Annotated in this window: 99 protein-coding genes, 2 tRNA genes and 1 pseudogene (2 of these 102 only partly in view); 44 read left to right on the forward strand and 58 right to left on the reverse strand. The window is 65.2% G+C overall.

The window, feature by feature from the left end; genetic code table 11:
• The 4 genes from AAFF19_RS18755 to AAFF19_RS18770 form a co-directional block, all read left to right on the forward strand.
• Positions 1-231 carry the final stretch of a trimeric intracellular cation channel family protein gene (locus tag AAFF19_RS18755; RefSeq protein WP_008903392.1) on the forward strand. It extends 414 nt beyond the left edge of the window, so the window shows 231 of its 645 coding nt (coding positions 415-645); its start codon lies off the left edge, out of view; the stop codon is at positions 229-231.
• 97 nt (positions 232-328) lie between these two features.
• Positions 329-1,018, forward strand: a complete 690-nt coding sequence (locus tag AAFF19_RS18760) for a transglutaminase family protein (RefSeq protein WP_342720772.1) — start codon at positions 329-331, stop codon at positions 1,016-1,018.
• Positions 1,018-1,488 (forward strand): PaaI family thioesterase, encoded by a 471-nt coding sequence (locus AAFF19_RS18765; RefSeq protein ID WP_342720773.1) that lies wholly within the window; start codon positions 1,018-1,020, stop codon positions 1,486-1,488. Before AAFF19_RS18760 ends, AAFF19_RS18765 begins: the two co-directional genes overlap by 1 nt.
• Positions 1,489-1,748: 260 nt before the next feature.
• Entirely contained in the window at positions 1,749-2,177 is a 429-nt protein-coding gene (locus AAFF19_RS18770; RefSeq protein ID WP_342720774.1) for a surface-adhesin E family protein, read from the forward strand.
• A gap of 113 nt (positions 2,178-2,290) precedes the next feature.
• Here the strand turns inward: AAFF19_RS18770 and AAFF19_RS18775 are convergent, their stop codons facing one another.
• From AAFF19_RS18775 to AAFF19_RS18795, 5 genes are all read right to left on the reverse strand, one after another.
• Positions 2,291-3,298 carry a tripartite tricarboxylate transporter substrate binding protein gene (locus AAFF19_RS18775; protein WP_342720775.1) on the reverse strand — a complete coding sequence of 336 codons (1,008 nt, stop codon included), beginning with the start codon at positions 3,296-3,298 and terminating at the stop codon, positions 2,291-2,293.
• A 153-nt stretch (positions 3,299-3,451) separates the two neighbouring features.
• On the reverse strand, positions 3,452-4,183 hold the full coding sequence (locus AAFF19_RS18780; RefSeq protein ID WP_342720776.1) for an SDR family oxidoreductase: 732 nt from the start codon (positions 4,181-4,183) through the stop codon (positions 3,452-3,454).
• A gap of 5 nt (positions 4,184-4,188) precedes the next feature.
• Positions 4,189-5,400, reverse strand: a complete 1,212-nt coding sequence (pcaF, locus tag AAFF19_RS18785; RefSeq protein ID WP_342720777.1) for a 3-oxoadipyl-CoA thiolase — start codon at positions 5,398-5,400, stop codon at positions 4,189-4,191.
• Positions 5,401-5,436: 36 nt separating this feature from the next.
• A complete protein-coding gene (locus tag AAFF19_RS18790; protein ID WP_342720778.1) occupies positions 5,437-6,087 on the reverse strand; it encodes a 3-oxoacid CoA-transferase subunit B in 651 nt (216 codons plus the stop codon).
• Between the two features lie 29 nt (positions 6,088-6,116).
• The gene (locus tag AAFF19_RS18795) at positions 6,117-6,818 is read right to left on the reverse strand and encodes a 3-oxoacid CoA-transferase subunit A (protein WP_342720779.1); all 702 of its coding nucleotides are present in this window, start codon (positions 6,816-6,818) and stop codon (positions 6,117-6,119) included.
• Positions 6,819-6,909: 91 nt separating this feature from the next.
• Between AAFF19_RS18795 and AAFF19_RS18800 the strand changes: the two genes are divergently transcribed.
• The gene (locus AAFF19_RS18800) at positions 6,910-7,710 is read left to right on the forward strand and encodes an IclR family transcriptional regulator C-terminal domain-containing protein (protein WP_342720780.1); all 801 of its coding nucleotides are present in this window, start codon (positions 6,910-6,912) and stop codon (positions 7,708-7,710) included.
• A 39-nt stretch (positions 7,711-7,749) separates the two neighbouring features.
• On the opposite strand, the gene AAFF19_RS18805 is transcribed toward AAFF19_RS18800, so the two are convergent.
• Positions 7,750-7,971, reverse strand: coding sequence for a hypothetical protein (locus AAFF19_RS18805; protein WP_176886849.1), 222 nt, complete (start codon positions 7,969-7,971; stop codon positions 7,750-7,752).
• Between the two features lie 201 nt (positions 7,972-8,172).
• Between AAFF19_RS18805 and AAFF19_RS18810 the strand changes: the two genes are divergently transcribed.
• Positions 8,173-8,607 carry a DUF1841 family protein gene (locus tag AAFF19_RS18810; RefSeq protein ID WP_008903381.1) on the forward strand — a complete coding sequence of 145 codons (435 nt, stop codon included), beginning with the start codon at positions 8,173-8,175 and terminating at the stop codon, positions 8,605-8,607.
• A 33-nt stretch (positions 8,608-8,640) separates the two neighbouring features.
• Positions 8,641-9,135 (forward strand): DUF3429 domain-containing protein, encoded by a 495-nt coding sequence (locus AAFF19_RS18815; protein ID WP_246330756.1) that lies wholly within the window; start codon positions 8,641-8,643, stop codon positions 9,133-9,135.
• A 99-nt stretch (positions 9,136-9,234) separates the two neighbouring features.
• Here AAFF19_RS18815 and AAFF19_RS18820 read toward each other — a convergent pair.
• Together AAFF19_RS18820 and AAFF19_RS18825 are read right to left on the reverse strand one after the other, a co-directional pair.
• Positions 9,235-10,460 (reverse strand): IS3 family transposase gene (locus tag AAFF19_RS18820; protein WP_342720782.1). Its coding sequence is split into 2 segments (ribosomal slippage): positions 9,235-10,116 and positions 10,119-10,460, totalling 1,224 coding nucleotides; the frame shifts between segments, so codons are not numbered across the junction.
• Between the two features lie 130 nt (positions 10,461-10,590).
• Positions 10,591-11,250 carry a c-type cytochrome gene (locus AAFF19_RS18825; RefSeq protein WP_008903377.1) on the reverse strand — a complete coding sequence of 220 codons (660 nt, stop codon included), beginning with the start codon at positions 11,248-11,250 and terminating at the stop codon, positions 10,591-10,593.
• Positions 11,251-11,355: 105 nt separating this feature from the next.
• On the opposite strand from AAFF19_RS18825, the gene AAFF19_RS18830 reads away from it, so the two are divergent.
• The 6 genes from AAFF19_RS18830 (at position 11,356) to AAFF19_RS18855 (ending at position 20,547) form a co-directional block, all read left to right on the forward strand.
• The gene (locus AAFF19_RS18830; protein WP_008903376.1) at positions 11,356-12,204 is read left to right on the forward strand and encodes a MoxR family ATPase; all 849 of its coding nucleotides are present in this window, start codon (positions 11,356-11,358) and stop codon (positions 12,202-12,204) included.
• Between the two features lie 16 nt (positions 12,205-12,220).
• Positions 12,221-12,823 carry a GNAT family N-acetyltransferase gene (locus tag AAFF19_RS18835; protein WP_182118785.1) on the forward strand — a complete coding sequence of 201 codons (603 nt, stop codon included), beginning with the start codon at positions 12,221-12,223 and terminating at the stop codon, positions 12,821-12,823.
• Between the two features lie 18 nt (positions 12,824-12,841).
• Complete coding sequence (locus tag AAFF19_RS18840; protein ID WP_182118786.1) at positions 12,842-14,029, forward strand: VWA domain-containing protein; 1,188 nt, start codon at positions 12,842-12,844, stop codon at positions 14,027-14,029.
• Positions 14,030-14,168: 139 nt separating this feature from the next.
• Complete coding sequence (locus AAFF19_RS18845; RefSeq protein ID WP_182118787.1) at positions 14,169-16,088, forward strand: BamA/TamA family outer membrane protein; 1,920 nt, start codon at positions 14,169-14,171, stop codon at positions 16,086-16,088.
• Complete coding sequence (locus AAFF19_RS18850) at positions 16,088-20,416, forward strand: translocation/assembly module TamB domain-containing protein (RefSeq protein WP_182118788.1); 4,329 nt, start codon at positions 16,088-16,090, stop codon at positions 20,414-20,416. Before AAFF19_RS18845 ends, AAFF19_RS18850 begins: the two co-directional genes overlap by 1 nt.
• Positions 20,417-20,472: 56 nt before the next feature.
• Positions 20,473-20,547: transfer RNA gene (locus AAFF19_RS18855), tRNA-Arg, on the forward strand.
• A 94-nt stretch (positions 20,548-20,641) separates the two neighbouring features.
• Here AAFF19_RS18855 and AAFF19_RS18860 read toward each other — a convergent pair.
• The 3 genes from AAFF19_RS18860 to AAFF19_RS18870 form a co-directional block, all read right to left on the reverse strand.
• On the reverse strand, positions 20,642-21,001 hold the full coding sequence (locus tag AAFF19_RS18860) for a hypothetical protein (RefSeq protein ID WP_182118789.1): 360 nt from the start codon (positions 20,999-21,001) through the stop codon (positions 20,642-20,644).
• A 145-nt stretch (positions 21,002-21,146) separates the two neighbouring features.
• Positions 21,147-21,365 carry a hypothetical protein gene (locus tag AAFF19_RS18865; protein ID WP_182118790.1) on the reverse strand — a complete coding sequence of 73 codons (219 nt, stop codon included), beginning with the start codon at positions 21,363-21,365 and terminating at the stop codon, positions 21,147-21,149.
• Between the two features lie 119 nt (positions 21,366-21,484).
• Positions 21,485-22,384, reverse strand: a complete 900-nt coding sequence (locus AAFF19_RS18870) for an EamA family transporter (RefSeq protein WP_008903251.1) — start codon at positions 22,382-22,384, stop codon at positions 21,485-21,487.
• Positions 22,385-22,470: 86 nt separating this feature from the next.
• Here AAFF19_RS18870 and AAFF19_RS18875 point away from each other — a divergent pair, with 86 nt between their 5' ends.
• Entirely contained in the window at positions 22,471-22,959 is a 489-nt protein-coding gene (locus tag AAFF19_RS18875; protein ID WP_008903252.1) for an Lrp/AsnC family transcriptional regulator, read from the forward strand.
• A 29-nt stretch (positions 22,960-22,988) separates the two neighbouring features.
• Here the strand turns inward: AAFF19_RS18875 and AAFF19_RS18880 are convergent, their stop codons facing one another.
• Both AAFF19_RS18880 and AAFF19_RS18885 read right to left on the reverse strand, forming a co-directional pair.
• Positions 22,989-23,981 (reverse strand): 2-dehydropantoate 2-reductase, encoded by a 993-nt coding sequence (locus AAFF19_RS18880; RefSeq protein ID WP_182118791.1) that lies wholly within the window; start codon positions 23,979-23,981, stop codon positions 22,989-22,991.
• A 234-nt stretch (positions 23,982-24,215) separates the two neighbouring features.
• The gene (locus AAFF19_RS18885; RefSeq protein WP_182118792.1) at positions 24,216-25,853 is read right to left on the reverse strand and encodes an iron ABC transporter permease; all 1,638 of its coding nucleotides are present in this window, start codon (positions 25,851-25,853) and stop codon (positions 24,216-24,218) included.
• A gap of 118 nt (positions 25,854-25,971) precedes the next feature.
• On the opposite strand from AAFF19_RS18885, the gene AAFF19_RS18890 reads away from it, so the two are divergent.
• Positions 25,972-27,051 (forward strand): ABC transporter ATP-binding protein, encoded by a 1,080-nt coding sequence (locus AAFF19_RS18890; RefSeq protein ID WP_182118793.1) that lies wholly within the window; start codon positions 25,972-25,974, stop codon positions 27,049-27,051.
• An 84-nt stretch (positions 27,052-27,135) separates the two neighbouring features.
• Here the strand turns inward: AAFF19_RS18890 and AAFF19_RS18895 are convergent, their stop codons facing one another.
• The 7 genes from AAFF19_RS18895 to AAFF19_RS18925 form a co-directional block, all read right to left on the reverse strand.
• Positions 27,136-28,368 (reverse strand): Yip1 family protein, encoded by a 1,233-nt coding sequence (locus AAFF19_RS18895; protein WP_182118794.1) that lies wholly within the window; start codon positions 28,366-28,368, stop codon positions 27,136-27,138.
• A 206-nt stretch (positions 28,369-28,574) separates the two neighbouring features.
• Complete coding sequence (locus tag AAFF19_RS18900; protein WP_182118795.1) at positions 28,575-29,312, reverse strand: lysophospholipid acyltransferase family protein; 738 nt, start codon at positions 29,310-29,312, stop codon at positions 28,575-28,577.
• 33 nt (positions 29,313-29,345) lie between these two features.
• A complete protein-coding gene (locus AAFF19_RS18905) occupies positions 29,346-30,641 on the reverse strand; it encodes a dihydroorotase (RefSeq protein ID WP_182118796.1) in 1,296 nt (431 codons plus the stop codon).
• A 79-nt stretch (positions 30,642-30,720) separates the two neighbouring features.
• Positions 30,721-31,683, reverse strand: coding sequence for an aspartate carbamoyltransferase catalytic subunit (locus tag AAFF19_RS18910; RefSeq protein ID WP_008903259.1), 963 nt, complete (start codon positions 31,681-31,683; stop codon positions 30,721-30,723).
• 2 nt (positions 31,684-31,685) lie between these two features.
• Positions 31,686-32,207 (reverse strand): bifunctional pyr operon transcriptional regulator/uracil phosphoribosyltransferase PyrR, encoded by a 522-nt coding sequence (pyrR, locus tag AAFF19_RS18915; protein ID WP_182118797.1) that lies wholly within the window; start codon positions 32,205-32,207, stop codon positions 31,686-31,688.
• Positions 32,204-32,653: a Holliday junction resolvase RuvX gene (ruvX, locus tag AAFF19_RS18920; protein ID WP_182118798.1), complete on the reverse strand. Its 450-nt coding sequence runs from the start codon at positions 32,651-32,653 to the stop codon at positions 32,204-32,206. The genes pyrR and ruvX overlap by 4 nt, the downstream gene beginning before the upstream one ends.
• Complete coding sequence (locus AAFF19_RS18925) at positions 32,650-33,249, reverse strand: YqgE/AlgH family protein (protein ID WP_008903262.1); 600 nt, start codon at positions 33,247-33,249, stop codon at positions 32,650-32,652. The genes ruvX and AAFF19_RS18925 overlap by 4 nt, the downstream gene beginning before the upstream one ends.
• A 21-nt stretch (positions 33,250-33,270) precedes the next feature.
• Between AAFF19_RS18925 and AAFF19_RS18930 the strand changes: the two genes are divergently transcribed.
• Positions 33,271-34,755: a deoxyribodipyrimidine photo-lyase gene (locus AAFF19_RS18930; RefSeq protein ID WP_182118799.1), complete on the forward strand. Its 1,485-nt coding sequence runs from the start codon at positions 33,271-33,273 to the stop codon at positions 34,753-34,755.
• A 9-nt stretch (positions 34,756-34,764) separates the two neighbouring features.
• Here AAFF19_RS18930 and AAFF19_RS18935 read toward each other — a convergent pair whose 3' ends face one another.
• The 7 genes from AAFF19_RS18935 to AAFF19_RS18965 form a co-directional block, all read right to left on the reverse strand.
• Positions 34,765-35,946 carry a PilT/PilU family type 4a pilus ATPase gene (locus tag AAFF19_RS18935; RefSeq protein ID WP_246330758.1) on the reverse strand — a complete coding sequence of 394 codons (1,182 nt, stop codon included), beginning with the start codon at positions 35,944-35,946 and terminating at the stop codon, positions 34,765-34,767.
• 114 nt (positions 35,947-36,060) lie between these two features.
• Complete coding sequence (locus tag AAFF19_RS18940) at positions 36,061-42,198, reverse strand: Hpt domain-containing protein (RefSeq protein WP_182118800.1); 6,138 nt, start codon at positions 42,196-42,198, stop codon at positions 36,061-36,063.
• Positions 42,199-42,245: 47 nt separating this feature from the next.
• Positions 42,246-44,525, reverse strand: coding sequence for a methyl-accepting chemotaxis protein (locus tag AAFF19_RS18945; protein ID WP_182118801.1), 2,280 nt, complete (start codon positions 44,523-44,525; stop codon positions 42,246-42,248).
• A gap of 21 nt (positions 44,526-44,546) precedes the next feature.
• Positions 44,547-45,074, reverse strand: coding sequence for a chemotaxis protein CheW (locus tag AAFF19_RS18950; RefSeq protein WP_342720783.1), 528 nt, complete (start codon positions 45,072-45,074; stop codon positions 44,547-44,549).
• A gap of 15 nt (positions 45,075-45,089) precedes the next feature.
• A complete protein-coding gene (locus AAFF19_RS18955; protein WP_005796104.1) occupies positions 45,090-45,455 on the reverse strand; it encodes a response regulator in 366 nt (121 codons plus the stop codon).
• Positions 45,455-45,853, reverse strand: coding sequence for a response regulator (locus AAFF19_RS18960; protein WP_034692846.1), 399 nt, complete (start codon positions 45,851-45,853; stop codon positions 45,455-45,457). The genes AAFF19_RS18955 and AAFF19_RS18960 overlap by 1 nt, the downstream gene beginning before the upstream one ends.
• A gap of 61 nt (positions 45,854-45,914) precedes the next feature.
• A complete protein-coding gene (locus tag AAFF19_RS18965; protein ID WP_008903269.1) occupies positions 45,915-46,088 on the reverse strand; it encodes a rubredoxin in 174 nt (57 codons plus the stop codon).
• Between the two features lie 94 nt (positions 46,089-46,182).
• Here AAFF19_RS18965 and AAFF19_RS18970 point away from each other — a divergent pair, with 94 nt between their 5' ends.
• Entirely contained in the window at positions 46,183-47,142 is a 960-nt protein-coding gene (locus tag AAFF19_RS18970) for a bifunctional hydroxymethylpyrimidine kinase/phosphomethylpyrimidine kinase (protein ID WP_342720784.1), read from the forward strand.
• Complete coding sequence (hemL, locus tag AAFF19_RS18975) at positions 47,126-48,436, forward strand: glutamate-1-semialdehyde 2,1-aminomutase (protein WP_182118803.1); 1,311 nt, start codon at positions 47,126-47,128, stop codon at positions 48,434-48,436. Before AAFF19_RS18970 ends, hemL begins: the two co-directional genes overlap by 17 nt.
• Before the next feature lie 168 nt (positions 48,437-48,604).
• On the opposite strand, the gene AAFF19_RS18980 is transcribed toward hemL, so the two are convergent.
• Positions 48,605-49,591 carry an IS5 family transposase gene (locus AAFF19_RS18980; RefSeq protein ID WP_182118804.1) on the reverse strand — a complete coding sequence of 329 codons (987 nt, stop codon included), beginning with the start codon at positions 49,589-49,591 and terminating at the stop codon, positions 48,605-48,607.
• 114 nt (positions 49,592-49,705) lie between these two features.
• Positions 49,706-50,485, reverse strand: coding sequence for an IclR family transcriptional regulator C-terminal domain-containing protein (locus tag AAFF19_RS18985; RefSeq protein WP_182118805.1), 780 nt, complete (start codon positions 50,483-50,485; stop codon positions 49,706-49,708).
• Between the two features lie 201 nt (positions 50,486-50,686).
• Between AAFF19_RS18985 and pobA the strand changes: the two genes are divergently transcribed.
• On the forward strand, positions 50,687-51,895 hold the full coding sequence (pobA, locus tag AAFF19_RS18990; RefSeq protein WP_182118806.1) for a 4-hydroxybenzoate 3-monooxygenase: 1,209 nt from the start codon (positions 50,687-50,689) through the stop codon (positions 51,893-51,895).
• Between the two features lie 231 nt (positions 51,896-52,126).
• Positions 52,127-53,905 (forward strand): alkaline phosphatase D family protein, encoded by a 1,779-nt coding sequence (locus AAFF19_RS18995; RefSeq protein WP_342720785.1) that lies wholly within the window; start codon positions 52,127-52,129, stop codon positions 53,903-53,905.
• 87 nt (positions 53,906-53,992) lie between these two features.
• Here the strand turns inward: AAFF19_RS18995 and purH are convergent, their stop codons facing one another.
• The 4 genes from purH to AAFF19_RS19015 form a co-directional block, all read right to left on the reverse strand.
• Positions 53,993-55,600, reverse strand: coding sequence for a bifunctional phosphoribosylaminoimidazolecarboxamide formyltransferase/IMP cyclohydrolase (gene purH, locus AAFF19_RS19000; RefSeq protein WP_342721875.1), 1,608 nt, complete (start codon positions 55,598-55,600; stop codon positions 53,993-53,995).
• Positions 55,601-55,692: 92 nt separating this feature from the next.
• Positions 55,693-55,926 (reverse strand): Fis family transcriptional regulator, encoded by a 234-nt coding sequence (locus AAFF19_RS19005; RefSeq protein WP_007853190.1) that lies wholly within the window; start codon positions 55,924-55,926, stop codon positions 55,693-55,695.
• Entirely contained in the window at positions 55,923-56,969 is a 1,047-nt protein-coding gene (gene dusB / locus AAFF19_RS19010; RefSeq protein WP_342720786.1) for a tRNA dihydrouridine synthase DusB, read from the reverse strand. Before dusB ends, AAFF19_RS19005 begins: the two co-directional genes overlap by 4 nt.
• A gap of 150 nt (positions 56,970-57,119) precedes the next feature.
• Positions 57,120-57,707 (reverse strand): D-Ala-D-Ala dipeptidase, encoded by a 588-nt coding sequence (locus AAFF19_RS19015; protein ID WP_342720787.1) that lies wholly within the window; start codon positions 57,705-57,707, stop codon positions 57,120-57,122.
• A 161-nt stretch (positions 57,708-57,868) separates the two neighbouring features.
• Between AAFF19_RS19015 and AAFF19_RS19020 the strand changes: the two genes are divergently transcribed.
• Complete coding sequence (locus AAFF19_RS19020; protein ID WP_008905913.1) at positions 57,869-58,393, forward strand: YqaA family protein; 525 nt, start codon at positions 57,869-57,871, stop codon at positions 58,391-58,393.
• Here the strand turns inward: AAFF19_RS19020 and AAFF19_RS19025 are convergent.
• From AAFF19_RS19025 to AAFF19_RS19055, 7 genes are all read right to left on the reverse strand, one after another.
• Positions 58,368-60,020, reverse strand: coding sequence for an AAA family ATPase (locus AAFF19_RS19025; protein WP_342720788.1), 1,653 nt, complete (start codon positions 60,018-60,020; stop codon positions 58,368-58,370). The genes AAFF19_RS19020 and AAFF19_RS19025 overlap by 26 nt on opposite strands.
• Before the next feature lie 14 nt (positions 60,021-60,034).
• The gene (locus tag AAFF19_RS19030; RefSeq protein ID WP_342720789.1) at positions 60,035-61,279 is read right to left on the reverse strand and encodes an HlyD family efflux transporter periplasmic adaptor subunit; all 1,245 of its coding nucleotides are present in this window, start codon (positions 61,277-61,279) and stop codon (positions 60,035-60,037) included.
• A gap of 45 nt (positions 61,280-61,324) precedes the next feature.
• Entirely contained in the window at positions 61,325-63,703 is a 2,379-nt protein-coding gene (locus AAFF19_RS19035) for an ABC transporter permease (RefSeq protein WP_342720790.1), read from the reverse strand.
• A 67-nt stretch (positions 63,704-63,770) separates the two neighbouring features.
• The gene (locus AAFF19_RS19040) at positions 63,771-64,517 is read right to left on the reverse strand and encodes an ABC transporter ATP-binding protein (protein ID WP_342720791.1); all 747 of its coding nucleotides are present in this window, start codon (positions 64,515-64,517) and stop codon (positions 63,771-63,773) included.
• Between the two features lie 240 nt (positions 64,518-64,757).
• On the reverse strand, positions 64,758-65,666 hold the full coding sequence (rarD, locus tag AAFF19_RS19045; protein ID WP_182118814.1) for an EamA family transporter RarD: 909 nt from the start codon (positions 65,664-65,666) through the stop codon (positions 64,758-64,760).
• A gap of 135 nt (positions 65,667-65,801) precedes the next feature.
• Positions 65,802-66,896, reverse strand: coding sequence for a redox-regulated ATPase YchF (gene ychF, locus AAFF19_RS19050; RefSeq protein ID WP_342720792.1), 1,095 nt, complete (start codon positions 66,894-66,896; stop codon positions 65,802-65,804).
• Positions 66,897-66,979: 83 nt separating this feature from the next.
• Entirely contained in the window at positions 66,980-67,849 is an 870-nt protein-coding gene (locus AAFF19_RS19055; protein ID WP_182118815.1) for an MOSC N-terminal beta barrel domain-containing protein, read from the reverse strand.
• A gap of 90 nt (positions 67,850-67,939) precedes the next feature.
• On the opposite strand from AAFF19_RS19055, the gene AAFF19_RS19060 reads away from it, so the two are divergent.
• From AAFF19_RS19060 to mdoH, 12 genes are all read left to right on the forward strand, one after another.
• Positions 67,940-69,073, forward strand: coding sequence for an FAD-dependent monooxygenase (locus AAFF19_RS19060; RefSeq protein ID WP_342720793.1), 1,134 nt, complete (start codon positions 67,940-67,942; stop codon positions 69,071-69,073).
• 53 nt (positions 69,074-69,126) lie between these two features.
• Positions 69,127-69,852 carry a DsbC family protein gene (locus AAFF19_RS19065; RefSeq protein WP_008905922.1) on the forward strand — a complete coding sequence of 242 codons (726 nt, stop codon included), beginning with the start codon at positions 69,127-69,129 and terminating at the stop codon, positions 69,850-69,852.
• 82 nt (positions 69,853-69,934) lie between these two features.
• Entirely contained in the window at positions 69,935-71,749 is a 1,815-nt protein-coding gene (locus AAFF19_RS19070; RefSeq protein WP_342720794.1) for a peptidase M61, read from the forward strand.
• 73 nt (positions 71,750-71,822) lie between these two features.
• Positions 71,823-72,602 carry an enoyl-CoA hydratase gene (locus AAFF19_RS19075; protein ID WP_182118817.1) on the forward strand — a complete coding sequence of 260 codons (780 nt, stop codon included), beginning with the start codon at positions 71,823-71,825 and terminating at the stop codon, positions 72,600-72,602.
• Between the two features lie 25 nt (positions 72,603-72,627).
• A tRNA-Met gene (locus AAFF19_RS19080) sits at positions 72,628-72,704 on the forward strand.
• 172 nt (positions 72,705-72,876) lie between these two features.
• Positions 72,877-73,314 (forward strand): hypothetical protein, encoded by a 438-nt coding sequence (locus tag AAFF19_RS19085; RefSeq protein WP_008905925.1) that lies wholly within the window; start codon positions 72,877-72,879, stop codon positions 73,312-73,314.
• A 126-nt stretch (positions 73,315-73,440) separates the two neighbouring features.
• Positions 73,441-74,784, forward strand: coding sequence for a tRNA (N6-isopentenyl adenosine(37)-C2)-methylthiotransferase MiaB (gene miaB / locus AAFF19_RS19090; RefSeq protein ID WP_008905926.1), 1,344 nt, complete (start codon positions 73,441-73,443; stop codon positions 74,782-74,784).
• A gap of 22 nt (positions 74,785-74,806) precedes the next feature.
• Positions 74,807-76,270 (forward strand): ATP-binding protein, encoded by a 1,464-nt coding sequence (locus AAFF19_RS19095; protein ID WP_342720795.1) that lies wholly within the window; start codon positions 74,807-74,809, stop codon positions 76,268-76,270.
• 58 nt (positions 76,271-76,328) lie between these two features.
• The gene (locus tag AAFF19_RS19100) at positions 76,329-76,958 is read left to right on the forward strand and encodes a hypothetical protein (protein WP_237707278.1); all 630 of its coding nucleotides are present in this window, start codon (positions 76,329-76,331) and stop codon (positions 76,956-76,958) included.
• 30 nt (positions 76,959-76,988) lie between these two features.
• Positions 76,989-78,404, forward strand: a complete 1,416-nt coding sequence (locus AAFF19_RS19105) for a sigma 54-interacting transcriptional regulator (protein WP_008905929.1) — start codon at positions 76,989-76,991, stop codon at positions 78,402-78,404.
• Positions 78,405-78,585: 181 nt separating this feature from the next.
• On the forward strand, positions 78,586-80,157 hold the full coding sequence (locus AAFF19_RS19110; RefSeq protein WP_342720796.1) for a glucan biosynthesis protein G: 1,572 nt from the start codon (positions 78,586-78,588) through the stop codon (positions 80,155-80,157).
• An 8-nt stretch (positions 80,158-80,165) separates the two neighbouring features.
• A complete protein-coding gene (gene mdoH / locus AAFF19_RS19115; protein WP_034694955.1) occupies positions 80,166-82,151 on the forward strand; it encodes a glucans biosynthesis glucosyltransferase MdoH in 1,986 nt (661 codons plus the stop codon).
• Between the two features lie 112 nt (positions 82,152-82,263).
• On the opposite strand, the gene ffh is transcribed toward mdoH, so the two are convergent.
• Positions 82,264-83,640: a signal recognition particle protein gene (gene ffh, locus AAFF19_RS19120; RefSeq protein WP_342720797.1), complete on the reverse strand. Its 1,377-nt coding sequence runs from the start codon at positions 83,638-83,640 to the stop codon at positions 82,264-82,266.
• A 69-nt stretch (positions 83,641-83,709) separates the two neighbouring features.
• On the opposite strand from ffh, the gene ccsA reads away from it, so the two are divergent.
• The 9 genes from ccsA (at position 83,710) to AAFF19_RS19165 (ending at position 93,998) form a co-directional block, all read left to right on the forward strand.
• Positions 83,710-84,507 carry a cytochrome c biogenesis protein CcsA gene (ccsA, locus tag AAFF19_RS19125; RefSeq protein WP_342720798.1) on the forward strand — a complete coding sequence of 266 codons (798 nt, stop codon included), beginning with the start codon at positions 83,710-83,712 and terminating at the stop codon, positions 84,505-84,507.
• Positions 84,504-84,722 (forward strand): PP0621 family protein, encoded by a 219-nt coding sequence (locus AAFF19_RS19130; RefSeq protein ID WP_008905934.1) that lies wholly within the window; start codon positions 84,504-84,506, stop codon positions 84,720-84,722. Before ccsA ends, AAFF19_RS19130 begins: the two co-directional genes overlap by 4 nt.
• 8 nt (positions 84,723-84,730) lie before the next feature.
• Complete coding sequence (locus tag AAFF19_RS19135; RefSeq protein ID WP_342720799.1) at positions 84,731-86,434, forward strand: PAS domain-containing sensor histidine kinase; 1,704 nt, start codon at positions 84,731-84,733, stop codon at positions 86,432-86,434.
• Positions 86,435-86,445: 11 nt separating this feature from the next.
• Positions 86,446-87,963, forward strand: coding sequence for a sigma-54 dependent transcriptional regulator (locus AAFF19_RS19140; protein WP_342720800.1), 1,518 nt, complete (start codon positions 86,446-86,448; stop codon positions 87,961-87,963).
• On the forward strand, positions 87,947-88,576 hold the full coding sequence (ampD, locus tag AAFF19_RS19145) for a 1,6-anhydro-N-acetylmuramyl-L-alanine amidase AmpD (protein ID WP_182118824.1): 630 nt from the start codon (positions 87,947-87,949) through the stop codon (positions 88,574-88,576). The genes AAFF19_RS19140 and ampD overlap by 17 nt, the downstream gene beginning before the upstream one ends.
• 365 nt (positions 88,577-88,941) lie before the next feature.
• Positions 88,942-91,884 carry a ribonucleoside-diphosphate reductase subunit alpha gene (locus AAFF19_RS19150; RefSeq protein ID WP_182118825.1) on the forward strand — a complete coding sequence of 981 codons (2,943 nt, stop codon included), beginning with the start codon at positions 88,942-88,944 and terminating at the stop codon, positions 91,882-91,884.
• Between the two features lie 136 nt (positions 91,885-92,020).
• Positions 92,021-93,217, forward strand: a complete 1,197-nt coding sequence (locus AAFF19_RS19155) for a ribonucleotide-diphosphate reductase subunit beta (protein ID WP_008905939.1) — start codon at positions 92,021-92,023, stop codon at positions 93,215-93,217.
• Between the two features lie 23 nt (positions 93,218-93,240).
• Entirely contained in the window at positions 93,241-93,402 is a 162-nt protein-coding gene (locus AAFF19_RS19160) for a hypothetical protein (RefSeq protein ID WP_160165354.1), read from the forward strand.
• On the forward strand, positions 93,402-93,998 hold the full coding sequence (locus tag AAFF19_RS19165; RefSeq protein WP_342720801.1) for a histone: 597 nt from the start codon (positions 93,402-93,404) through the stop codon (positions 93,996-93,998). Before AAFF19_RS19160 ends, AAFF19_RS19165 begins: the two co-directional genes overlap by 1 nt.
• 102 nt (positions 93,999-94,100) lie before the next feature.
• On the opposite strand, the gene AAFF19_RS19170 is transcribed toward AAFF19_RS19165, so the two are convergent.
• From AAFF19_RS19170 to AAFF19_RS19205, 8 genes and pseudogenes are all read right to left on the reverse strand, one after another.
• A complete protein-coding gene (locus AAFF19_RS19170; RefSeq protein WP_008904760.1) occupies positions 94,101-94,997 on the reverse strand; it encodes a carbohydrate kinase family protein in 897 nt (298 codons plus the stop codon).
• A gap of 28 nt (positions 94,998-95,025) precedes the next feature.
• Complete coding sequence (locus AAFF19_RS19175; RefSeq protein WP_246330762.1) at positions 95,026-96,006, reverse strand: DUF3426 domain-containing protein; 981 nt, start codon at positions 96,004-96,006, stop codon at positions 95,026-95,028.
• Between the two features lie 453 nt (positions 96,007-96,459).
• Positions 96,460-96,564 (reverse strand): annotated as a pseudogene (locus tag AAFF19_RS19180) (zinc-ribbon domain-containing protein); the annotation flags it as partial.
• A 56-nt stretch (positions 96,565-96,620) separates the two neighbouring features.
• A complete protein-coding gene (gene prmA / locus AAFF19_RS19185; RefSeq protein WP_182118827.1) occupies positions 96,621-97,523 on the reverse strand; it encodes a 50S ribosomal protein L11 methyltransferase in 903 nt (300 codons plus the stop codon).
• Between the two features lie 73 nt (positions 97,524-97,596).
• Positions 97,597-98,946 (reverse strand): acetyl-CoA carboxylase biotin carboxylase subunit, encoded by a 1,350-nt coding sequence (gene accC / locus AAFF19_RS19190; RefSeq protein ID WP_182118828.1) that lies wholly within the window; start codon positions 98,944-98,946, stop codon positions 97,597-97,599.
• Positions 98,947-99,126: 180 nt separating this feature from the next.
• Positions 99,127-99,573 carry an acetyl-CoA carboxylase biotin carboxyl carrier protein gene (gene accB, locus AAFF19_RS19195; RefSeq protein WP_182118829.1) on the reverse strand — a complete coding sequence of 149 codons (447 nt, stop codon included), beginning with the start codon at positions 99,571-99,573 and terminating at the stop codon, positions 99,127-99,129.
• 145 nt (positions 99,574-99,718) lie between these two features.
• Positions 99,719-100,300, reverse strand: coding sequence for a TlpA disulfide reductase family protein (locus AAFF19_RS19200; protein WP_182118830.1), 582 nt, complete (start codon positions 100,298-100,300; stop codon positions 99,719-99,721).
• Positions 100,297-100,896, reverse strand: coding sequence for a hypothetical protein (locus AAFF19_RS19205; protein ID WP_182118831.1), 600 nt, complete (start codon positions 100,894-100,896; stop codon positions 100,297-100,299). The genes AAFF19_RS19200 and AAFF19_RS19205 overlap by 4 nt, the downstream gene beginning before the upstream one ends.
• A gap of 168 nt (positions 100,897-101,064) precedes the next feature.
• Here AAFF19_RS19205 and mpl point away from each other — a divergent pair, with 168 nt between their 5' ends.
• The gene (gene mpl / locus AAFF19_RS19210; RefSeq protein WP_182118832.1) at positions 101,065-102,489 is read left to right on the forward strand and encodes a UDP-N-acetylmuramate:L-alanyl-gamma-D-glutamyl-meso-diaminopimelate ligase; all 1,425 of its coding nucleotides are present in this window, start codon (positions 101,065-101,067) and stop codon (positions 102,487-102,489) included.
• Positions 102,490-102,561: 72 nt separating this feature from the next.
• On the opposite strand, the gene AAFF19_RS19215 is transcribed toward mpl, so the two are convergent.
• From AAFF19_RS19215 to AAFF19_RS19250, 8 genes are all read right to left on the reverse strand, one after another.
• Positions 102,562-103,527 (reverse strand): IS30 family transposase, encoded by a 966-nt coding sequence (locus tag AAFF19_RS19215; RefSeq protein ID WP_342720802.1) that lies wholly within the window; start codon positions 103,525-103,527, stop codon positions 102,562-102,564.
• Positions 103,528-103,646: 119 nt separating this feature from the next.
• A complete protein-coding gene (locus AAFF19_RS19220) occupies positions 103,647-103,958 on the reverse strand; it encodes a hypothetical protein (protein WP_008904751.1) in 312 nt (103 codons plus the stop codon).
• Between the two features lie 68 nt (positions 103,959-104,026).
• On the reverse strand, positions 104,027-105,148 hold the full coding sequence (locus AAFF19_RS19225; RefSeq protein WP_182120380.1) for a 3-deoxy-7-phosphoheptulonate synthase: 1,122 nt from the start codon (positions 105,146-105,148) through the stop codon (positions 104,027-104,029).
• Between the two features lie 281 nt (positions 105,149-105,429).
• On the reverse strand, positions 105,430-105,969 hold the full coding sequence (locus AAFF19_RS19230; protein ID WP_182120381.1) for a hypothetical protein: 540 nt from the start codon (positions 105,967-105,969) through the stop codon (positions 105,430-105,432).
• Between the two features lie 105 nt (positions 105,970-106,074).
• Positions 106,075-107,559, reverse strand: a complete 1,485-nt coding sequence (tldD, locus tag AAFF19_RS19235; RefSeq protein WP_182120382.1) for a metalloprotease TldD — start codon at positions 107,557-107,559, stop codon at positions 106,075-106,077.
• 65 nt (positions 107,560-107,624) lie between these two features.
• Entirely contained in the window at positions 107,625-107,963 is a 339-nt protein-coding gene (locus AAFF19_RS19240) for a YegP family protein (RefSeq protein WP_008904747.1), read from the reverse strand.
• A gap of 86 nt (positions 107,964-108,049) precedes the next feature.
• A complete protein-coding gene (rodA, locus tag AAFF19_RS19245; RefSeq protein WP_008904746.1) occupies positions 108,050-109,222 on the reverse strand; it encodes a rod shape-determining protein RodA in 1,173 nt (390 codons plus the stop codon).
• A 36-nt stretch (positions 109,223-109,258) separates the two neighbouring features.
• Entirely contained in the window at positions 109,259-111,697 is a 2,439-nt protein-coding gene (locus AAFF19_RS19250) for a serine/threonine protein kinase (protein ID WP_034693993.1), read from the reverse strand.
• A 143-nt stretch (positions 111,698-111,840) separates the two neighbouring features.
• On the opposite strand from AAFF19_RS19250, the gene AAFF19_RS19255 reads away from it, so the two are divergent.
• On the forward strand, positions 111,841-112,425 hold the full coding sequence (locus AAFF19_RS19255; RefSeq protein WP_342720803.1) for a YqiA/YcfP family alpha/beta fold hydrolase: 585 nt from the start codon (positions 111,841-111,843) through the stop codon (positions 112,423-112,425).
• A gap of 21 nt (positions 112,426-112,446) precedes the next feature.
• On the opposite strand, the gene AAFF19_RS19260 is transcribed toward AAFF19_RS19255, so the two are convergent.
• On the reverse strand, positions 112,447-113,935 hold the 3' portion of the coding sequence (locus AAFF19_RS19260) for a Wzy polymerase domain-containing protein (RefSeq protein ID WP_342720804.1). 98 nt of this gene lie beyond the right edge of the window; the window shows 1,489 of its 1,587 coding nt (coding positions 99-1,587); its start codon lies beyond the right edge, outside the window — the gene reads right to left on this strand; it ends in the stop codon at positions 112,447-112,449.

Genomic DNA, 113,935 nt, shown 5'->3' on the forward strand with positions numbered 1-113,935 from the left:
GGCGTCTTTGGTGGCGTGCTGCGCGACGTGCTGTGCAACGAGGTGCCACAGGCCTTCAGCGACCACCGGCCTTATGCGCTGTGCGCGTTCGCCGGTGGCTGGGTGGACGTGGGCCTGCGCCAGCTGCAGGCACCGGAGTGGGTGCCCCTGGTGGTCTGCGTGCTGTTCACCGCCGGCCTGCGCGGGCTGGCGCTGTGGCGCAACTGGCAGCTGCCCGCGTGGCGGGTGTAGCAATACCCGCACCGCCCTCCCCGCTGGCGCCCCCGTGACAGCCCCGGGCCGCATACGCCGCCACACTGGCCGGCAAGACTGCAGGAGACACCGCCCCATGACAGCAGACCACCCCCAACCGGCCACGCTGGCCGCCACCGCACTCATCGACAGCGACGCGCCCACCGTGCGAGCGTTTGCCACCGAACATGCGCAGGGCAGCACCGACCGCGAGCGCGCCGTGGCCCTGTATCTGGCCGTGCGCGACGGCTTTCGGTATGACCCGTACCGCATCGACCTGTCGCCCCACGGCATGACGGCGAGCACTGTGCTGGCCAACGGCTATGGCTGGTGTGTGCCCAAGGCCGCATTGCTGACGGCGGTGTGCCGTGCGGCGGGCATCCCTGCACGCATGGGCTTTGCGGACGTGAGGAACCACCTGTCCACCGAGCGCATGCGCGAGACCATGAAGACCGACCTCTTCATCTGGCACGGCTACACCGACATCTGGCTCGATGGCGCCTGGCGCAAGGCCACGCCCGCGTTCAACATCGAGCTGTGCGAGCGCTTTGGCCTGCTGCCGCTGGAGTTCGATGGACTGAACGACTCCATCTACCACCCTTTCGACAAGACCGGCCAGCGCCACATGGAATACGTGCGCCAGCGCGGCGCGTTTGACGACCTGCCGCTGGCGCAGATCGTGGCCGACTTCCGCACGGTGTACGGCGGCTGGCTGCAAGGCGACGCCACCCGCAGCAGCCTGCAGGACGCCAGTTTTGCCAACGACATTGAACAGGAAACCCGCTGATGCCGCACGCCCCCGAGACCGCCACCACTGCCGCCAACGCCGCCATTCCCACAGGCTTCGCCCCGCTGGTGGCCGGCGGCCCCTACATCCAGCACAACGGCCCGCTGTATGTGCTGCACCAGGGCCCTGTGGTGAAGTTCGGCTTTCGCGTGGAGCGGCACCACACCAACCCCATGGGCAACCTGCATGGCGGCATGATGGCCACGTTCTGCGACATGCTGCTGCCGCTGTCGGTGCACCGCAAAAGCGACCAGGTGGCCGACCGCTTTTTGCCCACCATCAGCCTGCAGATCGACTACCTGGCCCCTGCCCCGCTGGGCGCCTGGGTGGAGGGCGAGGCAGAGCCGCTGCGCATCACGCGCTCGCTGGTGTTTGCGCAGGGGCTGGTGACGGCCGACGGTGTGCCGTGTGCGCGGGTGAGCGGTGTGTTCAAGATCGGGCCGGTGGCACCCCGGGATGCGGTGGAATAAGCACACCGTGCGGCCCTGCAGCAAGGGATGTCCTGCATAACCCTCGCGAGGCGGTGGGAGTGCGCATCGGGATGGGGCGCAAGGCGTCTTTTGGCAGCCAATAGCCGGGCTATTGGCAAGAAAAGCAACGCAGCGAACCGCCCGAGGCCGCGCTATCACAGACCGCAGGGAGTTATGCGGGTCATCCCAAGCCCGCATGGGCTCAGAGATAATGCGCTTTTGGCCCCCGGGTCATCCACCATTGAACACCGAAGGTTCTCATGCTCTGTGCCGTTGTTCTATGTGTTGCCGCCGCCGCAGGCGGGCAGCCGGCAGCGGCCGATGGCTGGTTCACATTGACCGGCGACCGGGCAGAGACCAGCAAGAACCTCATTGAAATCCTGCCCGAGCCCATTGGTGTGGACCAGCGCGTGCTGCTGGATCTGCGGGTCTCGCGCGACCGGGAGCGCACGTCGTTCCGGGGGCAGAAATACCGTTCGTACTACGCCAAGGCGGTGGTGGACTGCACCGCGCGGCGGGCCTGGTACCTGCACCTTTCGTACTACGCGCAGCCACACTGGGCCGGCGACGTGATCGCCAAGGAAGAGTACAAGGAAGGCGAGGCCGAGGTGCTGTTCAAGGACATGGCCAGTGAATGGTCGCAGCGCATGGTGTCGGCGGCCTGCAAGGTGCGCAAGCTCTCCGGCTGACCGCGGCCGCAGCAGCGGTTAGCGCTCTCAGAATACCCATCAAAACAGCCTCTGGCGCTTATCCATCAAGCGCCAGAAGCTATCTTTTTTGATGGTTAACCTCTCCGCAGCGCTCAGTCCACGCTGGCGCCTGATTCCTTGACGACCTTGCCCCATTTCACGCTCTCGGCCTGGATGAAGGCGGCGAACTGTGCGGGTGTTTCGCTGTAGGTTTCGGCGCCCTGCTCGTTGATCTTCTTCTTCACGTCAGGCTGGGCCAGCACCTTGACCAGCGCGGCATTGAGCTTGGCCAGCACGGGCGCAGGCGTACCAGCGGGGGCAAACATGCCAAACCACGACGTGGCCTCGTAGCCGGGCACGCCCGCTTCAGCGATGGTGGGCACGTTGGGCAGCTCGGGCGAGCGCTTGGCGGTGGTCACGGCGATGGGCACCAGCTTGCCACTGCGCACATGCTGGATGGCCGAGGGCATGTTGTCGAACATGATGCCGATCTGGTTGCCCAGCAGGTCCGTCACAGCCGGGGCGCTGCCCTTGTAGGGCACGTGCACCATGTCCACCTTGGCCAGGCTCTTGAACAGCTCGCCCGACAGGTGGATGGAGCTGCCGTTGCCCGACGAACCAAAGTTGATCTTGCCGGGGTTGGCCTTGGCGTAGGCGATCAGCTCGGGCACGGTCTTGAACGGCTGGGCGGGGTGGGCCACCAGCAGGTTGGGCACGTTGGCCACGCGGGTCAGCGGGGCGAAGTCCTTGACGGGGTCAAACGGCATCTTTTTGTACAAGGCGGCGTTGATGGCGTGCGTGCCCACCGTGCCCATGAACAGGGTGTGGCCGTCTGCGGCGGCCTTGGCAGCCATTGCGCCGCCAATGTTGCCGCCAGCGCCCGCGCGGTTGTCCACGACGACCGACTGGCCGAGCTCGGTGGTCAGCGCCTGCCCGATGATGCGCGCCAGGATGTCGGTGGTACCACCTGCGGCAAACGGCACGACGATGGTGACGGGCTTGGTGGGGTAGGCCTGGGCGAACGCAGCGGGGCTGGCGACAAGGCCTGCGCCCAGCACGGCGGCAGAGGCGATGGCGCCGAGGGTGAAGCGGCGGCGTGCAGAGTTCGTGATCGGGTTCATGAGGCTTGTCTCCTTCAGGATGGTGGTAAAAAAATCGCGGTGGCGCGCCAGAAGCTGGCCGTGCCATGGCCTCAACCGGGCGCGGGCGCCTGGGCGAGAACCTCGGTGGGTGCCCCCGCGGTCAGGGGGCGATAAAAGTCGTCAGATCACACGCTATACAGGGGCTACCCCTAGCGTGGTGCCTCCGCACACGTACAGAATCTGGCCCGTCACAAAACCGTTGTCGGGCGACAAAAAGAACAGCGCGGCGCGGGCCACGTCTTCGGCCATGCCCATGCGGCCCACGGCAATGCTGTTCAGGATGCGCTGCGTCTGCGGCGCGCCATCGGGGTTGCTCTGGCGAAACAGTTCGGTGGCGATGGGGCCGGGGCCGAGGGCGTTGACGGTGATGCCGTCACGCCCGAGCTCCATGGCCAGCGTGCGCGTCATGCCGATCATTCCGGCCTTGGTGGCCGAGTAGACGATGCGCTCACCTTTGCCCAGCGCTGCGCGCGACGACATGTTGACGATGCGGCCCTGCCCGCTGGCGCGCAGCGTGGGCAGAAAGGCTTGCACCAGCAGCATGGGTGCACGCAGGTGCAGTCCCACCACGTCATCCAGCTGCGCGGTGGTCGCGGTGTCGATGGTGCCGGGGCGCGTGGCGCCCGCGTTGTTCACCAAGGCCGTGACGTTGTGCTTGGCCGCAATCTCGGCCGCGCGTTCACGGGTCGAGGCTTCATTGGTCAGGTCTCCCTGGTACGAGGTGAGTTGCGGGTGGCTCCAGCTGGGCAGCACATAGTCCAGGTTGACCACCGCGTGGCCCTGGGCCAGAACGGCCTCGGCGATGGCGCGGCCGATGCCGTTGCTGGCGCCGGTGACGACCGTGACGGGAGTGCTTTGATCCATCGCGGTCACACGCGCTCCAGGATCACGGCAATGCCCTGGCCCACGCCGATGCACATGGTGCACAGCGCGTACTGGCCAGCGTGTTCGTGCAGGCGGTTGACGGCGGTGGTGACCAGGCGCGCGCCGCTGGCGCCCAGCGGGTGGCCCAGCGCAATGGCGCCGCCCCAGGCGTTCACTCGGGCGTCGTCGTCCTTGATGCCCAGGGCACGCAGCACGGCCAGGCCTTGCGCGGCAAAGGCTTCGTTCAGTTCGATCACGTCCATGTGGTCGATGGTCAGGCCCGTCTGCGCCAGCACCTTCAAGGTGGCGGGCGTGGGGCCAAAGCCCATGATGCGCGGCGCCACACCGGCCACGGCCATGCCCACCACGCGGGCGCGCGGCTTGAGGCCGTACTTGCCCGCGCTGGCCTCGTCAGCAAGCAGCAGCGCGCAGGCACCGTCGTTCACGCCGCTGGCGTTGCCCGCCGTCACCGTGCCGTCGGGCCGCACCACACCCTTGAGCTTGGCCAGCGCTTCCAGGCTGGTCTCGCGCGGGTGTTCGTCCTGGCTCACGATGAGGGCGTCGCCCTTCTTTTGCGGGATGTGCACGGGCACGATCTCGCGTGCCAGATGGCCGGCCTTGATGGCGGCCACTGCGTTGAGCTGGCTGCGCAGGGCCATCTGGTCCTGGGCTTCGCGCTCAATCTTGAAGTCCGTCGCCACGTTCTCGGCGGTTTCGGGCATGGAGTCCACACCGTACTTTTCCTTCATCAACTTGTTGATGAAGCGCCAGCCGATGGTCGTGTCATACACCGCGTTGTTGCGGCTGAAGGCGCTCTCTGCCTTGGGCATGACGAACGGCGCGCGGCTCATGCTCTCCACACCGCCCGCGATCATCAGCCCGGCCTCGCCCGCCTTGATGGCGCGCGCTGCGGTGCCCACGGCGTCCAGGCCCGAACCGCACAGGCGGTTGATGGTGGCGCCTGCCACGTCGATGGGCAGGCCCGCCAGCAGGCTGCTCATGTGGGCCACGTTGCGGTTGTCTTCACCGGCCTGGTTGGCGCAGCCGTAGAGCACGTCGGTCACTGCCGCCCAGTCCACACCGGGGTTGCGGTCCATCAGCGCCTTGATGGGGATGGCACCCAGGTCATCGGTGCGTACGCTGGAGAGCGCGCCGCCGTAGCGGCCGAAGGGGGTACGGATGGCGTCGCAGATGAAGGCTTGGCGTTGTTGGCTCACGGTTTTGTCTCCTCGTTTGTTGGGGGGGGGATTCGGTCAGGCGGCTGCACGGATGGGCAGGCCCACCAGTTGCTCCAGCTCAGCGTGCGACAGGCCGGGCACGGTGTCGATGAGCTGCAGCTCGGCGGGCGTGCAGGCCAGTGTGCACAGATCGGTGTAGATGCGCTTCACGCAGGCGACACCGGTGAGCGGGTAGGTGCACTGCGCCACGATCTTGCTCGCGCCCTGCTTGGTCAGCAGGTCCATCATCACCCAGGTCTGCTTGGCGCCGATGGCCAGGTCCATCGCGCCGCCCACGGCGGGGATGGCGCCGGGCTCGCCCGTGCTCCAGTTGGCCAGGTCGCCCGTCGCGCTGACCTGGAAGGCGCCCAGCACGCAGATGTCCAGATGGCCGCCGCGCATCATCGCGAAGCTGTCGGCGTGGTGAAAATACGCACCGCCGGGCAGCAGCGTGACGGGCTGCTTGCCCGCGTTGATGAGGTCGTAGTCCTCCAGCCCCGCAGCGGGCGCGGGGCCCATGCCCAGGATGCCGTTTTCGCTTTGCAGGATGACCTCGCGGCCTGCAGGAATGTGGTTGGCGACAAGGGTCGGCTGGCCGATGCCCAGGTTGACGTAAGCGCCGTCGTGGATGTCTTGCGCCACGCGCTTCGCCAGTTCTTCTTTACTACGCTTTTGATAGCTGCTCACGCTTTATCCTTGTGCGGTAGGTGCCGATTTCATGCCGATTTCTTGAAACCACCCGCCTGCGTGGCCGTGCGGTCGATCTTGACGACATGCGTCACGTAGATGCCGGGCGTGACGATGGCTTCCGGGTCCAGCGCGCCCAGTTCCACCACCTCGTGCACGGTGGCAATCGTGGTCTTGGCGGCCGTGGCCATCACGGGGCCAAAGTTGCGCGCCGACATGCGGTAGGTAAGGTTGCCCCAGCGGTCGCCCTTCTCGGCCTTGATCAGGGCCACGTCGCCGTGGATGGGGTATTCGAGCACGTAGTGTTTGCCATTGATCTCACGCGTTTCCTTGCCTGCAGCCAATTCGGTGCCATAGGCCGTGGGGCAGAAAAAGGCGCCGATGCCCGCACCCGCAGCGCGCAGACGCTCGGCCAGATTGCCCTGGGGCACCAGTTCCAGCTCCAGCTTGCCGCTGCGGTACAACTCGTCGAACACATAGCTGTCGACCTGGCGCGGAAAGCTGCAGATGATCTTGCGCACGCGGCCCGCCTTGAGCAGCGCGGCCAGGCCCTGGTCGGCATTGCCTGCGTTGTTGTTGACCACCGTGAGGTCACGTGCCCCCTGGGCGATGAGGCCATCGATCAGCTCGCCCGGAATGCCGGCCGTGCCGAACCCACCTATCAACACCGTGGCACCATCCTTCAGCCCCGCAAGGGCCTGGGCCACCGAGTCCGCCAGTTTGTTGATCATTGCAACGCTTTCTTGGTTTCTCTGTTGTCTCTTTGAAATTTGTTCGCATATAGAACAAATGTTCGCTTAAAGAATTATAGTTGGCATACGTATGAATTCACAAACCCCTGAAGCCAAAGACCCCAAACCGAGCGACAGCTATGTGCAGTCGTTCGCGCGCGGGCTGGAGGTGATCCGCTCGTTCAGCGCGGCCACGCCGCAGCAAACCTTGAGCGAAGTCGCCGTGCAGACTGGCCTGACCCGCGCAGGCGCGCGCCGCATCCTGCTCACGCTGCAGACGCTGGGCTATGTGGAGACGGACGGCAAGCTGTTTCGCCTGAGCCCGCGCATCCTGGACCTGGGGTTTGCGTACCTGTCTTCGCTGCCCATCTGGAACCTGGCCGAGCCGGTGATGGAGGACCTGGTGGAAGAGGTGCGCGAGTCGTCATCGGCCGCCGTGCTCGACGGCCTGGACATAGTCTATGTACTGCGTGTGCCGACGCACAAGATCATGCGCACCACGCTGGGCGTGGGCTCGCGCCTGCCTGCGTGCTGGACCTCGATGGGCCGTGTGCTGCTGGCGGGCTTGCCGGATGATGAACTGCAGGCCCGGCTGCAGGGCCTGCGCATGGAGCGGTTTACCGAGCACACCACCACCGATGGCGATGCGCTGCTGGCCCACATCCGCCACGCGCGTCAGCAGGGCTGGTGTCTGGTGAACCAGGAGCTGGAAGAGGGTTTGATATCGATTGCTGCGCCGCTGACCAACCGCACGGGGCAGACGGTGGCGGCGCTCAACATCAGCGGTCAGGCCAACCGCACGAGCGCGGCGATGATGCAGGAGAGCCTGCTGCCTGCGCTGCTGCGCGCGGCCCGGAGCATTTCGCGAATGATGGGCGCGCCCAGGGGCTGAAGATGCGTTGGCCTGCGACGCATCCAGCCGGCACGGCCCTCAGTTTTTCCGAAAACCCAGCACCAGCACCACGCCACCCAGCACCATGGCGCCCAGGCTCATCCACTGGGGGATGTTGACGGATTCTTTTTCCTTCACGGTGAGCTCCAGCGGGCCCAGCTTGGCCTGGGTGGTGTCCTTGGTAAAGCTGAAGCCACCGGTCAAAAACCCGGCCAGCCCCACCACCAACAACAGCACACCGACGATTCGCATTGCATTCATGAAACTTCTCCCCATGCCGGGTTTTAAGGACTGCGACAAAGTGGACCCGGCTCCCGACCTTTGCGCCAGCCCAATGTAGGTGCCCCAGCGCAGGGCCGGCGTAGGACGCCGCCCCGGCGCGATGTAGCAAGCGAGCGCGATCGGGCCCGGCCTTCCCCTGTGCGCTCCGGGCTCTTGCCCTGCGTGCTACCCTCACGCCCCATGTTCAGCCCCTCCCAAGCCGATGTGCGCCGCTTCCTGTGCGGCGTTCACGCCAAGACCCAGAGCGGCGCCCCCATGGAAGCCATCGAGACGCTGGCGAGCCTGTGGATCGCCGAGCACCCCGAGTACCACACCGACCTGTCCGATGCCGATGCGGCCGTCACTCGTAACTACGACGAAACACCGGGGCAGACCAACCCGTTTTTGCACCTGTCGATGCACCTGTCCATCAGCGAACAATGCAGCATCGACCAGCCGCGTGGTATCCGGCAGGCAGTAGAGCTGCTGACAGCCCGGCTCGACTCGCTGCACGACGCCCACCACGCCACCATGGACTGCCTGGGCGAGATGCTGTGGGAGAGCCAGCGCGCGGGCCGACCGCCCGATGGCGATGCCTACATCGCCTGCGTTCAGCGGCGCGCCACCCGCGACTGACCCGCCGCGGTGCCTGACCGTGGAGACAACACGATGAAACCGTCCAGAAAAGCGACTTCCAGCCGCCCCCCAGCCAACTCGCCCGGGCAATCCACGCCACATGCTGTCGCCTGGCTGGGGTACGGAGGCCTGGTGCCATTCGTGGCCCTGGCAGCAGCCAGCCTGCTGGCACCCGACCACCGGTCTCTGTGGAGCCCCGCGCTGATTGCCTACGGCGCCGTGATCCTGAGCTTTGTCGGCGCCTTGCACTGGGGCTTTGCAATGACCGCGCCGCAAATGCCAGCGCGGCAGCGCACGATCCACTATGTGTGGAGCGTGGTCCCGGCGCTGCTGGCATGGCCCACTCCGCTGCTGCCCGTCGCTGCGGGCGCGCTGATTCTCATCCTGGGATTTGTTGCACACCTGGTGCTGGACTTCAGCCTGGTGCGGACCACGCCGGTGCACAGTTGGTATCTGCCACTGCGCCTGCAACTGACCGCCACGGCCTGCATCTGCCTGGGCCTGGGGGCCTGGGCTGCGAGTCGCTGAGTCACCGGCGAACCGCGCCCTTGGTACGCAAGCCCTGAGGAGGCCCTGACCCGTCCTGAATAGCGTTGACACCCAGGACGGTTAAAAACTCCAGCCGGACTATCCGGCCAACGACGCCCGATGCACCGCATCGGGCGTTTGCATTTTCAGCGATAGGTGTGGCCGCTCGCAGTTGTAGATGCGCACCGACTGCTCAACCATGCGTCTGGCCTGGGCGAGATCCGCAGGGCGCTGCAACAAAAATTCGGTCTTCAGAATGCCGTTGACCCGCTCGGCCAGTGCGTTCTGATAGCAATCGTAGCCGTCCGTCATCGAGCAGGTCACGCCGTGGTGCTTGTGCAGGGCCTGGTAGTACGTCGAGCAATACTGGATGCCTCTGTCGGAGTGGTGCACCAGTTGCTGGCGAGTGCGCCGACCCGATAGCGCCATCTTCATGGCCTGCGCTACCTCTTCGGTCTGCAGGCTCTCGTGCACGTGCCAGCCGACGATCTTCCTGGAGTACGCATCCGTAACCAGGCTCAGATAGACGAACTTGCCGTGTGTGGGTAAGTAGGTGATGTCTGCTACCCAGACCTGTTCGCTGGCGCTGGCGTGAATCTGCTGTGGCCCTGCTTTGAGCAGGTTCGGATGGCGCCTGAAGCGGTGGTGGCTGTCGGTCGTCTTGTGGTACGCCCGCCGGGGCGCCACCAGCAGCCTGGCGTTGCGCAGGATGTCGAACATCGCATCGCGGCCCAGCGCTATTGCCTGGCGCTGCAGCGGCTCCTGCAGCAAGTGGTGCAGCTTGCGCGTGCCTATGCGTGGCTGGCGCATGCGCTGCTCGCGCACCAGCTCCACCACCGCCTGCGCATTCGCCAGGCGATCGGCCTCGCGGCGCCTGCCCTGGTAGTACGCCTGACGGCTGTGGCCCATATGCTGGCAAGCCCTCTTCACGCTCAACCCTGCGACGAGGTTTTGCGAGAGGACTTGCCCAAAGGCTTTTTTACGACGCGCACCCCGTAGTCCTTGCGCAGCACATCGATGACGGCTTCAAACAGCTTGGCCTTCTCCTGCGCCTGTTCGAGCTGCACCTGCAGCGCCTTGATCTGCTGCTCGGGCGTGAGCGGTCCTTTGGTCTTGTCTAGTGGCATGGCTGCAGATGATGCCGCAGGACTCCAGCCCAGGCGTCCGTGCTTGCGCAGCCACACCAGCACCGTCGAGCGCCCCTGGATGCCGTACTTGCGCTGCGCCTCTTTATAGGTGAGCTCGCCTTTTTCTACCTGCTCTACCACCACCAATTTAAAGGCCAGTGTGTAGTCGCGCTGCGTGCGTTTTATGCCTGATTCCATGACACATCTCCCTTGTGAAGGGTCCACATGTCAACGCTGGGTAGGACGGGTCACCCAAAAAACAAAAAGCCCGCTGAAGCGGGCTTTTTTTATGCAGTACCGAGTGCGCTGACTGTCGCAGGGTGAGCGGTCACTTGAATCGCGACTGGGGCACGACCTGCAGGTCACCTTCCACGCCACCGATGTAGTTCGCCAGCGCCTTCAGTTCGGCATTGGTGAACTGCTTGGCAATGCCCGCCATGATGGCGTTGCTGCGGCCCAGGTTGTTGTTCTTTTCCACCTTGTACGACTTGAGCGCCACGAACAGGTAGTCGGCGTGCTGGCCCGCAATCTTGGGGTATGAGGGGTCGATGGGCTTGGCGAAGTTGTCGCCGTGGCAGGAGACGCAGGCGCCCTTTTGCAGCAGCGCCGCCACTTGCACGCTGGGTTCGCGCTTGGGCTTGGCCGCCAGTTCGATCGACTTGCCGTGCTGTTCGTAATAGGCCGAAACGTCAGCGATGTCCTGCTCGCTCAGAGTCTCGGCAATGCCGCGCATCGTCGGGTGCTTGCGATCACCCTTCTGGTAGGCCACCAGCGCCGCGGCGATGTACTTGCCGCTCTGGCCCGAGATCATCGGCACCTTGTGCACTTCAGGAAAGCTGGCCTGGTAGCCCGGAATGCCGTGACAGCCGATGCACATGGCGATCTTTTGCTTGCCGGCTTCCACGTCGCCTTTGGCTTCCTGGGCGTGGGACAAGGCGGTCACGGAAGCGACAGCCAGGGCAAATAGCGTGGTCAGCGTTTTGTTCATTTTGCGCGCACAATCTCGTGGAGGTTCAGCTCTGGGCTCTGATCAACCGCCGATTATAGCCAGCGCCCTGTCAAGCCCATTCATCAACGATCCGGTGTTTTCCCCATGAAATTCCAAGGCTCCCAGAACTACGTCGCCACCCAGGACCTGATGCTCGCCGTGAATGCTGCCATCACGCTGCAGCGGCCCCTGCTGATCAAGGGCGAGCCCGGCACGGGCAAGACGATGCTGGCCGAGGAAGTGGCGCAGGCCCTGGACATGCCCCTGCTGCAGTGGCACATCAAGTCCACCACCAAGGCACAGCAGGGCCTGTATGAGTATGACGCGGTGAGCCGCCTGCGCGACAGCCAGCTCGAAGGCGGCAGCGAAAAAGTCAAGGACATCCGCAACTACATCATCCAGGGCGTGCTGTGGCAGGCCTTCACGGCCGACCGGCCCGTGGCGCTGCTGATCGACGAGATCGACAAGGCCGACATCGAATTCCCGAACGACCTGCTGCGCGAGATCGACCGCATGGAGTTCTACTGCTACGAAACGCGCGAGCTCATCAAGGCCAGGCACCGGCCGCTGGTGTTCATCACCTCCAACAACGAGAAGGAACTGCCCGACGCCTTCCTGCGCCGCTGCTTCTTCCACTTCATCAAGTTCCCCGAGGCCGACACGATGCGGCAGATCATCAACGTGCACTTCCCCACGCTCAAGGCCGACCTGCTGGGCGTGGCAATGAAAACGTTCTATGACGTGCGCAACCTGCCGGGCCTGAAGAAAAAACCTTCGACTAGCGAGCTGATCGACTGGCTCAAGCTGCTGGTGGCCGAAGACATCCCTTTGAGCGCCCTGCAAAGCGCTGACAACAAGGTGGCCGTGCCACCGCTGGTGGGCGCGCTGCTGAAAAACGAACAGGACGTGAGCCTGTTTGAAAAGCTGGTTTTCATGAACCAGAGGAACCGTTGATTCCCGGAGCGCGGCCATGAGTTTCGTTGAACCGCTGGTGATGTGCCACAACGGCGTGCGTCTGGAGCCGCTGGCCCTGGCGCACGAAGAAGGCCTGCGCGCTGCTGCCGCGGACGGCGAGCTGTGGAAGCTGCGCATCACCTCGGTGCCCGAACCGCATGAGACACGGGCCTACATCGAGACAGCGCTCAAGATGCGCGAAGACGGCCACCGCTTTGCTTTTGCGGTGGTAGACGATGCGACAGGAACGGTGCTGGGCAGCACCAGCTACCACGACATCCTGCCGGCCGTGAAGCGCGTGGAAATTGGCTACACCTGGTACCGCCAGAGCGTGCAGCGCACCCACGTCAACACCACCGCCAAGCTACTGATGATGGGCCACGCGTTCGATACCCTGGGCTGCCATGTGGTGGGCTGGCGCACCGACAACTTCAACTTTGCCTCGCAACGCGCCATCGAGCGCCTGGGCGCAAAAAAGGACGGTGTGATCCGCGGCCACGCACTGCGCCGCGACGGCACCATCCGCGATACGGTGATGTACAGCATGCGCGCTGGCGAGTGGCCTGAGGCCAAGTCACAATTGCTATATCTTTTAGAGCGGCATGCGCTTACCCAGTAAGCGCTGGAGGCCAATATCATGCTCATCGACTTCTTCTACACCCTGCGCTCGGCCAAATTGCCGGTGTCCGTGAAGGAATACCTCACCCTGCTCGAGGCCCTGCAGGCCGGTGTGGTGGGCCCCATGTCAGATGACGCGTGGAGCCTGGACGATTTCTACAACCTCTCGCGCCTCACGCTGGTCAAGGACGAGAAGCACTACGACAAGTTCGACCGGGCCTTCGGCGCCTATTTCAAGGGCGTGGAGATGGTGGCCGACTTCACCAAGGAGATCCCGGCCGACTGGCTGCGCAAGATCCTGGAAAACGAGCTCACGCCCGAGCAAAAAGCCGCCATAGAGAAGATGGGCTGGGACGAACTCATGGAGACGCTGAAAAAGCGCCTCGAAGAACAGAAGGAACGCCACGAGGGCGGCAGCAAATGGATCGGCACCGGCGGCACCAGCCCCTTCGGCCACGGCGGCTACAACCCGCAGGGCGTGCGCATTGGTGGCGCGGGCAAGAACAAGAGCGCGGTGAAGGTGTGGGAGCAGCGCGCCTACAAGGACTACGACGACCAGCAGGAGCTGGGCACGCGCAACATCAAGGTGGCGCTGCGCCGCCTGCGCAAGTTTGCGCGCGAAGGGCATGAACTCGAACTGGACCTGCCCGACACCATCCGCAGTACCGCTGCCAACGCCGGGTATCTGGACATCAAGATGATGCCCGAGCGCCACAACAACGTGAAGGTGCTGCTGCTGATGGACGTGGGCGGCACGATGGACGAGCACATCCAGCGCGTGGAAGAGCTCTTTTCCGCGGTGAAAAATGAGTTCAAGCACCTGGAGTTCTACTACTTCCACAACTGCGTGTACGACTTCATGTGGAAGAACAACCGCCGCCGCTTTGCCGAGAAGTTCCCGACCTGGGACATCATCCGCAAGTACAACAAGGACTACAAACTCATCTTCGTGGGCGACGCCACCATGAGCCCCTACGAGATTTTGCAGCCCGGCGGCAGTGTGGAATACAACAACGAAGAGCCGGGCGCCGAGTGGATACAGCGCCTCACGCACGCCTTCCCCAAGCACGCCTGGATCAACCCCGAGCCCCAGGGCGTGTGGCAGTACCGGCAAAGCATCAGCATCATCCAGCAGCTGCTGGGCAACCGCATGTACCCGCTGTCGCTCAAGGGGCTCGAAGAAACCATGCGGCTGCTGTCCAAATAGGTTCCCTCTGGGCCATCCGCTGGCGGGGGCAAGGGCAAGCCGCATGTGAGTCCCTGTCTGACAAGCAAGGGCTTTTTTTCGCGGCATAGTCGGGGGCGCTGATCGCCGCGACCCCTTGCGCCCTTACCTTCCTCCTGCCGTGCTGTTCCGAATCCTGCGCCCCGCCACTGCCAATGCTCCAACGCCGGCCCCCTGGTCGGCGTTGCTGCTTATTGGCGCGCTGTGCCTGCAGGGCTGCAGCCTGCTGCCATTGAACGGTACAGAGGGCGACACCGACGCACCCGGCGCGCCCGTGGTGGCCGAATCGGCCTCGCCATCGTTCGCGGTCGAGGTGCGGGCGCCCGACGAGGTGCGCGAGACGCTGGAGCGCCATCTGGAACTGCAGCGCTTTCGCAACCTGCCCGATCTGCAGGCCGCCGAGCTGCAGCGCCTGCTGGGCGCGGCCGATGCCAACGCCCGCGAGCTGCTGGGCACGATGGGGTACTTTGCGCCCACCATCACGGTCGAGCTCACCGAAACCCCGGCCAGCGCAGGCGCGCCGCGCACCGTGGTCATCACCGTGCAGCCCGGCCCGCAGACCCGCATTGCCAGTGCCGACATCGGCTTTTCCGCCCTGTCGGGCAACGATGCGGAGGGCCGCACACGCCAGCAGCTGCGCGTGCAGCGCAACTGGTCGCTGCCCCCCGGCCTGCCGTTTACCCAGTCTGCATGGGACTCTGCCAAGAATGGCGGCCTGCGTGAACTGCAGGTGCGCCGCTTTCCCACGGCGCGCATTGCCAACAGCCGTGCCGAGGTGGATGCCGATACCCACGAGGCCAAGCTGAGCGTGACGTACGACCCGGGCCCGCCCTACCGCTTCGGGCCCTTGCGGGTCGAAGGCAGCGAGCGCTACGCCGCCGATGGCGCAAGCCGCCTGGCCCGCCTGCCTACCGGTGCTGTGTACGACGAGGCCGAAATGCTGGATGCCCAGCTGCGCCTGGCCAGCAGCGGCTATTACGACGCCGTGTTCCTCACGCTCGATACCGAGGGCACCGACCCGCAGGCCGCACCCGTGGTGGCCAAGGTGCGGGAGGCGCCGCTGCAAAAGCTGGTCTTCGGCCCCGGCTTTTCGACCGACAGCGGCGCACGCCTGTCGCTGGAGCACATCCACAACCAGCTGCCCTTGATCGGCTGGCGCGCGGTGAGCAAGCTCTCGCTGGACCGCGAGACCAAACACGCCAGCAGCGAATGGACTGACCTGCCCGATGACAACGGCTGGCGCTGGTTTGCCGGCGCCCAGCTGCAGCGCGAGGCCACCGGCGACTACGACGTCAACAGCGGGCGCCTGCGCTCCGGGCGCAGCAAAAGCAGCAAGCACATCGACCGCAACTACTTTCTGCAGTACGACTACGCGCACAGCCAGGGGCTGGCCGCCAACGCGCTCTCGCCCGCAGATTCCAGCGCCGCCCTGAGCATCAACTACGGCTGGACGGGCCGCTATTTCAACAGCCTGACCGCACCCACCCGCGGCCACGGCATTGCGGTGGAGCTGGGCCTGGGTACCACACTGCGGCCCGAGCGCGACCCCTTTGTGCGTGCGCTGGTGCGCTGGCAGTCCTTCGTTCCCGCCGGCCGGGTGACCGACAGCGCGGGCGTGGGGCGCAACGCCCGTGTGGCGCTGCGCGCCGAAGCCGGTGTGGTGCTGGCCCGCGATGGTGCCCAGGTGCCCGTGACCCAGCTTTTTCTGACCGGGGGGGATACCACCGTGCGCGGCTATGGCTACCGCAGCATCGGCGCACGCACCGACAACGGCCAGATTTACGGTGGCCGCACCATGGCAGCGGGCAGCGTGGAATGGCAGCGCCCCATCGTCTACAAGGGTCAGATGACAGACTGGGAGAGCGCCGTGTTCATGGATGCGGGCGCCGTGGCGGACAAGGTCGGTGACCTGAGCCCCCGCGTGGGGCTGGGCGCAGGCGTGCGCTGGCGCAGCCCCGTGGGCCCGGTGCAGGCGGATCTGGCCTACGGCGTGAAGACCCAAGAGGTGCGGCTGCACCTGCGCCTGGGGTTCAGCTTCTGATGGCAACGCGCACCCCGCCACCGCCACCACCCCGCGACCGCGCCTCCGATTTCAGCGCCGGGGCCACCACGGCCGGGCGTGCACCACCCCGGCGCGCGCCACGTGCCGTGCGCGCGCTGGGCTGGCTGCTGCTCAGCCTGGTGGCGCTGGTGCTGGTGGCCGCAACGGGCGTCTGGTGGTGGGCGGGCAGCAGCACATCGCTGGCCGCTGCCCTTGCGCGTGCGGCGCAGTACCTGCCCGCCGACCAGACGCTGGAAAGCCGCGAGGTGTCGGGCGCGCTGCGCAGCGGCGGGCGCATTGGCTGGCTGCGCTGGAGCAGCCCCACCCTGGCGGTGGAGGTGACCGACATCCGCCTGGGCTGGCAGCTGGCTCCCTTGCTGCAGCGCCGTCTCGAGCTGGGCGAGGTGCACGCTGCGCGCGTGCTGATCACGCCCCAGACGCCTGCGGTTCCCCCACCCGATACGCCCCTGAATCCCCTGACAGAGCTGGTGCTGCCGCTGCAGATCGGTGTGCCGTTTCGGGTCGATGCCATCCAGTGGGCGGGCCCCACCGCCGTGCAGGCCCATGGGCTGCAAGGCGACTACCGCTTTGACGGCGGCGAGCACCGGCTGAACATCGATCAGGTGCAACTGGCCCAGGGCCGCTACAGCGCCCGCGCCACCTTGCAGGCCCGGACGCCCATGGCCCTGGATGTGACGGTGGAGGGCAACGTGCAGACCACTGTGCCAGGCAGCACGTCCACCACCCCGATCCAGCTGGGCGCCCACGCCACGCTGCAGGGCACCCTGGCCACGGCGGCGGCGCAGCTGGAGCTCCAGGCGCGCGTGAGCCCCGCCGCAGATGCGGCACCGGCGGGATCGGCAAACCCAGCCTCCGCAGAGCCCATGCAGGCTGATGTGCAGGCCACACTGGCCCCGTGGGCGTCACAGCCTGTGCAGGCGGCCACCGCCACCTTGCGCGCGGTGAACCTGGCAGCGCTGTGGCCGCAGGCCCCTGCCACGCAGCTGCACGGCACGCTGCAGGCCGGCCCTGCGCCAGTGGGCACCAAAGACCGCAGCAGCGCCACGACCAGCCCATCGAGCGGCTGGTCGCTGGAGGCCCGGCTGCGCAACGACCTCCCCGGCCCGTGGGACCAGGCCCGCCTGCCGCTGACCGCCCTGCAAGCCAGCGCCACCTACGACGGCAGCCGGTGGGATGTGCCCGGCGCCACGCTCCAGGCGGGCGGCGGCAGCGCCGCCGTGCAAGGCCACTTCACCCCCGCCACCGGCGCGCTGGAGGGCCAGGCCGAGCTGCGCGGCCTGCGGCCCGACGCCTTGCACACCGCGCTGGCTGCGGCGCCGCTCTCGGGCCGCATCCGCGCCGAAACGCAAGGCACCGCCGTGCGCTTCAACGCCGACATCCGCGCCACCCCCGGCCCGGCCGCGCGCAGTACCACCCCTGCGCGTGCTGTACGCACCACGGGCCCCGCCCCGCTGCGCATCAACACCCTCACCGCGCAAGGCAGCTGGCAACCACCCGGCCCCGCGCAGGGCACAGACAGCGTCGGCACCCTGCAGCTCGACCGCCTGCTGCTCGATGCCCTGCAGGCGCGCGCAGAGGCGACCGGCTTGCGCATTGCGCTGGGTGCACAGTCCGCCCAGGGGCAGCTGACACTCACCGTGCCCGGCGCCACGGCGCGGGCCAACGGGCAGATCGCCCCCCAGACGGGTGCGGGCGATCTGCAGGTGCAGTGGGCCGACGCCGACCGCACTATCCAATGGCTGACCACCCTGCCCTTTGTGGGTGCCAACCTGCAGCGCTCCGTACGGGGCGCGGCAGCCAAAGGTACGGCACAGCTCACCGCGCGGTGGAAGGGCGGCTGGCAAACCGCCGCCCGGCAACTGCAAGCCGCCAGCAGCGGCAACGCACTGCCCACAGGCAAAGACCTGTTCGAGCTGCAAGCCACGCTCACCACGCCCCAGCTGGACCTGACGCTGCCAGCCACTGCCACCGGCGCAGAACCCGGCGCAGCCACCCTGCAACCCGTTCAGCTGCGCGCGTTGAGCGCCACGCTGTCGGGCAGCCTGGCCCAGGCATCGCTGGTGCTCAATGGCGAGGCCCGAACCCTTGGCCCGCAAGCGCTGCGGGCCACAGTGCAAACCCGCCTGGCCGGTGGCATGCCCGCCGCCGGGCAATGGAAGGCACAGATCAGCGAGCTGCGCCTGCAGGCGCAAGACGCGCAGCGCCCCGGCCCCTGGGCGCTGCAGCTGGCCGAGCCGGTATCGGTCAACGTCAACAGATCGGCAAGCGGGCTCACGCTGCAAACCTCGGCCGGGCAGGCACGCCTGACGGGGCCGGCGCCCGGCACCGTCACCCTGCGCTGGCAGCCCGTGCGCGTGGTGACCAGTGCTAGCGCAGGCACACCCGCCACGCTGCAAACCCAGGGCACGCTGCAAGGCCTGCCCATGGCGTGGGTGGAAGCGCTGGGCCTGGGTGGCAAAACGGGCAGCGCGGGCGCGCCGGGCAGCCCCGCTCAGCCGCTGCTGGCGCGCATGGGCCTTTCCACCAGCGTGGTACTGGACGGGCAGTGGAGCGTGGACACCACCCGCAGCCTGCGGGCCAGCGCCAGCCTGCGCCGTGCCAGCGGCGATCTGCGCATCCTGGCGGGCGACGCCACCGCCGTGACCGCCGTGCAAAGCAGCGGCCAGGGCACGGGCGCAGGCGCCGTCACTGCCATCGCCACGGAGGCCTCCGCCAGAACCCCGGGCCCGGGCGCAGGCAGCCCCGCAGGCGTGCGCCAGGCAGAAATTTCTGTCGAAGCCGAAGGCGACGCCCTGCGCGCCCGTCTGCTGTGGACCAGCGACCGAGCGGGCGAGGTCGACGCCACCGTCAGCACCCGCCTGGCACCTGCCACCGCAGACAACCCCATCACCTGGGCCGCCGACGCGCCGCTGGCCGGCACCCTGCGCGCCCGCCTGCCCGATGTGGGCGTGTGGTCGGCGCTGGCGCCGCCCGGCTGGCGCGTGCGCGGCACGCTCGATGCCAGCGCCACCTTGTCGGGCACCCGCAATGCACCGCTCTGGGCCGGCACGCTGGGCGCTGACGACATGGCCGTGCGCTCGGTGGTCGACGGCGTGGACCTGCAGGGCGGGCGCCTGCGGGCCACGCTGCAGGGCAACCAGCTCAACATCACCGAGTTGCGCCTGCAGGGCGGGCGCGGCAGCAGCGCACGCATTGCGGGCTTCAGCGGCAACCGCACGGCGGCGTCGCAAGACGGCGGCACGCTCACCGGCACCGGCCGCATCACCTGGGGCAACAGCGCCACCGCAGCCACGGGCATGTCAGGCATTGCCATGTCGATGCAGGCCGAGGCCAAAGCGCTGCAGGTGCTGGTGCGCGCCGACCGCCAGGTCAGCGTCTCGGGCACCGTGCAGGCGCAGCTGCAGCAGGGCCAGATCAGCCTGCGCGGCACGCTCACCACCGACCGCGCCACCATCATCCTGCCCGACGAATCTGCGCCCACGCTGGGGTCTGACGTGGTGGTGCGCTCCAAAGCCAAAGACCTTGCCGACCAGGCCCGGGCCCAGGCCGCCGCCAAGGCGAGCCAGGTGGCGGCCCAGGCCGAAACCGCCAAGCCGCCCGACATTGCGATCACCCTCAACCTGGGGCGCGACTTTGCCCTGAGCGGCCACGGCATCACCACACGCCTCACGGGCGAGGTGGAGATCCGCAGCAGCGCCGTGCCCGGCGCCCCGCCGCGCGTGACTGGCGAGGTGCGCACCGACGAAGGCCGCTACCGCGCCTGGGGCCAGATGCTGAACGTGGAAACCGGCCTGATCCGGTTCAACGGCCCGTACAACAACCCCTCGCTCGACATTCTGGCGCTGCGCCCCAACATCCGCGTGCGCGCCGGTGTGCAGGTCACCGGCACCGCGCAGGCGCCCCGGGTCACGCTGTATTCCGACCCCGAGCTGCCCGACGCCGAGAAGCTCTCGTGGGTGGTGCTGGGCCGCGATGCCGCTGCCGGCGGTGCCGAAGCCACCGTGCTCCAGCAGGCCGCCCTGGCGCTGCTCGGCCGGGGCAACAATCCGGGCGCGGGCATCGCCAGTCGGCTCGGCCTGGACGAAATCGGCGTCAAAGGGCCTGCTGCGGGTGAAGACGCATCCACCGCGGCCCTCACCCTGGGCAAGCGGCTCTCACAAGATCTGTATGTGACGTACGAACGCAGCCTGTCGGGCACGCTGGGCACGCTCTACATCTTCTACGACCTCACCCGCAGCCTCACGCTGCGCGGGCAGACAGGCGAGAAAAGCGCGGTGGACATCATCTACACCGTGAAGTACGACTGAGCCCGCACCCTCGCGGCCGAGGCCGCAGCGCCCACTACAATGCGCGGCTGTCTCGCCTCCTCGTAGTTCAATGGATAGAACGAGTGCCTCCTAAGCGCTAGATACAGGTTCGATTCCTGTCGAGGGGACCATATTCATAGTCAAAATGGCCTCCAGCGCTTGCTGTATAAGCGCCTGCAGCTATCAAATTTGCGCAGTTGAAGGCCGTACTCCGGCCGGACAGGCTCAGGTACGGCGGGCCGGGGCGTCCGATGCAGGGGCCGTTTCGCCGGTACCCACCGCCGTACCAGCCGCCGCGCCGCCAAGCGCACCTGCGATGCCGCCTACCGTGCCTCCAACGAGGACACCAACCGGGCCGGCGACCGCCACACCAACGGCCGCGCCAGCCGCTGCGCCCGCCATCATTCCGCCACCCATCAGCACCGACTGGGACTCGCGCTCAGCGTCTTCGGGCGACAGGGCCGTCTGAGCGCCTTGTCTCGGGTCTTGCGAGGGAATGCCGTAGCCCGGGGTGGCCTGCTCGGCCAGATCCGCGTCGATGGGCGGGGTGTGTGTGTCGGCTTGTTTGGGATGGGTTGACTGCATGTGCGTCTCCTGAAAAGGGCAACGAAACCCGAGTGGTTTCATCTGTGTTCCTTTTTTAAGGCGCCTGGCAGGCGCCGGGCGAAGTCCGGCAGACCGTGCGCCTGTCAGACAACGCCGGGGCGCTGGCAGCGCATGGGTCCGCGCGCTATTTGAGCCACCTGCGCTGCGCGCGGGGCTGCACGGTGATTTCCACGCTCTGGTGCACGGCTGGATGGCCCGATGCGGCGTCGGTTTCCACCACGTCCTCCAGATCAATGTCCTTGACCTCCGAATCGGTGGCCTCTTCCAGTTCTGCCAGGATGGCGCTGACCTTGCGTTCAGCCTCGTCCACCCGGGCTTCTGGTAATGGCGGAATGCGCGTCATGGGCAGCTCCTGTAACAAAAGCCCATTGTTGCGATGGAGCGAGGCCACGGTGTGTCATCCAATGCCGCCTAACGGGTGTCGACGCCCGCGAAGTGCCCGGGGGCGCCGCACCTCAAACGTCAGGCCGCCTGAGCAGCAGGGCCCGAGGCGGCGGGGCGCGCGGCTGTCATGGCGCTGCCCATCGACGCGGCCACGATGCAGCCGATGGCCAGCCATTGCACTGCGCTCAGGTGCTCGCCCAGCAGCACCAGAGCCAGAATGGCGGCCACGGCGGGCTCCATGCTGATCATGATGCCGAAGGCCTCCTTGGGCAGGCGCTTGAGGGCCATCATTTCGAGCGAGATCGGGATGGCGCTGGAGACCGCCGCCACCGCCACGCCAATGAGCAGCACCGTGGGCGACAGCAGTGCGGCCCCCGCATGCACGACGCCCACCGGCACCACCACCAGCGCCGCCACCAGCAGGCCCAGCGATACCGAATGCCCCGCGTGCAGGTGCCCCGCGCGTTTGCCAAACACGATGTACAGCGCCCAGAACACCGCAGCCCCCAGGGCATACAGCACGCCCACAGGGTCCAGCGTGCTGCCGTTCAGCCCCAGCGGCAGCAGCAGGCCCAGCCCGGCAATGGCCAGGGCCACCCACACAAAGTCCACCGCCCTGCGTGACGACCAGATGGCCACTGCCAGCGGCCCCGAGAACTCGATCGCCACCGCCAGGCCAAACGGCAAGGTGCGCAGCGACATGTAGAACATGAGGTTCATGGCACCCAGGGCTGCGCCGTACAGCACTACCGCCTGCGCGTCGGAGCGCGACAGGTGCCAGCGCCAGGGCCGCCACAGCAGCAGCACCAGCAGCGCCGAAAAACCCACCCGCACGGCGGTGGTGCCCTGCGCCCCCACCACCGGGAACAGCCAGTGCTTGGCCCACGACGTGCCAATGCCCAGGGCCGTGACGGAGCCCAGGACGGCGAGGAAAGGAAGGAACCGGTGGAACCCGGGAAATGCGGATGCGAAAGCCATGCGCGAAAATATAGTGCGCATCTCCCGTGTTTTTGACTCTGATTTCAGCAGTCAAATGCATCTTTCAATCAGCCTTGCGAGGTGTCATGCCATCCCCTGCCGCACTTGACCGATTCGACCTTGCCATCCTGGACATCCTGCAAAGCGACAACACCACGCCCCAGCGCGTGATCGCCCAGGCGGTGAACCTGTCTGCCCCCGCCGTGCAGCGACGCATCCAGCGGCTGAAAGAAGCCGGTGTCATCCGCTCCAACGTGGCCGTGCTGGACCCCGAAAAGGTGGGCAAGCCCCTGACCATCTTCGTCGAGGTGCATCTGGAAAACGAGCGCCCCGACCGCACCGCCCTTCTGCGCCAGCGCATCGCTGCAGAAGAAGCCGTGCAGCAGTGTTACAACGTGACGGGCGAGGCGGACTACCTGCTGGTGGTGACCGTGGCGTCCATGGCGGACTACGAGGTGCTGACGCGGCGCCTGTTTGAGGGCGACGACAACGTGCGGCGGTTTCGGACCTCGGTGTCCCTGGGGTGCCTGAAGGCGGGGCTACGGGTGCCGCTGGAGATCGCAAGCGCAGCGTAACCCGGCAAGCACCGCACAGACCCGCCTGCCTATATCCCGAGCGTCCGCCGCATCTCCCTCCCGCCAAGCCGCAACCTTGGCCCGCTGAGCAGCTCGCACATCCGCGCATTCAGCGGCGCCACCATGCCGTGCCGTGTCGCCAGCCGCACCACGGCGCCGCACAGCGCATCAACCTCCGTCACGCGTCCCGCCTCCAGGTCGTCCCACATGGACGAGCGGGCCGTCGCGTCGATCTGCAGCATGCGCTGGGCCACGCGCTTGAACAGCCAATCGGGCAGCCGCAGCACAGGGGGCAAGAGCGCGGGCGCCAGCGCCGTGAGCCTGGCTGGCTGAATGCCCGCCCGGGCCATCACGGCCAGTGCTTCGGACTGCAGGGCGGCGAGCACGCGGCGGTAGTCGCGGTTCAGCAATTCCTGGCGCAGAGGCAGGTCGGACAGCGCGTTTACGGGGTTGTTGAGGTTGAGCAGCAACTTGCCCCACTGCACGGCACGGATGTCGGGCGGCAGCACCGTGGTCAGGCCCGCGGCTTCCAGGACGGGCGCGAGGCGCTCGGTGACGGCATCGCGCTGCAGTTGCAGGTGCCCCGCACTGGCCCGGTGCACGTGCGCACCGCGCAGGACCACGTTGTACGGCACCATGCCCGCCAGCACATGCTGGGCAGGCGCACCGGCAGCGATGCGGGCCGCGTTGTCCACGCCGTTCTGCAGCGAGACGACGGGCGTACCGGGCGCACACGCAGCCGCCAGTTCACGCGCGGCGGATTCGGTGGCGCCGCTTTTCACGCACAGCAGGACGATGCTGTCAGCGCCCGGCGCCGCCTCCGCCAGGCTGGTGGCGATCCGCAAGCCCGTGGCGGGCACGGTGCGGTCAAAGCCGTCCAGATCGGTCACGCGCAGGCCCTGCGCAGCGATGGGCTGCAGCGTGTGCGCGCGGCCCACCAACGTGACGGAATGGCCATGGGCCGCGAGGCGGCCACCCACATAGCAGCCGATGGCACCGGCGCCGAAAACGATGAAATGCATGGAGGATCCGTCCTTGCGAAAAACAGGCCGTTGCACAGGGCCCGCCGCACATTGTGCAGACCCCGGCAGTCAACGGTCTGGCGCCCATGCGACGCCAGGCCCACAACGCAATATCACAGTGTTTCAGGCCGCCGGCACTTATCCATCAAGCGCCAACAGCTATGATTTCAATAGCAAACCGCACCTGCACGCGCAGGCCACCGAGGTGATCCGAAGCGCCCAGCAAAGACCCGTTCAACCCCGGCTGCGCAGGGTGCGGCTGAGCAAGATCACCGGCACCAGCCCCACGGCCACCAGTGCCAGTGACGGCAACGCCGCCTCCCCCAGGCGCTCGTCACGCGCCAGCTGGTAGGCCACCACGGCCAGGGTGTCGCTGTTGAAGGGGCGCAGCACCATGGTGGCGGGCAGCTCTTTCATCACATCTACAAACACCAGCAGCGCGGCAGCGGCGGTGGAGCGCTTGAGCAGCGGCCAGTGCACCCGCGCCATCAGGCCGGGGCTTTTGATGCCCAGCATGCGGGCGGAATCGTCGAGGCTCAGTGGTATGCGCGCGTAGCCGCTCTGTATGGACTGCAGCGCCACGGCGCAAAACCGTACGAGATAGGCCCAGACGATGCCCAACGCCGTGGCGGTAACCAGCGCCCCCACCCCCCACTGCGGCATGGCCGCCTGCAGCCAGCCCACGGGCAACAGCAGGCCCACCACGATGACGGCGCCCGGCACGGCGTAGCCCACGCTGGCCAGCTGTACCACACCGCGTGTGATGGCGTCGGGCTGGCGGCGCACGGCAAAGGCCAGGGCCAGTGCGATGAACACCGCCAGCGCGGCGGTGATGCCACCGAGGCGCACGCTGTGCCATGCCCATTCCATGAAGCGCTCCCACGGCAGCACCGACCAGTCTGCCGCCAAGGGCCGCAGCATGAAGAGGACGGGCGCCACAAACCCCATCAGCACCGGCACCGCGCACACCAGCCACGCCGCCCAGCGGCGTGCGCCGCGCAGCGCCAGCGGCTGCGCCTCGGCCGACCCGGCGCGCCCACCGCCCGTGGCAAAGCGCATGCGTTTTTGCGCGCGGTGCTCCAGATGCAGAAGCGCCATCACCACCACCAGCAGCATGGTGGCCAGCTGCGCGGCGGCCAGGCGGTTGTCCATCGACAGCCAGGCCTTGTAGATGCCGGTGGTGAATGTCTGGATGCCGAAATAGCTGGCCACGCCAAAGTCGGCCAGCGTTTCCATCAGCACCAGCGCCACGCCGGCCGCCACGGCAGGGCGTGCCAGCGGCAGCGCCACCGCGCGGATGCGGCGCGGCAGCGGCGCACCCAAGAGGCGCGCGGCCTCCATGAGGTGCGCAGCGCGCTCGCCCAGGGCCGTGCGCGCCAGCAGATAAACATACGGGTACAGCGAGAAGATGAACACCCATACGGCTCCGCCCAGGCTGCGCACCTCGGGCAGCAGGCGCCCTTCCAGGCCGAAGGTATCGCGCAGGCCCACCTGCAGCGGGCCGCTGTACTGCAGAAAGTCGGTGTAGGCATACGCCGTGACGTAGGCGGGCATGGCCAGGGGCAGCAGCAGCAGCCACTCGAACGTGCGGCGACCGGGGAAGTCAAACAGCGTGACGGCCGCTGCCGTGCCCGTGCCCACAATGGCCGCGCCCAGGGCGACCAGCAGGCTCAGCCACAGGGTGGTCCACACATAGCCGGGCAGCACCGTGGCGGCCATCTCGCGCAGGATGGCGCCCGCCTGGGCATCGCCCTGCCCGGCGGGCGACAACGGCAGCCACGATGCCAGCACCGCCAGCACGGGCAGCGCCAGAAAGCCCGCGAACAGGATCAGGGGGATGGTGCGAAGGGCGGATGAAGGCGTGCGGCGCAAGGCGAGTGGCTCGGCAAAGGATGAAACGCACACCCGCCACCGGCCAAAGGCCCGGGAACGATCAGGAATGCAAATGCGAATTTTAAGCATTCGCCCCCCGCCCACCTAGAATCGGGGCATGTTTCTTGAGGTCTCCCAACTCGAAGTGCGCTACGCGGGTCGCGCACACGCCGCCGTGCACGGCGTCACGCTCAGCCTGAAAGCCGGTGACATCGGCGTGCTGATCGGCCCGTCGGGCTGTGGCAAGACCACCCTGCTGCGCGCCGTGGCCGGGCTGGAGCCGGTGACGGGCGGCGAGATCCGCCTGACCAAAAGCGTGGTCAGCAGCGCCACGCTGAGCGTGCCGCCCGAGCTGCGGCGCATTGGCATGGTGTTCCAGGACTACGCGCTGTTCCCGCACCTCACGGTGGGCCGCAATGTGGCGTTTGGCATCCACCAGCTGCCCCGGGCCGAGCAGGCCGCGCGCGTGGCCGAGGTGCTGCAGCTGGTGGGCCTGGAGGGCAGCGAGAACCACTTCCCGCATGAGCTCTCGGGCGGGCAGCAGCAGCGCGTGGCCCTTGCGCGGGCGCTGGCGCCGCGCCCCCAGCTCATGCTGCTGGACGAGCCCTTTTCCAACCTCGACGTGGACCTGCGCGAGCGCCTGGCGCACGAGGTGCGCGGCATCCTCAAGGCCGCCGGCGCCACGGCGCTGTTTGTGACGCACGACCAGTTCGAGGCCTTTGCCATAGGCGACGTGATCGGCGTGATGCACGACGGCCACCTGCACCAGTGGGACGACGCGTACACCCTGTACCACCGCCCCGCCACCCGGTTTGTGGCCGACTTCATCGGCCACGGCGTGTTTGCGCCCGCCACGCTGGTGCATGGCGCCAACAACGTGGTGGCGCAGACGCCCCTGGGCGAGCTGACCGACCTGGACGAATGCCCCCTGCCCGGCAGCTACCCCGGCGGCGAATGCGATGTGCTGCTGCGTGCCGACGACATCGTGCACGACGACCATGCGCCCGTGCAGGCGCAGATCGTGCGCAAGTCGTTCCGGGGCTCGGAGTTTCTGTACACCCTGCGGCTGGCCAGCGGCCACACCGTGCTGGCCCATGTGCCCAGCCACCACGACCACGCCCTGGGCGAGTGGATCGGCATCCGCGCGCAGGTGGACCATGTGGTGACGTTCCCCCGCGAGCAGGGCAACGGAATTTAAGTCAAATCAGGCTCCAGCGCTTATCTGGTAAGCGCTGGCAGCTATGAATTTTGATAAAACCACCCCCTCGGGCGTGCCGGCCATTCAGGATTTGCCCTTGCGCTGCAGGCCTTCCAGCGCGTTCAGGTCCACCTGCGACAGGTAGCCCTGCAGGTCTTTCACGCCCATGTTGTCGCCCTCGATGCTGACCACCAGGCCGTTCTTAAGGATGGTCTTGAACTCGGCATGGCTGCCGTCCTTCTCGTAGCGCGTGTGCAGGGTGCGGCCGCCCTCCTGCCAGGTCTTTTCGGCACTGGTCTGGTCTTCTTTTTCGCCCTGCGCCATGCCCATGGCCATCACCGCCATCTGCCCCAGGCCACCGATGTCCACGATCTCCAGGCGCACCTGCCTGTCATCGTTGCCGTACTGCGCGCTCGCTTGGCTGGTGGGCAGGCCCAGGGCCGCGCCGTCCTGCACATCGAAGCCCGTGCGCGGCAGGCCGCCAAGCTTTTCGGGCAGCGCCGCCTTGAGCGACTGCGCCGCAATCGCCTGGCCACCCCCGAAAGCACCCGCAGCGGCCTTGGCAGCATCGCCTGCGGCAGCGGCAATGGCAGCGGGGTCCTGGCTCTTTTGCGCTTCTTCCATCTTGCGGGCGGCCTCTTCCATCTTCTTGCCTGCGGCCTCCAGGCCGGCGGTGTCGATGGACACCTTGCCGCCCGGCGTATTCATGGTGATGGTGGGCCCGCCGGATGAACCCAGCATGGCGCCACCCTTGGGCATGAACACCGAGCCCACGGCCGCCACCAGCACGCCCATCACGATGGCCGCCACGATGACCACGGCGGTGTACGCCACGGACTTTTCCGGCGCGCTCTTCATCAGCACCGGCAAGCCGGTGTAGAGCAGATAGATGGAATACAGCGCGGCCAGCAGGCCCAGGATGGCCAGCACGGGCACCAGGCCGAACACCCCGCCCAGCATGGCGGCGGTGCTGGCGTACACGGCCACCTTGAGCGCCTGGATCGGGCTTTTCTGCCCGCCGAATGCGGGGGCCAGGGCATCGATGACGAGGCCGAGCACAAACAGGCCCACCAGGCTCAGCACGTACGAGACCACCATGTTCACCAGCCCGGCCACCAGGGGCACACGCATGGTCATGCCAAAACCGCCCACACCGATCAATGACATGCCGATGAACCCGCACACTGCCGGAATGGCGGCCAGCACCATCGCGTAGCGGGTGAACAGGGTGGCCGTATCGGTCGATTCCGTATCGATCGTGGCCCAGGTCTCTTTGGGTTGCAAAAGAATGCTCTTGACGCGCTCAATCAGGTTCATGGTGCCCCTCCCGGCAGTGTTGGCAGACCTGCTTGCGTTCTTGGGTGCGCTTGCAGGCACAAAGACGCGGACGATACGGGGTTTTTGTGGACAGAAGGACTCCTGTTGCAGCCCCCGCAGCCCGCAAACGTGGAATATGCACGCTTTTGCGCGTTGAAGCCACCCCGCCCCCTCTGCAGCCAGCGCGGCAGGGAGCCGGTGCCCGGTCAACCCCTTCGCAGGCGGTCGACGGTTTCTTGCAGGTGCTGCGTAAAGGCGCGGCGGTCGCGGCCGCCCGCCAGCTCGGGTGTACCGAAGTGCACCACGGCCTCGATGGGCGGGGCGGTGAGCGTGCGCCAGATCGAGCCCACCAGGGTTTCATCACCGATGTAGCTGGGCGCAAAGCTGGTGGCGCCGGTGGCCTTGTCGGCAAAGCTCAGGCCCACGGGCTGCACGGGCGCCTGCGCGGCCACTGCTGCCTGCAGCAGGTTGGCGTGGAAGGGTAGCATCTCGCGCCCATCGCCCGTGGTGCCTTCAGGGAACACGGCCAGCACTTCGCCGCGCTCCAGCGCCTCCTGCATGGACCGCACCATGCGCAGCGCATCGCGGCGGGAGGTGCGTTCGATATACAGCGTGCCCGCAGCCGTGGCCAGGGTGCCGATCAGCGGCCAGCCCTGCACGTCGGATTTGGAGACAAAACGGCAATGCCGCGTGGCATGCATCACGGGGATGTCGAGCCACGAGATGTGGTTGGCCACCAGCATCACCGGCCCCGTCACCGGGGGCTGCCCCAGGATGCGCAGGCTGATGCCCGCATGGGCCAGCAGCTCCATCGACCACACCTGCACGCGGGCGTGCTGCTGGTCGGGCGAGAGCGACGGAAACCGCAGCGCCACAATCCACAGGCCCTTGGCAATGTGGCCCAGCAGCCGCAAGAGGCGCCAGCTGGCGCGCAGGAACTTCACGGACGGGCCTTGCTATCGCAGCGTCGCGCCGTCTCAGCTGCGGTCAAAAGCGACCTGTCCACCGACCAGGGTCATGCGCACACGGCCGGGCAGCTCATAGCCCGAGAAGGGCGTGTGTTTGCCCTGGCTGGCGAGCGCATCGCTGTGTACCGTCCACGCGGCCTGCGGGTCCAAAATGCACAGGTCGCCCACGCCGCCTTCCACGATCTGGCCCACGCTGGCCTGCAGTGTGCCCAGCGCGTTGCCCAGCACGCGCGCGGGCTCGGACGTGACGGTGGCCAGCGCCCGCTGCAGCGGCACGCCGCTGTCTTGCGACCACTTGAGCGCCAGCGACAGCAGCAGCTCCAGCCCCGTGGCGCCGGGCTCGGCTTCGGCAAACGGCAGGGTCTTGGCGTCTTCATCGACCGGGGTGTGATCGGACACCAGCGCATCGATGGTGCCGTCGGCCAGCGCAGCGTTCAGCGCATCGCGGTCGCGCTGCTGGCGCAGCGGGGGCGACAGGCGGGCGCGGCTGTCGAAGAAGCCGATGTCCACGTCGGTGAGGTGCAGCGAGTTGATGCTGACATCGGCCGTCACCTTCAGGCCCTCGGCCTTGGCGCGGCGGATCAGCTCCACCCCCGCCGCGCTGCTGATGCGGCACAGGTGCACACGGGCGCCGGTGGTCTTAAGCAGTTCAAAAATGGTGTGCAGCGCAATGGTCTCGGCCGCCACGGGCACGCCCGACAGGCCCAGGCGTGTGGCCAGCGGGCCACTGGCAGCCACGCCCTTGCCCAGGTGCATCTCTTGCGGGCGCAGCCACACGGTGTAGCCAAAGGTGGCGGCGTATTGCAGCGCGCGCTGCAGCACCTGGGTGCTGGCCAGCGGCACCTCGGCCTGGCCAAAGCCGACGCAGCCGGATTCGGTCAGCTCGGCCATCTCGGTCAGCACCTCGCCCGCGAGGTTGCGGGTGAGTGCCCCCAGCGGGAACAGGCGCGACTGGTGCAGCTTCTCGGCGCGGAACTTGAGCATTTCCACCAGGCCCGGCTCGTCGAGCACGGGGTCGGTGTCGGGCGGGCAGACCAGGCTGGTCACGCCACCGGCCACGGCGGCGGCCATTTCGGATTCGAGCATGCCTTCGTGTTCGTGGCCGGGCTCGCGCAGGCGCGCCGCCAGGTCCACCAGGCCGGGCAACACGATGCAGCCAGCAGCATTGATGGTGCGGTTGGGCGCAAAGTCGGGGGGCACGCGGTTCACCCCCACGATGCGACCTGCGGCGATGGCGATGTCGCAGGTCTGATCGAGCCCCGAGGCGGGGTCGATCACACGGCCGTTTTGGATCAGTATCTTCATGATTTCAAGCCAAATTGGCTGCTAGCGCTTATTGGATAAGCGCTAGCAGCTATGAAAACAGGAGTATTCATTCCAGGCGTCATGCTTCGTTACCAGCAACGATGGACATGACGGCCATACGGACCGCAATACCGAAAGTCACCTGCGGCAGGATCACGCTCTGCTTGCCATCGACCACGGCGGAGTCGATCTCCACGCCGCGGTTGATGGGGCCGGGGTGCATGACGATGGCGTCGGGCTTGGCCAGTTGCAGCTTCTCCTGCGTGAGGCCGAAGCTCTTGAAATACTCCTGGCTCGACGGCAGCAGGGCGCCGCTCATGCGCTCGTTCTGCAGCCGCAGCATGATGACCACGTCGGCATCCTTGATGCCCTCTTCGAGCGTGTGGCACACGCGCACGCCCATCTGCGCCATGTCGCTGGGCACCAGCGTGCGCGGCCCCACCACCCGCACTTCGGCGCAGCCCAGCGTGGTGAGGCCGTGGATGTCGGAGCGCGCCACACGCGAGTGCAGCACGTCGCCCACGATGGCCACGGTGAGGTTGCTGAAATCTTTTTTGTAGTGCCGGATGGTGTACATGTCCAGCAGCCCCTGCGTGGGGTGGGCATGGCGGCCATCGCCCGCATTGATCACATGCACATGCGGCGCCACATGCTGTGCAATGAGGTAGGGCGCGCCTGACTCGCTGTGCCGCACCACGAACAGGTCGGCCGCCATGGCCGAGAGGTTGGCGATGGTGTCGAGCAGCGATTCGCCTTTGCTGGCCGAGCTGCGCGCGATGTCGAGGTTGAGCACGTCGGCCGACAGGCGCTTGGCCGCGATCTCGAAGGTGGTGCGGGTGCGCGTGCTGTTTTCGAAGAACAGGTTGAACACGCTCTTGCCGCGCAAGAGGGGCACCTTCTTCACTTCGCGGTCGTTCACGCTCACGAAGTTGGCCGCCGTGTCGAGGATGTGCGTGACGATGTCGCGCGGCAGGCCCTCGATGGACAGCAGGTGGATGAGTTCGCCGTTGCCGTTGAGTTGGGGGTTGCGCTTGTGCAGCACGGTCAGGCCTCTTTGACTTGGAATTGGAAGATGCCGCCGTCGTCGCGCGCCAGGGCCAGCGACTGGGCAGCAGGCAGGGCCACACGCGCGGCGGCAAAGTCGGCCTGCACGGGCAGCTCGCGCCCGCCCCGGTCCACCAGCACGGCCAGGCGCACGCTGGCGGGGCGGCCATAGTCGAACAGTTCGTTGAGCACGGCGCGGATGGTGCGGCCGGTGTAGAGCACGTCGTCAAGCACCAGCACGTCGGCACCGTTCACATCAAAGGGCAGCGCGGTCTGCGCGCTGGCCGACAGGCCACGCTGGGCAAAGTCGTCGCGGTGCATCACCGACGAGAGCACACCGGCGGGGCCTTCGAGGCCCAGGTCTTTTTGCAGGCGCTCGGCCAGCCAGGCGCCGCCCGAGGCAATGCCCGCCAGGCGCGTGGTGGGGGTCAGCATGCTGCGCACGCCGCGCAGCAGTTCGCGGTACAGCGCCTCGGCATCAAGCACCAGGCTGCCGGATACTCCGGGGGAGGGGGTGGTCATGGGAGATTCCTCAAAAACTGTTCCAGGATGATGCAGGCCGAAGCGGCGTCGGCATCCTTGGCGCCACCTGCGAAACCGGTTCCGCCGCGCGACCGCTCGGCGTGGGCTTCGGTGGTGCTGTAGCGCTCGTCCACCTCGAACACCTGCAAACCAAAACGCCCGCGCAGCTGGCGGCCGAACTTGAGCGCGCGCTCGGTGTTCTCGTGGCTCGCGCCATCAGGGTGGTAGGGCACGCCGATCACGAGGGCGTCTGGCTGCCACTCCTTGATGCGCTCGGCCACCTGCACAAAACGGGCGTCGCCCTCGGCCTTGATGGTGGCCTGCGGTGTGGCGCTGCGCAACATGCGGTTGCCCGTGGCGACGCCCGTGCGCTTGAGGCCAAAATCGAAAGCAAGAAAGGTCTGGAAATGCGCAGGAACGGCGGGCTGAACGGGCAGGCCGGTCATGCGTGCCCCGCCTCGGGCGACAACATCCAGGCCTTGAGGCCCAGGAGCGACAGAGCCCGGTCGTAGCGCTCGGGCACGGGGGTATCGAAGATCACAGACAGATCGGCCGCCACGGTGAGCCAGGCGTTCTCGGCCAGCTCCGATTCAAGCTGGCCCTCACCCCAGGACGAATACCCCAGCGTGATGAGCACGCGCCGCGGGCCTGCGCCCGTGGACAGCGCTTCGAGCACGTCCTTGGAGGTGGTCATCTCCAGCCCGCCGGGGATGGTCATGGTGGATGCGTAGGCCGACTCGTCGGTTTCGGCCCGGTCCATCAGCATGGGTTCATGCAGCACAAAACCACGCTCGGTTTGTACCGGGCCACCCTGAAAGACGGGCTCTTTGGTGAGGTCCTCGCGGCGCAGGGAAAGGTCCACCTTGTCGAACAGGCCCTTGAGTGTGATGTCGGTGGGCTTGTTGATGATGAGGCCGAGTGCACCGCGTTCGCTGTGCTCGCACAGGTAAACGACGCTGCGCGAGAAAGACTCATCTTCCAGACCGGGCATCGCAATCAGGAAGTGATGCGTCAGGTTGATGGGCGCAGAATCGAAAGACATTCCGCAATTTTAACGGTGAACATGCCCCCCTCCTCCGAGCCCTCGTACCCCCGCGGTCTGGTCTGGTTCCGCCGCGACCTGAGAGCCCACGACCAGGCCGCCCTGTACCACGCGCTGACGCGCTGCGAGCAGGTGTTCTGCGCTTTTGTCTTTGACAAGGACATCCTCGATGCCCTGCCCCGCGCCGACCGGCGCGTGGAGTTCATCCGCGAGTCGCTGGTGGAGCTGGACGACACGCTGCGCGCGCTTTCGGGGCAGGAACGGGGAGGCCTCATCGTGTGGCACGCGGTGGCCAGCGATGCCATTGCGGCGCTGGCTGACGCACTGAACGTGCAGGCCGTCTTTGCCAACCACGACGATGAACCCCAGGCGCTGGACCGCGACCGCCTGGTGCGCACGCGGCTGGCGGCCGCGGGCAAGGCCTTCCATACGTTCAAGGACCATACCCTGCTGGAGCGCAGCGAGGTGCTGACGCAGACCGGCAACCCGTACAGCGTGTTTACACCGTACAAGAATGCGTGGCTCAAGAAGATTGATGCGTTCCAGCTCCAGAGCTATCCGGTAGAGCGCCATGCACACCATCTGGCGGCGCGCCCCGAGGGCTATTGCCAACCCGTGCCCACCTTGCAGGAGCTTGGGTTTGAGCCCACCGCGCTGTCCCAGCTGCGCCTGCCCACGGGCGCCCGGGGCGCACAGCAGCTCTTCGACGATTTTCTCGGCCGCATCGAGCGGTATGAGGACACGCGCAACTTTCCGGCAGTAAAAGGGCCCAGCTACCTCAGCGTGCACCTGCGATTTGGCACCATCTCGCCGCGCCTGCTGGCGCGCACGGCGCACCGCCTGATGCAGGAGGGCAACCCGGGGGCCACGACCTGGCTCAGCGAACTGATCTGGCGGGATTTCTACTTCCAGATCCTGCACCACCACCCGCATGTGGTGGGCCAGAGCTTCAAACCGGCCTACGACGCTATTGCCTGGGAGACCGGCCCCGAGGCCGATGCCCTGTTTGCCGCGTGGTGCGAGGGCCGCACCGGCTACCCGCTGGTGGATGCCGCCATGGCGCAGATCAACCAGACGGGCTACATGCACAACCGCCTGCGCATGGTGGTGGCGAGCTTTCTGGTGAAGGACCTGGGCATTGACTGGCGGCGGGGTGAGGCCTACTTTGCCACGCACCTGAATGACTTCGATCTGGCCGCCAACAACGGTGGCTGGCAATGGGCCAGCTCCAGCGGGTGTGACGCCCAGCCGTATTTCCGCATCTTCAACCCGGTGAGCCAGAGCGAAAAGTTCGACCCGGAGGGCAAGTTCATCCGCCGTTACCTGCCGCAACTGGCGGGCTTGTCCGCCAAGGCACTCCACGCCCCTTGGCTGGCGCGCCCGCTGGAGCTGCAAGAGGCAGGTGTGCGGCTGGGGGATACCTACCCGCTGCCGGTGGTGGAACACGACGCGGCGCGGCACCGCACCCTGGAACGTTATGCCGTGGTGAAGGCCACTGCAGCCTGAGACTGCCGCTCACCGGCGCGCAGCAGGGGGTGGAATGCTGTCTGGCCCGGTGGGCTCATCGGGGGTCATTTGCATGCCCTCACCACCCAGCGGCGCACCGGCTGCCAGCCGCAGGCGCAGCCGCACATCGGTGCGGTTATCGGCGTTGGCAATCGCCTCTTCGGGCGATATGGCGCCGGACTCGACCATGGCCAGCAAGGACTGGTCGAAGCTCCACATGCCCTGCTCACCGCTGCGGGTGATGGCAGTCTTGAGTTCGTCGATCTGCCCCTTCTGGATCAGCTCGGCCACATAGGGCGTGAGCAGCATGATCTCGGTGGCAGGCACCAGGCCACCCGCCAGCCCCGCCACCAGGCGCTGCGCTACGACAGCGCGCAGGTTGAGGGACAGGTCCATGAGCAATTGGCGGTGGGCGTCTTCGGGGAAGAAATTCACAATGCGCTGTACCGCCTGGTTCGCATTGTTGGCATGCAGTGTGGAAACACACAGGTGGCCGGACTCGGCATAGTGCAGCGCGTGCTGCATGGTGGCCCGGTCGCGGATTTCACCAATCATGATCACGTTCGGCGCTTCCCGCATCGCGCGGCGCAGGGCCTCGTCATAGGACAGCGTATCGAGCCCCACCTCGCGCTGTGTCACGAGTGACTTCTTGTGGGTGTGAAGGTATTCGATGGGGTCTTCCACCGTCAGGATATGCCCGCCCGTGTGGGCATTGCGGTGGTCCAGCAGCGCGGCCAGCGTGGTGGTTTTGCCAGAACCAGCCGACCCCACCGTGAGTACCAGCCCCCCTTTGAGAAACGCCAGTTGCTGGAGCACGGGCGGAAGGCCGAGCGCCTCCAGGCTGGGAATGCGGGCGATGACGTGGCGGATCACCATGCCCACCTGGCCGCGCTGGCGGTGCACATTCACACGAAACCGCTCACCCTCGGGTGTCTGCAGGGAGAGATCGCACTCCATGGTGGCGTCGAACTCCTGCTGCTGCTCCTCACGGAGGATGGAGTAGGCCATCTGCCGCACATCATCTGCCGTCAGCTGTTGCTGCCCCATGGCCACAAACACGCCCTGCCGCTTGAGGGTGGGTGGCGCACCCGCCATGATGAAGAGGTCGGAAGCTCTCTCCCGCACCACCATCGCCAGGCAGGCCAGCAAACGAGGGTCAGGGGAAGGAACGGTTACCGGCGAAGCCATCATCAGCACAAACTCCGGGATGCAGCAGGCCCAAGGGGCACCGGGATCTGACGCCGCATCTGCAAGCCACAGGCCCGCCACTTCAAGGCAGGCCTGCGGTGCACTTCCATGGAGACGCTATGCCTCTGCGGTCGCCGCGAGGCGGGCGTAGTGCTGGATGAGGCTCAGCAGCTCTTCATCCGAGTAGGGCTTGCCCAGGTAATGGTTGACGCCCAGTTCCATTGCATGCTCACGGTGCTTCTCGGCGATGCGCGACGTGATCATGATGATGGGGAGGTCACGCAGCGCGCCATCGGCCCGAATGTTCCGTGCAAGGTCGAAGCCGTCCATGCGCGGCATTTCGATGTCGGACAGCACCACGGTCGGGCGCTCTTCCTGCAGGCGTTCCAGCGCTTGCAGACCGTCAGCCGCGAGCGCCACACGATAGCCTTCGCGCTGCAGCAGACGCTGCGTGACGCGGCGCACCGTGATGGAATCGTCCACCACCAGCACCAGCGGAACCTGGCTCGGACCCGCAAGCTGCGGAGACACGACCGCCTTGCCTGCACCCGAAGAACCGTCAGCCTCCAGGACAGGCGGCAGACCCGCACTGGCGGCACGCACCTGATCACCATAGACGGTAGCCAGCGCCACCGGGTTGTAGATCAGCACCACGGCACCAGAGGCCAGCACGGACATGCCGGCCAGACCTGGCAATCGCGACAACTGGGGACCAAGGTTCTTCACCACGACTTCCTGGTTGCCCAGAACTTCGTCCACGTGCATGGCAATGCGCTGCGATGCACTGCGGAAAATCACCACCGGTCGCGTCTTGCCGCCAGCCTCGTTGCTGCGCGAAGAAGCCTGCAGAAGCGCCCCGGACCAGAAGAAGGGGAGCTGCTCCATGCCGTCATCAAAATGACCGGTGCGGTAGGCCGTCTCCAGGTCTGCCGCCGACGTGCGCCGCACGATCTCGACCACGTTGGCGGGCACGCCAACGGCCAGATCGCCTGCGCGCAGCATCACCACCTGCGTCACTGCCGTGGTCAACGGCAGCACCATGCGGAATGCGGCGCCCTTGCCCGCTTCGGTCGACGTTTCAATCCGACCACCCAGCGCATTGATCTCGGCACGCACAACGTCCATGCCGATACCGCGCCCTGCCAAGCCGGTCACTTCGGACGCGGTGGAGAACCCGGGCATGAAAATCAGGTTGGCAGCCTCCGCGTCGCTCAGCTCCGCGCCCGGCTCCACAATCCCCTGGGCCAGCGCCTTTTCGCGAATGCGTGGCAAGTTCAGCCCAGCACCGTCATCCCGGAATTCCACCGAAACGTCATTGCCTTCGTGGTGCAAATCGACCGTGATCGTGCCGGAAGCGGACTTGCCCGCTGCGGTGCGCACCTGCGGATCTTCAATGCCGTGGGCCACGCAGTTACGAAGCAAGTGTTCGAACGCGGGGGTCATGCGATCCAGCACGCCGCGGTCCATTTCGATGGAGCCGCCGGTGATGTCCAGCTTGATCTGTTTGCCGGTTTCCTTCGACGCCTGGCGCACCACGGCGTAGAGGCGTTCGGCAATGCCCTCAAACTCCACCATGCGGGTGCGCAGCAGATCGCGCTGCAGCTCGCGGGCCTGGCGACCCTGGGCAATCAGATCGTCTTCGGCGCCTTCCATGGCCCGTTGCAGGTTGCGCTGCACGGTCGCCACGTCGTTTACCGACTCGGCCATCATGCGTGTGAGCTCCTGCACGCGCGTAAAGCGGTCGAACTCCAGGGGATCGAACCCAGCAGCAGAATCCTTGGACAGTGCCAGACGCGACTGCATCTGCGATTCCGCCTGCACCTCGATGTCGCGCAACTGCTGACGCAGACGATCCAGGTTGCCGGACAGATCGGTGAGCGAACTGCGGAACTGCCCCAGACGCACGTCGAGGCGGGAGCGGCTGATCATCACTTCGCCAGCCTGGTTGACCAGGCGGTCCAGCAGTTGCGCGCGAACGCGCACCGACTGGTTGGCGGCCACACGCAAAGGCGCGAGCTGCGACGGACCCGGCAGACGCACCGCCGCATTTGCGGGCGCGGTCGATGCCGCTGCAGCCGGTATGGGCATTGGAGCCGGGCTGTCTGCGCGCGCCTCGGACAGCCCGCGTGGCGCCTCCACCGGCAACGCAACCACCGTGTCGGCCGAGCCTTGGCCAATGGCACGCAGCGCATCAAAATTGGCCTGAATGCCATCGAAGTTCCCTTGCAGGGGCTCGATTTGGTCCGAAGTGACCGTTTCGGCATCCAGATGCTCGATCGCCGATTCCAGCCTGTGGGCCATTTCGCCCAGGCGCATGGCCCCGGCGAGGCGCGAGCTGCCTTTGAGGGTGTGCAACGCGCGCAAGACCTCACTGCGAGCACCAAGGTTGTCCGGCCGCGAGGCCCACTGGCGAAGTGCGCCACCCAGCTGCGGCAACAGCTCCGCAGCTTCTTCTTCAAAGATCGGGAACAGATCCGGGTCAATGACGTCGATGGCGTCGATATCGTCGTCTACATCAGAACCTAGCGCCACGGCATGCGCGATCGCCTCGTCGACAAACCTGTCGTGATCGTGCACCACCGCAGACAATGCAGGCGCCACATGCCGTGCTACGACGGCATCGGGTTCATTCACGGGTGTGGCGTCTACGTCGTCCAGGTTCGATGCAGGCGCAACTGCAGACAGCTCGGCTTCTGCCTGAACCACCGCGGGGTGCGCGGCCTCTGGGCGATCCGCGTCGGTGGCCTCGTCTTCCGGAGGAGACAGCGTGTTGTCCACCTCGGTCTCGAGTATCTGGCGCAGCTGCGCCAGCACTTCTTCGCTTGGCTCCTTGAGAAAGCCCGCCGCAAACTGGTGGAGCAACCGGCGAATATCGTCGGCTGCTGCCAGAAAGGCCTGGGCTTGCTCCTCGGTGCCACCCGATTGCAGCATCACATGCTGCAAGGCGTGTTCGAGGACCCTGGACAACTCGGAAAGGGCCGTGAAACCCACTGTGGCAGAGCTGCCTGCCAGCGAATGGGCCAGCGCGACTGCGATGTCGGGCAGCGGCTCGTGCAGCTCCAGCGACCATTCCTGAAGGCAGGTGGCCAACCGACGCGACCACTCGTCTGCTTCGTTCAAATAAACGTTGTACAGCGGTATGCCAATGCGCAGCGTATCAATGACCTTGACCGCTTCATCGCTGGCACCATCGTCCTGGGGCACTGCATCGTGGGATTGCGGTGCATCGGTGGACGCAACGGCGACGGTTTCTGGGGTCTCTGAGGCGAGTTCTGGTGCAGTTTCTGCTTCGTCCGCAATCTCCACTGGCGGCTGCAGCTCCACCAGGCTCTGCTCCTCCAAAGGCTCCGTTGCTTCAGATGACGGGACCTTCAGCAGTGCGGCCACATCGTCCGGCACATCGGCTGCTACTGCAACGTCGGGTGCGCCGTCCTTCGGGGCGGGTTCCAGGTCAGGCAACTCGAGATCCAGCACAAAATCGGCACTGGATGGATCGACCGCCCCTGAAGCGGCAGGCGCATCGTTGAGCGCGGCGGCGAACACGGAAAAATCGATGTCTTCCGCCACGTCGCTGGCCACGGCTCCCGCATCGCCGGGCTGGGGCACGTGGTCCGAGATGGCGGTGACCTCGAAATCGGGCGCCACGAACTCTTCGTCGACAGCCTGAGGTGCCTCTGCAAACGCAGCTTCCGGCAGATCCGGCAACTGCTCGTCGGGCGCAGCCGCTTCGCGTTCTGCCGCAGCTCCAGCCAACGGCACGTCCAGCCCGCCATCTGCGGGAAGGGCCAGCGGCAGCAGTGTGCCATCCAGACGCATCGCGTCCGCAGAGCGGCAGAAGGCGTCCGCTTGCCACGCGCCAGCCTGGCCGGCGGCAATATCATCAGCCCATCGGCTGAATGCCCGCAACGCATCGGAGGACAGCTGCAACAAGCTCGGCTGCATGGGCTTCTGCTCGGCCAGCCAGGCATTCAGCACCTGCTCCATCGACCAGGCGGCCTCTCCAAACTCGTTCAACCCAACCATCCGTGAGCTGCCCTTGAGGGTGTGGAAAGCCCGGCGCAGGGTGGTCTGCTCGGTAAGGTTGCCAGGCTCATCGTTGAGCACCTGGATGGCAGCAAGACCATTGACCACCACCTCGCGAGCCTCTTCCAGAAACACTTCGAGCAGCTCGTCTTCGATTTCCGGCGCCTGCGTGGCCGCAGGGGCTGCAACGGCATGGACCGGCGGTGCTTGCACGCTCCGGGCAACATCGGGCAACTCGAACGAAATGCCAGGGTCGAGCGAATCAGGTTCCGCCGCAGCAACTGGCTGACTCCCCTCGTCAGAAGGCAGCTCAGGCAGCGATACGAGCGAACCGAAATCTGTCGGTTCGCTGGCGGGCTCCTTCGCGGGGAAACGAGGCACGACATCGGGCAGCGGGACAGCAGACCGCTCGTCCAACTTCGCAACGCCTTCTTCCAGTGCATCCGATGCGCGCGAGCGGGTCTTGCCCATCAGGATGCGCAGTTCACCCAACTCCTCGTCGTACACGAACAGCTTGCGCGCCATCGTGCGCTGGTAGCTCAGCATGTCAATCATGAAGCCCAAGGCACCAAGACTGTTGCCCAACTTCTCGAACACGCCCTGGCGCTCTTCCTCGGGCACTTCATTGATAAGCAAGCGCTCTACCATGTCGCGCATGCGGACCACCGCCAGCGAGGCCTGGTCCAGGCCCAGCACCGACAGCACGCCGCGCATTTGCGCGAGGTGACCGGGAACCGAGGCCAGCACCGCAGTGTCCTGGGGGTTTCGGAAGAACTGATCCAGCGCCTTCTCGGCCTCGCCGAGGGTAGAGCGCAGCTCGTCCACAACGCTGCCCATGGTCTGGTTGTCGCTGACCCTGCGGTACAGCTCTTCCATCCACTGCTCCAGTGGTTCGGGCTCAGCGCCAGCGCTGACCGCATCCAGGCGCTCAGCCAGGCGCGCAGCGCGAATCTGCATTTCGTCGCCGTCTGCATCGAGCTCTTCAAACGCTGCCTGCAGATAGAGAACCGAAGTCGCCACTTCCATTGCCAGTGCAGCAGACGGGGGCTCTCCCGAGCGCGTAGTGGAGTCCAACGCCCGCGTCAGTGCCTGCGCCAGGGTTTCACTGCCGGGATGGAGCTTGCGCAGCGAATCGCAGACCAGACTGAATTGATCCGCAGCGGGCTTGAGCTTGTTGCGATCACCACCCGCCAAGGCCGACCACGTTTCCGTGGCAGCGGCAATCCGCTTGCGCGCCTGCGCCAGTAGCGCAGGGTCAAACCGGCCAAAACGTTCCGCTTCGTAGTCCACCGGCTGGAACCGGTCCAGCGCGAACGCCTGCCGGACCGCCTGCAGCGAAGGCACCTCACTGCCAGCAGTGCCGGAAGGCTTGGCCTGCGAGCAGAAAAACAGCAGGTCCTGAACCAGACGATCTGCAATCGTCGTGTCGCCCTTGGACAGCGTGGCGTACTGCATCAGCACGCGGGATGCAACACGCTTCACGTAAACATCGGCCGGCAGAAGACCCGCAGCGAACGCCTCAAAGAATCCTGCGCAGATTTTCCAGAATGCGCGGGATTGGCGGTCCTGCTGGGCAGCCACAAAGCCAAGACACGTATCGCGCAAGCTCCGTGCGGCCTTCAGGTCACCGGACTTCACGATTCGCAAAACCGCAGCGTCCAGGCGCGCACGCGCCTCCGCTCCGTACGGCAACGGCGCCGCAGACACAGCACCTTCTGGTTCACGGAAGCGTCGCTCCACGGGCCACAGATCGGCAGGGTGGACGCGATCAGCACCAGCCAGGGCCTGGGCCTCCCGGTATTGCGGGAAGAGCGCGACCGGCGAGGCAGGCTTGCCCGCCAACACGGTTTCCAGGTATTCGATGAGTGCGAAACTGGCGCGCTCGATCACAGCCGCAGCGTCGTCGCTGCAGGTTTCTGGTCGTTGCACGAACTTCTGCACTGCCGATTCCATGGCCCGCAGCACCAACGCAGGCGGGCCCATACCCACCATTTCGAGCGCTCCGCACGCCTGGTGAAGCTGCTGCCGGGCGATGCGCAGCGTGCCGGCATCCAGCGCCGCCAGATCGGATTCGCGGGCGGCCTCCGCATCGCGCACAAACCGCCGCATGGCCTTCACGGCACCATCGAGAGATTTTCGCAGTTCGTCAAGCACCCAAGCCAAGGGACCCAGATCCTGGTCCCCCTGGATCCCATCTACGGCCGGTGCATTGTTGACATCAATAGATGACATGGATTCGTCCCCGGCTGCTATGAGCCAGCTGGTTGATGACTACAGCGTCAGGCAATCTTGAACCGTGCCACCGACTGGCGCAGCTCCTCGGCCATGTGCGAGAGCTCGCGCACCTGCTGCGCGGTCGTGCGGGTACCTTCACCCGTCTGCTCGGTCACCGCAAAAATGTGCTGGATGTTGTCGGCCACTTCGTTGGCCAGAACAGCTTCCCGGGATGTCGAAGACGAAATCTGTTCGATCAGTTCCGCAAGGCGGCGCGACACGCGGTCAATTTCTGTCAGCGCGGTACCGGCGCTGTCAGACAGACGGGCCCCTTCCACCACACCCTGCGTGGAACGCTCCATAGCGGCCACAGCATCCTGTGTGTCGGTCTGAATGGCTTTCACCAGCGCAGAAATCTGTCGCGTTGCATCGGCGGAGCGCTCAGCCAGTCGCTGCACTTCTTCCGCCACCACCGAGAAGCCACGACCAGCTTCACCAGCGGACGCCGCCTGAATGGCGGCGTTCAGGGCCAGCACGTTCGTCTGTTCGGTAATGTCGGAAATCAGCTCGGTAATTTCACCGATCTCCTGCGACGATTCGCCCAGGCGCTTGATCCGCTTGGAGGTGTCCTGGATCTGATCACGGATGGAATTCATACCACCGATGGCGTTTTGCACAGCCTGCAGACCGGAGTCAGCAGCTTGCAGCGATTGGCGGGCCACTGTAGCGGACTCTTGCGCCTGTGTGGACACCTCGTTAATGCGCGTCGCCATGTCCAGAACCGAGCGGCCGGTTTCGCGAATTTCGCGCAGCTGCTCGGTCGATGCGGCCAGCAGTTCGGTCGATGTGTTGTCCACCTGGGCTGTCGTCTGCGCCACACGGGTAGCCGTGTTCTGCACGCTGCCCACCAGTTGGCGCAACTCTTCCACCGTGTAGTTCACCGAGTCGGCAATAGCGCCCGTGATGTCTTCCGTCACCGTGGCTTCCTGCGTCAGGTCACCTTCAGCGACCGACTGCAGTTCGTTCATCAAACGCAAAATGGCGGCCTGGTTGGCGTCGTTGACGCGCTTGGCTTCCTGCTCTTGGCGTTTGGCGTCCTTTTGCTGCATTTCAGCTGCCGCCTGACGACCACGGCTATCGAGCAGCTGCACACGAGAGATGCCCACACCGCAAAAAATCACGAACAAACCGGCCAGCGCCAGCGCTGCGAGCTGACCGCCGCCGACACCCGTCTGGGCCGACAGCTTGGACTGCAGGCCTTCCAACTGGCGGCGCAGGGGTTCGCTGTCCGCAATAATGGCAGACTGAGCTTCCCGTGCGGACACCAGGCCTTGCAGGTTGCCCAAAATGGCGCTCGCCTGGGTCCGGGTTTGCTCATAGAGCTTGATCAGTGCTTCGAGCTGTTCGCGCGTTTGCGCGTCCCGGGTCGGGGCCAGGCGCAGTTCCGGGCTTCCGTCCAGCAGACCTTGGGCAATTTCCTTGAAGGAGTTCAAGTCCTTGCCCAGCAGAAACACGGCCTCGGGGCTCACACCCTCCATCGTCTGGAATTCGTTGGCAGATTTGCCGATACGCTGGGTCAACATCACCAGCTGGCCGGCGGCAGAAATTTCGGCGGCCGGGGCGTTCTGCTGCAGTTTCAGCGAAGACACGGTTTCAGCGATTTCCAGCAGATCGGAAGACTGGCGGTTGATCGTGCGCAGCGCGTCACCCACCTGCGTCAGAATTTTTTGCTGGCCCATCACCACGCTGGCGTTGCGTTCGGCGCGTTCCATGAGCGGGTTCACCGCATCCAGGTCGGGCTTGAAGGGTTCGCCCAACGACTCCACACCCAGCTCTGCATCGCCGGAATTCAGGGCGCGCACGTTTCGCGCCAGCACGCCTGAGCTTTCCACAACGTCCGGGAAGGCCTGGGGACTACCCACCAGCGCCTGCGACACGGACTTGGCGAGCCGCTGTGACTGCATCAGGGATTGCCCGGTCGAAGCAAGCTGCTGGGCAGACCGGTCCGCCTGCTGCAGCACCCAGAAAGCGATCAAAGCCAGCACCGCAACGCCGATCAGCAGCAGCGCGAGCAATCGCCGCTGGTGGGCCGCCGCAGTCGCCCGCCCCAATACCGGCAGCGAGATCAGATCTTCTTCCGCCTCTGGTGAGTGCAGCTCCGGCACATAACCGTCAGGATCGCCCTGGACGCTGTTCATCGCCTCGGATTGGTAGGTATCGCGCATTGGCGAGCCTTCCAGCGGACCCGTGGCAAGCAGATCCTGCCCGTCGTCGGCGGTCGCGCCGGTTTCCGGAGTGGCAGGTTTCCGGTTGAACAGTTTTCCAAATTGATTGACAACGGACATGGTGCGGCCTTACAGAAAAACTCAAGCACTGATGCTCAGGAAAGCGGGATGTTGGGACAGGATCTGCAAGTTCAGCTCCTGCCAGCGTTTGCCGCTGGAATCGATGTAAACGGTGCCAAAAAAAGCAGGGGCATCGTCGTCGGGCGGCTCGGATGACACAAAGGCATCGGTACCGCGCAGCCCCGCCAGACGATCCACCAGCAAGGCGGCGTTCACATCCAGGGCGGCATTGAATGCAAGCAGGCTGGCCTCTGCGAGCGCCTGGTCGGTACGCGGCGCAGAGGAACCCAGCAGCCCCGCCAGATCCACCACACCGACCAGCCCCCCCCGAAGGTTGGCAACACCCAGAAACCAGCTCTGGGTGTACGGAACTGCCTGGATCGAACCCCAGGGGAAGATCTCCCCGGACTGGCCCAGTGGCAGCAAATAGAAACTCCCGGCGGACTCTACAGCCAGCCAGGAGGAAACAGAGGTCCCTTCGGTTCTTGCGGCCTGAAGACGGCTGGCAAGTCGGGTCTGGAGCTCTCGCAGGGCTTCGCGGTTGGCCATGAACGCGCCGCAGCCTCAGTTCAGGGCGTCGATCTTGGCCTGCAGTTCGGCGGGATCCACGGGCTTGGTGATGTAGCCACGCGCTCCCTGCCGCATCCCCCAGACGCGATCTGTTTCCTGATTCTTGCTGGTGCACATAATGATGGGCACATCGGCATACAGCGGATCCCGGGTAATGGCGCGCGTGAGCTGGAACCCATTTTGGCCAGGCATCACGACATCCATGAGGATCAGGTCAGGCTTCTCCTCCGCCAGACGGCGAAAAGCCTCTTCAGCATTTTCTGCGGTGCGAACCTGCATACCTTTTTTCTGAAGCAGGTCCGTCAAAAACATCAACTCGGTCTTCGAGTCGTCGACGACCAGTACTTTCTGGATGGGCATTACATCGCTCCTTGTTGGGCATTGCCAAACTGCTGCACCGCTTGCAACAGCTGGTCTTTGGTAAACGGTTTGGTGAGATATTCCTGGCAGCCGACCATGCGCCCGCGCGCCTTGTCGAAAACGCCATCCTTGGAGGACAGCATTACCACCGGAGTATCCGCAAAACGGGCGTTGCGCTTGATGATGGCGCAGGTCTGGTACCCATCGAGCTTGGGCATGAGGATGTCGCAGAAAATCAGCTGTGGCTGGTAATCATTGACTTTGGCCAAAGCATCAAAGCCGTCGTCGGCCAACAAGACTTCGTGCCCCCCCTGCTTGAGAAAAATCTCGGCGCTTCGACGGATGGTGTTGCTGTCATCCACCACGAGCACTTTGAAAGATGCGCCTGTTGTAGTCAATTGTTACTGCTCCCGATGGAAAAATAAACAACGCATCAGCACATGATGATGCTGATGCGCCTCAAATCTGAACCATCTCGAAGTCTTCCTTGCGGGCTCCGCATTCGGGACAGGTCCAGTTCATCGGGACCTGATCCCAGGGAGTATTGGGGGCAATGCCGTGCTCAGGAGATCCCTCTGCTTCGTCATAAATCCAACCGCAAATCAAACACATCCAGGTTTTAGAGTCGATCACAGCTTAAAGGGCCTTCACATAGAATGCAACGATTGTATCTAGTCATCTCCGTGGGCTGCGGCTTCGGTGCCACCCTTCTTGCAGGATCTGGTCCATGACCACCAAAGCATCCACTCCCCCCCCAGACATCATGGACCTCGACGATGACGGCCCGGAGGACGCAAGCCCTGCATGCGTGCTCGTCTTCAATGCCAGCGACCCCAGCGGCGCTGGCGGGCTGACGGCCGACATCACCACCATTGCCTCCGTAGGCGGGCATCCGATTGCCGTGGTCACAGGTGCCTATGCCCGTGACACGGCGCAGATTTTCGACCACTTCAGCTTTGACGACGAGGCGGTGGCCGAGCAGGCCCGGGCCGTGCTGGAAGACCTGCCGGTCCAGGCCATCAAGGTCGGTTTCGTGGGCAGTCCGGAGAACATCAGCACCATCGCTGAAATAACCACAGACTATGACGAAGTCCCGGTGATAGCGTACATGCCCAACCTGTCCTGGTGGCGCGATGAGCTGATCGACGAGTACCTGGACGCGTTCCGCGAATTGTTGTTACCGCAGACCTCGGTGTTGGTTGGAAACCACAGCACCCTGTGGCGCTGGCTGTTGCCCGACTGGACCAGCGACCGCAGCCCCACGGCGCGCGACATTGCCCGGGCCGCCTCCGAAATGGGCGTGCCCTATACCCTGGTCACCGGCATTCCCCTGCCGGAGCAGTTTGTCGAGAACGTGCTGGCCTCCCCCCAGACCGTGCTGGGCAGTGGCAAGTTCGAACTGTTCGACGCCACCTTCTCCGGCGCCGGCGATACCCTGTCGGCGGCCCTCACGGCCCTGGTGGCCAGCGGCAACGACCTGGGCGAAGCCACCAGCGAGGCGCTGGGCTACCTCGACCGCTGTCTGGACGCCGGCTTTCGCCCCGGCATGGGGCACATCGTGCCCGACCGCATGTTCTGGGCCCAGCCCGACGGTGACGAGGCCGATGGTGACGAAGAAGAATCCCCGATTGATGAAGCACAGGCCCTCGAAGGCTTTGTGATGCCACCCCATGACACCAAGCACTGATCTCAATATTCCCCTGTTCGAACGCGCCAAGGCGCTGATCCCCGGCGGCGTGAACTCGCCCGTGCGGGCCTTCAAGGCCGTGGGCGGCACGCCGCGTTTTGTGAAGCGTGCAAAAGGCGCCTACTTCTGGGACGCCAACGACCAGCGTTTCATCGACTACATCGGCTCCTGGGGACCGATGATCCTGGGCCACGGCCACCCCGCCGTGCTCGAAGCCGTGCAGAGCGCCGCCCTTGACGGCTTCAGCTTCGGCGCACCCACCGAGCGAGAAGTGGAGCTGGCCGAAGAGATCCTGAGCCTGGTCCCTTCGATGGAGATGATCCGCCTCGTCAGCTCCGGCACCGAAGCCGGCATGAGCGCCATCCGCCTCGCACGTGGCGCCACGGGGCGAGCCAAGTTCATCAAGTTCGAGGGCTGCTACCACGGCCACGCCGACTCACTGCTCGTCAAAGCCGGCTCGGGCCTGGCCACGTTTGGCAACGCCACCAGCGCGGGCGTGCCGCCTGAAGTGGTGCAGCACACCCTGGTGCTCGAATACAACAATGTCGCCCAGCTCGAAGAAGCCTTTGCCCTGCACGGCAAGGAACTGGCGTGCGTGATGATCGAGCCCATCGCGGGCAACATGAACCTGGTGCGCGCCAGCGTGCCGTTCATGAAGCGCTGCCGCGAGCTGTGCACCGAATATGGCGCGCTGCTGGTGCTGGATGAGGTGATGACGGGCTTTCGCGTGGCCCTGGGCAGCGCGCAAAGCGTCTATGCCAAGAGCATCCCCGGCTTCAAACCCGACATCACGGTGCTGGGCAAGGTCATTGGCGGTGGCATGCCGCTGGCAGCCTTCGGTGGCCCGCGCGCCATCATGGAACACTTGGCGCCGCTGGGCGCGGTGTACCAGGCCGGCACGCTGTCGGGTAACCCGGTGGCCACGGCCTGCGGGCTGGCCACGCTGCGCGAGATCAAGAAGCCCGGCTTCTTCGACGCCCTCTCGGCCACCACACGTTCGCTGGTTGATGGCCTCGCCGCTGCCGCCGCCGCCGAAGGCGTGCCCTTCAGCACCGACAGCGAAGGCGGCATGTTCGGCTTCTTCCTGATGCCCGAGCTGCCCCACAACTACGCCCAGGTGCTCAAGACCGACAGCGCGCGTTTCAACCAGCTGTTCCACGGCCTGCTGGATCGCGGTATCTATATTGCACCTGCGCTTTATGAGGCCGGTTTTGTCAGCGCCGCCCACACACCCGAGGACATTGCCACCACCGTGGCAGCCGCCCGCGAAGTGTTCAAAGAACTATCAAAATAATAGCTGCCAGCGCTTTACCATCAAGCGCTAGGGAAACTCTTCACGAATCGGTTCTGTCTGTGCCACAGCGATGCCTGAACTAAAACAGCACGGAAACTGAGCAATTACGCGTGTGCAGCGAGCCCCGCGAGCTCCGCCCAGGGGCTATTCGCCCCCGATCCAGTGGCATCACGCCCCTTGCACACGCACCTGTCCTATGCAGGCCATCAGCTTGTGCCTTGCCATCCACAGATTGCCCAGCGCAAACAGCGTGACGATCTGCGCCGTGTTCTTCTTGAGCCCCCGGTAGCCCACCTTCACATATCCAAACTGTTGCTTGATTACCCTGAACGGGTGCTCCACCTTGGCCCGGATGCTGGCCTTGGTGCGCTCCAATTGGTCGATCAACGCCTCCAGCGGCTTGTCCTTGTCCAAAGCCCGGCGCAAGCTTGGGCGCAGGGCTACATGCCAGTGCACGTTTGGGTTGGCATCAGGTCGCTTGTCTACCCCTTGGTAGCCCGCGTCGCCAAAGGCATTTGCTTCCTGCCCGTGCAGCAGGCTGTTGGCCTCGACTACATCACCAACATTGCCGCTAGTGCCGCGCACCGTGTGCACCAAGCCTGAGTCTGCATCCACGCCAATGTGGGCCTTCATACCGAAGTACCACTGGTTGCCCTTCTTGCTTTGGTGCATCTCGGGGTCGCGCTCGCCACTTCGGTTCTTGGTGGAAGTGGGCGCGGCAATCAGCGTGGCGTCCACCACCGTGCCTGCTTTGAGTTGGAGTCCCTTGGCCTGCAGCAGTGCATTGACCGTGGCCAGGATCTGATCAGCCAGCTTATGGCGCTCCAGCAGATGCCTAAAGCGCAGGATGCTCGATTCGCTGGGGATGTATTCGTCCCAATGGGACAGGCCTGCAAAGTCCCGAAACGCTGGCACGTCGTGCAGGGCTTCTTCCATCGCTGGGTCGCTGAGCTTGAACCATTGCTGCATGAAATGGATGCGCAGCAGGGTCTGCACTGCAAAGGGCTGCTGGCCCCTGCGCCCGCTCTCGGGGGCGTAGGGCTCTATCAGCGAGACCAGTTCTGTCCAGGGCACCACCAACTCCATGGCATCAAGGAATTCACGCTTGCGCGTGCGCTTGGTGGTGTTGTTCAGGCCCAGACTGCTTTGCTTCATGTGCTTATTGTCTGGGCTTTGCCCATGTTCAAGCACGTCACGCAGGGATTCGTGCAGAGCATCCCTAGAGGCTATTTTTATTGATATTTTCGCTTGGCAACTCGACGGTAGCGCTCACAGCAGCCCGCGCAACTCGCGGGCGGCCTCCTGCAGCAGCGGCAGCATGTCGCGCTGCAGGCTGCTCTCATCCACCTGCTTGGGCGACGCCACCACATTCAGCGCCGCCACCGTGTCGCCCTGCAGATTGCGCAGGGGCACGGCCAGCGCGTGCACGCCCAGCTCGTGCTCTTCCACCGCCAGGCAATAGTCATCGCGCCGCACCTTGGCAACCACCTGCCGCAGCGGGCCGACCTGGGTGATGGTGTGGGGCGTGAGGCGGTGCAGTGAGCAGGCCTTGAGCCACGCAGTGAGTTGGGCAGGAGGCAATGCCGCCAGCAGCACGCGCCCCGTGGACGTGGGGTGCGCCGGCAGCCGCGCCCCCAGGTGCAGACCATAGGCCAGCACGCGCGACGGCGCGCCGTACACCCCGCTGCGCGCCACGATCACCACCTCGTTGCCATCCAGCACCACGGCCGAAAACGACTGCTGGGTCTGCGCCGCCAGCCGGTTCAGCGTGGGCTGCAGCACGCGCGGCAGCCGGGCTGAGGCCAGGTAGCTGCCTGAAAACCGCAGCACCTTGGGCGCCAGCCAGAAGTAGCTGCCATCCGTCTCCAGATACCCCAGGTGCGCGAGCGTGAGCAGGTGCCGCCGCGCCGCAGCGCGCGTGAGACCCGTGCGCTGCGCGGCCAGCGTGGCATTGAGCCGCTGGCGCTCGGTGTCAAAACTCTCCAGCACGGCCATGCCCTTGGCCATGCCTTCGATGAAATCTGCCTTGGCGATGGGAAAGGTGGTCATGGTTTGCCTGGGGCGCCTGGGATCGGTCGCCTGGTCGAAGACTGGAGGTGAGCCGAGGCCATGGAAGATTGCGCGATGATCGCACATCAAATCCATCAATCGCACGATAGCGGCGTGGGCCGGGCTTCAATTGACATGGATCAACCTACGCTTGGCCCTGTTCCTTTACCGCTTTCTAACGCCTTTGTGAGGTTGTCCACCATGCGTACCCAGGTTGCCATCATCGGCGCAGGCCCCGCCGGTCTGCTGCTCGGCCAGTTGCTCTACAAATCCGGCATTGACGCCGTCATCATCGAACAGCGCAGCCCCGACTACGTGCTGGGCCGCATCCGCGCTGGCGTGCTGGAGCAGGTCAGCATGGACCTGCTGGACAAGGCTGGCGTTGGTGCCCGTGCCCATGCCGAGGGGCTGCCCCACGATGGCATCGAACTGCTGTTCAAGGGCCAGCGCCACCGCATCGACCTGCACGAGCTGACCGGCGGCAGCCGCGTGACGGTGTATGGCCAGACCGAAGTGACGCGCGACCTGATGGACGCGCGCGCGGCAGAAGGCTTGACGACCGTGTACGACGCGCAGAACGTGCAAGTGCACGACTTCGAAGGCCAAAGCCCCCGCGTGACCTACCAGAAGGACGGCCAGACGCACGAGCTGGCCTGTGACTTCATCGCAGGCTGCGACGGCTACCACGGCGTGTGCCGCGCCAGCGCCCCGGCCGATCTGCTCAAGACTTACGAACGTGTCTACCCCTTTGGCTGGCTGGGTGTGCTGGCCGATGTGCCGCCGGTGTCGCACGAACTGATTTACGCCAACACCGAGCGCGGCTTTGCGCTGTGCAGCATGCGCAGCGCCACGCGCAGCCGCTACTACGTGCAGGTGCCCAACACCGACAAAATCGAGAACTGGACCCTCGACCAGTTCTGGACCGAGCTGGGCAACCGCCTCGACCCCGAGGCGCGCGCCAATCTGGTCACCGGCCCCGCACTGGAGATGAGCATTGCCCCGCTGCGCAGCTTTGTGGCCGAACCCATGCGTTTTGGCCGCATGTTCCTGGCGGGCGACGCGGCCCACATCGTGCCGCCCACCGGCGCCAAGGGGCTGAACCTGGCCGCCAGCGACGTGGGCTATCTGTGGACCGCGCTGTCCGAGTTCTACAACGACAAATCAGCCGTTGGCATCGACACCTACTCCGAGCGCTGCCTGCGCCGCGTGTGGCGGGCAGAGCGCTTTTCGTGGTGGTTCACCTCGCTGATGCACCGCTTCCCCGAGACCGGCGAGTTCGGCCAGAAGATCCAGGAGGCCGAGCTGGACTACCTCGTCAACTCGCGTGCAGCCTCGGTGTCGCTGGCGGAGAACTATGTGGGCCTGCCGATGGACTTTGGACAGCGCAGCGAGCCCGACACAGCAGCCTGAAAAACAAGCGACGCAAATGGACGAGCGGGCCCGGTACAAAGGACGCGCCCCTTCGGTCACCACAACCGCTTGAGGCGCACGCTTCGGTTTCCTGGAATCGCCACACCGGCTGGGTCGACAAGGGCAGGCGGAGAGTCGGCGCTGGCAGCGGGTTGCGCGCCTCCATTCAGCCTTCACGGCATCGTCATATCGGAGTGCGAACCTGTCTGGCTTTACCAGGACTGCAGCCCCATGAATCGCCCTCCCCGTTCCGACCGCCCATTGACCCACCTGCTGCGCCACGATGGCGCAGAAGAACCCTCCTCGGCCCCCGTCGATGTCGGCCGCCGAGTGTTTGTGCGCCAGCTCGCTCTCGGCGCCACGGCATTGGGCACATTGCCGCTGGCTGCCTGCGGTGGCAGTGATGATGACGCTCCCGCTGTCAGCTTTGTGCATGGTGTGGCCAGCGGCGACCCGCTCAGTGACCGCGTGATCCTGTGGACGCGCATCACGCCGCCCGCGGGCCACACGGCGGACATCCCGGTGCAATGGGAAGTTGCGACGGATGCGGTCTTCACCACCGTGGTGGCCAAAGGCCAGGCCACCGCCACTGCCGCCAAAGACTTCACTGTCAAGGTCGATGCCACTGGCCTCAAGCCGGCCACGGCCTACCACTACCGCTTCAAGGCCTATGCGGCCCAGTCGGCCACTGCACGCACCCGCACGCTGCCCACCGGCAGCGTGGCACTGGTCAAGCTGGCGGTGTTCTCGTGCGCCAACTACCCGGCGGGTTACTTCAACGTGTACGCCGACGCCGCGCGCCGCAACGACCTCGATGCCACCGTGCACCTGGGCGACTACCTTTACGAATACGCGCGCGGAGGCTACGCCTCGGCCAGCGCCGCGCAGCTGGGCCGCCTGTCGCAACCCGCCACCGAAATCCTGTCGCTGGCCGACTACCGCCTGCGCCACGCGCAGTACAAGACCGACCCCGACCTGCAGGCCCTGCATGCCGCCGCCCCCATGATCGCCGTATGGGACGACCACGAGATCACCAACGACACCTGGGCCAACGGCGCCGAAAACCACCAGGCCGCCACCGAAGGCAGCTTTGCGGCGCGCAAGGCGGCAGCCCTGCAGGCCTACCACGAGTGGATGCCCACGCGCAATGCGCAGCCCGATCTGATCTACCGCAGCTTCAACTTTGGCAACCTGGTGGCGCTGCAGATGCTCGACACGCGCCTGATCGGGCGCGACGAACAGGCCGACTACACCCGTTTCTTCACCGCCACCGGCTTTGACGCAGCAGGCTTTACCGCCGCCGTGGGCGCCCCCGCCCGCCAGATCCTGGGCAGCACGCAGACCCAGTGGCTCCAGCAGCAAATGGCCGCATCCACCGCTACCTGGCAAGTGCTGGGCCAGCAGGTGCTGATGGGGCGCATGAACATTCCGGCGCCCATCCTCATCGAGACCATCCAGCCCGGCGCAGGCGTGACGGTGTCGCAATACGCAGCCATCGTCGCCAAGGCCCAGACGGCCCCCGCCACGCTGACCGCCGCCGAAAAAGCCATCCTCGCCCAGCCCTCGATTCCGTACAACCTCGACGCCTGGGACGGCTACCAGGCTGCCCGCGAAACCGTGCTGGGCACGGCCCGCAGCCTGGGCAAGAACCTGGTGGTGCTGTCGGGCGACACGCACAACGCCTGGGCGAATGAACTGGCGGACATGGGTGGCAATGCGGTGGGCGTGGAGTTCGCCACCTCGTCAGTATCGTCGCCGGGCTTCGAGGAATACCTGCCCAAGGAGAACCCGGCCACGCTGGCGGGCGCGCTCCAGCAGCTGATCACGCCGCTCAAATACTGCGACACTTCGCGCCGGGGCTACATGGTGGTGACCGCCACCGCCACCGAATGCCGCGCCGACTGGGTGTATGTCAGCACCATCACCAGCCGCAACTACACCGCCAGCACCGACAAATCGCTCAAGGTGCTGGCCGGTGTCAGCGGGCGCGGTCGCATCGTGGCGGCCTGACCGCCATGTACTCCGCGCAGGCGCGCAGACAACAAAAAAGCGGCCAAGGCCGCTTTTTTTCAGGGAGTGATGATCAGCACCCTGACATCAGTGGCGGAAATGCCGCACACCGCTGAAGACCATGGCCACGCCACGCTCGTTGGCGGCGTCGATCACTTCGTTGTCGCGCATCGAGCCACCGGGTTGGATCACGCAGGTAGCGCCCGCATCGACCACCACGTCCAGGCCGTCGCGGAAGGGGAAGAACGCGTCGCTCGCCACGACCGTGCCTTGCAAGGTCAGGCCTGCGTGGCCTGCCTTGATGCTGGCGATGCGGGCCGAATCCAGGCGGCTCATCTGCCCCGCGCCCACGCCCATGGTCATGCCGCCCTTGCAGAAGACGATGGCATTGCTCTTCACGTACTTTGCGACCTTCCAGGCGAACAGCAGGTCTTCCATTTCTTCCAGCGTGGGCTGCTTCTGGGTCACGACTTTCAGGTCGATGAGAGACAGCTCGTGGTTGTCAGCGGTCTGAAGCAGCAGGCCCGAGCCGATGCGCTTGGCGTCCATGGCGTTGCGGCCGCGTTCCCAGTCCGTCTTGCCGCCATGCGCGGGCAAGGCAATTTTGAGCAGGCGCACATTGGCCTTGGCCTTGAAGATCTCCAGCGCCTCGGCCGTGAAGTCGGGGGCCATCAGCACCTCGACAAACTGTTTGCTCACCTGGGCCGCAGCCTGGCCGTCCACCACGCGGTTGAACGCGATGATGCCGCCGAAGGCGCTGGTGGGGTCGGTCTGGAAGGCCTTGCTGTAGGCGCTCAAGGCGTCCAGGCCCACGGCCACGCCACAGGGGTTGGCGTGCTTGACGATCACGCAGGCAGCGGCGTCAAAGCTCTTCACGCATTCCCACGCCGCATCAGCGTCGGCGATGTTGTTGTAGCTCAGTTCCTTGCCCTGCAGCTGCACACCGGTGACCAGCGAGCCGGGCGCGGGGTAGAGGTCGCGGTACAGCGCGGCCTGCTGGTGGCTGTTCTCGCCGTAGCGCAGGTCTTGCACCTTGGTGAAGATGCCATTGCTCTGGCCGGGGAACTGGGTGCGCGTGGGCACGTAGGTTTCCGACAGCTTTTCTTCTTCGAACGTGACGGAGGAGAGGTAGTCGCTAATGGCGCCGTCGTACTGCGCGATGCGGTTGAATGCGGCCACCGACAGCGCAAAGCGCAGCTTGTCGGACAGCTTGCCGCCCGCTTTCAATTCAGCCAGCACGGCCTCGTACTGGTCGGCCGAGGTGATCACGCCCACGTCCTTCCAGTTCTTCGCGGCGCTGCGCACCATGGCGGGGCCGCCGATGTCGATGTTCTCGATGGCGTCGGCCAGCGTGCAACCGGCCTTGGCCACGGTGGCTTCAAAGGGGTAGAGGTTGACCACCAGCAGGTCGATGGTGTCGATGCCGTGTTCCTTCAACGCCGCCATGTGTTCGGGCAGCTCACGGCGCGCCAGCAGGCCGCCGTGCACCTTGGGGTGCAGTGTCTTCACGCGGCCGTCGAGCATCTCGGGGAACTGGGTGACCTCGGCCACTTCGGTCACGGGCAGGCCCTTGTCGGCCAGCAGCTTGGCGGTGCCGCCGGTGGACAGGAGCTTGACGCCCAGCGCATGCAGCGCTTGGGCGAATTCGACGATGCCGGTCTTATCGGAGACGGAGAGGAGTGCGTTCATGGCAATGGTGGTGCGGAGGTTTTGAATAAAAACAGGCCCCAGCGCTTATCCATCAAGCGCTAGCAGCTATAAATTTAATAGTATTGAGCCCGCGGATGCTAGAGCAGCTTGTGCTCGACCAGCTTCTTGCGCAGGGTGTTGCGGTTCAGTCCCAGCCATTCGGCGGCACGCGACTGGTTGTTTTCGGCCTGCTGCATCACGACTTCCAGCAGCGGCCTTTCGACCACCCGCACCAGCATGTCGTACATGCCATCGGGCGTCTCGCCGCCCAGGTCGCGAAAGTAGCCCTGCAGGCTCTCGCGCACGCATTCTTCTATGTGTTTCTTGCTCATGCAGCCAATCCCTCTTGTTCTTCTGTGTCGGCATCCACGTCGGCGGCGGCGGGCAGCCGGTCCATCTGTTGCCCGAGGGCGTCCAGGTAATCGGCCACGGCCTGCCACTGCGTGGTGCAGTCGTCGATCGTATTGATGTGTGCCCGCAAGGCCTCGCCGCCCGGCAGCGCGCGCAGGTACCAGGCAATGTGCTTGCGCGCACTGCGCACGCCGGTCAGCTCGCCATACAGGCTGTAGTGGTCTTGCAGGTGGTCCAGCAGCAGGCGCCGCACCTCGGCCACCAGCGGTGGTGCCAGGTGTTCGCCCGTGGCCAGAAAGTGGCCGATCTCGCGGAAGATCCACGGCCGGCCCTGGGCAGCGCGGCCGATCATGATCGCGTCGGCGCCGGTGGCGGCCAGTACATCGCGCGCCTTCTCGGGCGAGGTGATGTCGCCGTTGGCCACCACGGGCACTTTCACCGCCGCCTTGACGGCTGCGATGGTGTCGTACTCCGCATGGCCCTTGTAGCCCTGCTCGCGCGTACGGCCGTGCACGGTCAGCATCTGGATGCCCACGGCCTCGAAGTGCCGCGCGAGCTGCACCGCGTTCTTGTGCTCCTGGCACCAGCCGGTGCGCATCTTCAGTGTGACGGGCACATTGAAACGCGCGCAGGCCTCGACCACCGCTGCAGCAATCTCCACCGCCAGCGCCTCGTTCTGCATCAGGGCGGAGCCCGCCCATTTGTTGCACACCTTCTTGGCCGGGCAGCCCATGTTGATGTCGATGATCTGCGCGCCGCGTTCCACGTTGTAGACCGCAGCCTCGGCCATCATCGGCGCATCGGTGCCGGCGATCTGCACGGCGATGGGCCCCGGCTCCCCTTCATGGTTGGCCCGGCGCGAGGTCTTGAGGCTGTTCCACAAATCCTTGCGCGAGGTCACCATCTCGCTCACCGCGTAGCCCGCGCCCAGCGCCTTGCACAGCTGGCGAAACGGCCGGTCGGTGACGCCCGCCATCGGGGCAACGAACAGGCGGTTCGCCAAAGGAATGTGGCCGATGTGCATGGGCGGGGTGAAAGGCGGGCGCAGCAGATGCTGAAAAAGGAGGCAGGATTGTACCTGCTCAAAATTTCAGCAGTTGAAATGATCTGCGCGCGTGCTGCAGGGGCTGCCCGCCCTGTCAGCCACCCTCAACGGCCAGTTTTTAACCCGGTGTCAGCGGGACGCAATGTCGGTCGCCGCCACTACAGGTGGCGTCGCGCCGCGCTGTGCGAAATGCCACCAGGCATCTTGCAGGTTGCGGAAATCGTGGCGCGCCATCAGTGTGGAAAGCCACTGGCGGTTGTACTGCACGTCGGGAGAGAAACCCTTGGCGCCCGGTTGGGCACCGGCCAGCGAAACGCCTGCCGGCGTGCCCATGTCCACATCATGACCATCGGCCAGAGGGCCACGCACCACTTTGCTGGCTTTCATGCCGTCCACGACGCGTACCTGTACCACCCAGGCTCCGCTGACCGCGTTGCACATGGCAGTCAGGGCCATGCCTTGCTGCTGCAACTCGTGGCCGATACGGCGCAATGCGGCGTCCGTGGTCGGGGTGCTCTGGCAGGGCGCCGAGTCCAGGCCGCGCACTGGCTGGCCCAACCCGGGAACCGTGTCGGTCGACGCAGCCGCCTGCACGCCGCTCAGACTTGCCGCCAACAATGCAACCACAGCGGCGCTGCAGCGTGCAGCGCGGGCAACCCGTGTACGGTGGGTGTGGAGTGTCTGCAGATTCGAACGGAGCTGGGTCTGTGATGGCATGGGGCCTCCCGTGGTTTGCGTTCAGGGGTCTTGTTGCTCCACGATACAAATGCGGGCTGCAGGCGCCCATGCGTGCATTGCGCACACCGATGTAGGACAGCTCCCTGAGCGGCCACAGCACAAGCCGGGCGGCCCTACACTCGCCGCCTATGGAAATCTGGATGCACCAGCTGCTGGAATGGCTCGCCCTGCCCCAATTCGGCCTGGGCACGGTCTTTATCGTGTCGTTTGTCTCGGCCACGCTGTTGCCAGTGGGCTCGGAGGCTGCGGTGTTTGGCCTGATCAAGCTCAACCCCGACCTTTTCTGGCCCGCCATTGGTGTTGCCACTCTGGGCAACACCCTGGGCGGCGGCGTGAGCTGGTGGATGGGCCTGGGTGCGCACCGCGCCTGGGATGCGGCACGGCGACACCGCCGTTTGAACCACCCCACCGGCACTGATGCAAAACCGGCGCGCGAGCTCAGCCGCACCGAGCGCCGCGCGCGCGTCTGGCTGCGCAAATGGGGGGCCAAGACCTGCCTGCTGAGCTGGCTGCCCGTGGTGGGCGACCCGCTGTGCGCCGTGGCAGGCTGGCTGCATCTGCCGTTTTGGCCCTGCCTGGCCTACATGGCGGTGGGCAAGTTCTTTCGCTACCTCGTCATGACCACCGTGCTGCTGCACTTCATGCCGGGGCAACTGGCGATGTAGCCGACATGCTGCCATCGGCGCACGGCAGCAGCACATTCCAGTTCACCGGCCGGGTGGTGTCCACATGCACCGTCAGCGCCTCTTCGGCGGGCAAGAGCGGCTGGGCCGCAGCCCATTGCGACTCCAGCACCTGCACCGAGGCTTCCGATGCATCGCCACCCGCCAGCTGGCGGCTGCGCACCCGCTCGCGCAGCACCGCCAGGGGCGCCTCGAACGACAGGATGCGGCATGGCACCTGCGCCTGCGCCGCCAGTGCCATGAAGCGCTGGCGCATGGCGGGGTTCAGGAACGTGGCGTCCACCAGCACGGTGAAGCCCGCCTCCAGGGCACGACGGGCTGCCTGCGCCAGGGCTTCGTGGGTGCGCTCTGAGGCCTCGGCCGTGTAGATGCCGCCCGGCACGGCCGCGCTCGATGCCTGCGGCGCCAGGCCAAACAGCCGCTTGCGTTCCACATCGGCGCGCACGCGCACCACACCGCGCTCGGCGATCAGCGCTTGCGACTGCGTGCTCTTGCCCGCGCCGGAGAACCCGTGCGCCAGCCACAGTTCGACCGCCCGGGGCGCGGTGAAGCGCAGCGCCAGCGCCAGATAGCGCTGCAGCTCCCGCAGGCTGGCCGCGTGCGCGTCGCCACCCACCGCGCCCTTCACCCCGCTCTCCACCTGCGTGAGCCGCATGCCCGCCACGCGGGCGCGCACCAGGGCCCGGTACACGCGGTAGTACGGCAACACCTGCAGGCCCGCGTAGTCGCCGGTGTGCTCCAGCCAGGCGTTCAGAAAGCGCCAGGCCAGGTCGGCGCGTCCGCGGGCTTCCAGGTCCATGGCCAGAAAGGCGATGTCAGCCACGCAATCGATCCAGCGCAGCGCCGGGTTGAACTCGATCGCGTCGAAGAGCTGCGGCTGTCCATCGATCAGCACCAGATTGGCCAAATGCAGGTCGCCGTGGCATTCGCGCACGCGCCCGGACTGCAGGCGCTGCGCAAACACCGGCCCCAGCGCGGTGCCTTGCGCGCCACACCACTGCGCCAGCTGCTGCAGCCCGGGGCCCCTGTCGGGCGCCCATTGCGCCACCAGCGGCTGCAGCGCCGCCAGGCAATCCTGCACCGGCGCCACCACGGCCTGCGCCGTGCCCCAGCCCTGACCGGCAGTGGCCACCGCCGCGCCGGCATGGAACTGCGCGACCTGCTGCGCCAGGGCGTCGATGTGGCCGGGCAGCAGGCGCTGCTGCTCCAGCAGGTGGCTCAGCAGCGCCTCCTGCGCAAAGCGGCGCATGCGCACGGCGGGCTCCGCGTCGGCCGGGGCCATTTCGGCGGGCTGCAACTGTAGACAGCCCGCCTGGCCGCTCAGCGCCACCAGCCCCAGGTACAGCGCCGGCGCGGTGCGGCGGTTGATGCGCAGCTCTTCCTCGCAGGCGGCGCGCCGCAACGCGGGGGTGCTGAAGTCCAGGAAATCCAGCTTCAGCGGCTTCTTGAACTTGTAGACAAAGTCACCCGCCAGCAGCAGCCAGGAGATATGGGTTTCGATCCACTCGACAGCGCCGACCGGATGGTCAAAGGCCTCGGGGCTGCGCTGCAACTGGCGCAGGCGCTGCTCGGCGGCGGCATAGGCTTCAACCAGGGATTCAGGGGCCATGGGCCAACACTCCGTCAGGGGGTGCGCACCTTGACCCGGGCACCGTCGGTCAGCGCAGCGGGCGGGTACACCACCACCTGCGCGCCCGCTTGCAGCCCCTCTTTCACCCAGGCGTGGGTGCTACCACGCGCCTCCAGCACCACCGGCGTGCGCCGTGCCCGGCCACCCTCGACCACAAACACGGCCATGCGCGGCGCGGCAGCTTCCGCCATGGGGGCCGATGCGGCGCCGTCGCTGACAGGCAGCGGGAACAGCGCGCTCACCGACACCAGCGTGGCGTCCGGCGCCTCGCGGGTGAGCACACGCGCCACCACGCGGTAGCCGTCGCCCAGTGCGGCCCACTGCGCGGGCGGGCTGGTCAGGTCAATCAGCACGTTGACCCGCTGCTCTTCCACGCCCAACGCCGACACCTTGGTGAACGCGACCGGCTCCACGCTGCGCACGCGCCCCTGCAGCACGCCCGGCCCACCCCAGCGCTCGATGCGCACGGGGCTGCCCGGGCGCACCTGCAGCGCATCGGTGGACAGCAGCGGCGCCACCACTTCAAGCTGCGCGGTGTCGCCCACCTCCACCAGCACGGTGCCCAGCGCCACCACACTTTCGCTGACCTGCGCCACGCGCAGCACACGGCCGGTGACGGGGGCCAGCACCTCGAAGGCCTTGCCAGCGGGTGCGCTGCCGGGGCGCTGCACCACGTCGAGCGCAGCGCGGGCCTGGGCCAGATCGGCGCGGGCCACCTGCTGGTCCTGCACCGCGGCGTCGGTGTCTTTTTCGGCCGCCTGCAAGGCCAGGCGCTCGGCATCAAGCCGCGTGGGGGACACAAAGCCCTGCCGGGCCAGCTGTTCGCTGCGCTGCAGGTCGTTGCGCGCCTGGGCCTGCGCCACCCGGCTGCGCTCGATGCGCACGGAGGCGCGCTGCACATTGGCCTGGGCGGCCGTGACGCGGGCCTGCTGCTCGCGCAGGCTGCGCTCATCCAGCAGGGCCGGCATGGCGGGGGTGATGCGCGCCACCACGTCGCCCGCCTGCACCGCATCGCCCTCGCGCAGCGCAATGCGCGCCAGCCGCCCGGCCAGGGGGGCCGAGATGCTGTAGCGGTCGCGCAGGCGGGTCTTCGCGTCTTCATCGATGCCCGCCTCGAAGCGCCCCTGCACCACGCCAGCCGCCTCCACCGGCAGCGGCCGGGGCGCAAACGCCCACACCAGCAGTGCACCCAGCACCACCAGCGCACCCCCAGCCAGCATCAACGTTTTCTTTTGCATTGCCATATCCCTGTTGCTTGCATTGTTCGCCTTGTTCGCCGCCGCCTATTCGCGCGTCTTGAGCGCTCCCACCATGTCCAGCCGGTCGATCTGCCGGCGCACCACCAGGGCGCTGGCCAGGCCGGCCGCCACCACGCACAACCCTGCCCAGGCATAGGTGCGCGCACTGATGACCACCGGAAACAGAAACTGGTCGTTCTTGAGCAGTTCCACCAACAGGTGCACCAGCCCCCAGCCCATGCACATGCCCAGCGGCAGCGCCAGCGCGATGCCGATCGCCAGTTCACCCAGCAGCAGCGCCGACACCTCGCCCCGTGTGAAGCCCAGCACCCGCAGGCTCGCCAACTCCCAGGTGCGCTCGGCCAGTGCAATGCGGGCATTGTTGTAGACCACGCCCACCGCGATCACGGCCGCGAACAGCGTGAGGATGGTGCTCATGATGCGCACATTGCGCGCGCTCACATCCTGCATGTTGCGCAGCAACGTGGCCTTGCTGAAGGCGCCCGCCACCACCGGCAGGGCCTTGGAGGCTTCCAGAAAGCGTGCCTCCGAGCCGGGCTCCAGCGCCACGTCAAACTGCGAGGCCACATCGCCCTCTTGCAGCCAGCGGTTGAGCACATCGCGCTGCACATAGGCGTTCAGCCCCATCATTTCGCGCACCGTAGCCTGCACCGGCAGCTGCAGCGTGCGCTGGCGGCCCTCCAGCACCTCCACACGCACCTGGTCGCCCACGCGCACGCCAAGCTTGTCGGCCAGGCGGTCGGTCAGCAGCAGACCGGCGTCAGGCACGGGGCTTTGCCGGCCATCCACGTCGATGACGCGCAGCAGCTGCGCGCCTGGCGCCACGCCCTGCAGCCCCACGCGCTCGCTGCGGTGGCCGTGGGCCATGCGCACCGCCACGCTGCGCGCGGGCTCCACGCCCGTCACCCCCGGCAGGCGCGCCAGCTGCAGGCGGGCCAGGGCATCCACCGGCTCGGCCATCCACACCTTCACATCGCTGCGCATGGCCAGGTGGAAGGTGGTGTCCACGATATGGTCGATCGCATCGCGAAAGAAATTGCCCATGACCACGATGGCCACCGCCGCCGCCGTGCCGCCAATGGTGAGTGTGGTGCGCAGCGGCTTGCGCTCCATGTTGCGCAGGATCATGCGCAGCCCGGCCGGAATGGGGCGCACGCCCAGGCGCTCCAGCACCGTGCGGCGGTACTGGCCCGGGGCCGGAGGGCGCATGGCCTCGGCCGGGGCCAGGCGCACGGTGGCCCCGATGGCGCTGAGCGTGCCCAGCAGTGCGGTGCCGCCCGTCACCCCGGCACCCACCAGCACCAGCCAGGGCGCGATGCGGTGCTCGAACACCGGGAAAAAGAAGAACTCGGCGTACAGGCCGGTCAGCATCGTGCCCAGCCAGTTGCCCAGCGCCACCCCCAGTGCCAGCCCCAGCACCACGATCACGGACACCAGCTTGAGGTAATGCCCGGCGATGGCCGCATTGGCATAGCCCAGCGCCTTGAGCGCAGCAATCTGCTCGCGCTGCGTGGCCACGAGGCGCGAAAGCACCACATGCAGCAAGAAGGCCGCCACGGCCAGAAAGATGGCGGGCAGCAGCGTGCCCATCACGCGCTGCTCCTTGATCTCGTTGTCGAGCATGGCGTGCGATGCCTGGTCATCCCTGCCCCGGGCGTCGCGACCGCCGTAGGGTGCCAGCAGGCGCGAGAGGCCATCGAGCACGGCAGGTTCTGACGCCTGCGGCGCCAGCTTGACGGCCACGCGGTTGAACGCGCCCTGCATGTCGTAGGCCGCGGCCAATGCCTCGCGGTCCACCCAGAACACGCCAAAGCCGCGAAGGTCGGGCATGCCCGCCATGCCCGCAAAGATGTATTCGGGCGACAGCGCCGTACCCACGATGCGCAGCGTGCGGCGCTTGCCGTTGACCAGCGCCGTCAGCTCGTCGCCGGGGTGCAGGCCGCGCACGCGGGCAAAGCCTTCGGACACCAGCGCATCGATGGCGCTGTCGCTGCGGCCCTGCCCCGCGCCGGGCGGGGCCAGGGCGCGCCCGCTGCGCACCGTGACCTGGTTCATGCGCGGCGGCTGGCGCAGGTCCACGCCAATGAGCTGGCCGATGATGGGATCGACCAGCCCGGCGATCTCCACGCGCACCACCTGCTCCACCGTCACCTGCACATCGGCCACGCCAGGCACGCCGCGCAGCACCTCGGCCAGCGCCAGCGGCGCGCGCTTGACGCCGGCAAACGCATCGGCAAAGTGACCCTGGGCATAAAACTGGTCGCGCGCCAGCGCCAGCGAATCCACCGCCGACAAGGTGGTGATGAAGCCCCCCAGGCCGCTGGCCACCACCAGCGCGATGGTGAGCGCCTGGCTCCACATGCGGCGCAGGTCGCGCAGCAGTTTGCGGTCGAGGGTTTTCATCCGTTTTTGCCGCGGTGGATCTGCGAATCCCCAACAGCGGACGCGCGTGCGGGCGATTTTTGGCGCGTCACCACGACAGCTCCGAAGGCGAGAGCCGGTGTGCGTTGCGCTCGATGCGTGCGATGGTGCCGTCCACCAGATAGACCACCCGGTCGGCCATGGCGGCGATGGCGGCGTTGTGCGTGATGACCACCGCCGTGGTGCCCAGCTCGGCGTTGATGCGGGCGATCACCTCCAGCACCATCTTGCCGGTCTGGTAATCCAGCGCGCCCGTGGGCTCGTCGCACAGCAGCACATCGGGGCGCTTGACGATGGCGCGTGCAATCGCCACGCGCTGCTGCTCACCGCCCGACAGCTGCGCCGGAAAATGGTGCTGCCGCGGCGTCAGGCCCACCAGGCCAATCGCCTCGTCGATAGGCATGGGGTGCGGTGCGATGTCGGTGACCAGCGCCACGTTTTCGCGCACCGTCAGGCTGGGGATCAGGTTGTAGAACTGAAAGACAAAACCCACATGCTCGCGGCGGTAGGTGGTGAGCTCGCTCTCGCTGGCGCCACTGAGGGCGTGGTCGGCAAAACGCACCTCGCCACTGGTGGGCACATCCAGCCCACCCAGGATGTTGAGAAGCGTGGACTTGCCGCTGCCCGAGGCGCCCAGCAGCACCACGAACTCGCCGCGCACGATGTCGAGATTGACACCGTGCAGCGCGCGCACCTGCACCTCCCCGGTCTGGTAGGTTTTGCAAAGATCGCGTGCATGGAACACCACGTCGGCAGCGGGCAGGGCCGGGGGGTGAGCAACAAGGGCTTCGGGCATCGGAGGCAGCGCAGTGCGCCGGGCGTGAGAACGACGTCAACCAGTGTGGGCGCAGCTTGATGCATGTCAACTGTGCTGGATCAAGCAAAACGCACAAAGGGCCGTCGCGGGCACGCCGGGATTGCAGCTGGCCGAAACGCATCCGCCTCCGTAGCCGGTACCCCGGCCAAGAAACGCTACTGAAAACATAGCTGTCAGCGCTTTACCCATAAGCGCCAGATGCCATTTCGACTGGTATTTTCAGCCCCGACTACCCCCGCCAAGCCGCACTGAGGCGCTGGCGCCGCCCCGGTGCGCCCACCACCCCTCCACGCTGTACACCAGCAGAGCCGTCCAGATCAGTACAAAGCCCACCAGGCGTGCTGGCTCGAAGGGTTCGCGGAACAGCCAGACCCCCAACGCAAATTGCAGACTGGGCGAGATGTACTGGAGGATGCCCATGGTGGCCAAAGGAATCCGGCGCGCACCCGCGGCAAACAGCAGAAGGGGCACCGCCGTCAGGGGGCCAGCCACCAGCAGCCAGCCCACGGTGGCGGCATCCCCGTGCACCAGCGCACCCTGCCCCTGCGACGCCCAGACACCCAGGGCCACCACCGCCACCGGCGCCAGCACCAGGGTCTCCAGCGCCAAGCCTTCCAGCGCCCCCAGCGTGGCCACCTTGCGCAGCAGGCCGTAAAAGCCAAAGCTCAGTGCCAGCACCAGCGCAATCCAGGGCACGCGGCCGGTCTGCACCGCCAGCCACAGCACGCCCGACGCTGCCACCGCCACGGCCAGCCACTGCCCGGGGCGCGGCCGTTCGTGCAGAAACACAAAACCCAGCGCCACATTCACCAGCGGCAGGATGAAATACCCCAGGCTGGCGTCCACCACGTGCTGGTTCTGCACCGCCCAGACATAGGTGAGCCAGTTGCCCGATAGCAGCAGCGCCGACACCACAAATGCCCCCAGCACCCTGGGCTGACCCCACAGCGCGCGCATCCAGCCCCACTGGCTGCGCACCGCCAGCACCGCGAACACAAACACCAGCGACCACACGGTGCGGTGGGCCACCACCTCCAGCGCGGGCACCTGGACCACCTGTCGGAAATACAGCGGGAACAGGCCCCAAGCCATGTAGGCAAGGGCTGCATAGACGATTCCTGGGTTCATAGCGTGAAAAGTAGAGCGCAACCGGCCATGCGGGTAGCGCGGCCTGGGACACGACGGCAGAAAAAATCCCTGCAGCGCGAGGCGGTGCAGGGATGGAGGGCGAATGCACGGGCGAGGGGCAAGGCCCCCACCGGGTCAGACGTTGAACAGGAAGTTCAGCACATCTCCGTCTTTCACCACGTATTCCTTGCCTTCAGCACGCATTTTGCCGGCATCCTTCGCGCCCTGCTCGCCCTTGTAGGCAATGAAATCGTCGAACGCAATGGTCTGCGCGCGGATGAAACCGCGTTCAAAGTCACCGTGGATCACGCCAGCGGCCTGGGGCGCAGTGTCCCCGATGTGGATGGTCCAGGCGCGCACTTCCTTCACGCCGGCGGTGAAGTAGGTCTGCAAGCCCAGCAGCTTGAAGGCACCCCGGATCAGGCGGGCCAAGCCCGGTTCGGTCTGACCCATCTCGGCCAGGAACATGTCGCGGTCTTCGTCGCTCATCTCGGCCATTTCGGCTTCCATCTTGGCGCAAATCGCTACCACAGGGGCGTTCTGGCTGGCGGCGTATTCCCTCAGGCGATCCAGGAAAGGGTTGTTCTCGAAACCGTCTTCGCTCACATTGCCGACAAACATGGCCGGTTTGGCGGTGATCAGGCACAGGGACTTGAGCAGGGGCTGCTCCTCCTTGGTGACTTCCACGGAGCGGGCAGGCTTACCTTCGTTCAGCGCGGCCTGGATGCGCGTCAGCAACGCCACAAGTTTGGCCGCGTCCTTGTCGTTGCCGGATTTGGCGGCCTTGGTGTAGCGATTGAGCGCCTTCTCGACGGTACCCATGTCGGCCAGGCACAGTTCGGTCTGAATGACCTCGATATCGGAGATCGGGTCTACCTTGCCCGCAACGTGGATCACGTTGTCGTCTTCAAAGCAGCGCACCACGTTGACGATGGCGTCGGTTTCACGGATGTGGGCCAGAAACTGGTTGCCCAGGCCTTCGCCCTGGCTGGCACCGGCCACCAGGCCGGCAATGTCCACAAACTCGACGATGGCAGGCACGATGCGCTCTGGCGAGATGATCTCGGCGAGTTGCTGCAGGCGCGGGTCGGGCACTTCCACCACGCCCACATTGGGCTCGATGGTGCAGAAAGGGTAGTTCTCGGCGGCAATGCCAGCCTTGGTCAGCGCGTTGAAGAGGGTGGACTTGCCGACGTTGGGCAGGCCCACGATGCCGCATTGGAGGCTCATGGCAGGGCTTTCTAGGGTTCTGGAGACAAACCGCCGATTTTACGGGCCTGCCACCGCTCCCTTTGCTCAGCAGTCACGCGCCCTCATTCGAAGCGCAGATTGGCAGCCACCCGCTGCCCCACGCGCAGCACCTGGCCAGCCCCCTGGCGCACGATGGCATTCATCCCGAAGGTGATGGCGCCGTCAAGCCGCTTGTCCTTGCGGTAGCTGCGCAGCGTGTCACCCACCTCAGGGCTGGCCTCGGCAGTTGCCGGGTCGATGTCGGGAATGGGGCAGCGCCCGCAGGGCTTTACGGGTTGCAGGTGAACCTCTTGCTCCGGGCTGTCGACCCGCAGCAGATCCATGCGGTCTTCGTCGTGCGCGTCCAGCCCCGCCAGCACCACGTTGGGCCGAAACCGATCAATGCCCACCGCCGCGTGGCCGCCCGCCTCCAGGCGCGCATTGAGCTGCGCCATCGAGGCCTCGCTGGCAATCAGCACCGGGAAGCCATCAGAAAACTGGTTGGGCGCCTCGATGCCCCCGGTCCATTGCATGCTCGACAGGCGTCGGTGTTCGGGGTCAAAACGCACCATCCGGCAGGGCTGCCCCAGAAAGTCGGTGAACCACTGCGCAGCGACAGCCCCCATGTCCCATGCGGGCACGGTGTCGCGCCACACGGTCACCGTGGCGGGCGCCTCGACGGCATCGATGGCCACATGCAACGCCAACATGCCGGGTGCGCGAAGCACCATTTCGTCGCGCTTGAGCTGGGGCCGCACCAGTGCCATGCGCGGCAGCGAGCGCTGGGTCAGGAACTTGCCTTCGGCGTCCACCACCATCCAGGCGCGGTCCAGATCGAGCCCGGTTTCAGTGAGCAGAGCTTCCTGCACCTCAATGCCCGCACACGATTTGACCGGATACACAAACAGGCGCGCGATGGTGCCAAACACGTCGGAATCAGGATGAAAGCTCACGCGATAAGGCTCCTCAAAGAAAGACCGGTAATTGGCGAGGCCGATTTTGCACTGCGCTGACGGCCCCAAGCCCCCTCCTACAATGCCGCCATGGCCCAAACCTTTGACATCTGTATCCGCGGCGCCGGTATCGTAGGAACGACTCTGGCACTGCTGATGGCCCGCGAACGCCTGAAAGTAGCCCTGTTGCCGGCCCCTGGCCCCAAGCCCGCTGCATCGGCCGATGTGCGTGCCTACGCAATGAACGCAGCGTCAAGGCAACTGCTCGAATCGCTTCGCAGTTGGCCCGACGCGGCACATGCCACCCCCGTGAAATCCATGCAGGTTCAGGGCGACCAGGGAGGCGCTGTCCGGTTTGATGCGGCCGCCCAGGGGGTAGAGGCGCTGGCCTGGATCGTCGATGTGCCAGCCCTGGAGGCACGGCTCAGGGAAGCTGTGCGTTACCAGCCGCAGGTGGAAATGGTGGATGCCCCCGTTTCGGCAGCGCTGACCGTGGTGTGCGAGGGCCGCACGAGCAGCACCCGCGATGAATTTGGCGTGAATTTTCAGGTCACCCCGTATGGGCAGCACGCCATCGCCACCCGCCTGCACTGCGAACACCCCCACGGGCAGACGGCGCGGCAGTGGTTCTCACCCGAGGGGATCCTGGCCTTTTTGCCGCTTGGCGACGCCGGCGGGAACTCTGTGGCGGTGGTGTGGTCCGTTCCGCAGGAGCAGGTCGCGCCGCTTGTGGCCTTGTCCCCCGAAGAATTTGCGCAAAAGCTCCAATTGGCCAGCCAGGATACGCTGGGGACACTTGAACTGACGGCGCCGCGCGCAGCCTGGCCGCTGCAGATTGCATTGGCCGACCGTTGGTGCGGCCCCCTGGCGGAAAACGGCAGAAACCCGCGCAGCTGGGTGTTGGCGGGGGACGCTGCACACAACGTGCATCCGCTGGCGGGTCAGGGACTCAATCTGGGGCTGGCCGATGCCCAGGCCCTGGCGGCCGCCCTGCATGGCCGCGACTATTGGCGCAGGGTGTCGGATCTGCGGCTGCTGCGACGCTATGAACGCGAACGCAAGGCGGCCCTGGCTCCGATGGGCTGGGCAACCGATGGCCTGCAGCAGCTTTTCTCGCGCCCCGAGGCGCCACTGCAGGCATTGCGCAATTGGGGGATGAAGGGCTTTGAATGGAGCGGCCCTCTGAAAAACTTCGTGGCCCGCCAGGCCATGGGAATACATTGACCACACCGTCGGCCGACTTGGCAAGGCCGCAAGATTGCTTGAACGAGAACACCATGAAACTGATTCCGGGCCTCATCGCTGCTGCCGCGCTTGCGACCAGTCTTGCCACCTTTGCGCAAGAGGCTGACATCCGCAAGGCGCTTGCCGAACGCATCCCGCAGATGGACAAGATCGATGAGGTGCGCCCGACGCCCATGAAGGGTCTCTACGAGGTGCGAATCGGCACTGATCTCTTCTACACGGATGCCAAGGGCAACTATGTGATCCAGGGCGAGCTGATCGACACCAAGATGCGCCGGAACCTGACGGAAGATCGCATCGCCAAACTGACCGCTGTCGAGTTCTCCGAGCTGCCGTTGAAAGACGCCTTCACCATTGTGCGCGGTGATGGAAAGCGCAAGGTGGCCGTGTTTGAGGACCCCAACTGCGGCTACTGCAAGCGCTTTGAGCGCGACATGCAGAACGTTGACAACGTGACGGTGTACCTGTTCCTCTACCCCATCCTCAGCCCCGACTCTGCGGAAAAATCCCGCAATATCTGGTGCGCCAAGGACCAGGTGGCGGCTTGGCAGGATCTCATGGTGCGCGACAAACCGGTGCCAGCCGCCAGCTGCGACACCAGCGCCCTCCAGCGCAATCTGGCGTTCGGGCGCAAACACAAGATCACCGGTACCCCCACGCTGATTTTTGCCAATGGCACACGTGTACCGGGCGCCATTGGCGCCCGGGAAGTCGAAAAACGCCTGGCAGAAGCCAGCGGCGAAACCGCATCCAACTGACCTAACCCCCCGGCTTGCCCACAGTCCGGCCCGGTGCCGCACCACCTGCCGGCCCCGCAAGCTGCCTTTGCTGCAGCCGTCCATGCCCTCACCCCGCAAAGAAGTACCCGCCGACATCCACTATCGTGTTGAACCGTCGGACCTGCACGCCCACATCTTTCGCGTCACATTGACCATTGCCCGCCCGGCCGCGCAGCAGGAAGTGGCGTTGCCTGTCTGGATTCCGGGGAGCTATCTGGTGCGGGAGTTTTCCAAGAACCTGCAAGGTCTGGAGGCCCGGCAGGGGAAGCAGCCCGTCAAGCTTACGCAGTGTGACAAGCACCGGTGGCAAGCCGACTGCGACACGCGCAAACCGCTGGTTTTGTCCTATGCGGTCTGCGCCTACGACACGTCGGTACGCACGGCCTGGCTTGACGCGTCACGCGGCTTTTTCAACGGCACCAGTCTGTGCCTGCGCGTTGAAGGACAGGAAAAACGCAAGCACACGCTCGACATTGCCAGCACTACCGCCACCGCCGGTTGGTCTGTCGCTACAGGGCTCTCGCCCCTCAAGACCGACAAAAAAGGTTTTGGTCTGTACGCTGCAGCGACCTACGACGAGCTGGTGGACTGCCCGGTGGAGATGGGCTCGTTCTGGATCGGCAGGTTTACAGCCTGCGGTGTACCCCACCGCTTCGTGGTGGCCGGAGCCGCGCCTTCTTTCGATGGCAAGCGATTACTGGAAGACACCCGCAAGATTTGCGAGACCGCGATCCGCTTCTGGCACGGTGATGGCGACAAGCCACCCTTCAAGAACTACCTGTTCATGCTCAATGCAGTGGGCGACGGGTACGGCGGGCTGGAGCACCGCAACTCCACGGCACTCATCTGCGGCCGGCGTGACCTGCCGCGCAGCGGGGAGGCCCGCCCGCAGGAGGGCTATACAACCCTTTTGGGGCTGATCAGCCACGAGTATTTCCACACCTGGAACGTCAAGCGGCTGCGGCCGTCGGAGTTCGCAGAATATGACTACACGCGCGAGAACTACACCGCGATGCTGTGGTTCTTCGAGGGGTTCACCAGTTATTACGACGATCTGCTGCTGCGGCGCGCGGGGCTGATTGACGATGCGGCTTATCTGAAACTCATCACGAAGACCGTGAACCAGGTGCTGCAAACCCCAGGCAGAGCCGTACAGACGGTGGCGCAAGCCAGTTTCGACGCCTGGGTGAAGTACTACCGCCAGGACGAAAACACCCCCAACGCCACAGTCAGCTACTACACGAAGGGCTCGCTCGTGGCACTGTGTCTGGACTTGGCGCTCCGCCGGGAGGGGCGCACCACGCTCGACGATGTGATGCGCGCACTCTGGCAGCGCAGCGCGGGTGGTCCGATGAGCGAAGCAGACCTGCGCACAGTGCTCAAGGATCTTGCGGGCCGCGCGTTGGATGAGGAACTAGACCACTGGGTGCACAGTACGGCAGAGCTCCCGCTTGCGGAGCTGCTCGCAGCCCAAGGCGTCGCGCTGAAGGACGAAAAACCGCAACTGGCCCAGCAGCTGGGTCTGCGCGTGGCGGAGAACCATAGCGTGCACATCAAGACCGTCTTGCGGGGCAGTGCCGCCGAGCGGGCTGGCATGAACGCTGGCGACGAATGGCTGGGCGTGGAGGTGCAAGGGCAAGGCTGGCGGATCACCAAGCTCGACGATGTTTCCTTCTATACCGGCAGCCACACCAGCCTTGAGGCGCTGGTGGCTCGCGACGGCCGACTGCTGCGGCTGCCGGTGCAGCTCCCTGGCTTGCCGCCAGACACTACCTCCACCAAAGGCCGTCGCCACACGGGCACATCCCTTGCGGCTGCAGACACCGTCAGCCTGGGAATTTCGGATGCCGCTGCGCTCAAGCGCTGGCTCGGCTGACACGTGCGAAGCCCGACAGGGTTGGGTATATTCCCCGGGCAGTCATCACCAACCAAACCCCCCAGGAGATTTCATGGCTTACGAAACCATCGAGGTCCGCGTTGAAGCGGACAAGGTCGGCATCATCACGCTGAACCGGCCCAAGCAGCTGAACGCGCTCAACGATCAACTCATGAATGAACTGGGCACTGCCCTGCAGGCCTTCGACGCCGACGAAAAAATCGGCTGCATGATCATCACAGGTAGCGAAAAGGCCTTTGCAGCGGGTGCGGACATTGGCGCCATGGCCAAGTACAGCTTTGCCGATACCTACAAGGGCGACTACATCACCCGCAACTGGGAGGCGATCCGTTCCATCCGCAAACCCGTTATCGCCGCTGTGAGTGGTTTTGCACTGGGCGGAGGCTGCGAGTTGGCCATGATGTGCGACTTCATCATTGCGGCTGACAACGCGAGGTTCGGCCAGCCCGAGATCAAACTCGGCGTGATCCCCGGCGCGGGCGGCACGCAGCGCCTGCCGCGCGCCGTGGGCAAGTCCAAAGCCATGGACATGGCCTTGACAGCCCGCATGATGGATGCGGTCGAAGCGGAGCGTTCCGGACTGGTCAGCCGCGTGGTGCCATACGAGAAACTGATGGACGAGGCGCTGGGCGCCGCCATCATCATCGCCGGGTTCTCGCAGATTGCCGTGATGGCTGCCAAGGAATCGGTCAATCGCGCCTTCGAGGGCAGCCTGTCAGACGGTGTGATGTTTGAGCGCCGCCTCTTTCACGCCCTGTTCTCCACCCAGGACCAGAAGGAAGGCATGGACGCGTTCATGAACAAGCGCGCAGCGAACTTCACACACCAATAATTTTTGTTCTATAATATGGGGCTTCGGTCGTATAGCTCAGTTGGTTAGAGCGCAGCATTCATAATGCTGATGTCGGTGGTTCAAGTCCACCTACGACCACCAAATCCAAACCCACAGTGTGGCAACACACTGTGGGTTTTTCTTTGGAGCCATGCGCTCCTGGGCCCATGTGTTTCAACATGCCCAGGCAGATGCCTGCCCGTTTGAGGGATTTGCGCGCCCCCAATTTCGGGTACGCCCTAGAATTCCTTTCTTCAGCCCCTGGATGTAAACCATGAACCGCTGCCCCACCGCCCTTCCTCTCAAGCCGCGCCTCGCCCACTATGTTGTGGCCGCAGGCATCGCCTGCGCTTTCATCGCAACGGCTTTGCCCCTTGCGGCCCAGGTACAGCCTGGGCTGGGAGGCACGCGCACATTCCCCGATGCAGCCCTGCGCGGGACGCTGACTCTCAACACGATCTCCGAAGCCACACTCAATGGCCGCACGATCCGCGTGGCGCCTGGCATGCGCCTGCTGAGTCCTCAGAACACACTGGTCATGATGCACGGGGTGCTTGGGCAGAGCTACAAGGTGAACTACGTCATCGAAAACAGCACCGGCATGCTGCTGACCGCCTGGATACTGACCGAGGGCGAGGCGGCACAGCCCCGCAAGGGCAGTGACGCCGTCGAGCGCAACTACCGCGCCGAATCCGACGCCGTCCGCAACTAGGCAAACCGGGCTCCCCTGCACGCTGCGGACCTTCGCGTGACGATGGCAGCAGCGCACGGCAGGCGCCGCGCCGCCGTTTTTCCCTGTTCGCCCACCGTTTTATTGCCCTTTCCTGCGAGCCTCGCCATGGCCAAAAAAGTCTTCATCAAAACCTTCGGCTGCCAGATGAACGAGTACGACTCGGACAAGATGGCCGACGTGCTCCATGCTGCACAAGGCTACGAGCCGACGCAGAACGTGGACGAGGCCGACCTCATCCTCTTCAACACCTGCTCGGTGCGCGAAAAGGCGCAGGAGAAGGTTTTCAGCGACCTGGGCCGCATCAAGCACCTGAAGGCACGTGGCGTGAAGATTGGCGTGGGCGGCTGCGTGGCCAGCCAGGAAGGCGCCGAGATCATCAAGCGCGCCCCCTATGTGGACGTGGTGTTTGGCCCCCAGACCCTGCACCGCCTGCCCGAGATGCTGAACCAGCGCGAGCGCCTGGACAAACCGCAGGTGGACATCAGCTTCCCTGAGATCGAGAAGTTCGACCACCTGCCGCCCGCCCGAGTGGAGGGCGCCTCGGCCTTTGTGTCCATCATGGAAGGCTGCAGCAAATACTGCAGCTACTGCGTGGTTCCCTACACCCGGGGCGAAGAGGTGAGCCGCCCGTTTGACGACGTGCTGGTGGAAGTGGCAGGGCTGGCCGACCAGGGCGTGAAGGAAATCACCCTGCTGGGCCAGAACGTGAACGCCTACCTGGGCAAGATGGGGGGCACGGCCGAGATTGCCGACTTTGCGCTGCTGCTCGAATACGTGTCCGACATCCCGGGCATTGAGCGCATCCGCTACACCACCAGCCACCCCAATGAGTTCACGCCCCGACTGATCGAGGCCTATGCCAAGCTGCCCAAGCTGGCCAGCCACCTGCACCTGCCCGTGCAGCACGGCAGCGACCGCATTCTGATGGCCATGAAGCGCGGCTACACCGCCATGGAATACAAGAGCACGGTGCGCAAGCTGCGCGCCATCCGCCCCGACCTGGCCATGAGCAGCGACTTCATCGTGGGCTTCCCCGGCGAAACCGAAGACGACTTCAACAAGATGATGAAGTTGATTGACGACATCCACTTTGACAACAGCTTCAGCTTCATCTTCAGCCCCCGCCCCGGCACCCCAGCGGCTGGTCTGCACGACGACACGCCGCACGACGTAAAGCTGCGCCGCCTGCAGCACCTTCAAGGCGTCATCAACGCCAACATCAAGTCCATCAGCGAGAGCCGCGTGGGCACGGTGCAGCGCATTCTGGTGGAAGGCGCTTCCAAGCGCGATACCACCGAGCTGATGGGCCGTACCGAATGCAACCGCGTGGTCAACTTTGTGGGCCAGCCGCGCCTGGTAGGCCAGATGGTGGACGTGACCATCACCGAGGCCAAGGCCTACACGCTGCGCGGTGAAGTGTGCACCCGCGAGGCGGCAGTCGCAGCCTGACGCGCACCCGGCACCCGTGGCAATGACGGCAGACACCCCGCCAAGCGCGGATCTTCGCAAAGCCGACGGCCCTCTGCACGGCCTCTCGTTCCAGCAGCTTTTGCTGCTGGCCTTCCTGCTCATAGCGGGACTGCTGGGGGTCAGCTCGTTGCGGGCGCTGTACACCCTGGAACAGCTCATGGTGCAAAGCCGGCTTGGTGCCGCCGAGGCCACCATGCTCAGCACAGCGGCCCAGGCTTTGAACCAGCGCGGGCAGGCCCTGGAACGCGCGGCACGCCAGTCCCTGGTGCTGCGGGATGCACCGCTGCGGCGCAGCTTCAACGAAATGTCCGTAGAGGCACAAGCCGTTCTCGACCAGTTGCACCAGGGCGGCCTTTCCGAAGACCAGGCCAGCCAGTGGCGTGCGCATCTCGACGCCGTGAAGGCACTGCTAGATGCACCGCCGGAACGGGCCCTGGAAAACGAGCAACGGGTAGCGGAAGAATTTGTCATGCTCGAAGCGCTGCATGCTGCCATCGTGCAATCGGTCCAGGACATCAATGCGCAACGCAACCGCGCACTGCAGCACCGGGTGGAAGCGAGCCGCCGCAACGTGACGCACCAGGTGGTAGGGGTGATCGTCCTGGCACTCGTGCTGGCCCTGGCGCTGGGCATCTGGCTTGCGCGTCCATTCAAGCGGCTGGAAGGCACGATCCGGCGGCTGGGCGAGAACCAGCTTGAAGCACCCGTGGTGATCTCCGGCCCCGACGACGTGCGCCGCGTGGGGCAGCAGCTGGAATGGCTGCGCCTGAGGCTGCTGGAACTGGATTCCGACAAGGCCCGCTTCCTGCGCCATGTCTCGCACGAACTCAAGACGCCGCTGGCCGCGATGCGCGAGGGCGTGGCGCTGCTGCAGGACGGTGTGACCGGCGAGCTCACTGCCGGCCAGCGCGAAGTCACACAGATCCTCCACCACAACACGCTGGTTTTGCAAGGTGAGATTGAAGCCTTGCTGCGCTTTAACGCTGCAGCCTTTGAGGCACGCCAGCTGCAGCGGCGCGACACCGACCTGCTCGCACTGCTGGAAGCCCAGGTGGAAGCCCAGCGGCTGCAATGGCAGGCGCGGGGCCTGCGGGTGCTGGTGGAAGGATCCGCCATCTTGCTGCCCGTGGATGCCGACAAAATCGCCTCGGCAGTCAGCAACCTGCTGTCCAACGCCATTCGTTTCTCGCCCAAAGGGGGAACGGTGCGGCTATCCCTCTCCCGCCATGCAGACTGCGTGCGCGTGGACGTTTCGGACCAGGGCCCCGGCGTGTCCGAGGCCGACCGCGACCGCGTGTTCGAACCGTTTTACCGTGGCATCCGCCAGCCAGACGACGCAGTGCGCGGCACTGGCATCGGGCTTTCGATCGTCCAAGAGTACATCGTCGCCCACGGTGGCAATGTAAGGCTCGTTCAGGATGGTGTTCACTCTTTCTTTCGCATGGAACTACCGCATGCCGCTTAGTTGTCTTCCTGTCTGCTTCACAGGCACAGGCCCGTCGGGCTTCTCAGCACGGCTGTTGTTGCTCACTGCATCCCTGGCGCTGGCCGGCTGCAAGGCTGCTGCACCCCAGGCGCTGGCAGCGCCTGTGCCGCCCATGACCACGACCGCGGTAAAGCCGGAGCCCGTAGAGGCCCCGCAGCTTCCGGAGGGCGCACAAGTGGAATCGGCCTCCAGAGAGCCCGCTGGTACGGTGCCGCCAGGTGACGTGCTGGCACAGACAGACCGCATTGTGCGGATGGCACCCGCCGATCTGACCAAAGAGATTGCCCGACTGGGCGAGGCGGAAGACGCCTTGACGGAAAACCCGCTTCTTCTGGCTGTCGCCTTGGCCCAGACGCGCCAGCCCGTCGATACGGCCCGTGCCCTGGGCCTGACGCAGCGCGTATTGGGCAACTCCACTGCGGCTGCGCAGGCGCTGCACCCGCTGGCGCGTCTCCTGGAGTCACGGCTTCTGCAACAACGCAGGCTGGAAGAGCAACTGGAGCGCCAAACCCAGCAATTGCGCGACGCTCAGCGCCGAAACGACCAGCTCAACGAGCGGCTGGAGGCCGTGCGTGCCATCGAACGCAGCCTGACCACGCGACCTGCTCCGCTTCCTGCAGCGCCCGCCCCGCCTGCGGGCAGCAGCCCCCAGCGAACCACGCCCTGACCTTGCCGCAAGGTGTTAAAGGAAACCGCCATGGCAGCCGCCCCCATTCCATCCCGCACAGCGCCGCGTTCCCGCATCCTTGTCGTGGACGACGACCCTGACATGCTGCGGCTCTTGTCGCTGCGCCTGCAGGCCGCGGGGTACGACGTAGTGGCCGTGGGCTCGGCAGAGGCGGCTCTGGCCCAGCTGGACATGGCGCGCCCGCAGCTCGTGCTGAGCGATGTCCGCCTGCCGGGGCGCGACGGCCTTGCACTGTTCGACGAAGTGCGGTCACGACACCCTTCGCTGCCTGTCATCCTACTCACAGCCCACGGCACCATTCCTGATGCGGTGGAAGCCACTTCGCGGGGCGTTTTCACCTACCTCACCAAGCCATACGACGGCAAGGAACTTCTGGAAAAGATTGCCCAGGCGCTGGCGTTGGGGGCGCCCGCGGTTGAGCAAGCCCATGCCAACGAAGCCTGGCGCGCCGACATCGTGAGCCGGTCCAACCGGATGACCGACTTGCTGGCCGAGGCCTACATGGTGGCGCAGTCGGACGCCAGCGTTCTGCTGCTGGGCGATAGCGGCTCGGGCAAGGAGCTGCTGGCGCAGGCCATCCACCGTGCCAGCCCCCGTGCACGCAGTCCCTTTGTGGCGGTCAACTGCGGCGCAATTCCCGAGGCCCTGCTCGAATCCGAACTGTTCGGCCACGTCAAAGGCGCCTTCACCGATGCGGTGAGCAACCGCATGGGCCTTTTCCAGACCGCGGAAGGCGGCACGGTGCTGCTCGACGAGATTGGCGACATGCCGCCCGCCCTGCAGGTGAAGCTGCTGCGGGTGCTGCAAGAGCGCGCGGTGCGCCCCGTGGGCGCCAGCCAGTCCATTCCCATCAACGTGCGCATCATTTCGGCGACCCACCGCGACCTCGAAGCGGCCATGGCCACGGCCCAGTTCCGCGAAGACCTGTACTACCGGCTAAATGTGGTCACACTGGCACTGCCCACCCTCGCAGACCGGCGCGAAGACATCGCGTTGCTGGCCAACCACTTTCTGGACAAGCTCGCGCGCAAGTACGGCAAGCGCTTGTCTGGCTTTGCGCCCGAGGCGCTCAAGGCCCTCACCCTGGCCGCCTGGCCTGGCAACGTGCGCCAGCTTTACAACGTGGTCGAGCAGGTGTGCGCACTGTCCACCACGCCTCTGGTGCCCCTGACGCTGGTGCAGCGCGCGCTGCGCACGCCGTCTACGCAGGTGCTGAGTTTTGCCGAGGCCCGGCAAAGATTTGAACGCGAGTACCTGGTGGGCCTGCTCAAGATGACGGACGGCAACGTGGCCGATGCCGCGCGGCTGGCCCAGCGCAACCGCACCGAGTTCTACCGGCTGCTGCAAAAGCACGCACTGACCGCCGGAAACTTCAAGAACGATGGGCCAGACAGCGATGACGTCGCTGATCAGCGACACGATTAAGTTGTTGATTTGATTAATTTTTTCCCCATCGGCCGGCCTTGACGTCGCCATACGGCGACAAAAACCCGGGGTTTGCCCGCCAATCTGCAATCCGCACAACTGCTTACATGCGGTCAACATCCTAACTCATTGATTTAAAACAGTTTTTTGAAGCTGGCACAGGGTTTGCCCTAGTCTCAGCATGCAAGCTGTTTTTTCTCACTGTTCACGCTTCACCGGCCGCCTCCCACAGGCCGCGATAGCGCTGGCCGCCACCCTGTTGGCAGGCGCCGCACAGGCCCAAAGCTTCGATTTCGACAGCGTCACCCGCATCGCCCGGGAACGGGCGGAGAAGCCCTATCGCGCATCCAGCGACAAGCTCCCCGCCGACCTCGCCAAACTCAACTACGACCAGGTGCGCGACATCCGCTGGCGCCCCGACCGTGCCCTGTGGCGCGCCGAAAAGCTGCCGTTCGAGGCCATGTTCTTCCACCTGGGCCTGTACCAGAAGGAGCCTGTGCTGATCAACGAGGTGACACCGCAGGGCGCGCGCCACATCGGCTACAGCCGCGCGGACTTCGACTACGGCAAGAACCAGGTGCGGCCGGAGGCCTGGGGCGACCTGGGCTTTGCGGGCTTTCGCCTGCACAACCACCTCAACTCCAGCGCCTACAAGGATGAGCTGGTGGTCTTCCAGGGGGCAAGCTACTTCCGCGCACTGGGCAAGGGCCAGCAGTACGGCCTGTCGGCGCGCGGGCTGGCCATCGACACCGTGGGTGGCAGTGGTGAAGAGTTCCCTCGCTTCACAGAGTTCTGGCTGGTGCGGCCCGATGCGTTGTCCACGCAGGTCACGGTGTATGCGCTCCTGGATTCGCCCCGCGCCACCGGCGCCTACCGTTTCGACATCCAGCCGGGCCCGCAGACCACCACCACCGTGCGCAGCCGCATTTTTGTGCGGGCAGGCAAGAGCGACAAGCCCATCGCCACGCTGGGCATCGCACCGTTGACCAGCATGTTCTTCTTCGGCGAGAACCAGCCGCGCAAGGACGATTTCCGGCCAGAGGTGCACGACTCCGACGGTCTGATGATTGCCACGGGCGAGGGCGAATGGCTCTGGCGCCCCCTGCAGAACCCCAAGCAGACGCTGGTCACATCGTTTGCCACCAAAAACCCCAAGGGCTTTGGCCTGATGCAGCGCGATCGGCAATGGTCGAACTATGAGGACGTCGAAGCCCGCTATGAGCGCCGCCCGAGCGCCTGGGTGCGCCCCCTGCACGACTGGGGCGCCGGGCGGGTGGAACTGGTGCAGCTCCCCACACCGGATGAGACGCACGACAACATCGTGGCGTACTGGGTGCCCGCCCAGCTACCCGCCTCTGGCCAGGCCCTGGAATTTGCCTACGAGCTGAGCTGGCAGGGCGATGAACAGCAGCGCCCGCCTGGTGCCTGGGCCACGCAATCGCGCCGGGGCATGGGCTACACCCAGCAGACCGCCGAGGCCCTGCGCCAGCAAGTGCAGTACGTCGTTGATTTCGATGGGCCCGCGCTCAAGGCCTTGCCCCCCGATGCGCCCGTGAAAGCCGTGGTCACAAGCGATGCCAACGGCAAGGTACTGGAAAGCATCGTCTACCGCAATCCGGTCACTGAGCAGTGGCGCATGACCCTTCGCATCCAGCGCCAGAAGGCCGATCGACCGATCGAGCTGCGCGCCTTTCTTCAACACGACAACAACGCTGTGAGTGAAACATGGACGCACATCATTCTTCCCGAGTAAGCCCCCAGATGCACCCACACCCACACCCACATCCATCCCAGCGCAGCACTGTGCGGGGAGAGCGGCATCCCAATTCCGTCACCGCCCCTCCGGTCCACCGGGGTTCGATGGTGCCTGTTCCATGGCGGGGCTTCTGGAACAGCCTGGGAACGGCGCTGCTGCTCAAGCTCACAGGCCGTGCCAAGGCGCACCGTCAGGCGTCGGCCACTGCCCACTCTTCGCAGGCATGGGAGAGCGCTGCTCAGCGCCGTCGCTGGACCTTCGCGGTGCTGACTGCACTGACGACGGCGCTCGCAAGCCTCCTGTTTGCCGGGGTTCAGCCGGAATACGACAACGCCTGGCTGGGCTACGGCCAGATTGCGCTGTTTGCCCTGCTGTCCGCATGGGTTGTCACCGGCTTTCTCACCGGGCTGATGGGCTTTTGGGTCATGCTGCGCGGCGACCGGCATGCGCTGTCTGTGCGCAGCGTGGTGGAACACCAGCTGCCTCCCGATGCGCGCACGGCCATCATCATGCCGATCTGCAACGAGGACGTGGCCACCGTGTTCGCGGGGCTTCGGGCAACCTGCGAGTCGGTCGCTTCCACCGGCCATGGGGCCACCTTCGACGTGTTCGTGCTGTCCGACAGCTACGACCCCGCCATCGCCCAGGCCGAACGCGCTGCGTGGGAAGAACTGCGCACCGCCCTGGCCCAGCACAGCCAGCAGCCGCAGGTACAGGTGTACTACCGCCTGCGCACTCGCCGCACGCACCGCAAGGCCGGCAATGTGGCCGATTTCTGCCGCCGCTGGGGCAAGGACTACCGCTACATGGTGGTGCTGGACGCCGACAGCGTGATGAGCGGTGACTGCATCGTTTCCATGGCCAAGCTGATGGAAGCCAACCCCACGGCGGGCATCATCCAGACGGCAACCCAGGCCATCGGCCACGTCACGCTGCACGCCCGCGCGCAGCAGTTCGCCTCGCGCGTTACGGGTCGGCTGTTCACGCTGGGCATGCAGTACTGGCAGCTGGGTGAATCCCACTACTGGGGCCACAACGCGATCATTCGCGTGGCACCCTTCATGGAACACTGCGCCCTCGCGCCCATCAAGGGCAAGGGCGGCTTGGCGGGCGGCATCATGTCGCACGATTTCGTCGAAGCGGCTTTGATGCGCCGCGCGGGCTTCCACGTCTGGCTGGTGTCGGACCTCATCGGCAGCTATGAACAGCAACCCCCTGACCTGCTGGCCGAGCTGCAGCGCGACCGCCGCTGGTGCCAGGGCAACCTGCAAAACGCACGCCTGATGGCCGAGCCCGGCATCCACCCCGTACACCGCTCCATGTTCGTCACGGGCGCCATGGCTTACCTCTCGGCACCGCTGTGGCTGGCCTTCCTGACGCTGGGCACAGCGCTGTGGCTGTCGGGTGCCAAGTTGGTGGCCAACTGGCACATCCTGCCTGCCGAACTGCTGGCGCTGTGGGCCTTCACGCTGACCCTGCTTTTCCTGCCACGTGTCCTGGGCGTGGCCGCAGTCTTCATGCGCCGGGAGCACCACGAGTACGGGGGTGCCTGGAGCCTGCTCAAGAGTGCTGCCCTGGAGAGCGTGCTGGCCATTTTGCAAGCCCCCATCCGGATGCTGGCCCATTCGCTGTTCGTTCTGATCGCGCTGACAGGCCTGAAACTGGAATGGAGATCCCCCCCGCGCGAAGCCCATGCCGTGCCGTGGCGCCACGCCGCGCGCCAGCTGGCCCCGATGAGTCTGGTGATTGGCCTGCTGGCAGTAGGCGTGTCGCTCATCGACAGCAGCGCCCTTCTGTGGCTCATGCCCGTGGGCCTGCCATTGGCGCTGGCGATACCACTGGCTGTGTTGACCAGCCAGATTGCATTGGGAAAGGCGATGCGTGCCCAGCAGCTGCTGCTGATTCCCGAGGAATCCTGGTCGCCCCCGGTACTGCGGCGGGCGTGGCTGCACGCCAGCCGTCTGGCCGCGCCCGCACTGAAGGTTGCCTAGGCGTTCTGACTGCACCTGCAAAAAAGCCGACGTCAAGTCGGCTTTTTTGCTTCTATTTTTATAGCTACTGGCGCTTTACCAGTAAGCGCCAGAGGCCAAAATGACCTGAATTTCAGAAGGGCATCTTGGGCATTCCGCCACCCATGCCCTTCATGCCGCCCATCTTCTTCATCATCTTCATCAGGCCGCCGCCCTTCATCTTTTTCATCATGCCCTGCATCTGCTCGAACTCCTTGAGCAGGCGGTTGACCTCTTGCACATGCACGCCAGCCCCGTTGGCGATGCGCTTCTTGCGGGTGGCCTTGATGAGTTCGGGCTTGCGACGCTCCAGCGGCGTCATGCTCTGGATGATGCCCTCCTTGCGCTTGATGTCTTTCTCGGCCTTGTCCATGTCCATGGCACCGGCCTTGGCGGTGAGCTGCGACGGCAGCTTGTCCATCAGGCTGGAAAGCCCGCCCATCTGCTTCATCTGCTGGATCTGCGACAGGAAGTCATTCAGATCGAACCCATCTCCACTCTTGACCTTGGCCGCCAGCTTTTGTGCGGCCTCCATGTCCACCCCGGCCGTGACCTGCTCCACCAGGGCCACGATGTCGCCCATGCCCAGGATGCGGCCTGCATGGCGCTCGGCGTCGAACACTTCCAGGCCGTCGAGCTTTTCAGACACCCCCGCAAACTTGATGGGCGCACCCGTGATCTGCCGCACCGACAGCGCGGCGCCGCCGCGCGAATCACCATCGAGCTTGGTGAGCACGATGCCGGTGAGCGGCAGCGCTTCCTTGAAGGCCTTGGCGGTGTTGATGGCATCCTGACCCTGCATGGCATCGACCACGAACAAGGTTTCGACCGGGTTCAGCGCGGCGTGCAGGTCCTTGATTTCCTTCATCAAAGCTTCGTCGATGGCCAGGCGACCCGCCGTATCGACCAGCAGCACGTCAAAGTAGTGCTTCTTGGCGTAGTCCAGTGCGGCGTGGGCGATGTCGAGCGGCTTCTGGTCGGGCGTGCTGGGAAACCATTCGGCACCGGCCTGCTTGGTCACCGTCTTGAGCTGCTCGATAGCGGCCGGGCGGTACACGTCGCCCGACACGGTCAGCACCTTCTTCTTGCGCTTTTCGATCAGGTGCTTGGCCAGCTTGGCCGTGGTGGTGGTCTTGCCCGCGCCCTGCAGGCCCGCCATGAGGATGATGGCCGGGGGCTGGGCGGCGAGGTTGATGTCGGAGATGCCCTCGCCCATGGTGGCGGCCAGCTCGCGGTTGACGATGCTGACCAGCGTCTGCCCGGGCTTGAGCGAGCCCAGCACTTCCTGGCCCAGCGCCTTCTCTTTGACGCGGGCAATGAAGTCGCGCACCACCGGCAGGGCCACGTCGGCTTCGAGCAGCGCCATGCGCACTTCGCGCAGCATGTCCGTGACGTTGGATTCGGTGATGCGGGCCTGGCCACGCATCTCCTTGACGAGGCGCGTGAGTTTGTCGGTAAGGGCGGAGGCCATAGGGGAGATGTCCGGTGTTGCCTGCGCGTCAGGGTGCTGGCGGTGGGGCGAAAGGCTAAACTGCGATCCATGATTTTAGCGAGTAGCTCTCCCGCCAGCTGGCTGCTGGCCCTGGCTGCGGCCGTGGCATACGCAGTGCCCGCCGCCGCATCCTCGCGGCTGGGCGCAACAGCGGCCCGCAATGCGCTGCTGGTGGCCTGGCTGCTGCACGCCACAGTGCTGGTGTGGGGCCTGTGGGGCGACACGCCCCGATTCGGGTTTGCGCCCGCCTTGTCGATGACTGCGTGGCTGGTACTGACGGTGTACGCCGTGGAGCGGCAACTGTTTCCGCAGATGCAGTCGCGCTGGATGCTGGCGGCGCTGGGGGCCATTGCCATCGTGCTGGCGGTGCTCTTCCCGGGCCAGCCGCTGCATGTGACAGCCTCCGCCTGGCTGCCACTGCACCTCGCACTGGGCATTGCCTGCTACGGATTGTTTGCGGCCGCCGTGGTGCATGCCTGGCTGATGACGCGTGCCGAGCAGCGCATCCGCCAGGCCGAAGACCCCCACAGTGGCATTCCCCTGCTCACACTGGAACGCCTGACCTTCCGCTTTGTGACGGCAGGCTTCATCCTTCTGACCGCCACGCTGCTGGCGGGCTGGCTGTTTGGTGACACCCTGTATGGCAGGGCGTGGCGTTGGGACCACAAGGCCGTTTTTTCGCTGCTGGCCTGGTTCACCTTCGCCACCCTGCTCCTGGGACGCGCACGTTTCGGCTGGCGGGGCCGCTATGCGGTACGCGTGCTGTACGCCGGGGCGGCGCTGCTGCTTCTGGCTTACGTGGGGTCACGTTTCGTCATGGAAGTCGTTCTGGGTCGCAGCACATGAAATACCTGGTCTTGCTGGTCGTACTGGTCGTGGCCTTTGGCATCTGGCGCAGCCGCCGCCCCTCGGCACCGTCGCCCGCCCCCCGTCCGCTGGCGCTCCCCCAGGACATGCTGGCATGCGCCCGGTGTGGCATCCACATCCCACAGGCTGAAGCTTTGATGACGGGCCAGCTGGCCTATTGCTGCGCCGACCATCAGCAGCGGGGTCCCGTCTGAATCACCCCATGCAACCTCTGTCTGCGGACGCCATTGCACCTGCCCTGGAGGCGCCATTCGTGCGCCTTTGGCGCGGGTTCCTGACCGGCCGGGCCATGGTTGCGCTAGCGCTGCTGGTACTGCAGGGCGCAAGCCAGGCTATCAACCAGGCCACCCAGCCTGCCGTTCTGGCTGTCTGCGCCGCCTATCTCGTCGCCACCATCACCTTGCGCGTACTCACAGCCCAACAGCCGCCCTCACCCGGAGCCGGCCCACAATGGCTACCTTCCATCGGGGTCGATCTGGCAGCCATCACGGCCCTTCAGCTTCTGAACGCGGGGGCCATGAACTACACCCCCCTGTTTGGCCTTCCCATTCTCATGGCGGCCGTCCTCGGAACGCTGACGCTGGCGCTGGGGACAACGGCAGCGGTGACGTTGCTGTTGCTGGGGTGGGCATGGTGGGTAGGCTCTGGCACTGCGGGCGACGACGCCCCCCGTTACCTGCAAAGCGCGCTGACCGGCACGGGCTATTTCATCGTGAGCTACCTCGTGCACCAGCTGGCGGTGCGCCTGGCGCGCGAGCAGGAACTGGCACTACAGAGCCAGATCGCGGCCCGGGTGCAAACGCAGGTGAGCGCCCTGGTGATCCAAAACCTGACCGACGGCGTCCTCGTGGTGGACGAAGGCGACGTTGTACGCCTGGCAAACCCGGCAGGGCTGCAGTTGCTGGGCGGCACCTCACCACCCGAGTTGCCGTTCGCATTGGCCTCCCTGCCGCCCTGGAATCCGCTGGTTCTGCTGGCGCGGCGTACCTTCCGGCAGGAGCAACCCCAAACCGCTGATGTGGACCTGCTGCATCCGGGGCAAAGCCCGACCGGCTTGCATGTGCGGACCTGGCTGACTTCCACGCGCGAGGCCGCGCGCCACGCACACACAGAGCGCCTGTGCGTGATGTTCCTGCACGATCTTCGCGAAATGGAAGCCCGCCTGCGCACCGAAAAGCTGGCCGCCATGGGGCGCATGTCTGCTGCGGTGGCCCATGAAATCCGCAATCCGCTGGCCGCCATCGTGCAAGCCAATGCGCTCCTGGAAGAGGATCTGAAAGACCCAGCCCAAAAACGCCTGGCCCACATGGTCCAGCAAAACGCCGACCGCCTGGCACGCATTGCGGAGGAGGTGCTGGACATCGCCCGCGTGCAGCACCAGATCAGCCACGCGCCAGCGTCCACCCTGCCTCTGGACGAAACGGTGTCCCAGATATGGAATGACTGGCAGGGGCAGGATCCGTTGCAGCGCCGTGGCGTGATCCTGCTGGAAGCTGGCAATACGCAGGTCGAATTCGACAACGAGCATCTGCGTCGGGTGCTGGTCAACCTTCTGGACAACGCGCTGCGGTACGTCGGTCAGGAGCCAGACTCCCTCACCGTCACCACCCGCGCCGCACCGTCAGGCCAGATCAGCCTGCAAGTCTGGAGCGACGGCGCCCCGATGGACAAATCGGTAGAGCGCCATCTGTTCGAGCCATTTTTTTCCTCGGAGAGCCGCTCGAGCGGACTCGGGCTCTATATATGCCGCGAACTCTGCCAGCGCCATGGGGCTTCGATCAGCTACCAGCGTCTCACCCGCACCACACTGCGTGGCGAGGTAGGTGGCAACGCTTTTACCGTGGGGTTCCGGCGCACGACCCGCCCTACCGAATCCGCCACGCTGTTTGACACCATCGTGGTCTGAAACACCTTGCCATGAACGCCCCTGTTGCCTCCATCCTTGTCGTCGACGATGAACCTGATCTTCGGACCCTGTACGAACTGACCCTGCTGCGCGAAGGTTACCGCGTGGAGACCGCGTCCAGTGTCCAGGAGGCCCGGGACCAGCTCAAGGCGCACCGTTTCGATGCCGTCATCACCGACATGCGGCTTCCGGACGGTTTTGGCATGGAGTTGCTGCAGGACCTTCGCGAGCAACAGCGCCGCGAGCGGTGTGTGGTCATGACCGCCTACGGCTCTGCCGAGAATGCCGTGGAAGCCTTGCGGTCCGGTGCATTCGACTACATGACCAAGCCGGTGGATCTCAAGCAGTTCCGTTCGGTGGTTGCATCGGCAGTGCAGGGGACCGGCGGTGTGCCCGCCCCCCGGGCTGCCCGTACCGGGGGTGTGCAAGGCCGGCAGGGCAACTTCAGCGCCGACCCCTTGGCGGCGGGCACTGCCCTGGACCGCCTGGTCGGAACTTCCGAGGCCATGCGCAACGTCAAACAGCGGGTGGCCAAGGTGGCGCGCGGCATGGCGCCTGTGCTGATCCACGGGGAATCGGGCACGGGCAAGGAACTGGTGGCACAGGCGTTGCACGCCAGCAGCCAGCGCGCGGACGGGCCACTGGTGGCCGTGAACTGCGGCGCCATCCCGGAGAACCTTCTGGAGGCGGAGTTCTTTGGCGCTCGCAAAGGTTCGTATACCGGCGCCAGCCAGGACAGGGATGGCTACTTCCAGGCCGCGCGCGGAGGCACACTTTTTCTGGATGAAATCGGTGATCTGCCTTTGGCCATGCAATCCAAGCTGCTGCGCGCCATCCAGGAACGCAGCGTGCGCCCCCTTGGATCGACCCAGGAAGAAACGGTGGACGTGCGCATTGTCAGCGCCACGCATCGCGACTTGGCCGCCGACGTGCAGTCGGGCCGGTTCCGGCAGGATCTGTACTACCGGCTCAATGTGATCGAGATCGTCATTCCCCCATTGCGCGAACGCCGGGAGGACTTGCCGATGCTGTGCACCGCGCTGCTCGCGCGCATCGCCCAGGAATCTGGCATGCCAGTACCCTCTCTCACCGAGCAGGCACTGCAAGCCATCGCGGCGCACCCGCTGACCGGGAACGTCCGCGAACTGGAAAACCTGCTGCACAGAGCCGTCGCCCTCAGCGACGGTGATGAACTGAATCTGGACTGGCCGATGGGGTCATCGGCCCCCTCCAGCCCAAGGGCCTCCCCCGAGCCCACAAGCCCGCCAAATGCCGAAGGGCCGCAGCCCTATCTACCGCCCCCGGCCATTGGCAATGTAGGTTGCACGGTACCCCTGCCCAACGATCTTCAGGCATGGCTCGACCAGCAGGAGCGGGACATCCTGATCCGCGCGCTGCGCGAAGCGGGCTTCAACAGGACAGCCACCGCAGCCCGGCTGGGCATCAGTCTGCGCCAGATTCGCTACCGTATCGCCCGACTGAACATTGCCGTCCCGAATGATCAGGATCCGCATGACGAGATCGGCTGAAACGGCGGGTGAAGGACTCCCACTTTGGGACGGGGGATGGCACCGCGCGGCCACGAGGCTCGAATCTCCCAACCACGGTGCGCGCCCCAGCCTGGCTGGCTCCCCCATCGACCTCATCGTGGTGCATTCGATCAGTCTGCCGCCCGGCGAATATGGCGGAAACGCCGTGCAGCAGCTCTTCACCAACACCCTCGACTGGGACGCCCATCCCTATTTTCAGAGCATCCGGGGCCTGAAGGTGTCGTCGCACTTCTTCATCGAGCGGTCCGGCGCTCTTTGGCAGTTTGTTGATTGCGACCACCGGGCGTGGCATGCGGGTCAATCCGCTTACCGCGGACGCAGCCAATGCAATGACGATTCCATCGGCATCGAACTGGAGGGTCTGGAAGGACATACGTTCGATCCCGCGCAGTACCAGACATTGGCCTCGCTCTGCCTCGATATCGCGCGCCGTTACCCCATAAAACACGTAGCGGGGCATGAGCACATAGCACCGGGCCGCAAGCATGATCCGGGCCCGGGTTTCGACTGGGCGCAGCTGAAGCAATCCCTGAACTGGCCAGCGCGCCGGTTTCCTGCTGCCACCGGTCCTGGCCAGCAAGGCATCCGCTGACTCCACTGGCGAAGCAGCTCGTCAAGCTCTTTTTTTATTGTGCGCCCGCACATACCCGCATCCCCAGACGTCATGCGGGTTGTGGAAGAAAAATCTCCGGAAACGCCTTTCCTTGCGTGAGTTTCGCTCTGCTTTTTTGTGGCGACAAGGGTTTTGCGGGGGCGAGGCCATCGTCTTTTGGCATCGCAAACAGGTGATTTCAAATTTCCGGTGAATTTACGGCGGTACACTACCGGTAGTGTCTTGAATGCCTGCGACACACCATATATAGTGTGCGCCAGACCGCCGCCTGCTGCACCACTCACCTACTGCTGCGGCACCTAGACTCCGCACCGTTCCCCAGACAGCCCACAGAAGAGGATCCCATGCAAGCTGCTTTGAACACGCCTTCCACGCCCCACGCCACGCCCACCGAGGTACCAGCCAACCAGTCCGCGCAAGCAATGGCTGGCAGCTCTCTAGCGCACTATCAGATCATTCGCCGAAATGGCGCGGTCGTGCCATTTGAACCGCAGAAAATCGCAGTCGCAATGATGAAGGCCTTTCTGGCCGTTCATGGAACTCAGGGCGCGGCCTCCGCCAGCGTGCGCGAAGTGGTCGATACGTTGACCAGCAACGTCACACGCGCTCTGATGCGGTCCCGTCCTGGCGGCGGCACCTTCCACATAGAAGATGTGCAGGACCAGGTCGAGCTGGGCCTGATGCGTGGCGGCCACCACGAAATTGCCCGCGCCTATGTGCTGTACCGCGAGCGCCGTACGCAAGAGCGCGCCCGCCAGGCCGAACAGCAAAGCCCTGCGGTGTCCATTCCCCTGCTGCATGTGCTCGATGGCGGCGAGCGCGTCGCACTGGACTCGCACCGCCTGCAGGCATTGATTGAATCAGCCTGCGTGAACCTCGGTGCCGACGTGAAGGCCGACCCCATCGTGGCCGAGACCATGCGCAACCTGTATGACGGTGTGCCCATGGACGAGGTCTACAAGGCCTCGATCCTTGCTGCGCGTACCCTCATCGAGAAGGACCCGGACTACACCTATGCCACCGCCCGCCTGCTGCTGCACACCATCGTGCGCGAAGTGCTGGGCCGCGAGGTGACGCAGGATGGCATGGGCCAGGCGTATATCGAATATTTCCCGCAGTTCATCAAGAAGGGCGTGGACAACGACCTGCTGGATGAGCGCCTGATGCAGTACGACTTGCAACGCCTGGGCGCCGCACTCAAGGCAGACCGCGATCTGAAGTTTGATTACCTCGGTTTGCAGACCCTGTACGACCGCTACTTCCTGCACGTCAAAAAAACCCGCATCGAGCTGCCGCAGGCCTTCTTCATGCGTGTGGCCATGGGCCTGGCGCTCAATGAAACCGATCGCGAAGCCCGCGCCATCGAGTTCTATGAAGTGCTCTCGTCGTTCGACTTCATGTCGTCCACCCCCACGCTGTTCAACAGTGGCACCCTGCGCTCGCAGCTGTCCAGCTGCTACCTGACCACGGTGCCCGACGACCTGGATGGCATCTACGAGTCGATCAAGGAAAACGCCCTGCTGTCCAAGTTTGCTGGCGGCCTGGGCAACGACTGGACTCGCGTGCGCGCCCTGGGCTCCCACATCAAGGGCACGAATGGCGAATCGCAGGGCGTGGTGCCCTTCCTCAAGGTGGTCAACGACACGGCCGTGGCGGTGAACCAGGGCGGCAAGCGCAAGGGCGCCGTCTGCACCTACCTGGAAACCTGGCACCTGGACATCGAAGAGTTCCTGGAACTGCGCAAGAACACCGGCGACGATCGCCGCCGCACGCACGACATGAACACGGCCAACTGGATCCCTGACCTGTTCATGCGCCGCGTGATGGAAAAGGGCACCTGGACGCTGTTCTCCCCTTCTAACGTGCCCGACCTGCACGATCTGTTTGGCGCCGACTTCGAAAAGGCCTATGTGGCCTACGAAGAAAAGGCTGCACGTGGCGAGATCAAGCCCGCCAAGACGATCCAGGCCACGGACCTCTGGCGCAAAATGCTGACCATGCTGTTCGAGACCGGCCACCCCTGGATCACCTTCAAGGATGCCTGCAACGTGCGCTCGCCCCAGCAGCACGCTGGCGTAGTGCATTCTTCCAACCTGTGCACCGAGATCACGCTCAACACCAGCGACACCGAAACCGCCGTCTGCAACCTCGGTTCGGTCAACCTGCTGCAGCACATCAAGGACGGTCAGATCGACCACGACAAGCTCAAGAAAACCATCACGGTCGCCATGCGCATGCTCGACAACGTGATCGACATCAACTACTACGCCGTCAAGAAGGCCCGCGATTCCAACCTGCGCCACCGCCCGGTCGGCCTGGGTGTGATGGCATTCCAGGACAGCCTGTACGAACTGCGCATCCCCTACGCTTCGCAAGAGGCGGTGGAATTCGCCGACAAGTCGATGGAAGCCATCTGCTACTACGCCTACTGGGCGTCCACCGAACTGGCCAAGGAGCGCGGAAAGTACTCCAGCTACAAGGGCTCGCTGTGGGATCGCGGCATCCTGCCTTTCGACACGCTGGACATGCTCGCGCAGGCCCGGGGCGGCTATGTGGAAGTGGACCGCTCTTCCACGCTCGACTGGGATGCGCTGCGCAAGAAGATTGCGCTGGACGGCATGCGCAACTCCAATTGCGTGGCCATTGCGCCCACCGCCACCATCTCCAACATCATCGGCGTCGATGCGTCGATCGAGCCCTCGTTTGGAAACCTGTCGGTCAAGTCCAACCTGTCGGGGGAATTCACCATCATCAACGGTGGTCTGGTGCGTGACCTCAAGCGCCTGGGGCTGTGGGACGACGTCATGATCATGGACCTCAAGCATTTCAAGGGTTCGCTGCACCCCATCGACCGCGTGCCGCAGGACATCAAGGCGCTTTACTCCACGGCCTTCGAGGTCGAACCCCAGTGGCTAGTAGAGGCAGCCTCGCGCCGCCAGAAGTGGATTGACCAGGCACAGAGCCTGAACATCTATATGGCCGGCGCATCGGGCAAGAAGCTCGACGACACCTACAAACTTGCCTGGATCCGGGGTCTGAAGACGACTTACTACCTGCGCACGCAAAGCGCTACGCACGTCGAGATGAGCACGGTCAACACGCGCCAGCTCAACGCAGTTTCGTCAGGCAATGATGGTGGCTCCTCTGCTTCTCTGGCTACCCCCCACGCCAGACCCAGCGCGCTGGAAGCTGCGGCCGCAGCAGCGGCCCAGCAGACATCCGCAGTGCCTGCCACCGACGTCAAGTTCTGCGCTATCGATGATCCTGGCTGCGAGGCCTGCCAATAACGCACGTGCTGCGCGACGCCTTGGGTTATCGCGGGGCGTCGCGCGTGTGCTGTGAAGCAACAAATCGTTGCTGGACAACGCTTGAGTGCTTTTCTTTTCGCAGCACTGCTTTCATAATCCGAACACTGGAAAATCTATGTTGACCTGGGACGAAGAAGTCAAGCCCTCATCGCAAAATCAACTGGACGGTGGACTGAACAAGAGCCACCTGGCGGGACAGCCGCCTTTGCCTTTCCAGACCCCGTCGCTGCAAGAAGTGCACGCATCGATGACTGCCTCGTCGGCAACACCAGCAGCACCTGCAGCTGCCACACATCGCAGGGTGAATGCGGCCGACAAGCGCATCATCAACGGCCAGACCGACGTCAACCAGCTGGTGCCTTTCAAGTACAAGTGGGCGTGGGAAAAGTACCTCGCAACCTGCGCCAATCACTGGATGCCCCAAGAAGTGAACATGACGCGCGACATCGCGTTGTGGAAGGATCCCAACGGCCTGACGGACGACGAGCGCCGCATCATCAAGCGCAACCTGGGGTTTTTTGTCACTGCCGATTCTCTGGCCGCCAACAACATCGTGCTGGGCACCTATCGGCACATTACAGCGCCAGAGTGTCGTCAGTTCCTGCTGCGCCAGGCGTTTGAAGAAGCGATTCATACACACGCCTACCAGTACATCGTGGAGTCACTGGGGTTGGACGAGAGCGAAATTTTCAACGCTTACAACGAAGTCCAATCCATCCGCGACAAGGACGAGTTCCTGATCCCCTTCATCGAGGCGATCATGGATCCAAACTTCCACACCGGCACCCCCGAAAACGACCAGACCCTGCTCAAGTCGCTGATCGTTTTCGCCTGCCTGATGGAAGGCCTGTTTTTCTATGTTGGCTTCACGCAGATCCTGGCCCTGGGCCGCCAGAACAAGATGACAGGTGCCGCCGAGCAGTACCAGTACATACTGCGCGACGAGTCCATGCACTGCAACTTCGGCATCGACCTGATCAACCAGCTCAAGCTCGAAAACCCCCATCTTTGGACAGCCGAATTCAAGGCCGAAATCAAGGCGCTGTTCCTCAAGGCGGTGGAGCTGGAGTACCGCTACGCGGAAGACACCATGCCACGTGGCGTGCTGGGCATGAACGCCTCCATGTTCAAAGGCTACCTGCGTTACATCGCCAATCGGCGTGCTACACAGATCGGACTGGAAACGCTGTTCCCCAACGAAGAAAACCCGTTCCCGTGGATGAGCGAAATGATCGATCTGAAGAAGGAACGCAACTTCTTCGAGACCCGGGTTATTGAATACCAGTCCGGTGGTGCGCTGTCCTGGGACTAGCGTCTTTTTCGCATCACACCACCATGGATATCTACACCACGTCCCCTCACAACTGCGCCGCAGGGCGCTGCGAGTGGGGCGTTTCCGTGTTCATGGGGATGGAGTTCCTCTCCATCCCCATGGATCACTTTCTGTCCAATGCAGACAGCGAGTGCTCTTTGTCTATTGACCCAAGGAGAACATGATGGCAACTGCGAAAAAACCAGCCGCTAAAAAAGCAGCACCGGCAAAGAAAGCCGCTCCCGCCAAGAAGGCTGTAGCAGCGAAAAAGGCTGCACCTGCCAAGAAGGCAGCAGCACCGGCAAAGAAAGCCGCTCCCGCCAAGAAGGCTGTAGCAGCGAAGAAGGCCGCACCTGCCAAGAAGGCAGCGGCACCGGCAAAGAAAGCCGCTCCCGCCAAGAAGGCTGTAGCAGCGAAAAAGGCTGCACCTGCCAAGAAGGCAGCAGCACCGGCAAAGAAAGCCGCTCCCGCCAAGAAGGCTGTAGCAGCGAAGAAGGCCGCACCTGCCAAGAAGGCAGCGGCACCGGCAAAGAAAGCCGCTCCCGCCAAGAAGGCTGTAGCAGCAAAGAAGGCTGCACCTGCCAAGAAGGCAGCGGCACCGGCAAAGAAAGCCGCTCCCGCCAAGAAGGCTGTAGCAGCGAAGAAGCCCGCCGCCCCCGCAAAAAAGGCCGCTCCCGCGAAGAAGGCCCCCAAGGCGCCTGCCCCTGCTGCTGCACCCGCCGCTCAAACTACTTTGAACCCCCAGGCGGCGTGGCCTTTCCCTACGGGCAACAAGCCCTGATCCTTGCGTGTCACGCGCTCAACCCGGTGCACTTGTGTACCGGGTTTTTTTCCGCCATCAGCGCGCGCTCTGCACCGAGCAGGCGGGAAATATCGCGCGTAGTTACGCAGCCTTGAAATCGAGGGTGTAGTTCTGCGGCCCGCGCTGTGCGATCTTGAGCGCGCCCACCCGATTGCCGAGCTCGGCACAACGCACCAGCGGCCAACCTTGTTCCAGGCCAAACAGCAGTGCGCCGCGCCACGCGTCGCCACATCCCGTTGGGTCCACCACCTGGGCGGGCACGGCCGCATGCACATGGGTTTTCTCTCCACCTACCCAGATCTCGCAGCCTTCTGCGCCAAGCGTCACCACCAGTCCCTGCACCTTGTGCGAGATCTCGGCAAGAGTCCAGCCCGTGCGGTCGCAAAGCATTTTTCCTTCGTAATCGTTCACCGTCACCCAGGTGGCTTGTTCAACAAATCGCGCCAGCTCTTCTCCATTGAACATGGGCAGCCCCTGGCCCGGATCGAACACAAAAGGAATACCCGCTGCGACAAACTGCGCCGCGTGCTCCAGCATGGCGTCACGACCGTCTGGCGCAATGATCCCCACGTTCACACCCATGCCAGGCACGATCCGGTTCCGGTGCGCCTGCATCATTGCACCGGGGTGAAACGCCGTGATCTGGTTGTTGTCCCGGTCCGTCATGATCATGGCTTGCGCGGTGTAGGTGTCCTGCACCTGCCCCACGTGGCGGGCACTGATCCCCAGGGATTCCAGGCGTTGCAGATACTCAGCCCCGTCGCTGCCCAACATCGCCATCGGCAGCGGCTCGCCACCCAACAGTTTGAGGCTGTAGGCAATGTTGCCAGCACAGCCTCCAAAATCACGCCGCAATGAAGGCACGAGAAACGATACGTTCAGGATGTGCAACTGGTCGGGCAGTATCTGCTCGGCAAAGCGTCCTTCGAACGTCATGATGGTGTCGAATGCCAGGGAACCGCAGATAAGGACAGCCATATCAGAAGAGGTAGTGGGTTAATTAAGATCAGGGATAAAAAGCCAGCAGCCGATATCCGGCCACGCGCGCTCCACCGGTAGTCACGATCACCGACACGGACGCGCTCCATTCCCCCCGGGCGGGCAACGCGCCGGGAGCTCCCATGTCGTTCGGCAACAGCACCCTTCGAAGCACGGGCTGGTCCTGCGTGTCGGTTAACGTGAGCTCGACCGCAGGTGTCGCCAGTGGTATCGAGGCCTTGTTTTTGATGGTCACCGAAAATTGATAGCTGTCACCCCGGGCCTTGTTGAACGCGGAACTGTCTATAACCACATCAGCGATCTGGCGCGGTGGCGCGATCTCGCACCCAAGAGGACCACAGAGTGCCGTCACCCACGGTCGCGAACGAGGATCCATCGCCGCCAGCCGATCGCGCTCCTGAACGGCCACTTGCAAGGCAAGCGCCACCATCAATGTCGAGAGCACAAGGAACAGGCCCGCCCGCACCATTGGCTTGCGCCAGAACGCCTTGCGCCGGGCAGCAATCACAAAGCTGACTTCCTGTTCCGACGCTGCCAGACCTTCTTCGTCGTCAATGTGCTGCCCGCCACCCGAGGCCGACAATGGTTTGCGCGGAGGCGGCTGCAACACTGCTGCAGGGGAGTCATCTTCCACCAGCGAGAGGGGCTCTGCCTCCGGCACAAAATTCAGTGGCGGCAAGGGTGCTGTCGCCCCCACAACCGCAGAAGCAGGTACGGCCGCAGTTGGAGCCATTTCGGCCAACTCCGAATCCCCCCCAATGGATGAGCGCTTCGCAGGCAACTCCAGGGCAGGAAACTCCATAGGAGCTGCGCCCACCGAAATATCTGGCACAGGAACGAGGTCCTCTTCATCCGGCAACGGTGCCGACGGCAGCTCGTAGCCTGCTGGCGCAGAGAGTCCACTCGCGGGATCGGCGAGAGCACCGGCAGCGCTGTCTAAAGAAGCACCCATGCGGTCGGCTTGCTTGAAAGAAGCGGCCTCCGTCACCGTGGATGAAGGTAGAGCACTGCTGCCCTGACCCGCTGCTGGGGGACGAGACTGCGCATCAGAACGCCAGGTAAAAGGCTTCAGAAGTCCTGAGGGAGGATCTTCTTCCGCCGTGGCGCGCCCGCTGGGCGTTGCCGCCAGAAACGGCGGCACTGCAGGCTGGGGGATGTCCAGAACGGGCGATCCCGCCTCTCCCTGTGCCTGGCTTGAAACCTGCGCGATCTCCTCGGAACGAGACGGGGCAAATGGCGTGGGCTGGGTTGCAGCGGAAACCTCAGCATACCCTTTGCCCGAAGGGGAGGACGCTGGCGGAGCCGGTGGCTGCCCCCAGGACCGGACGCCCTCCTGAGAACGTGTCACGGGAGCTGGGGGCGGGCGGGTATCGGTCAGCGATACATCGGGCAGCAATGACGGCGGGGCTGCAGGCAACAGGTACGCTGACGCGTCGAACACCTCATTGCACTGCCCGCACCTCACCCAGCCTTGCGAGATGCGCAATTGGTCTGCCACCACCTTGAAAGAGGTCGCACAGGACGGGCAGCGAGTGATCTGGCTCATCAGCGATGGATTGTAGGGGTGCGCAAGAGCCCGCCGCGGCGGGGATGCAGCCGGTCTCAGCGGCGGGCTGTCATCAGTATCCAGCCATCCTCTGCGTCCGACACTTCCAGCGGAACCCAAGGGGCGTAAGCCGCTTTCAGTTCGTCAACCTGGCGTTCGAGAATTCCCGCCAGTACCAGGTTTCCCCCAGGGGCCACGTGGCTGCACAGGAGGGGCGCCAGCACGCGAAGGGGCGTGGCAAGAATGTTGGCCAACACCGTCTGGTATTCACCCCGCGCCTTGTCCGGCAGCCCCGCATGGAGCAACACGTCATTGGCTTTCGCATTCAGCGCCGTGGATTCGACAGCCGCAGGATCGATATCCACCGCATCGATATCCATAGCGCCAAACTTGGCGGCACCGATAGCAAGGATGCCGGAGCCACAGCCATAGTCCAGAACCCGGCCCAACGGATCGCCCATGGATGGTTCGATGGCGCCATGGCAGGCAATCCAGCGCAGGCACATGCGCGTTGTGGGATGCGTGCCAGTGCCAAAGGCCAGGCCCGGATCGAGCCGGATGCTGCGCTTTGCCTGGGCTGGCAATTCATGCCAGGTGGGGACAATCCAAAAGTCGGGCGTGATGTCCACGGGCGCAAACTGCGACTGCGTGAGCCGCACCCAGTCCTGCTCGGGCACATGGGCAATGCCGAGCACCTGGCAGCCCGCGAAAAAATCCTGCACCACCAGCAACTGCTGTGCTTCGCGGGCCGCCACCTCGGAGGGGAACAAAGCCACCACGCGACTGCGTTGCCAGCCATCCTTGGGCGGGGGCATGCCAGGCTCGCCAAACAGGGCCTGTTCGGCGTCCGTCTGCGCATCGGCATCCTCTACCGAAACGGACAGAGCATCGAGCGCATCCAGCGCATCGCTGACCGCTTCGATCCGGTCCTCAGGGCACATCAGACTCAGCTCAAACATAGACGCCTCTCGAAAAATGAAATGCTGACCCCTGTTGCCAAGGGCCAGCATATGAAACTGCCAGATGCCGTCTTCAGCGCTTGTGCTGCGACAGCCACTCTTCCAGGTAGTGGATGTTGGTGCCGCCGGCCATGAACTTGGCGTCCACCATCAGCTCGCGGTGCAGCGGCACGTTGGTGTTGATGCCTTCGATCACCGTCTCGGACAGCGCCGTGCGCATGCGGGCCAGGGCCTGCTCGCGCGTGTCGCCGTGCACGATGATCTTGCCGATCATCGAGTCGTAGTTAGGCGGCACAAAGTAGTTGGTGTACGCATGCGAATCCACACGCACGCCGGGGCCGCCTGGTGGATGCCACGTTGTGATACGCCCGGGCGACGGAATGAACTTGTAAGGGTCTTCCGCATTGATCCGGCACTCGATGGCATGGCCCCGGATCTCGATCTGGCGCTGGGTGAACGGCAGCTTCTCGCCCGCCGCGACCATGATCTGCGTCTTCACGATGTCCACGCCGGTGATCCACTCGGTGACGGGGTGTTCCACTTGCACACGGGTGTTCATCTCGATGAAGTAGAACTCACCGTTTTCGTACAGGAACTCGAACGTGCCCGCGCCGCGGTAGCCGATTTTCTTGCAAGCGGCCACGCAGCGCTCGCCGATCTTCTCGATCAGCTTGCGCGGGATACCAGGCGCTGGCGCCTCTTCGATCACCTTCTGATGGCGGCGCTGCATAGAGCAGTCGCGCTCGCCCAGATAAACCGCGTTGCGGTGCTTGTCCGCAAGGACCTGGATCTCGATATGGCGCGGGTTCTGGAGGAACTTCTCCATGTACACCGCCGGGTTGCCAAACGCTGCCCCGGCCTCTGCCTTGGTCATCTGCACGGCGTTGACCAGTGCGGCCTCGGTATGCACCACGCGCATGCCGCGACCACCCCCACCGCCTGCAGCCTTGATGATGACCGGGTAGCCCACGGCCTTGGCAATGCGACGGATCTGAACGGGGTCATCGGGCAACTCGCCCTCCGAGCCCGGTACGCAGGGAACGCCTGCGCGGATCATCGCGTGCTTGGCCGATACCTTGTCACCCATGATCCGGATGGATTCGGGGGTGGGGCCAATGAACTGAAATCCGCTTTTTTCCACACGCTCGGCAAAGTCCGCGTTTTCGGACAGGAACCCGTAGCCCGGATGGATGGCTTCCGCATCGGTCACCTCGGCGGCCGAAATGATGGCTGGCATGTTGAGGTAAGACAGCGGCGAGGGCGCGGGGCCGATGCACACCGCTTCTTCGGCCAGCTTGACGTACTTGGCGTCGCGGTCAGCCTCGGAATAGACCATCACAGCCTTCACGCCCAGCTCACGGCAGGCGCGCTGGATGCGCAGAGCGATCTCACCACGGTTTGCGACCAGGATTTTTTTAAACATATTGCTTATCCACAGTGCATCGCGCTGCGCGCGACGCTTGAAACTGGCGCGCCACCGGGCCAGGAGGCCACGCAAGCGCCATGATCACCTTGCTGACCTTGCTCAGGGCTGGGCTCCCCACCCACCTCGCCAGGCAACAGAAGGGCGACACGGCAACGCCGCTCAGCAGGTTGCACCCATTCATTCAATGACGAACAACGGCTGCCCGTATTCCACGGCCTGGCCGTTTTCACCCAGGATGCGGGTGACCGTACCTGTCTTGTCGGCCTCGATCTCATTGAGGATCTTCATGGCCTCGATGATGCAGATCGTCTCGCCTTCCTTGACCTGGCTGCCCACCTCCACAAACGCCTTGGCGCCCGGGCTGGAAGACCGGTAGAACGTACCCACCATCGGCGACTTGACGATATGACCTGATGGCACCGCAGGCGCTGGCAGCTCGGCCACAGTGGCAGCAGCGGGTGCAGGGGCGGCAGGCGCCTGCGCAGGGGCGGGCACAAACTGCTGCACTACACCTCCCACGCTCTTGACGATACGGACCTTGCCCTCGGCCTCGGTGATTTCCAGCTCGGAGACGTTCGACTCGGAGACGAGGTCGATGAGTGTTTTGAGTTTTCGCAGATCCATGGAAGCTCCAACGGCTATAAACTGAATAGGGCGCGAATTTACTCCAATTTCGGCCTACTTCACGCTTCCACGGCTATTTTTCGTCAACCCCATGAAGAAAAAACCTCCGATGGTCTGGAAATGAACCGTCTGAGCAGCCACAAGGTCAGCGAAGGGCTGCCCACTGTTTCAGGTCCTGGGGGGTTAACTGCCCCATTTTACGGTGCAGCACGCGACCGCTGGCGCCCAGCACCACGGTGAACGGCAGGCCACCCGTGAGATTGCCCAGCGACCGACCCAGATCTGTCCCGCCCAGTCCGGCCAGCCCCACCGGAAACTCCAGAGGGATGCGTTGCAGGAATTTGCGCACCGCCGAAGGCTGGTCGATGGCCAGCCCCAGCACCTGCCAGCCGGCAGGAGACTGCTGGCGGTAAAAATCATTGAGCATGGGGAGTTCATCCACGCACGGCGGGCACCAGGTGGCCCAGAAGTTGAGCAGCAGCGGCTTGCCCGCCATGGACTGGAGCGACACCACGCCGCCTTCAGGTCTCTCGAACTCCATGGACCAGAGCGCCTGCTCCACACCCTCCTCCATGGCATGCGGTTGAAACTTCCACCATGCCAGACCCGCGCCACCCAGGGCAGCGGCACCCGCGACCCCGGCGTACAGCAGGCGCCTTCGACTGTGCGAAGGCCGCGCACCAGGCGCCGCGGAGGCGGATTCAGGAAGATCAGCTGGAGTGGTCATGGAACGGGTGTTTCCTCAAGCAAACGCCGCAGGGCGGTCATGTCGCCACGGGGCGCGCGCCCCCGGGAGTCCGGGCGCAGCGCGCCGCGCAGGTCATCAAGGTCATAAATCATCAGATGCACGCCGATCATCTCATTGAGCTCGGGCGATTTGCTGCCCACGCTCAAGGCCTCCACGGATTCGCCGTGAAAGCCGGTGACGGTCCGCGGCTCGTAGTCCACATGGTGATCGATCAGCGCAATCTCTGCTGATTTGGGGTCATCGCAGAACAACTGCAGGTAAATATCGGACAGCCGCGTGGCCGTGCCATGCCACACGGCACCCGCCAGGTGGGGGCGAAACGCCGCCATGCGCTCCATCCACACCAGGGCCAGCTGCCGCAGCGCCCTGAGCTCGCGCGGCTGCGTCTCCGCGCAAAAGAGCTGGATGTACTCGCGCACAGCGCCCTCGACCAGATCGTTGTCCGGCAAAGGCGTGCGCGCAGGCAGGCCCATCTGGCGCAAAGCCCGGCGCTTGGCCGGGCCCCATTCCAGCCCCTCTTCCACCACCAGACGGGCCGTGGTGTGGGCGATTTCTTCGCTCAAAGGTGTGTGCATGGCAGTACAGTCAACGGCGGGAAGGAAGCTGCATTGTGTCCCGCCACGCCGGGGCGCATTACGGGTTTCCCCGGAGATTTCCAAGGCCACTATATTTTTCATAGCTTCTAACGCTTATCCATCAAGCGCTGGAGGCTTTTTTTATATTGAACCTTAGAATCTGCGCCCATGCATATACACATACTGGGCATCTGCGGCACGTTCATGGGCGGCCTGGCCGCACTGGCACGCGAGGCAGGCCACAAGGTCACAGGTTGCGACGCTGGCGTTTACCCACCGATGAGCGACCAGCTCCGCGCCTTGGGCATCGACCTGATCGAAGGCTTTGGGGCCGACCAGCTGGACCTCAAGCCCGACATGTTTGTGGTCGGCAACGTGGTGAGCCGCGTGCGAATGCCCGACGGTTCGCCCAAGTTTGCGCTGATGGAGGCCATCCTGGACGCTGGCCTGCCCTACACCAGTGGCCCGCAGTGGCTGGCCGAACACGTGTTGCAGGGCCGCCATGTGCTGGCGGTTGCGGGCACCCATGGCAAGACCACCACCACCTCGATGCTGGCCTGGATCCTGGAATGCGCCGGGCAGCGGCCGGGTTTTCTGATTGGGGGAGTGCCGCTCAACTTTGGCGTGTCGGCACGCCTGGGCGCGCCCCGGCGCCCCGCGCCCGGCAGTGTACCGCTGGGGGCTGCGCCCCTGTTCGTGATCGAGGCAGACGAATACGACACCGCTTTCTTCGACAAGCGCAGCAAGTTCGTGCACTACCGCCCCCGCACGGCGGTACTGAACAACCTGGAGTTTGACCACGCAGACATTTTTGACGACCTGGCCGCCATCGAGCGGCAGTTCCACCACCTGGTGCGCACCGTGCCACCGTCCGGGCGTGTGGTGGTCAACGGGCTGGAAGAAAGCCTTGCCCGCGTGCTGCACACGGGCTGCTGGAGCGAAGTGTCCAGCTTCGGTGAAGCCGTGAGCGATTTTTCGGCACAGGGAGACCCGCAGGCCTTCGATGTGCTGCACCAGGGGCGCAAGGTGGTGCGTGTGGAATGGGCACTGACGGGCGTGCACAACCAGCTCAATGCCCTGGCAGCCATCGCTGCGGCCCACCATGTGGGCGTGAGCCCCGGGGATGCGGCCACCGCGCTGGCCAGCTTTCAGAACGTGAAGCGGCGCATGGAACTGCGCGGCACCGTGAACGGCATCGCGGTGTACGACGATTTTGCCCACCACCCCACCGCGCTCCGAACCACACTGGATGGCCTGCGCCGCAGCCTGGGCCCGGACGTGCGCATCCTTGCCGTCTTCGAGCCGCGCAGCAACACCATGAAACTGGGGGCCATGAAGGCCCAGCTTCCGTGGGCGCTGGAGCCCGCCGACCTGGCGTTCTGCCACACCGCGGGGCTGGACTGGGACGCGGCACAGGCGCTCGCCCCCCTGGGTGTCGGCCCTGGCCTGCGTGCGCAAACCGCTGCCGACATCGACGCCCTGGTACTACAGGTGACCACCGCAGCGCGCCCCGGCGATCACATTGTGTGCATGAGCAACGGCGGGTTTGGCGGCATCCACGCCAAACTGCTCAATTCGCTACAAAAAATATAGCTGACAGCGCTTGATCGTCAAGCGCTAGAGCCTGTTTTTATCCGCAGATTCAACTACAAAGTGCACCGAATTTCAGTGTAACGGACGAATCTCCAAGCCCATGAACACCTCGTGGGGAGTGCGGTAGTTGAGGCACTTGCGGGGTCGGTGGTTGAGCCGGTAGAGCGCATCGTCAACTTCGTGCTGCGAGACCCGGCGCAGGTTGGTGCACTTGGGGAAGTACTGGCGCAACAGGCCATTGGTGTTCTCGTTGAGCCCACGCTCCCATGAGTGGTAGGGATGCGCGAAGTACACATCTGCCCCCAGACTGGCGGCGATGAATGCATGCTCAGCAAACTCCTTGCCATTGTCGAACGTGATCGTTTCGCACAAGTGTTTGTGAGGTCGCAGCAGTGCGATCACAGCCTCGGTCACCCCTGCGCTGTGGCGCGAGTCCAGTTGCTGCGCCAGTGTGTAGCGGGACTTGCGCTCCACCAAGGTCACCAGTACCCCTTGGTGGCCCTTGCCGACCACGGTGTCACCCTCCCAGTCACCCATGCGGCTGCGTGCGTCAACGATGGCGGGGCGCTGCTCTATGCAGAGCCGATCTTTGAGTGTGCCGCGCCGCTCTTGTCCGCTGCCGTAGCGCTTGCGTCGCACCTTCTGGCAGCGCAGGTGTTTGATCAGCTCACCGCCTTTGCGTTTGTCGTCATAGATGTGCTGGTAGATGCATTCGTGGCTGATGGTCAGCACGCCCTCCAGCCGCAGCCGTCCGCTGACCTGCTCGGGAGAAAGCTCCAGGCGCAGATAGCTGTCCACCTGGCTCCACTGCCGCGCATTGAACTGGCGTGCATTGCGCCGTGCCCCTTGGCGGGCACGGGCTCGCTCATGAGCGCGGGCGGGTTTGTAGCCTTGGGCTCCAGCGTTGCGATTGAGCTCGCGGGTGATGGTCGATCGGCTTCGATTGAGCTGTGCGGCTATCACTGCCGGGCTTATGTTTTGACGACGCAGTGCGTGGATTTGGTATCGTTCTTCTCGGGTCAAGTGGGTATAGGTCATGGTGCAACGTTTGGGACTGGCCGGTCACAAAAATGCATCCTATGCACTCTTGGCCCAACTCGGTTTACTTGCGTTGCACTTCGTACTTGAATCCGCCATCTGAAATTTCAGTCCGACATTCAGAACGAAACAGCCATCGCGGGCACATCCACGCGCACCACGGGCTTGGCCAGGGCTGCGCTGGCGGCACGGGCAAAGTCGCGGGACCACGCAGGATCGGACATCAGCGCATCACCTGCGGCACGGGCCACGGTCAGCACCTTATCCGCCAGCAGCACCTTGCCGCTGGCGCGAAGGGGCTCGCAGTCCAGCGCGGTGAACTGGTCGTCCAGCCAGCGCCTGCCCGCCTCGTGGCCCATGGGCTCGGCGCCTGCCAGATCAAAGCGGAATTCCTGGTTTCCGGCCAGAACGACCGACACTTCGCTGAGCATGATGTTTACCTTTCTTCTGTTTTGATGGCTTGAGCCCGCAGTTTAGGGCCTGCGGCCCGTGCTGTGGATCAGCGTGCGCGACGCGCCTTCACGGCTTCCGACAGATCGGCCATTGCTTTCACGGAGTCATCCCAGCCCAGACAGGCGTCGGTGATGCTCTTGCCGTATTCCAGGGCATCGGGTTTATCCTTGCCCGGCGAGAATTTCTGCGCACCGGCCGTGAGGTGGCTTTCGATCATCAGCCCGAAGACGCTGCGCGAGCCGCCGGCGAGTTGCGCTGCAATATCGCGGGCCACATCCAGCTGCTTTTCATGCTGCTTGCTGCTGTTGGCATGGCTGCAGTCGACCATGAGCGTTGCGGGCAGCTTGGCAGCCTCCAGATCCTTGCAGGCCGCAGCCACGCTGGCCGCATCGTAGTTGGGCGCCTTGCCGCCCCGCAGGATCACGTGGCAGTCCTTGTTGCCCTTGGTGTTCACAATGGCGACCTGGCCGTTCTTGTGCACCGACAGGAAATGGTGGCCGCGGCTGGCCGACTGGATGGCGTCGGTCGCAATGCGGATATTGCCGTCCGTGCCGTTCTTGAAACCGATGGGCGCCGACAGGCCCGAGGCCAGCTCGCGGTGCACCTGGCTCTCGGTGGTGCGGGCACCGATGGCACCCCAGCTGATCAGGTCGCCAATGTATTGGGGCGAGATCACGTCCAGGAACTCGCTGCCGGCCGGCATGCCCAAGCGGTTGATGTCGATCAGCAGCTGGCGGGCAATGCGCAAGCCTTCGTCGATGCGGTAGGTTTCGTCCAGGTAGGGGTCGTTGATCAGGCCCTTCCAGCCCACGGTGGTGCGGGGCTTTTCGAAGTACACGCGCATCACGATCTCCAGCGTGTCCTTGTATTGCTCGCGCACTACCTTCAGGCGCCGGGCGTATTCGAGCGCGGCGGCGGGGTCGTGGATGGAACAGGGGCCAATCACCACCAGCAGGCGGTCATCCTTGCCGGCCATGATGTTGTGGATGTTTTTGCGGGTCTGGGTGATCAGCGTCTCCACCGGCGTACCGCCGATCGGGAAAAAGCGGATCAGGTGCTCGGGAGGAGGCAACACGGTGATGTCCTTGATACGTTCGTCGTCGGTCTGGCTGGTTTTCTCGACGCTGCGGTACCAGGCATCGCTGGCGGGGTTGGAAAGGGCCGTCATGGTTGCTTCCTCGTGGGGTAAGTTGAAGTGAGATGGGAAAACGGGAGGGCAGAAAAACAAAAACCGCCGGGCTTTGCAGCGTCGGCGGTTGGTATGGGGAGGTTGTGTGTGCTTGCGCGTTTTCCTCTCATCCGCCGGGGACCGAGATAAAAAACCAAAAATAAAACGCGCTGCGAACTTGCATGGCACCCAATGTAGCACAGGAGTGCCGCAGTGCAGCAATTGCGCGATGTTGCAATTGCGCTACAAAACCCCGTGAAACGCGCAGCACGGCGTGCACTTCAGCTCCTTCGCTGCCGGAACCAGGTCTGGATTTTTTGCAGGAAAGAGCGGCTCCGCGGGGGCGCGGAATCCTGCAGTTCGCTGTGCGCGTCGCCATGGTGTTCGTACATGTCGATCAGCAACAACGCCTCGCCCAGCGTGCGCCAGGCCAGCAGCTCGAAATGGTCGAAGCTTGCGCTCTCCCTGGAGCTTCGGCGCTCCAGCATCTGCTGCCAATGGGCAATGGCGTTGCGCAGCTCGCGCAGCGCGCGCTGGTAGGCGCCAAACTCGTAGAGCGCATGCCACGCCGAGCCCAGGCCTGTCAGAAACAACTGGTGTTCGCGCGCACATTGCGACAGGGCCGCCACGTGGCGCGCAATCGCCGCGGTGTCGGTGCTGGTGCGCCGGATGCGCACCGCTTCGTCAATCTGCGCCGACAGGGCACCCAGGCTGTCCCGCAACTGGCGCGAGTCCTCATCGGCAACGCCTTCGCGCAGAAAGCGGCTGATGTCGCCAAACGACTGCAGGGTCAGCAACTGGCTAGGGCGCGTGGCAGACATGGTGATCACATTGTGCGCTGCCTGTGGCGGCGCGCAGCACTTTCAGGGACCGCAAAAACCCGTAGGCCGAAACGCTGCCGCAGGCCCGCCTGCAGCGTCGCCTCTTCAGGCCGTGCCGCCCACGGTCAAACCCTCGATGCGCAGCGTGGGTTGGCCCACGCCCACGGGCACGCTCTGGCCTTCCTTTCCGCAGGTGCCGACGCCACTATCGAGCCGCATGTCGTTGCCGATCATCGTCACCTTCTTGAGCGACTCGGGGCCGCTGCCAATGATGGTGGCGCCCTTCACCGGGTACTGGATCTTGCCGTTTTCTACCCAATACGCCTCACTGGCCGAGAACACGAACTTGCCCGAGGTGATGTCCACCTGCCCGCCCCCGAAGTTGCTGGCGTACAGGCCCTTCTTGATGCTCGCGATGATCTCCTGCGGGTCCTTGTCGCCGCCCAGCATGTAGGTGTTGGTCATGCGTGGCATGGGAATGTGCGCATAGCTCTCGCGGCGGCCGTTTCCGGTGGGCGCCACACCCATCAGGCGTGCATTGAGCGAATCCTGGATGTAGCCCTTCAGGATGCCATCTTCGATCAGCACGTTGCGCTGGCTGGCGTGGCCCTCGTCGTCCACATTCAACGAACCCCGACGGTCGGCAATGGTGCCATCGTCCAGCACCGTCACGCCCTTGGCCGCCACGCGCTGGCCAATGCGGCCGCTGAACGCGCTCGAGCCCTTGCGGTTGAAGTCACCTTCCAGCCCGTGGCCAATGGCTTCGTGCAGCAGGATGCCGGGCCAGCCCGATCCCAGCACCACCGTCATCTCGCCCGCAGGCGCGGGGCGCGATTCCAGGTTGACCAGGGCTGCGTTCACGGCCTCGTCCACGTACCTGCCCATCTGCTCGTCGTCAAAGTAAGCCAGGCCAAAACGCCCGCCGCCACCGGCCGAGCCCATTTCACGGCGGCCGTTCTGCTCGGCGATCACAGTGACCGACAGGCGCACCAGCGGGCGCACGTCGGCGGCCAGGGTGCCGTCGGCACGGGCCACCAGCACCACGTCGTATTCGCTGGCGAGGCCAGCCATCACCTGCGCCACCCGCGAGTCCTTGGCACGGGCGCGCTGCTCCAGCTTTTCCAGCAAGGCCACCTTGGCCGTGCTGTCCAGTGATGCGATCGGGTCAACACCCGGATACAGGCTGCGCCCCGCCGCTACTTTTTTAGGAGCTACTCGCGCTTTACCATCCTGCGCTGCAGCCGAAATAGACCGCACAGTGCGAGCCGCATCCAGCAGGGAGGCCTCCGAGATGTCGTCCGAATAGGCGAAAGCCGTCTTTTCGCCACTCACCGCGCGCACGCCCACGCCCTGGTCGATGCTGAACGAGCCCGTCTTGACGATGCCCTCTTCCAGGCTCCAGCCCTCGCTGCGCGTGTACTGGAAGTACAGGTCGGCGTCATCCACCTTGTGGGTGCGGATCTCGGCCAGCGCGCGCGCGAGGTGGCGTTCATCCAGGCCGAAAGGGGTCAGCAGCAGTTCGCGGGCAACATCGATGCGCTGGCTGGTGGCCGCGCGCTGGGGCGCGGCAGTGGTGGAGCGAAAGGTCATCCGGGCATTTTAGGCGCGCAGCCCCGCCCTGACTGGCGAAGGGCCACACGCCGCCGCCCGGCGCCTCAGGATGCCGTCTGGTCGTCGAGCGTTGCCTGCGGCGCGTGGGCCTGGACCGACTCGATGCCGGCATCGCGCGCCTTGGCGCCGGAGTACATCTGGCTTTGCCCGATGATCTGGCCGTTACCTGCCTTGAGCGTGAAATAGGGCGAACCGTCCTTGGCACTGAGGCGGCCGAAGCGTCCATCGTCCGGGGCGTTCTTGCGCACGGATTCGATGCCATTCAGGGCACTCGCACGAGACTCGTACATCTCGCTGGTCAGAATGACCTGGCCGTTGCTGGCCAGCAGGTTGAATACGAATTTGTCGTTCTTCGTCTTTTTCAGCTCGAACTTCGCCGCCATGAGGTTTCCCTTCACATCGCCAAGGCACAGTTGGCCCCGTGGTTTGTACCCCGTTGGCGCACTGCGTGCAAGGCGGCGCGAAGACCCTACAGCGCAGGGCGCGCGTCCTTGGAGTCGCGCTTGTGCGCGCGCGCCACCGACATCAGAATGCCCAGCGCCAGTCCCAGGGTGACCATGGCCGTGCCGCCATAGCTGATGAAGGGCAGCGGCACCCCCACGACGGGCAGGATGCCGCTGACCATGCCCATGTTCACGAAAGCGTAGGTAAAGAAAATCATCGACACCGCCGCTGCCATGAGACGCCCGAACAGGCTCGTGGCACCCGCGGCAATGGCCAGGCCACGCCATACAAGAAGCAGAAAGCAGACCAGCAAAAACACGTTGCCCGCCAGCCCGAACTCTTCCGAAAACGCCGCAAAAATGAAGTCTGTTGTGCGCTCGGGGATGAACTCGAGATGGGTCTGCGTGCCCGCCATGAACCCCTTGCCCCAGATACCGCCGGAGCCGATGGCGATCATGCCCTGAATGATGTGAAACCCCTTGCCCAGCGGGTCCCGGGTGGGGTCCAGCAGGGTGCAGACACGTTGCTGCTGGTACTCATGCAGCACCACCCAGCGCACGCCTTCGGCGCACAGATGGTCTCCGAGCAGCACCAGCGCCAGGATGCCGCCGCCCCCCAGCAATACCGGCGGCAACACCAGCTTCCAGGACAGGCCCGCAAAAAAGATCACCGACAGGCCGGCCGCCAGCACCAGCAGCGAGGTACCCAGGTCGGGCTGTTTCATGATCAGCCCGACCGGAATGGCCAACAGCAGGCCCGCAGCCACAAAATCGAGAGGGCGCAACGCACCCTCGCGCTTCTGGAACCACCAGGCCAGCATCAGCGGCATGGCAATTTTCAGAATTTCGCTCGGCTGGATCACGATGCCGACGTTGACCCAGCGGGTGGCCCCCTTTTTGGTGATGCCAAACAGCGCCACAGCCACCAGCAGCGCCACGCCGGCGAGGTACAGCGGCACGGCAAAGAGCATGATTTTCTGCGGAGGCACCTGGGCCACCATGAAAAGAATCGCCCCCGCAATGAGCATGTTGCGCCCATGGTCGGCAAAGCGCGTCCCATGGTCGTAGCCCGACGAGTACATCGCCACCAGCCCCGCGCACGCCAGCAGCGCCACCAGCAGGACGAGCGGCAGGTCGAACCCGCGAAACAGGGGCAGAAAACGCTGGGCGAACGAGGGCTTTTCGAAAACAACGGCCATCGCAGGATTATCGGGCCGCTTCGGGGGGGCCTGGCGTCATCCCGCTTGGCGGAAAGCCATCACGGCCTGGTTGCGCAGCGTGCGCAGCAGCCCCAGGGCCTTGTCGTCGACCACGATGCCCCCGGGGGTGGCCTGGTCGGCGTAGATCAAGGCAAAGGTCTGGCCCTTGATCTGCAGCGGTAGCAGCAGAAACGATGGTGCGTTGAGTCCCTGGCGGTACCACTGGGGCAGCCGGGCCTGCATCTTGGGTTCGGTCGCATCGTTGATGAGGGTATCGGCCCCGCGCTGGCAGACGGCGGCAAACAGGTCCCCTTGCGCCGCCAGTGGAATCCGCATCGCACGCACCGCCGCATCGCTGCCCTCGCCCAGGCCGAAGCGCCCGGTCAGCAGATCCGTGCGCGCCTCGCGCAGGCAGAACACCATACGCCGGAAACCCAGCGCGCGGAACATCGTCTCCAGAATCATGCGCAGCACGTCATTGAGCTGGAAATTCTCGACCATGGCATTGGTGATGTCCTGGATGCCCGCCGCCAGCACCTCGTTGACCTGAGCCACCGACACCGCGCCACCGGCCTGCGATTCCAGCACCGCCGGCAGGGGCTGGGTCTCGCTGCCGCGCAATTCATGCGGCTCCAGGGCGTCCTCCTGCGCGCGCGCGGCGCCCGTGGGTGGGGGCAACTGCAGCAGCCGCGCCGCAGGTGTGCCGGGGGCAACCCGCAGGTCCAGCGCTTCGGCAAGTGCCACGAGCTTGTGGCGGGCCCGCAAGGTGGCCTCGGTAATCTTGCTGGCGGGCAGTGCCAGCGTGCGCGCATAGCGGGTGCCGATCTGCTCGAGGCGGGCCTCCAGCGAGGCGGCCTCACCCAGAAGCATGTTGCTGGCCACCTCGTTGGCCGCCATGGCCACCCACCGCAGCCGCTCTGCCCCCTGCTCGGGCGGGCGCTGCATCGGCGAGCCCAGCGGTTTGCGCATGCAGCGCTGCAGGCTCTCGGGCAGCCCCCAGACCCGGGCCACGCCCACCCCCAGGTCCTCGAAACCCAGGCCCAGCACCTGGAGCGCGGCAGACTCTTCGCCGCCTTCCACACGGCCGGACTCGACCAGGGAGCGCACCTGATGCGCCTCTTCCGGGAAGTAAAAGGTGCACAGCATGCGGCCCAGGTTCTGGAACATGGCGCCAATGAAGGCCTCCTCGGCCGCCTGGCCGGGCTCGCACAGCTCCGCCGCCACCGATCCGGCCATCATGGCGCGCAGGAACTCCTCGCGCATCTGGCTGGCGTGCTGCTTGTCCTGCATGTGGTCCAGCAGCACCAGGCTGAGCGCCATGTTGCGCACGGCGTTGAACCCCACCAGGCTCACCGCGCGCGAAACAGTGCTGATGGTTCCGCGCCCCGCATGGGCATAGTGCACGCTGTTGACCAGGCGCAGCAGCTTGTTGGTGAGCGCCACGTCCTTCAAGATCTCGTGCGTGAGATCGCTGATGCTGTCGTCCTCCGAATTGGCCACGCGCTGGATGCGGGCCACAGAATCCGACAGCGCGGGGAAGTCGCTCTTGTGGCGCATGCGCCGCAGCAAAAAATCCAGCGTGGCATTGCTGGCCGCCGTGGGGGCGCTGGCGGGTGCCGCCCAGGCACGCAAGGCATCGCGAAACTCCGCAGCCGACGGGTAGCGCTGGCCCGGCTCACGGGCCATGGCACGCTGCAAAATCGCCCGCAACCCGTCGTCCACGCCGGGGCCCAGGTCCTCCGGCAGCGCCAGGGATTCGTTGGCGATGCGGTAGAGCGCCTGCCAGGTGTCCTTCTGGTGGATCAGCGGCCGGCCGGTCAGCAGCTCCACCAGCACCAGCGCGGCCGAATACACATCCATGGACGGCGCGGGGGCTGCCCCGGCAGCCGCCTCGGGGGCCAGATACGCCGGGGTGCCACTGGCCAGCTGCGAATCCGGCGCGGCCTGCACCGGCGCTGCCATGCCAAAGTCCATCACCCGCGCATGGCGCTGGCTGTCCACCATGATGTTGGAAGGCTTCAGGTCGCGGTGCACGATGCCTGCCTGGTGCGCAGCCTGCAGGCCATCCAGCACATCCACCATCAGCGCCACCGCATCGTGCGGCGTGCAGCGCCCCTGCTGCGCCAGGTGCTCGGCGAGTGTCTTGCCCGGCACGTACTCGAACACGATGTACGGCTGGCGGCCCTGCACATCGGCCTCGAACACCGGCACGATGAACGGGTGCGCCAGGCGACCCACATGCCGCGCCTCGCGCAGCCAGTGCTCCAGCACCGACGGGTCCTGGTCCTCCACGGGGCGCAGGAGCTTGATGGCCACCTCGCGCTGCAGGCGCGGGTCCAGCGCCAGCCACACCGTGGCCTGGGCGCCGCGGCCCAGCAGTTTCTTGAGCTCGAACCGCCCGAGCGACGTGGGCGGCTTCTCGGTGGATCCCTGGGCCCAGCGTCTGGCGGTGGAAAGCGGGGCAAAATCAGTCATGGTGGGGATCAGTGCAGCGGGCGCCACCGCTTGGCACCCATGCCACCCATCTTATGCCTGTGTCCGCCAAATTCACAGCGGTGGTTGCCCTGCCCGGCCGCCGCCTGCTGTGGCCCTGTGGTGACCCTGCGAACAGCACACCCATGACCACCACCCACCTTCTGTACCTGCACGGTTTTCGCTCTTCCCCGCAGTCGGCCAAGGCCCGGCAGATGGCTGCGCATGTGGCGCAGCACCACCCGGGCGTCACCTTCTGGTGCCCGCAGCTGCCCCCTTCTCCCAGGGAGGCGATGGCGCTGGTAGCCCAAGGCGTGACCACCTGGCCCGGTGCGGCCATGGGCGTGATCGGCTCGTCGCTGGGCGGCTTTTATGCGAGCTGGGTGGCGCAGCACAAGGGCTGCCCCAGCGTCATGCTCAACCCCGCCGTGCACCCGGCCCGGGACCTGGCGCGGTACATCGGCGAGCAGACCGCCTGGCACGACCCGGCGGAACGGTTCTATTTCCGGCCGGAATACATTGACGAACTGCGCGCACTCGACACGGCATGCATGCCCCCCGCAGCCCCGGAACTGGCCATCATTGCCCAAGGTGACGAGGTGCTGGACTGGCGCGAAATGGTGGCCCGCTACCCGAAGGCGCAGCAGATCGTGCAGGAAGGGGGCGAGCATGCGCTTGCCAACTTCAGCGACTACCTTCCCCGGGTGACAGCGTTTCTGCGCCTGGCCTGACGGCGCCGGGTCGTCGGCCCGTCAGCGCGCCCCGGATGCGCGCTGGCCTTGCGGCCCTGTCCAGCGCGCAAAGTTGTTGGGGTAGGCGATGCGGTAGCGCTTCATGTGAAAGGCCGCTTCGTCGTCCTTGCCCAGCATCACGGCGCTCTCGATCAGCACCTCGATCACGCGGGGCTCGGGCGAATAGTGCAGCAACTCCTGCGCCAGGGCGTTCATGCGCTCGGCGTTGTCCCGGGTCAAACCCGTCGTGGTGAGGCGCGCAAAGTCGAGCGTGCCTGAAAACAGCACCGAGCGGGCCACTTTCTCCTGCGTGTTGTCGCGGTAGGCTGGTGAGCGCTGGGCGCCGGGCTTGTACAGCTGGCTCACCCGGTGGTAATCCCAGGCCGCCAGGCCGCAGGCCGCAAAAACCGCCAGGGCGGCCCCCAGCGCAACCAGCCACGCACGCGCCAGCGGCGCGGCAGCGCGCCGTGGCCACAGCAAAATGGCGAGCGACAGCAGCGCCACCAGCTGAAACGGGCCATACCACAGCGGGTACTCCAGCAGGCTGTGCAGCCCGATGAGGGCCAGCACGCCCCAGGCCAGCTGGCGGGCGGGAACAGTTTCGCGCCAGGGCCGGGCATACACGCAGAGCGCCAGCGCACCGGTGCACAGCGCTACCGCAGCAGGCAGGCCCAGCTCCACGGCCAGGTGCAGCGGCAGGTTGTGCGCGTTGTCCAGCAGCACACAAAAGCGCTCGCCGGGAAACAGTGTGATGTAGTGCGCATAGTCCAGCTCGCCCCAGCCCCATCCCAGCCAGGGTTTCTGGGCAATCAGGGTGAGCACGTTGGACCACAGCACGCGCCGGCTCGTGCAGCTGTGGGACGCGTCGGCAAACCGGTGAAACAGCGCATCGGCGCGCACCCCTTGCAGCCGCCACAGCGCTTCCGGCAACACCCAGGCCGCTGCCATGAACACCGCAAAGCCCGCCAGGCCCAGGCCCAGGGCGCTGCGCCGCCCCTCGCCGCGCCAGAGCGCCAGCAATACCAGGATGAGCAGCCACTGCACCACCGCGGTCCGCGAGGCCGTGGCAGCCCCGCCCACGGCCACCCAGGCCACCGCGATGGCGGCCGCCATGCCCCACAGGCCAGACACTGACGAATTACCCGCAATGACCCCCCAAGGCGCGACCCCGGGGCGTGGCTGGCGGTGCAGGGTCCACCACAGCCAGGCCCAGGCGCCCAGGCTGAGCAGGGTGGCCTGCTGGTTGCGCTGGCGCAGGTTGCCCACCGCCTGGCCCGGCAGCGTGGCATGCAGCCAGGGCCCCCAGCCGACATCGCCCGCCACGTATTGCACCAGCCCGATGACGCTGCCCACCAGGGCTGCCAGCCCCAGCCCGCCGGCCAGCAGCAGGCCCCACCCAGCCGGGCCCACGCGCCGCGGTGCACCGGCACGCAACCACGCTGCAGCCACCAGCAACAGCACCGCGATGCACACCCAGGAGGCCACCAGCGGCCAGAAGCTGGTCAGGGGG

This window comes from Acidovorax sp. FHTAMBA, from assembly GCF_038958875.1.
In the GTDB taxonomy this organism is placed as follows: Bacteria; Pseudomonadota; Gammaproteobacteria; order Burkholderiales; family Burkholderiaceae_C; genus Acidovorax.

What these genes read in the sequence shown, in the direction of transcription:
- AAFF19_RS18840 (WP_182118786.1), top strand. Translation starts at nt 12,842, where the DNA reads ATGCTCATCGACTTCTTCTACACCCTGCGCTCGGCCAAATTGCCGGTG.
- ffh (WP_342720797.1), bottom strand. Translation starts at nt 83,640, where the DNA reads ATGGCCTCCGCCCTTACCGACAAACTCACGCGCCTCGTCAAGGAGATG.
- AAFF19_RS18925 (WP_008903262.1), bottom strand. Translation starts at nt 33,249, where the DNA reads ATGTCTTTCGATTCTGCGCCCATCAACCTGACGCATCACTTCCTGATT.
- AAFF19_RS18875 (WP_008903252.1), top strand. Translation starts at nt 22,471, where the DNA reads ATGCCATCCCCTGCCGCACTTGACCGATTCGACCTTGCCATCCTGGAC.
- tldD (WP_182120382.1), bottom strand. Translation starts at nt 107,559, where the DNA reads ATGACCTTTCGCTCCACCACTGCCGCGCCCCAGCGCGCGGCCACCAGC.
- AAFF19_RS19250 (WP_034693993.1), bottom strand. Translation starts at nt 111,697, where the DNA reads ATGACTGATTTTGCCCCGCTTTCCACCGCCAGACGCTGGGCCCAGGGA.
- AAFF19_RS19025 (WP_342720788.1), bottom strand. Translation starts at nt 60,020, where the DNA reads ATGGCCCCTGAATCCCTGGTTGAAGCCTATGCCGCCGCCGAGCAGCGC.
- AAFF19_RS19220 (WP_008904751.1), bottom strand. Translation starts at nt 103,958, where the DNA reads ATGCTCAGCGAAGTGTCGGTCGTTCTGGCCGGAAACCAGGAATTCCGC.
- AAFF19_RS18760 (WP_342720772.1), top strand. Translation starts at nt 329, where the DNA reads ATGACAGCAGACCACCCCCAACCGGCCACGCTGGCCGCCACCGCACTC.
- AAFF19_RS18985 (WP_182118805.1), bottom strand. Translation starts at nt 50,485, where the DNA reads ATGACCACCTTTCCCATCGCCAAGGCAGATTTCATCGAAGGCATGGCC.
- AAFF19_RS18765 (WP_342720773.1), top strand. Translation starts at nt 1,018, where the DNA reads ATGCCGCACGCCCCCGAGACCGCCACCACTGCCGCCAACGCCGCCATT.
- AAFF19_RS19165 (WP_342720801.1), top strand. Translation starts at nt 93,402, where the DNA reads ATGGCAACTGCGAAAAAACCAGCCGCTAAAAAAGCAGCACCGGCAAAG.
- ccsA (WP_342720798.1), top strand. Translation starts at nt 83,710, where the DNA reads ATGATTTTAGCGAGTAGCTCTCCCGCCAGCTGGCTGCTGGCCCTGGCT.
- AAFF19_RS18775 (WP_342720775.1), bottom strand. Translation starts at nt 3,298, where the DNA reads ATGAACCCGATCACGAACTCTGCACGCCGCCGCTTCACCCTCGGCGCC.
- AAFF19_RS19015 (WP_342720787.1), bottom strand. Translation starts at nt 57,707, where the DNA reads ATGCCATCACAGACCCAGCTCCGTTCGAATCTGCAGACACTCCACACC.
- rarD (WP_182118814.1), bottom strand. Translation starts at nt 65,666, where the DNA reads ATGAACCCAGGAATCGTCTATGCAGCCCTTGCCTACATGGCTTGGGGC.
- AAFF19_RS19150 (WP_182118825.1), top strand. Translation starts at nt 88,942, where the DNA reads ATGCAAGCTGCTTTGAACACGCCTTCCACGCCCCACGCCACGCCCACC.
- AAFF19_RS19110 (WP_342720796.1), top strand. Translation starts at nt 78,586, where the DNA reads ATGCAAGCTGTTTTTTCTCACTGTTCACGCTTCACCGGCCGCCTCCCA.
- AAFF19_RS18810 (WP_008903381.1), top strand. Translation starts at nt 8,173, where the DNA reads ATGTTCAGCCCCTCCCAAGCCGATGTGCGCCGCTTCCTGTGCGGCGTT.
- AAFF19_RS18940 (WP_182118800.1), bottom strand. Translation starts at nt 42,198, where the DNA reads ATGTCATCTATTGATGTCAACAATGCACCGGCCGTAGATGGGATCCAG.
- AAFF19_RS19205 (WP_182118831.1), bottom strand. Translation starts at nt 100,896, where the DNA reads ATGCACACACCTTTGAGCGAAGAAATCGCCCACACCACGGCCCGTCTG.
- AAFF19_RS19230 (WP_182120381.1), bottom strand. Translation starts at nt 105,969, where the DNA reads ATGTCTGCCACGCGCCCTAGCCAGTTGCTGACCCTGCAGTCGTTTGGC.
- AAFF19_RS18825 (WP_008903377.1), bottom strand. Translation starts at nt 11,250, where the DNA reads ATGAACAAAACGCTGACCACGCTATTTGCCCTGGCTGTCGCTTCCGTG.
- AAFF19_RS19035 (WP_342720790.1), bottom strand. Translation starts at nt 63,703, where the DNA reads ATGAAAACCCTCGACCGCAAACTGCTGCGCGACCTGCGCCGCATGTGG.
- AAFF19_RS19030 (WP_342720789.1), bottom strand. Translation starts at nt 61,279, where the DNA reads ATGCAAAAGAAAACGTTGATGCTGGCTGGGGGTGCGCTGGTGGTGCTG.
- AAFF19_RS19085 (WP_008905925.1), top strand. Translation starts at nt 72,877, where the DNA reads ATGAACCGCTGCCCCACCGCCCTTCCTCTCAAGCCGCGCCTCGCCCAC.
- miaB (WP_008905926.1), top strand. Translation starts at nt 73,441, where the DNA reads ATGGCCAAAAAAGTCTTCATCAAAACCTTCGGCTGCCAGATGAACGAG.
- AAFF19_RS18770 (WP_342720774.1), top strand. Translation starts at nt 1,749, where the DNA reads ATGCTCTGTGCCGTTGTTCTATGTGTTGCCGCCGCCGCAGGCGGGCAG.
- AAFF19_RS18870 (WP_008903251.1), bottom strand. Translation starts at nt 22,384, where the DNA reads ATGGCTTTCGCATCCGCATTTCCCGGGTTCCACCGGTTCCTTCCTTTC.
- accC (WP_182118828.1), bottom strand. Translation starts at nt 98,946, where the DNA reads ATGTTTAAAAAAATCCTGGTCGCAAACCGTGGTGAGATCGCTCTGCGC.
- AAFF19_RS18905 (WP_182118796.1), bottom strand. Translation starts at nt 30,641, where the DNA reads ATGAAGATACTGATCCAAAACGGCCGTGTGATCGACCCCGCCTCGGGG.
- AAFF19_RS19040 (WP_342720791.1), bottom strand. Translation starts at nt 64,517, where the DNA reads ATGCCCGAAGCCCTTGTTGCTCACCCCCCGGCCCTGCCCGCTGCCGAC.
- AAFF19_RS18800 (WP_342720780.1), top strand. Translation starts at nt 6,910, where the DNA reads ATGAATTCACAAACCCCTGAAGCCAAAGACCCCAAACCGAGCGACAGC.
- AAFF19_RS18895 (WP_182118794.1), bottom strand. Translation starts at nt 28,368, where the DNA reads ATGAACCTGATTGAGCGCGTCAAGAGCATTCTTTTGCAACCCAAAGAG.
- AAFF19_RS19225 (WP_182120380.1), bottom strand. Translation starts at nt 105,148, where the DNA reads ATGACGGCCCTTTCCAACCCCGCCAGCGATGCCTGGTACCGCAGCGTC.
- AAFF19_RS19215 (WP_342720802.1), bottom strand. Translation starts at nt 103,527, where the DNA reads ATGACCTATACCCACTTGACCCGAGAAGAACGATACCAAATCCACGCA.
- AAFF19_RS19095 (WP_342720795.1), top strand. Translation starts at nt 74,807, where the DNA reads ATGACGGCAGACACCCCGCCAAGCGCGGATCTTCGCAAAGCCGACGGC.
- AAFF19_RS19135 (WP_342720799.1), top strand. Translation starts at nt 84,731, where the DNA reads ATGCAACCTCTGTCTGCGGACGCCATTGCACCTGCCCTGGAGGCGCCA.
- AAFF19_RS19155 (WP_008905939.1), top strand. Translation starts at nt 92,021, where the DNA reads ATGTTGACCTGGGACGAAGAAGTCAAGCCCTCATCGCAAAATCAACTG.
- AAFF19_RS19105 (WP_008905929.1), top strand. Translation starts at nt 76,989, where the DNA reads ATGGCAGCCGCCCCCATTCCATCCCGCACAGCGCCGCGTTCCCGCATC.
- AAFF19_RS19130 (WP_008905934.1), top strand. Translation starts at nt 84,504, where the DNA reads ATGAAATACCTGGTCTTGCTGGTCGTACTGGTCGTGGCCTTTGGCATC.
- AAFF19_RS19170 (WP_008904760.1), bottom strand. Translation starts at nt 94,997, where the DNA reads ATGGCTGTCCTTATCTGCGGTTCCCTGGCATTCGACACCATCATGACG.
- AAFF19_RS18830 (WP_008903376.1), top strand. Translation starts at nt 11,356, where the DNA reads ATGAAATTCCAAGGCTCCCAGAACTACGTCGCCACCCAGGACCTGATG.
- ruvX (WP_182118798.1), bottom strand. Translation starts at nt 32,653, where the DNA reads ATGACCGGCCTGCCCGTTCAGCCCGCCGTTCCTGCGCATTTCCAGACC.
- prmA (WP_182118827.1), bottom strand. Translation starts at nt 97,523, where the DNA reads ATGTTTGAGCTGAGTCTGATGTGCCCTGAGGACCGGATCGAAGCGGTC.
- accB (WP_182118829.1), bottom strand. Translation starts at nt 99,573, where the DNA reads ATGGATCTGCGAAAACTCAAAACACTCATCGACCTCGTCTCCGAGTCG.
- AAFF19_RS18970 (WP_342720784.1), top strand. Translation starts at nt 46,183, where the DNA reads ATGACCACCAAAGCATCCACTCCCCCCCCAGACATCATGGACCTCGAC.
- AAFF19_RS18835 (WP_182118785.1), top strand. Translation starts at nt 12,221, where the DNA reads ATGAGTTTCGTTGAACCGCTGGTGATGTGCCACAACGGCGTGCGTCTG.
- AAFF19_RS18795 (WP_342720779.1), bottom strand. Translation starts at nt 6,818, where the DNA reads ATGATCAACAAACTGGCGGACTCGGTGGCCCAGGCCCTTGCGGGGCTG.
- AAFF19_RS18950 (WP_342720783.1), bottom strand. Translation starts at nt 45,074, where the DNA reads ATGGCCAACCGCGAAGCCCTGCGAGAGCTCCAGACCCGACTTGCCAGC.
- rodA (WP_008904746.1), bottom strand. Translation starts at nt 109,222, where the DNA reads ATGGCCGTTGTTTTCGAAAAGCCCTCGTTCGCCCAGCGTTTTCTGCCC.
- AAFF19_RS18865 (WP_182118790.1), bottom strand. Translation starts at nt 21,365, where the DNA reads ATGACGCGCATTCCGCCATTACCAGAAGCCCGGGTGGACGAGGCTGAA.
- AAFF19_RS19240 (WP_008904747.1), bottom strand. Translation starts at nt 107,963, where the DNA reads ATGGCGGCGAAGTTCGAGCTGAAAAAGACGAAGAACGACAAATTCGTA.
- AAFF19_RS18880 (WP_182118791.1), bottom strand. Translation starts at nt 23,981, where the DNA reads ATGCATTTCATCGTTTTCGGCGCCGGTGCCATCGGCTGCTATGTGGGT.
- dusB (WP_342720786.1), bottom strand. Translation starts at nt 56,969, where the DNA reads ATGCACATCGGCCACATTCCTTTGGCGAACCGCCTGTTCGTTGCCCCG.
- pobA (WP_182118806.1), top strand. Translation starts at nt 50,687, where the DNA reads ATGCGTACCCAGGTTGCCATCATCGGCGCAGGCCCCGCCGGTCTGCTG.
- AAFF19_RS19200 (WP_182118830.1), bottom strand. Translation starts at nt 100,300, where the DNA reads ATGACCACTCCAGCTGATCTTCCTGAATCCGCCTCCGCGGCGCCTGGT.
- AAFF19_RS18890 (WP_182118793.1), top strand. Translation starts at nt 25,972, where the DNA reads ATGTTTCTTGAGGTCTCCCAACTCGAAGTGCGCTACGCGGGTCGCGCA.
- AAFF19_RS19160 (WP_160165354.1), top strand. Translation starts at nt 93,241, where the DNA reads ATGGATATCTACACCACGTCCCCTCACAACTGCGCCGCAGGGCGCTGC.
- AAFF19_RS19005 (WP_007853190.1), bottom strand. Translation starts at nt 55,926, where the DNA reads ATGAGCAAGAAACACATAGAAGAATGCGTGCGCGAGAGCCTGCAGGGC.
- ychF (WP_342720792.1), bottom strand. Translation starts at nt 66,896, where the DNA reads ATGAGCCTCCAATGCGGCATCGTGGGCCTGCCCAACGTCGGCAAGTCC.
- AAFF19_RS18815 (WP_246330756.1), top strand. Translation starts at nt 8,641, where the DNA reads ATGAAACCGTCCAGAAAAGCGACTTCCAGCCGCCCCCCAGCCAACTCG.
- AAFF19_RS19075 (WP_182118817.1), top strand. Translation starts at nt 71,823, where the DNA reads ATGGCTTACGAAACCATCGAGGTCCGCGTTGAAGCGGACAAGGTCGGC.
- mdoH (WP_034694955.1), top strand. Translation starts at nt 80,166, where the DNA reads ATGCACCCACACCCACACCCACATCCATCCCAGCGCAGCACTGTGCGG.
- AAFF19_RS18850 (WP_182118788.1), top strand. Translation starts at nt 16,088, where the DNA reads ATGGCAACGCGCACCCCGCCACCGCCACCACCCCGCGACCGCGCCTCC.
- AAFF19_RS18930 (WP_182118799.1), top strand. Translation starts at nt 33,271, where the DNA reads ATGCCCCCCTCCTCCGAGCCCTCGTACCCCCGCGGTCTGGTCTGGTTC.
- AAFF19_RS19140 (WP_342720800.1), top strand. Translation starts at nt 86,446, where the DNA reads ATGAACGCCCCTGTTGCCTCCATCCTTGTCGTCGACGATGAACCTGAT.
- AAFF19_RS18935 (WP_246330758.1), bottom strand. Translation starts at nt 35,946, where the DNA reads ATGATGGCTTCGCCGGTAACCGTTCCTTCCCCTGACCCTCGTTTGCTG.
- AAFF19_RS18860 (WP_182118789.1), bottom strand. Translation starts at nt 21,001, where the DNA reads ATGCAGTCAACCCATCCCAAACAAGCCGACACACACACCCCGCCCATC.
- AAFF19_RS19020 (WP_008905913.1), top strand. Translation starts at nt 57,869, where the DNA reads ATGCACCAGCTGCTGGAATGGCTCGCCCTGCCCCAATTCGGCCTGGGC.
- AAFF19_RS19255 (WP_342720803.1), top strand. Translation starts at nt 111,841, where the DNA reads ATGACCACCACCCACCTTCTGTACCTGCACGGTTTTCGCTCTTCCCCG.
- AAFF19_RS19070 (WP_342720794.1), top strand. Translation starts at nt 69,935, where the DNA reads ATGCCCTCACCCCGCAAAGAAGTACCCGCCGACATCCACTATCGTGTT.
- AAFF19_RS18955 (WP_005796104.1), bottom strand. Translation starts at nt 45,455, where the DNA reads ATGCCCATCCAGAAAGTACTGGTCGTCGACGACTCGAAGACCGAGTTG.
- pyrR (WP_182118797.1), bottom strand. Translation starts at nt 32,207, where the DNA reads ATGACCACCCCCTCCCCCGGAGTATCCGGCAGCCTGGTGCTTGATGCC.
- AAFF19_RS18980 (WP_182118804.1), bottom strand. Translation starts at nt 49,591, where the DNA reads ATGAAGCAAAGCAGTCTGGGCCTGAACAACACCACCAAGCGCACGCGC.
- hemL (WP_182118803.1), top strand. Translation starts at nt 47,126, where the DNA reads ATGACACCAAGCACTGATCTCAATATTCCCCTGTTCGAACGCGCCAAG.
- AAFF19_RS19065 (WP_008905922.1), top strand. Translation starts at nt 69,127, where the DNA reads ATGAAACTGATTCCGGGCCTCATCGCTGCTGCCGCGCTTGCGACCAGT.
- AAFF19_RS18780 (WP_342720776.1), bottom strand. Translation starts at nt 4,183, where the DNA reads ATGGATCAAAGCACTCCCGTCACGGTCGTCACCGGCGCCAGCAACGGC.
- AAFF19_RS18945 (WP_182118801.1), bottom strand. Translation starts at nt 44,525, where the DNA reads ATGTCCGTTGTCAATCAATTTGGAAAACTGTTCAACCGGAAACCTGCC.
- AAFF19_RS18995 (WP_342720785.1), top strand. Translation starts at nt 52,127, where the DNA reads ATGAATCGCCCTCCCCGTTCCGACCGCCCATTGACCCACCTGCTGCGC.
- AAFF19_RS19060 (WP_342720793.1), top strand. Translation starts at nt 67,940, where the DNA reads ATGGCCCAAACCTTTGACATCTGTATCCGCGGCGCCGGTATCGTAGGA.
- AAFF19_RS18805 (WP_176886849.1), bottom strand. Translation starts at nt 7,971, where the DNA reads ATGAATGCAATGCGAATCGTCGGTGTGCTGTTGTTGGTGGTGGGGCTG.
- mpl (WP_182118832.1), top strand. Translation starts at nt 101,065, where the DNA reads ATGCATATACACATACTGGGCATCTGCGGCACGTTCATGGGCGGCCTG.
- ampD (WP_182118824.1), top strand. Translation starts at nt 87,947, where the DNA reads ATGACGAGATCGGCTGAAACGGCGGGTGAAGGACTCCCACTTTGGGAC.